The following is a 115,343-nucleotide window of genomic DNA, read 5'->3' as shown; positions in this document are numbered from 1 at the left end:
CAGGTATATGAAGAAATTCCTATAATTACTGCTCAACCACTAAAGCAAGAAGAATTTTATAAATTATATGGTTATGTTTCAGCAAAAGAAAATTATTCCGTGGGTCTATGGTTAGAGGATTTAGAAAAAGAAGTTAATCACGCATTAGAAAATGCTCAAATACCTATCATCACTGGAGGAAGCGGGCTTTACATCAGCAGTTTAATCAAAGGCTTATCATCAATGCCACAAATAAGTCAGAAAGTAAGGAAAAATGTAAGCGAATTAAGGAAAAATTTAAGTAAAGAGGAGTTTTACAAATTAGTGCTAAGCAAAGATCCAAGGATTCAAGGTAAAGTATTCATGAATGACTCGCACCGCCTTTCAAGGGCACTTGAAGTTATCACTGAAACTGGTAAGACAATCTTTGTATGGCAAGAAAATAGACAGCCTCCTTTATTCGATAATTTTAAGATATATACAATTTTGCCTAAACGTGAGGATGTATACCAAAAAATAAATTCTCGTTTTATCAAAATGATCGAAAATGGAGCAATTGATGAAGTAAAAAAGCTACTTAGTATGAACTTAGCTCCACATTTGCCAGCTATAAAAGCACATGGAGTGCCAGAAATTGTAAAGTATTTGAAAGGTGAGATTACTTTAGACGAAGCGATACAGATTGCTCAAACAAACACAAGACACTACGCAAAACGCCAGTACACTTGGTTTAAAAACCAGTTCCCAAGTTCTGAAGTAATTGATTGTGCAAATGAGCTAACAGCGCTTGAAATATTTTAATTGTTAGTTTCCAGGTGTATTTCCATGCTCATTGCTATGAATGGGCGGTTCCATATTTTCCAGATGGCTGTTTACTTCTAGTGGATTACCTAAACTATGTTCTATCTCTGCTTCAAACTTAAATCCTAACTTCTCGCAAAATTTCTGGAAATACTCTTTAATAATATCAAATAAATTTTTGCCATCAATTTTGTAATTTTTCAGTTCTCGAGGAGCAGTAAGTAATAATTTACCATCTTTATATGTTACATCATTTTTCTCATCTTGGAATGCAAGTGTAAACTCTAATGAGCTATTTATCTGACAAACTTCTTCTTCTGGATTATCAGATTTTACCGTAGGCACTGCCATCTCAGATTTGACTTTTACATGATTTGGATCAGTGCAATCAATAACTATTGTTTTTTGAGGACTTAGTAGCGTAAATTCGGACTGGCGAAATGCTTGAAAGAGAACATCAGTGAATAAAGTGCCTTCATACCCTGCTTGATTACAATTAGTAATTAGCTCTTCTAGAATAGAATCACTTGGAACTTTTGCTTCAGCATATTTAAACATTTCCTTAAAAACTTCTTTTGCAAACGAGCGATAATTTCTGGCTTCTTCCTTTGGTAATAGGTGAGCATACTCCTTGCCTAAATTGTAAAATCTCTCAAATTCCTTTTCATACTGGTCAGTTTTTTTATGATCAGGAGTATTGTCATTTTCACAATATTCGTTCCAAATTTTATCGAATTCACGTTGCTTAGCTCCTTCCATCAACGCACTAGTTAAAGTTTGGTCTATACTTTTACCATTAATAACAAAATCCATTCTATTGATGTCTTTATACATCTGTTCACCAGAGTTTGCTTCAGCATTATCTTTACCAGCTCTTAATTTGCTAAAATCAAACTCTTCTGCTTGAGCCCTTAATGTAACTACTGGATTGGTACTATTCATTTCTATCATAGACCTATTAACATCATAATTAATTATATCACAAATTATTAATAATTCAATAAAATACCTGCTATAAGCCCTATGATAGCAAATATAGTTAGGGGTAACTTAGGCTTACCGACAACCGTCATCCCGCTGCTTGTTGCACCGCGGTGGTAAGATGTTAGAGAGCTGTGCTAGCTATAGTGCATACCTGACCATAAGGTGACAAGATTTTAAAAAGGCTCTATTATTGATAAACAGTTTTTACACATGTATGAATCTCAATGAGCAATTAGATGTGCTGGCTTTTCTAAATGGCAAGCTGGAAAATATGCTTAAGTTCCATTCCGCAATATTACCTAAACTCTGTGGTGGGAACAAAGTGGTGGACCTGCTGTTTTATAGGCCGCTTGGTTATATAGATAGAAGTAAGTCACTACTTGATACTCAAGTTGGAGAATTTACAACTTTCATGGCAAAAGTTTATGAGCATCAGTCGCCCACTTTTAGAGGTAGACCATATAAAATAGTCGTTGAAAGTGAGAGTCAGTATATATTCATAGTCTTTTTTAATTACTCAGTTAAGTATTTATATAAACTATTTCCAGTTGGAGCCTATGTAATCATCAGTGGCAAACTCGAAAAATTTGCTGAGCATTGGCAGATTACTCATCCAGATTACGTGTCGCTTGACATCAACCAATTTAAAGAAATAGCTCGCATAGAGCCAGTCTACCAATTATGCCGTGGCATTACCAATAAGAGCATTGGGAATATAATAAGCTCTAACCTGAAAGAATTGCCTGATTTGCCAGAGTGGATAGATGATACATTAATCAAGCAAAAAAAATGGCTAAGTTGGAGGGAAAGCATAATAAAGTTGCACAGACCAAGCTCATTGGCGGAAGCCGAGGTTTGTAGAAAAAGGCTTGCTTATGATGAATTGTTTGCGTATCAGCTAGCACTGAAACTTGCAAGAGAAAATCATGTAAAAGAAAGGGGAAGAGAATTTATAGTATTGAATAAATATAAAGAGCAAGTTTTAAATGAATTATCGTTTCAATTAACAAACGATCAAATTCGTGCAATAGATGAAATTTCAGAGAGGCAAAAATCCAAGTATCGCATGATGAGCTTGCTGCAAGGTGATGTTGGTAGTGGCAAAACCGTAGTTGCACTTTTTGCGATGCTAAATGTGGTAGAAAACAACATGCAGGTAGCTCTAATGGCACCGACTACTATCTTGGCGGAGCAACATTATAACTGGATTGAGGAAGTTTTATCCTGTACCGATATAAAAGTTGCGCTGCTTACTGGTAAAACTTCGCGCAAGGAAAGAAAGATTATCATGAACGAACTTGCAAGTGGTGTTTTAAATATAGTGATTGGCACCCACGCGTTATTTCAAGCTAACGTTACATTTAAAAATTTAGGGCTTGCAGTCATAGACGAGCAACAGCGATTTGGAGTGATGCAGAGAAATCGCTTGGTAGGAAAAGGAGAAAATGCCGATATACTTTTCGTTACTGCAACTCCCATTCCAAGAACCTTGCAGCAAGCTATGTATGGTGACGTTGAATGTTCAATTTTGAGAGAAAAACCAAAATCCAGATTGCCAATAAAAACTGTAACTATGAACATTAGTAGGGTGCCAGATGTTATTGAAAAGCTAAAAGGTGCTATAAACAGGGGCGAAAAAGCATATTGGATTTGTCCATATATAGAAGAAAACGAAGAGACCAATATTGCTGCAGCAGAGATGCGTTTTCAGGAATTACAAAAAACATTTTTTGATAGAGTCAGGATAATACACGGAAAATTGACTCAGGAGCAGAAAGATCAAGTTATGTTTTCCTTCAAAAGAAATGAATTTTCTTTGCTTGTTGCAACCACTGTGATAGAAGTTGGTATAGATGTGCCAGATGCAACCATTATGATTATAGAAAATGCAGAGCGATTTGGGTTATCGCAATTACATCAGTTAAGAGGCAGAGTAGGGCGAGGAAACAAGCCATCTTTTTGTGTATTATTATACGATAATTTAAGTAAAAGCTCATCTTCAAAGTTAAAGATCATGTGTGAGTCACAGGACGGATTTTACATTGCTGAAAGGGATATGATGCTAAGAGGCAGTGGAAATATTTTAGGCACAAAACAATCAGGATGTATGGAATTTAAATTTGCTGATTTATATCAGGACAAAGAGCTGCTCAACCTCGTGTATAATAACGCAAAAGGCGCAATGGCTAATTTTGAATTACTGCTTGATATATTTGAATATAGAAGTAGATTACATTTTTCAAAATTTCAGTAGGAAAACTTCTTATCCAGGTAGCTCGCAGAAATGAATTAAATGCAAAAATTCCTTGACAAACTCCGCCAGCCCCCTTACCATGGCAGTGAAGCTATTGTATTTGCTTTCGCCAATCTGCAGATTAAAAGGTAAGGATTACTTAATGTATCGGCGTTTTATGTTCAATTTTTTGCAGTATATAGATACTGTATGTCTTTACAAAACTTCATCTACATCTAGATTTTTATCTAAATAAGCTGAACGCGCTTACAAAGCGTTACAAGACATCAAAAAATGCCAATACTCGACAAAGATAGTAAAAGACTAGCTAACCCGGGGATTCTTTGTCTTTTTTTCTGCTTGGTAAATTTCTTAAATATTTATAGCTAACATGAAATGGGCAGTGCGTCACGCGCTGACCATTTACTGTGCAAATCACCTTCAAAAACAAACGTTCTTACACATATATTCTAGTTATATGATAAAATAAATGAAAAACATCAATTATCTAAATGAAATTCACATCTTAAAAGGATCATATACATCGATTTCCTTAGAATTACTCTTTTTCAATTTTTCACTTAATAATCTTAAAATAGGCTGTAAATCACCATTAATTGATAAGCACAGCACTTCTTTATTAAGATAATTGGCTAGGTGATTCTTCTTTTCCAGAATTTCTGCTTCTCTCAGCAAGTCGCATTTGTTTAATACTACAATCTCTTCTTTTTCAACAAGATCACCATTGTAAAGTTCCAATTCATTATGGATACAACTATAAGCCGAAACAACGTCATCATGAGTTACATCAATTAAATGAAGTAAAATTTGACACCTTTCTATGTGCTTTAAAAATTTATGTCCGAGCCCAACCCCAAGGTGAGCATCGGTGATTATTCCAGGAATATCTGCTATTACAACTTCGCTATCATCCACTTTTGTCACACCTAAGTGGGGTCTTACGGTGGTAAATGGATAATCGCCTACTTTTGTATCGGAATTTGAGCAGCGAGTCAAAAATTTTGATTTACCTGCGTTTGGCATGCCAATAATTCCAATATCTGATAAAACTTTTAGTTTTAATAATACATGTTTTTCTTCGCCAGGCTGACCGTAAGTAAAATGTCTTGGTGTCTTATTAGTAGAAGATTTAAAATTAGTATTTCCAAGTCCACCTTTTCCACCCTGTGCTACTTGAAATTCCATACCAGGCTTGTCAAGGTCTACTATTATCTCTTCACTTTCTTCATCAATTATTTGTGCACCGACTGGAACTCGAAGTATAACGTCTTTCCCTGCTGTGCCAGATCTATCCCTGCCTGCACCATTTTTCCCATTATCTGCTTTAATGTGTCTTCTATAACGAAAATGAAGCAAAGTGTTGAGATTAGCGTCGCTGATGAAAACTATGTTTCCACCCTTTCCTCCATTACCACCATTTGGACCACCAAATTCAACGAACTTTTCTCGACGAAAACTTGCACAACCGTCACCACCATCACCGGCTTTTAAGTACAATTTTACTTCGTCTATAAAACCCATGCTAATCCACGATAATATTTAGCATTTTTTCCTAGTGTGCCTTCTATTCTCATTAGCTCGTTGTACTTTGCGAGCCTATCAGAACGCGACAGCGACCCGGTTTTTATTTGCCCGCAATTTGATGCAACTGCTATATGAGATATTGTTGTGTCTTCTGTTTCACCTGAGCGGTGAGAAATAACAGCTTTGTAGTTGTTTGATTTTGCCATTTCAATAGCAGCAAAAGTTTCTGTTAACGTCCCTATTTGATTTGGCTTGATCAGTACAGCATTTGCCATTTTTTCTTCTATTCCTTTGCCTATTAGTTCACAATTTGTAACAAATAAATCATCCCCAACCAATTGAATTTTACTCCCCAATTTTGCAGTAAGTAATTTCCAACCTTCGTAATCGTCTTCACTCATTGCATCTTCTATAGAAATTATTGGATATCTTTCCACAAGATTACAATAATATTCAGTCAATTCTTTTGAAGTAAGCTTTTTATTTTCAAATTTGTAAATTCCATCTTCATAAAAAGTAGATGAAGCAACATCAAGGCCTAGTGCAAAGTGATTTCGCATTGAATAACCGACAGATTCTACAGCCTGGATTATCAGATTAAGAGCTTCTTCAGTGCTCTCAACATTTGGTGCAAAACCACCTTCATCTCCTACGTTTGTGCTATAACCCTTTTTCTTAAGAATGCTACGTAAGTTGTGGAACACCTCCGCAGATATTCTGATTGCTTCACTGAAAGTCTCAGCACCGACCGGAAGAATCATGAATTCTTGGAAATCGAGCTTATTGTCTGCATGTACTCCACCATTAATTATGTTAATGAGTGGAACCGGCATCTGCTCTCCTCCCAAATATCTATATAGCGGCATTTTGAAACTGTTTGCTGCTGCTTTTGCAACCGCAAGAGACACACCCAAAGTTGCATTTGCTCCAAGTTTAGATTTATTTTTTGTTCCATCTAGTTCAATTAATGCTTTATCAATTGCACTTTGGTTTGTTGCATCCATGCCAATGATTTCATTTGCTATCACTCCATTTACAGCTTGAACAGCTTTCAGCACTCCTTTACCACAATACCTTTTCTCATCTTGGTCTCTGAGTTCCAAGGCTTCTAATTTACCAGTTGAAGCTCCAGAAGGTACAGAGGCCCTACCTATTGCTCCATCACAGAGTTCAATTTCCACCTCAACAGTGGGGTAACCCCTGCTATCTAAAATTTCTCTTGCAAATACGTTGTTGATTATTTTTTGCATAGCTCCATTGCAAACCATTACTCTCATTTATATACACTTAAGGAATAGAAGACAAACATTACAAATAAGATCAGAGGATCTGTTGTTATATTAAGTGGACATTATCTATACGAAAAGTAAAGTATATGGAGGAAGTTTGCTTCCTCCATATAACTAGCTACATAATATGACAAGGATTGAAATCAAATTCTCGGTGCTCATCTACTAAATAAGAATCATCGTAGTTTTGAAATTTTATGTCAGTTGTAAAGTGGATGTTTTTCAAATCAGAACAATCTGTACTTTCTATGTTGATCATTTCTGATAAAAATTCAAAGTATAAGCTTTGGCCAAAGGGGTCATGTTTATGAGGTGTATAGTTAAACTCAATAACAGTCTTACCTTCCTCTTGGGTACTTTTAATTGCTCCGTCTGTTTCAACAAAAAACGACGTATCGGAAATTTGTATATTTTCCTGTGTATCAATTGTTATTTTTACAGTAGCTCCCTTGACATTTGGAATTTTATCCCACGTCATTGCACCACCATTCTGCTCAACTATATCAGATACTTTCACTTGGAAAGTGTCACTGTTTTTCTTAATAAATTTCTCTAGTTCCATAAAACCCTCTTAACTAATAAAATATTAATATCAATTATATAAATATCAACATGAAACTCAAGCATTACTTTTTAATTTTGAGTGTAAGAACATTGAAAACTTAGATTATTTAAGTAAGTATCTGTACGGTCTCTCTGATTAACTTAGCTATATTACTACCAGCACCAATAAATAATACTATATCACCTGGACTTGTCGAATCACTAATAAAATGTGAAATGAGCAGAGCATCATTCATAATCTTTACATCATTAAACCCATTACTGATTAAAGCTTTTTGTATATCATCAATCCCACAACCAGGAATAGGCTTGTCTTCTGGGGGATGAATAGGAGTAAGGATTACATAGTCAAACATCATAAAGATCCTTATGAATTCACCAAAAAAATTACGAACGCGAGCAAAACGAAGTGGTTCGATAATTCCTATTACTTTTCCTTTAGTAATCGAACGTGCAGCCGTTAAAGTTGCATATATTTCATTTGGATGATGGGCATAATCCTCAATTAACTTAACACCTTTAATATTGGCAATCACAGAGAATCTTCTTGCTACTCCTTGAAATTCCAAAAGGCCTTTTTTAATCTCTGCATTGCTAATCCCGAGCTTTATCGCAACTGATATTGCAGCCAAGGCGTTGCTGACCTTATGCATCCCTATTGCGTTTGCTAGTATTACATTTTTTATGTTTCTGGATTCCAGTGTCAAGCACTGGAATGACAGAAAAACAGGTGTTATCCCATCACCTTCTATCATTCCAGTACTTGACACTGGAATCCAGTTGTTCAACACGTCAAATTCTATGCTGTTAGCATGCTGTTTAATGTTACTTGCTCTGACATTACTCACTTTGGCAAAGCGTGACGCTGATTTTTTTTTCTGGATCCCAGTGTCAGCTACTTGGATGACAATGTCATCATCCTCAAATCCAAACATCATAGAGTTACTTGCATCATAATTAATGCCTACAGAATCAGGCAAAACTGCAAAATCTGCTTTGCTTATAAACTGAGAAAACGCATTTTTAATATCGTCGAATGTACCATAATGATCCATATGATCGTCGTTAATACTCGTTATGACAGCAATATTTGCAGGAATTTTTAGCACGGTTCCATCAGACTCATCAGCTTCGATTAAAAAAATGTCACTCTTTCCAAGTCTTGAATTACTCTGATACGAATTTAGTATTCCTCCTACAATTACAGTTGCATCAATATTAGAATGATCAAAAATAGAAGCAATCATAGCCGTTGTTGTCGTCTTTCCACTTGAACCCGAAACTGCTATCACATATTTATCTTTCATAATTTCAGTAAGTATGTCTGACCTATGCAAAATGGTTTTATTGTTATTTCTCGCTGTTACTAACTCCACATTATCAGATTCTATCGCAGAAGAATGTACAACTATTTGAGCTTGGCTTATATTATTAGCATTGTGACCAATAAAAACCTCTATGCCCAGCCTTTGTAATCTATCTACATTGTTGTTTGATTGTGCATCACTGCCTTGAACTTTGTAATTGGAATTGTGAAGAATTTCAGCAATGGCACTCATTCCGATTCCACCTATACCAATTATATGTATTATTCTTTTTTGAGTTTTGTTAATATTTAGCAGTAGATGTTTACTCATTACTAAATTTATTATAGTATAATTTAAAATCCTCATAGTATCGAACCCTCTTACCGAATACAATGATAAAAAACCTAGCCTTCCTATGTCTAATATTTGTTTTGATGAGTAGTTGCAGTTTTAGCAACAGGTTTAATTGCACTGCAGGTCATTACAAAATTGGCTGCAGCTACACAATAAATGGTATAACTTATTATCCAAAAAACTGTAAACACTATGAAGAGATAGGGATAGCGTCGTGGTATGGAATAGAAGATCATGGCATGCTTACAGCAAATGGTGAAGTGTTTAACCGTCACTTGATCTCTGCAGCGCATAAGACTTTGCCCCTACCCTGCTTTGCTCTTGTCACTAATTTAGAAAATGGAAGAAAGCTTGTTGTAAGGATTAACGATAGAGGGCCTTTTATTGAAGGCAGAATAATAGACTTATCAGAAAAAGCAGCTCAAGTCTTAGGATTTCATAAAGTAGGGCTTGCAAAGGTAAAAGTTCAATACCTAAGAAAGATGTCAGAACAATTGATACAAAATACTCCTCATTACAGAAAGCAATATGAAAAAGAAATGCAGAAACGTCACCCAAAACAAGACAGTGCAGAAAGTAAGGGATATGTTGCATTTTTTAAAAGTGCTCAGGCTGCTAAATCAGCTGCATCAAAGCTTCGCAATCAAGGAATAAAAAATGTTAGATTGCTTTTTAAGAACGATCAATATTGCGTGAAAGTGAGTTATAGGTAGTGGTGAGTGCAGAATTCGAAAGATTTGGTTAATGTAAGAAACGCTGGCTAACTATTGTAAGTTAAAAATATGATATAAAAAAGATATCAACAATTTATAGCTACCGCCGCGGATAGATCCCGCTAACAAGCAGCGGGATGACGGTCGTCATGGTGTCATGAAAGTAGCTAACACTGGTTTCCATCCAAGAGGGTGTCATCCGAGTAGCTTGACTACTTGGATCCAGAAAACTTAACTCTACACCAAGTAAATGTACAATAAGAACTAGATTCCAGACTGGGATGACAAAAAAAGGAGCGCTGACCATTTTCGGTCTCTTAAGTTACTTTAGCCATAAATACTTAAGAAATTTACTAAACGAAAAAAAAGGCAAAAGAAGCCCCGTGGTGCGAGTTTTGACCCTATAATAATTTAAACTGGCGCTGTAATAATGTGCTGACGCTTAGTTTAAGCGCGGTTTGGCTGAATGTAGAAAAAATTTAAAAGACATGCAGCCGCTATAATTTTATGTAATCCGCCAAAAAATACCCTAAGTTTTTTACTGAATTTTGTCATTGAACCTGCGTAGATCAAAAACAAGCTTTGAGTCACAAATACCCTTAATACTACAATAAGGGAGCTGGCAAAGCTTGTCAAGCAACTTTTTCCGTTTCTACCAACTACTTGGATGACACCACATAAATTAATAAATAGGAAAATTACTACAAATCTTTTCAACTTTAGTTTTTACTGCTTTTTCGACACTTGAGCTATTTCCGCTGATTAATCCCTGAACCACTTCATTTACTAGGCTGGCTATCTCTTTAAAATTTTCTGCCTCAAGTCCGCGTGTTGTCTCAGCAGCGGTGCCAAAACGGAGCCCTGAAGTGATGGTTGGCTTTTCTGTATCAAATGGTACAGAGTTTTTATTGCAGGTAATGCCAGCCCTCTCAAGGCTATCTACAACGTCTTTTCCAGTTAATTTCTGCGATCTTAAGTCAACTAGCACTATATGAGAGTCAGTGCCACCGGTTATAATGTCGAGTCCATGCTTTTGCAATTCTTGAGCTAGTACTTTCGCATTTTCCACGACTTTCTTGCTATAAGTCTTAAACTCTGACGCTAATGCTTCTTTAAATGCAACAGCTTTTGCAGCTATTACATGCATAAGTGGCCCGCCCTGCAATCCTGGAAAAACTGCAGATTGAATTTTTTTGTGTAATATTTCATCATTGGTCATCACTATTCCACCACGAGGACCACGCAAAGTTTTGTGAGTCGTGGAAGTCATAACATGTGCATATTCAGCAGGAGATGGATATTCGCCCGCTGCAATAAGCCCTGCATAGTGAGCAATGTCTGCAAGCAAATAAGCACCAACTTTATCTGCAATTTCGCGAAAACGTTTGAAGTCCATTTTCCTTGGATAAGCAGAAGCGCCAGCTATGATCAATTTTGGCTTATGTTTGAGTGCCAGCCTTTCTATCTCATCCATATCCAGCAAGTAAGTGTCTTTATTCACTGTATATTGAATTGACTTAAACCATTTACCAGAAAGGCTTGGTGCCGCACCATGAGTTAGATGTCCACCGCAACTCAATGATAATCCAAGTATTGTATCGCCTGGAGTAAGCAGTGAAGCAAATACCGCCTGGTTTGCCTGAGAACCAGAATGAGGTTGAACGTTTGCAAATTTAACACCGAACAGCTTACAAAGTCTTTCTATAGCTAGACTTTCAACTTTGTCCACATGCTCACAACCACAGTAATACCTTTTGCCTGGATAGCCTTCTGCATATTTATTAGTCAGAAAAGAGCCTTGTGCTTCCATTACTGTTTTACTTGCAAAATTCTCTGATGCAATTAATTGCAATTGTGATTTTTGACGTTGTAACTCTTTTTCTATAAACTGATAAACCTCGTTATCAAAAGACTTTAAACTATTTTTAGAGCCACAGATTTTTTTTAAAACACTCATCATAGATCAAACCTCGCTTTAATTTTAAGATGCACAAGCAATTTTAAGACTATTTATCCTGCTTTTTTAACCATAAGAGCCCAAAAACAGCTATTAGCAAACATACAGGAATAATAGATGTTGCTTTTATCAGCAATTCAGCACTATACACAGGATTTCCTTGTATTACTGTTCTATCCCAACACAAATTTATTATTTTTGCGATTCCAGTGTGAAAAAAATAGCCAAAACCCATGACTATCATGTTTGACACAGATGTAGCTAAGCCTACTAAGTTATTATTTACATAACTTAGTGCTTTATAAATTGTAACTACTTGATATCCAGATGCAAAGCCGATAATAAAAAGCGTAGGTAATACAACATACAAGCCACCAATCTGAGTAAAAAGTAATAGAAAACCGGCGATCATTGCAAATGAGCATGAAATTATTACTTCATAATGCTTATTTTTATACTTTTCCAATAAATAAGTCAAAGAGAATGATCCTGTTAACATTCCTATCAATATTACGGAAGAGAGAGAAGATGACAAGCCTTCATTCATTTCATATACTTCAAAAAAGAATGCTTTCGCCCAACCATCAGCAAAACCTTGCATTGGACCGACCATGAGTCCACCAAAAAAGCTAATTAGAATAATATGCTTGTTGAAAAGTATGTTTTTCAAGTCTCTAATGCTAACTTTTTCCTGTTGAGCATTGCTTTCAGGCGTTACTAAGAACAGTAACAGAGCAAGTAAACACCCGAATGCTGAGAAGGTATAGATAACATAATTCCAGCCAAATTTATTGAGTAAGAAGTCTAACGGTAATCCGCCACATATCCCCCCCAAAGTTCCTATAATTATGGATAAACTAGCCATTCTTGCCGGTTTTTCTTGCGCAAAATACATGCTTGCAACTTTAAAAAGCCCAATTGCTGAAGCGGATGACCCAATTCCAACGACTATTCTGCCAAGTATTGAATAATACCACTCATCAAAACATATAAGCGGTAATGTTCCGGTAAATGTTAAAACAATACAAGCAGGCAAAACAAATTTTGGCCCAAATCTATCAAGGAAAAGACCAACAGGTATATGAGCTAGCGTATAGCCTACATAGTATAACCCACCAAACTGGCCAACATCTGTAATACTTATGTTAAATTTTGTTATCAATCCAGGCGCAATTATGTTTGGAATTACGCGTAATATATATTGGTACGCATAAAACAGTGACGCCAACAACCAGATTAAAAAATTCCTCTGCAATACTTTACCCCAAAGCTAGTATTATAGATACTCTGTTTATAGAAAACAATATTTTTATGAATACTTATTTTAATTTACCGGAATTTTATACAGTTGAACTCATATTCAACATAAGTAGTTTATGCATTAACTAAATTTTCCAGGTTCAATTTTGGATGATGGAAAAAGTTCACTTTTTCTATTTTTAAAAGAGACATTTTATTTTACTTATAATTTTTTCTACCATATCTACAACTGGCTCATGAATAAGGTATATGAAAAAAAATTACACCACAAATGACAAGTATATTTATGATTTTGCCCTTATTCATCTTTATCTTGAGCTTCACTTTTGTTACAAGATCCATTTTATTTATGTTTTTATTTCATGCTAACAATTATATATTAAATACTATAATTTTCAGTAAAATTTGACTTCAGAAGTACCCTATTAACTCAATATTAACCTTTCTACATGTAAAATAGTTAATATAACATTGAGGTAGGTTGATGAACATAAGCACAATAGATAATACATTGCAAAATTACATAACAAAATACATTGAACAAACATTCGCTACACATGTGTCAGGCAATAGATATGACAAATTGTATAGGGAACTTCTAAGTGGCATAGAAGAGATAATAAAACTCACTATAAACGAAGCAAAACATTATGACAAAAGTTTGGAAAATCTATATAACGATTCAAGATTTAATAAGAAATTTATTCAAGCTGTTGCTAAACATCAGGTGTCGGAATTTTTAAATACTCACCCGAAAAGAAAAGAAATTGTTGCAGAATTTTACAATGAACATCACATTGACGAAAGTGATTTAAAGACTCTGGAGAAAGGGAAATATTTAGTAAATAAAATAAATAACATTAACTTACTGCAACGAAATGAAAAAAATGAGGAATTCAATATTAGAAAGACACTTGCTCACTCAATAAAAACGCCTTCCATAGAAAAATACAAGTTAGAACATTCAAGATAACCTTAGTGAATATTTTTGACGCGGTGAAATGGGTAATTTATGGATAGTCTATTTCATTTTAACTCCTGGCACGCTTTAGTAATACTATCACATCCAATTTCTAATTGTTCCTGAGAGGTTGCATAAGAAATTCTGATAAAATTTTCTAGACCAAACGCAATTCCTGGAACCACAGCAACTAAATGATCCTCTAGCAGGTATTCAGTGAAATCAAGATCATTATTTATTACTTTACCACTTTTTGTACTCTTACTGAGCAATCCTTCACACGAGACAAATAAATAAAATGCGCCTTGCGGAATGTATGCTGATAATCCCGGAGCAGAATTTAGCTTTTTCACCATAAAATCTCTACGACTCTTAAAAATCCTTGTTCTTTCTTTCAAAAAACTATGGTCACCGTTTAATGCTGCTGCTGCTGCTGCTTGTGCTATCGAATTTGGGTTAGAAGTGCTCTGAGACTGCAGCGTAGAGATAGCTTTTACTACATCACTTCTACCTGCAATATACCCTATTCTCCAGCCTGTCATTGCATAGGCTTTTGACACTCCATTGACTACAAAAACTCTGTTGTAAAGCTTTGGCTCAACCTGAGTGATAGTAAAAAACTTTTCGTCGTATATTATATGCTCATAAATATCATCTGTAACGACATTCACATGTGGATATTCAAGCAATATTTGTGCTATGTCTTTCAATTCATCATATGTGTACACAACTCCTGCAGGATTGTTCGGTGAGTTAAAAATTAACCATTTAGTTTTTTTAGTTATCCTGCTTTTCAATAATTCCGCTGTCAGTTTAAAATTTTGTTTGCATTCCACTACAACTGGTAAGCCCCCAAAAAGATTTACCATATCAACATATGAAACCCAATAAGGAGCTGGAATAATAACTTCATCTCCAGAGTTAATTGTTGCCATAAACAAATTGAATAACACCTGCTTAGCGCCAGTACCAACACAGATTTGGTTAAACGTGTACTCGAGGTTATTATCCCTTCTTAACTTATTAATTATTGCTTCTTTCAGCTCACGCGTTCCATCAACAGCAGTATACTTAGTTTTACCTTCACTTATTGCTTGAATAGCTGCTTTTTTTATATGATCTGGAGTATCAAAATCCGGTTCTCCTGCAGCTAAAACACAGATCTTTTTTCCTTCTTTTTTTAACTTATTTGCCTTATCAGTTACAGCAATCGTAGGTGATGGTTTTATTAGGGACATTCTTTTTGCAAGGTCTGACATATCTTACTGAAGCTAAATTCAAATGATAAACCCTGTACAGCAAAAAAGCTAGGAATTTTGTGTATTGTATTAGTAGCTTTTTACCAAATTCACCAACGCAGTGATATTTTCAACTGGAGTATCAGGGAGTACTCCATGTCCGAGATTAAATATGAAGGGTGAATCTCTAAAGCAATCTATTATACGTTTTGCTTCTTTTATTGCTTCCGTTTTATTATAGGCTAAAAGATTAGGATCAAGATTTCCTTGTAGAGGGATTTTTAGATTCGCTTTCGCCCATTCTATTGGGACATTATAATCTATACTTACTGCAGATACACCTGTTTGTTCACAGTAATCCTTATAAAGATTTCCAGCAGACCTTGGAAATCCTATTATTGGAAAATCAGAAAATCTATCCTTTATTGCCAAGGTAATTCTCTTTGTTGGTTTGATAACATATTCTTTAAACAATGGTTCCGATAATGCACCAGCATTACTGTCAAATAGCTGAATAACATCTGCTCCAAATTCTATCTGTTTAATTAGATAAATAATCGTTGCTTCCGTTATTCGTTCAATTATTTCCTTCAAATACGAAGGGTAAAAATTTAATACTTTGGAAAAAGTTTTGCTGCTTCCACCTCCTATGATATATGAAGCTACTGTCCATGGGCCACCAGCAAATCCTATAAGAGGCTTTTTTTTTGATAGCTGACTTCTGACTTTCTTTATAGCGTTTAGAATTGGTAAAATTTTAGCTTCAATGTCTTGTGGACTTTTCAATTCTTTAGGATTCTTTATAGGTTTTATTCTCGGGCCCACATTGCGCAGGAAATTCACGTCACAACCCAAAACATCAGCTATTATTAAAATGTCTGAAAAAATTATCGCCGCATCCACGTCAAATCTTGTCACTGGCTGTAATGTCAATTCTGTCACTAAATCTGTGTTGTAGCATATCTCCATAAAATTATTCATATTTTCCACTGCTTTGCGGTACTCAGGAAGAGACCTGCCAGCCTGACGCATTAGCCAAATAGGCACTCTTTCACCTGGCTCATTTTGTTTGATAACTTCTACTATTGTTGTTTTGCTGCTTTCCAATCTATTTTGTCTATTCTTCTGTATACTAAAGTATAGTAGTAATAATAGTTCTATCAACAACTTGTTACTAACTTAAAATTCAGTAAAAATTGGCGTTGTTTAATTTGTGGATAAATATGTTAACAACTTCTATATGCTATTGATTTTCTGTTATGATTTATGTGTATAAGTAAGATGTTCAGAGTGTTAGTAATTTTCTTTTATGGAAAACATTTTACCATCATGCATTGTTACATAACTATGTATATGTCGTTGAAAAAATTGTTGATCAATTGTTGGTATTTTATATCAACAAATAATTCACAAATTAATTTGACATTATTCACATGCTTATTAAACATTTAATAACAGTTTTCTTGATAAATCTGATCTGAAAACGTTTTTGCCGTTACAGGGAATAAATTGAGTAAAAAAGGAACCTTAGTAGAAAAAATAGCATATAGAATTTTTCTCTTCCTTTTCAAAAAAGCTTCTGTGTTGAAAAAGTGTGCGACTGAAGCATTAATGAAAGATCTGCCAGACCTTAATATATTTAATGGTCTATTAAAATTCCGCGATTGTGGTATAATGGATATAATGACTCCACGTACAGAGATATGCGCAGTAGACATTGAGTCAAGCGAGCGTGAAATAATAAAGAAGATAAAAAACACTTGCCACACTAAAATACCAATTTATAGAAATAACTTTGATAACGTAATAGGCTTTTTTTATGTAAAAGATGTTATTTTTAATAGGGATAAAAATTTTAATCTGAGAAATATTATACAAAGCGTAATATTTGTTCCGCCCTCGATGAAGACAACTAATCTTTTTGTTAGGATGAAATCTTCTAAATCATACTTAGCTATTGTATTGGATGAATATGGTGGAACTGATGGTTTAATTTCAATGACCGATCTTATAGAGGAGCTAATACCAAACATTGATAGTGAGAACGAAATAAATTCAGAATATACCATTACTGAATTGTCTCAAAATAAGTTTGAAGTGTCAGCAAGGGTTCTTATAAAGGATATAGAAGAGGATCTAAAAATAGAATTACGTGACCCTGAAGAAGACTATGTTACACTTGGTGGTTTGATTCTTTCGATTGCTGGTAAAGTGCCTTCTGTAGATGAAGTCATTAAATATAAAAATGGTATGAAGTTTATCATCAAAGATGCAAATGAGCGCTACATTAATAAAATAGTACTAGACTTAAGTGATTACAAAAATTAGATTTGGAACCCCTTGTCGGGGAATGTCTTGCCTTGAAACGAAGAAAAAGTTGTAATAACCAAATATGCAACTCAAGTTATAGTTAAACCTATCTCCAGCAAATTATTTTCGCAAGTACAATGCATTTCAGTGTTATAGTACTCTAATAATAAAGAGGTCATATAGATATTAATATCTTTTGTATTTAAATTAGTGTCATTTTTTTTGATTAATTTGTCTACTAATGATTTGCTTATTGGTTTGTGTTCATTTAGAATTTTTATAGTTAATAGCATTTTATCTTCTGTTTGACTCAGTAAAACAGACACTAGTTCAACTCCCGCCACTGCGCTGGCTACAGTTAGCACCATATTAGAAATTATCTTATTTATCTTTTCAATTAAATCTTCCTTATTTTTTGCAGAGTATGCGTCTATTTTCCACGTAAGCTTTACTTTTTTTTTAATAAATAATTTTCGATATTAGATTTGGTCTGATCAAAGCTGTAATTATCTGCTGAAGAAGAATATGCCTGCTTCATAACTTTATGTTTATATATTAAATCATCGGAGCTTTCTTTAAGAAACGACAACGCTTCCTTCTGCGCATCAGCATCGTTCTTATCTATTACTTCAAGCTCTTCTAAGCCAAACATTATTCCATTCATAGAGTTAGCAAAGTCATGAAGCAGCCGTCCTGATAGCAGCTCCGTTATTAACAGTATGTTTTTGTTCATTGGATAATTATAAATGATTTAAGTTACCCTATATTGGTAAACATATAATAGTCAATTAAGAGAAAGTTTCGTTGCACTTTTTATATCAAGGCATTAATATAGTATTAACAATTTTAAAATTTATAGAAGGATTATGAATACTTATATCAGATCAGGAATAGATCTTGAGCTATATAATAAGTTAATAAAAGAAGTCAAGCCTATTGCTCAAGAAACTACTAGAGAAGAAGTAATCAGCAAAATAGGTTCATTTTCTGCGTTGTTTGATTTTGCTGCACTAAGTAAGAAATATGACCATCCAGTACTTGTTTCCTCAACTGATGGAGTAGGTACGAAACTATTGATAGCTCAAGAAGTGAATAGGCATGATACTATAGGTATAGATTTAGTTGCAATGTGTGTAAATGACTTACTTGCACAAGGAGCAACGCCTTTATTTTTCCTTGATTACTTTGCAACAGGCGTTTTGAGCAAGGACGTTTTATTATCTGTGGTCCAAGGCATTGCAAAGGGGTGCAAGCAAGCTAAAATAGCATTGGTTGGTGGGGAAACTGCAGAAATGCCTGGAATGTATGATAATAATCACTATGACCTTGCAGGGTTTGTGGTTGGTATAGTTGATCGAAAGCAAATTCTTCCAAACTGTAGCATGATGAAAGTAGGTGATTATATAGTTGGCTTAGAGTCAAGTGGAATTCACTCAAATGGGTTTTCTTTGGTGCGCCATATTTTCAAAGGCTTAGGTATAAATTATAACGATTCATCTCCATGGAATAATCAGCTTTGGAAAGAAGTGTTGCTCGAACCAACAAAAATATATGTTGATTCTTTGTTGCCTATTATGCCAAAGGTAAAAGGCATTGCAAATATAACAGGTGGTGGCTTGATAGATAATATTCCGCGGATTCTTCCAAAAAACTTATTTGCAAACATAGACATTAATTCCTGGAAATGGCCAGATATATTTTTATGGCTAACAAAGGAGGGTAAAATAGAGAAGAAAGAAATGCTAAAAACATTTAATTGTGGTATTGGCATGGTATTGATCGTAAGTCCTGAGAATATGCAAAACGTGAAAAATCATTTCCAAAAACGTGGAGAAAAAATTGAAATTATTGGAAAACTTGATGAGGCATGTAACCCTCCACTTGATAGAGTAGTATTTAGTTAGTCTAACTTTACTGACAGTCTTTTTGCAACTTCTAGGTACGCTTCCTTTAAATCTCCTAAATTCAAACGAAAGACGTCTTTATCTAGCTTTTTATAAGTATTTTTATCCCATAACCTGCAGTTATCAGGGCTGATTTCATCGGCTAAAATGATTTTAGTACTGTCATTTATTAATCTGCCAAATTCTAACTTGAGATCAACTAAATATATACTTGCATTTGAAAATAGGTGGACTAAGATTTCGTTGATTTTTAAAGTTGTAGTTTTAACTTCATCCATTTCTTTGCTAGATAGCCAATCAAAATACAGTATGTGATTTTCATTCACCATTGGGTCGGCTAGGTCATCATTTTTGTAAAAAAACTCGATTATAGGAGATGTAAGTGCCTCACCTTCTTTGATATTAAAACGTTTGCAAAAGCTGCCAGCTGCAACATTTCTAACTACCACCTCAAGAGGTATTATCTTGAGCTTTTTGACTAGCTGTTCTCTTTCGTTTAGAGTTTTTATAAAGTGCGTGCTAGTTCCTGCTTCTTCAAGCTTTTCCATGATAAAAGCACTAACATGATTATTAATTATTCCTTTGCCCTCAATAATTTCATATTTTTTCTTATTGAATGCTGTAACATCATCTTTAAAGTGCTGTATAACAGTTGATGAGTCTTCAGTTTCAATAATGGCTTTCGCTTTACCTTCGTATATTGTTTTATTCAGTGACATGCTTAATTTAACTATATATTATATCAATTTACTGTTCTTAGAGTATAGCTCCAAATAACTTAAAATAAACCTTAATGGCATTCAATGTTACAATATTAACCATATTTCCAGAAATGTTCCCCGGGTTTTTGAACTATTCTCTTGCCGGAAAAGCGTTAGAAAAAAAAATATGGAACCTTGAAGTAATAAATATTCGTTCTTTTGCGAAAGATAAACATTCAACTGTAGATGATGTTCCATATGGAGGTGGAGCAGGAATGGTTATGCGTTCTGATGTAGTTGGTGATGCAGTAGATAGTATGCTCTCTGTTCATAAAAACACTAAGTTTATTTACATGACTCCATCTGGAACTAAGTTTAATCAGAATATTGCCAGAGAATTATTAGAGTTTCCTCATATAACAATATTGTGTGGTCGATTTGAAGGTATTGACCAAAGGATAATTGATGCGTATACTCCTTATGAATTAAGTATCGGAGATTATATACTTTCAGGAGGTGAGCCAGCTGCGATGGTGGTTCTTGATGCATGCATTAGACTTCTTCCAGGTGTGGTAAATAATTCCGATAGTATTATTGAAGAAAGTTTTAGTTATGATGGTGGTATGCTTGAATATCCTCAATATACTAGACCTGAGCAGTGGAAGGGATATAAAGTACCTGAGGTTTTGTTATCTGGCAATCACAAAAAAATAAGTGATTGGAGGCAGAAGCAGTCTCATGTTATAACAAAAAAGCGTAGGCCTGAATTATTGAATGGAGAGATAAATGACAAATTTACTTAAAAAATTTAACGAGCAGCAAATGCAAGTGTTAGCTAAAGAAATACCAGAATTTCGTCCTGGTGATGATTTGAAGGTCACTTTTAAAGTAGTTGACGGTGCAAGTGAACGTATACAGATATTTGGAGGTGTATGTATATCAAAAAGGAACCGCGGGTTACATTCTTCTTTTGCAGTCAGAAAAGTGAGCCATGGAGAAAGTATAGTGTCTCAATTTTTTGTTTATTCTCCTGCACTGGTTTCAGTGCAAGTGACAAGAAAAGGAAAGGTTCGTAGAGCAAAACTGTATTATCTATGCAAACTATTTGGAAAAGCTGCAAGGATCAAAGAGCGTACTACTTATGTTAAAAAGAAATCTAAGTAGATACAATAGGGAGTGATGTCAATTGTGTCATCCCAGCACTTCCCCAGTGTCATCCAAGTAGCTGATACTGGGATCTACCTTATTCTATATCATGGATGTTGTTTTTAGCATGGAGTCTTTTACCAATTACCTGATTTGTAAATATTTTTATAACTGGATTCCAGTGTCAAGCACTGGAATGACATCAACGTTTATTAAACTGGACGTTTATACAGCTGTGGGCTTGACGATAGGATCCAGGAAAAATAAATGATTATAAAGAAAAAATTCCTTAAATTACTTCAGTCAAGGCGTGTACATGCTCGTATAAAAAGGAAAAATAAAAAGAACAGAGTGTTACGCTTTTGCTCTTTCACGGCACTAGTTATCTCACTTGGCTGTCCTGTGTGTATATTGTTGAGTATATTAGTTAACTCTTACAGTGCCTTAACAGTAACGAAAATTTTATTGCCAATTGAAATAAGTGCTGATCTTACTTTAACAAATAATCCTAGTGATTTGCGGTATAAGTCCATTGGCTTACTCAACGATTCTTTACGTAAGGTGTTTAAAGGAACTGATTTTAAAGACAGTGACGAAATTTTAAGTCGTAATTCTTACAAAGAACTAGAGAAATTTTTTCGTAAGAAAGTAAAAGATAGTGGTGAATATGAGATCTGGTTTACCGCGTCAAGTATAATTAATTCAATAAATAAAGATAAACATTTAAATGATCGTTATGCTAAATTACTTGATTGGCTAAAAGAAAAGAGGAGAGTGAAAAAATTTTTTAATAAGTCTTTATTCCTTAAATCTGACTCTCGTGAACCTGAGAATGCAGGGATTTTAGGGGCATTTATCGGTTCATTAATGACAATTATAGTGTGCCTAGCATTAGCATTACCAATAGGAATTATGTCGGGCATCTGTCTTTACGAATTTATGCCTAAAAATAGGCTAATGACTAATATTGTAGAAATTAGCATGAATAATCTTGCTGCAGTGCCTTCAATAATATTTGGTGTAGTGGGCTTAACTCTCTATCTTGGAATATTTGGGCTACCACGCTCTTCACCACTTGTTGGTGGAATGACTCTTTCATTTATGATGTTACCTAATATTATAATTGCAACAAAAAATGCCTTTGCGAATGTTCCTATTACGATAAAAGATGCAGCGTTTGCGCTCGGTGCGCCTCACATCAAGGTGATATTAGATCACTCTTTACCGATTGCGTTACCAAGAATAATACATGGTACTGTGCTTGCAATTGCAAGGATTTTAGGTGAATCTTCCCCTTTACTTATGATAGGTATGGTGGCATTTATTGCTGATACACCTACGTCCTTTTTCGATCCGGCGACTGTTCTGCCTGTACAAATATACATATGGTCAAGTAGTCCTGAAATTGCATTTATTGAACTTGCTGCTATTGCAATTATAGCTTTATTATTGGTGTTATTTGCGTTAAATTTAGTAGCAAATTTTGTAAAAAAGAAATTCGAATTTTTTAATTTTTAGCAATTCATGAAAATCACAGTCCTATCTGGTTATGGCTTAAATTGCGAAAAAGAAACCGCATTTGCATTTATGGAATGCAGCAGAAAACTTGGTATTAGTAATATTGAAGTAAAAATCGTTCACATTAATGATATCATAGATAATCCAAGTGAACTGAAATTAAGCAATATACTTGCAATTCCAGGAGGTTTTTCCTATGGTGATGACACTGGTGCTGGTAATGCGTTTGCTTTACGTATTAAAAACAACTTGTTGGATGAGTTTCAAGAGTTTTTATCTCAGGACAAGCTGATTATAGGAATATGTAATGGTTGTCAGATATTAGTAAAATTAATTCCAGAGTTCTCTAGTCTAGCTTTAATCCATAATGATATAGGCAATTATCAATGCCGTTGGATTAGAGTGGGAGTTAATCCGCAGAGTAATTCTGTTTGGCTACGGGGCCTGAGTGAACTATATCTCCCTATTGCTCATGGGGAAGGCAAATTTTTTATGGATCAAGATATTTTGAACCAATTGATTGAGAGCAATTCCACTGCATTACGTTACATTGATGAAAATGGCAACTATGCTAACCTACAATTTCCTTACAATCCAAACGGATCTACATACGACCTAGCAGCTTTATCAGATAAAGGTGGAAGAGTGCTAGCTTTAATGCCCCATCCAGAGAGGGGAATATTTTTTACTCAGCAAGATAATTGGCCTCTTGAAAAAGAAAAGAGCAAGCGTTTAGGTATTGCTGTGCCAAAATATGGTGATGGAATGCTTATATTTGAAAATGCACTAAAGTATTTTTGTTAAAATTTATTGGTAGGGGTTTATGGTCGAAATTGAACAAATATCTCCTGATATTGCAGAAGATTTATGCTGCAAGATTACAGCTAATTTATCAGAGTATTTTGGTTTGCCAGAGTGTAATGAGCATTATGCTGTGGGTGTTCGTTCTTGCAAAAATTTAGCTGCAAAAATTGATGGAAACTATATCGGACTTCTCAGTTTAGATTTTCCCCTATCCTAATAACAGCAATATCTATTGGATGGCTGTCTTTCGTAATTACCAACGCCAAGGAGTAGGGTATAAGTTAGTCGAAGCAGCATGTAGTTTGGTAAATACTGCCAGAACAATGACTGTTGAAACCCTGAGCCCAAATGCATCAGATGAAAATTACCTAAAAACTTACAAATTTTATGAGTCTTGTGGATTTGAACCATTATTCAATTAAAACCCCAAGGTTACAAGTGGAACATGGTTTACATGATGAAAAATCTCAACCAAATTCATCAGAACAGACCAGAAAAATATAGCTAAAGTGGCTTAGATTTACCTACAATTTGAAAAACAACAAATTCGTCATTCCGCTACTCGTTAGCGGAATCTATGCTGAGATACCGCGGCGGTATGACGTAGGGACTCCGCCAACAATATTGGAAGAAATCTGAAACTTGAGAAAACTATTTCCCGAAAGCTTCTACAAAAAGAACAGAGAGTTGAATTTATTTATAGAGCTAGTGATCAAATAACCATATGTCTCGATGAATAACATATGGGAGAGCTAATGGGCAACAAGAAATTAATAGTTTGTATTCGTTGTAGTTATGAAGTGAATAGATTAGCAGAGTTGTATCTATTAGATGCATATGAAAAATTAGTGTTAAGTAAACCAATAAAAGTGAGCAAAAAGGAAGAAAACTCTGAATGTAAGAAAGTAGATTTGAGGAGGGTTAAATGGTAACAGTTAGATTATATGCAAGAGTTTCTTCAGGGAGACAAGCACAAGAAGGTACAATAGCAAGTCAAATTGCTGCTATAGAGAATCAAATTAGTATGGACGGACATAAATTATTAAATGAATATAAATTTATTGATAATGGTTCTAATATAATCCGTCCTGGTTTAGAAAAATTACGTGATAAAATAGCAGAAGGTAGCATTGATAAGGTTTATATTCATTCTCCTGATCGTTTATCTCGCAAGTATGCATATCAGATGGTATTACTTGAAGAGTTCAAGAAACTAGGAGTAGAAGTCATTTTTTTAAATTAGCGATAATCTAGAATCTCAATTACTATTACAAATGCAAGGTATGATAGCAGAATATGAACGTGCAAAAATCATGGAAGGAAGCTGCCGAGGAAAGATTTATGCAGCCAATAAGGGTTATATAAGTGTAATGAGAGCTGCTCCTTATGGCTATCATTATATAAATAAAAATACAGAGACAGGACAAGCCTTATTTGAAATTTATGAAGAAGAAGCTGAAGTTGTGCGTAAAGTATTTTTTTGGGTAGGAAGAGAAAGAGCGAGTATAGGAGAAGTATGTCGTGGGCTAAGTGCTATGTCCGTTATGACGCGAACAGGAAAAGAATATTGGGATAGGGCTGTAGTTTTGAGTATGTTAAAAAACTCTGCTTATAGAGGACAAGCAGCTTTTGGTAAAACAAGGTTAGGCGTAAAATTAAAACATATAAGACCAAAAAAAACTCCTGCGAGCAACCAAAAGATAATTATTCTACTTATTCTGTTCCAAAAGAGGATTGGATTTATATTAAAGTACCTAGTATAGTAAACGAAGATTTATTTGATATAGTTCAAGAACAATTAGCAGAGAATAGAAAAATAGCAAGAACAAGACAAAGAGGAGCAAGATATTTATTGCAAGGTTTAGTAGTATGTAAGCTTTGTAATTATGCATATTATGGTACTAGCACTGCAAGGAATAAGGAGGGAAAAAACTAATAATCAGGTTTATTTATCGTTGTATTGGCACGCCGTTTTGGTGGTAATAAAATGTGTAACAACAAATTAATTCGTACAGATACATTAGACATAACTGTGTGGGAAGAAGTAAAGCATCTATTAAAAAATCCGAATAGAATATTAGAGGAGTATAAACGAAGACTTTCAGAACTTACCACTAGATCAAAAAAGCGCTTTGCTTGAAGCACAAGAAGATAAATTAAAACGAGGTATTGCAAGGTTAATTGATAGTTATGTTCAAGAATATATTGATCAAGAAGAATTTGAGCCAAGAATTAAAGCAATGAAACAAAACTTAAAAATGGTTGAAGAACAAAAGAAAAAAACATTTGATCAGAAAAAACTCACACAAGAGTTCACTCTAGTAGTAACAAATTTAGAGGGATTTTCCTCTAGTATTAACTCAAGTCTTGATAATGCAGACTGGCTAACTAAACGTGATATTATTAGAACGTTAGTTAAGCGAATTGAGATTAATTTTGAGGATGTGAACATCGTGTTTAGAGTGAAAGAGCTTCCAGACTCTTCTCATGGGGAGAAAAATCAATACTTACAATGTTGTTGTAGGGGTAATCATCCCGCTACTTGTTAGCGGGATCTAGAGATACTGCGGCGGTATGACGTCTCGCTTGCAACCTATAGCCTTGTCATTCCAGCGCGTGACGCTGGAATCCAGAAAACTTAACTGCAAGTAAATGAATTGGATTTGGTGAGTGTAGGCTTTAGTTAAAATGAAACACTTTCGATCAAAAACTGGATCCCAGTGGGCTTTGTTGCATCACACTTTATGAGATGGTGATTTATGGTAAATTCATGTAACTATCTCAAATTTAGCCATACCAATATCAGTGAATTTATTAAGCAAATAGCATTTGATTAGCAGTTCTTTTTCTCGATTTATCTCAGATTTATTCCTAAAACTAAATCCGAATATTTGCTTTAATCTTGAGAAAAACCCTTCAATATAAGATCTTTTCCCATAATTTACTTCTTTTTCCATTCTTTCATGCCATCTTCACCTTATAATTTTATTAACCTAATAGCAGCATTCCTATCAGACATATAATCTATTTCTGGATGTTCTGCCGCATTGTTTATTGGTAGAATTTTTGTCTTTATATCATATTCGTTACACAACTTATAAAACTTGTGCCTATCACATGCTCTATCTGCATATAGTGCTTTTATGGCATGCTGAAAATCAACTTCTTTTAGCAAATCACAAGCTCCATAGTGATCAGAGTAGACACCGTTACTGTATTTTACAGCTATGGCTTTTTTGTTGTTTATATTCAACATTACGTGCAATTTTCTCGTTTGCTCATAGCCACGATATTTTCTGTCAGTGCTATTTTCCTTGCTGTGTGTTGTTGTATATACTAATTCCTGTACTGTCTATAGCAATTTCGATATCTTCCATATTATTTTTATCAATTCTGCAATCATTTATCTTAATATTAAGTTTCTTAAACCTTCTTGATGCTTGTGAATAGCTGATAACTGCCAAATCTCTTCCTATTTGTTGCAAATACCCTTTTATAAACCCGACTGTTTGTCTTAAACCAATTCTAAAGAAACTGACGATTATATGCACCAAAATCACAACTTTATCACTATAAATATAGTTGCCGCCCTGCATTTTTGGACAATTCTCGTACCAATTTTCTATGGCTTCATTGATATAACAAAAAATGCTTCCTCTTTCTTGGAGAAATTTGTTATATTCATGGCAGTTACTGACTCTCATTTTTTGTGGCATATTTTTTCTTCAACAGTTAAATGGCTATTTATAATGAATTTTGTCAGTAACTGCCAGTTCTTTTCACTTGAGCAATGCAACAAAGCCCACTGGGATCCAGAAAAGTTTTCTTGTAAGCAAGCAAACTAGCATAGAAAGTGGTTGTTAAAACACAACGTTTTCGATGAGATTATATGGAAAACTAGATTCCAGCGTCACGCGCTGGAATGACACCATTTTCGGTCTCTTAAATTGCTTTAGCTACAAACATTAAGAAATTTACCAAGCGGAAAAAAAGGCAAAAGAAGCCCCGTGGTGCGAGTTTTGACTCTATATTATTGTAAGTGGCGCTGTAATAATGTGCTAACGCTTAAAATAAGCGCGATTTGGCTGAATGTAGAAAAATTTTAAAAGACATGCAGCCGCTATAATTTTATTTAATCCGCCAATAAATACCCTGAGTTTTTTACTGAATTTTGTCATTGAGCCTGCAGGTCAAAAACAAGTTTTGAGTCATAAATACCCTTATTGTCATAATAAGGGGGCTGGCGGAGTTTGTCAAGCAAGTTTTATGGCCTAGCGTCACACGCTGGAATGACACCGAATCTCACATTCATTCTACTGCAACGCAGAAAATTCGTACAATTGTGCATGATGTAGGGTTTCTGGCTACATTTTTCTATTAAACTCACCTTTCCTCTATGTAACAGATTTCGTATTAAATTTTAAATTTAATGCGCCTAGATATACAAGCATTCCTAGCAAAACCATAGGTATAGAAAGCAACTGCCCCATAGTTAAATCAAGCCAAAAATAGCCAATTTGATAGTCTGGTTCGCGAAAAAACTCAACGAAAAAACGTGCTATTCCATACCACATAACTGCAATACCAGTTAACGCACCGTGATACAGTCTTATTCTAGTCAAGAAAAACAGTGAATTTGCAACTGCAAAAAGTAGCAGTCCTTCAAAAAGTGCCTCATAAAGCTGGCTTGGATGACGCAGCAAATCATCACCACTTTCTGGAAATACCATACCCCATGGCATAGTTGTAACTCTGCCAAATAACTCTCCGTTTATAAAATTGCCTATGCGACCTAAAAATAAACCTATGGGAACTCCGCAAGAAACTAGGTCCAGTGCATAAAATATAGGAATGTTATGTCTTTTACACGAAATTATTACTGCAAGCAAAACTCCTATAGCACCACCATGAAATGACATTCCTCCTTCCCAGGTCTTCAATATCTCGATAGGGTTGCTTATATAAAGAACTGGATCATATATCAATACGTAGCCAAGTCTACCTCCAAGGATAATGCCTACAATAGTGGCTGTTAATAACGAATCGTAAAAATTCTTAGTAAATATTTTTTGGTCGTCTAGCTTGTGTAAATACCAATATGCAGACACTATACCCAAAACGTAAGCTAAGGAATACCAATATATAGAAACAGGACCGATGCTGAAAATTACTGGATTTAAAGACATATTTTGCTATAAATTATTCTTAGACAATCTACTTTTTTCACGATCCCACTCTCTCTGTTTTATGGTTGCTCTCTTATCGTAGAGTTTTTTTCCTTTTACAATGGCAATTTTAGTTTTTGCAAATCCTTTATCATTAAAATAGATCGAAAGCGGCACAAGAGTTATCCCAGCGGTTTTGATTTGACCAATTAGTTTGTTTATCTCTTTTTTATGTAAAAGCAGTTTACGTTCCCTTTTTGGTTTATGATTTTTTCGGTTTGCAGCTTTATATTCTGCAATATGCATATTGTGCAGCCATATTTCGCTATTCTTTTCGATAACGTAGGCGTCGGAAATATTTACTTTTCTTTCTCTTAGCGATTTAACTTCACTGCTTAATAAGACCATACCCGCTTCAAATTCTTCTAAGATGAAATATTCAAACCTTGCTTTCCTATTTTCTGCAATAACTTCCATATCTAAAGATATCTTTAAGCTTCAATATATTACAGAGTTTTTGACTTAATTCATAATATATCTTTCCTTAAAAAATCATTTAAGTTATACTGCAAACCATGAACCTTAGGCAAAAAATCAAGTTTTTTTCTCTATCATTTGTAATTTTATTTTCTCTATGGACTGTATTGTCTGGTTATTTTGAGCCATTTTTTATTTTTTGTGGAGTATTTTCCTCTATATTCACATTATTTATCTTTAGAAGGTTGATAAACGCTGAAAGAGCTCTTAGCCAGATTTTAAATGGTACGAGTAGACTGTCGTTTTATAAGTTAGTAAGTTATATACCATGGTTAATGTACCAAATCATTTTATCAAGTGTTTATGTAACAAAAAAGGTGCTACGACTCAAATCTAAGCTTGAGCCAATCATTATCCTAAGAAAATGCAAAGGGCATAATGATGAAAGCATTGCGTTATTTGCCAATTCGGTTACAATCACTCCTGGAACTTTAACTATCAATGTTGAAAGTAAGCAGAAAACATATTTCTCTACCATGTGTCTGATAGATAAAGATCTTGAAAGTGGCATTTCTGAAATAGAAAATAAAATCTTAAAAATACTACGTTCAGTTAAGTAATTGCTTTAAATAAGTTAACAGCATCCTTATATTCTCTTACAAGACTTTCAAGCATCTCTTTTGGAAGGCTATTGTTAACAATAGAACATAAATAATTATGTAAATCTTCTAACCTTAGTATGTTATTTCTCTTCTTGCTGTTGAATTTATACGGAAAAATACCTTCCATAACTTCAATAGTAGTAGCCTTGTTTAAAAATACATTTTCACTTGTCACGCTTATTCTTGCTAAAACAGTGTTAATTTCAGGTTCGTCATTTGTATAAAAATCTGATAGCTGAGTTATTCTAATAACGTATAAAGTTACTATTTTTGATAAGCAATTATCAGCATATTCACAATTTTTTATTACCTCCCACTGAGTAACCTGAGATTTACCTATTTTTGCATTGTTCGGTAATTTACTCATTCAACTTTCTCCATTTAATCCAGTAGATAGATTATACTAATACTTTGTTAAATAAATGATAACGCAATCATAAAAATATATATTCATAATGGCATGTTATGTAAAATAGTACGATATCCAGACATTAAAGTTGATTTAGGCTGGTTTATATTGGGCACCTCTTATTTCTGCATTACCTAAGCAAGCTAAGCTGTAAAATGACAGTTGGACATCATCTCATAACAGGAGCACTCTGAAATATAGGGAGAGTAGACCAGCGAACCTTCCCCGCCAGTCTCTCACAGAACCTTACTATTACCCATAAATCTAAAAATGGAGAAAAAGCTGCTATTTTACTAATTCAACTTTCTATTATAAATAGATCTATGGTCTAAAAATGGAATATATGATGAAAAGAACTATAAATACCTCAACTGGCGAATGGGCAGAAAGTGAATTTGGAATTGTTAATTTTGGTGATATAAGATTAAGTAAAAGGCTTCTAAAAATAGTTAATAGTTTTGCTGAATCGCCTGAGCGTTCAATAAATCAAGCTTGTGAAGATTGGCATCAAAGTAAAGCAGCTTATAGATTTTTCCAAAACGATGCCATTTCTGAAAGAAAGATATTAGACAGTCATATAATTAAAACTGTTGAAAGAGCTAAAGAATACTCAACTATCTTAGCTATCCAGGACACGAGTTATATCTCATATAAAAATCATAAAAAGACCGAAGGATTAGGGATTATAGCAGCAAGATTAACATCTAAAACAACTAATTTTAAAACCCATGATGCATACAACGTTTGCAGTTACAACAGAAGGACTACCTATAGGATTATTGGATCAAAAAATTAGTACTAGACCTTCCTTAGCTGAAGACCTAAAGGAGTTGAAAAGAAGAAGCCATAATACTGCTCTTCCCATAGAAGAGAAAGAAAGCATACGGTGGATAGCATCACTTAAAGACTCTACTAAACATCCTGGATTAAAGGATGTTAAGGTAGTTACCGTTTGTGATAGAGAAGCAGATATTTATGATTTATTTGAAGTTGCTTCCACTAATCAATCTCTTTTTGTAGTAAGAGGAAATCAAAACAGAACAGTAAACAAGAAGTCGACTTATTCTGAAAAAGGTGGTGAAAGATTGTGGGATTTGATGAATCGCATGTCTTGTCAAGGAGAAATTCAAGTCTGCTCGCGATAACAAACCTCAAAGAACAACAGTTTTAGAAATAAAGTTTAGTAACTTTGTGATAAATGCATCAAAAAACAACGCTAGACGTAAAACCCAAAAACTTCCTAATTTAAATTTAAATGCTGTCTATGTTATAGAAAAATATCCCCCATTTGGCGAAGAGCCCATGAACTGGATTTTGTTAACAAATATAAATATTAATAATTTTGAAGAAGCAGTAGAAAAAATACAATGGTATTGCTTAAGATGGAGAATAGAGGTTTTTCATAAAATTTTGAAATCCGGTCTTAAAGTTGAAGAATGTAAGCTCAAAACAGCAGATAGATTGATCCGCTTTCTTACAATTATGAGTATAATTGCATGGAGAATATTTTTTATCACATTGGTAGCTAGCGAATCTTTCTTGCACTGTCATACTGACTGATGACGAATGGAAGGTTTTATATACCAAAATGCTTAAGACAAAAAACTATCCTGAGACTCCACCACCTATAAGAGAAATTGTGAGGTGGGTGGCCAAGTTAGGAGGGTTTTTAGCTCGCAAAAATGACTTAGAACCAGGCCCTATAGCTTTGTGGAAGGGATGGAAACGTCTCTTTGATTTAGCAGAAGGATGGAGACTTGCTCATGAATTCTATACTTGTGGGTAATAGTAAGTAGCAGAACTGTGCATGAACCTCTCGACTCACACAGCTCCCATTATTCAGTCTTTTGTCCCAAACCTAATGTCCAGTGGTAGAAAGTGTCTGGTCCTTCTTTTCTCATTTTTCCTAGAAGTTGCCTTGCTAGTCTTCCATGAGTTTGAAGTTTCTTGTACTTTCTTCTTGCCCACTTTTCAAGTTGCCGCTCTATGTTCTTCAGAGGTTTGTATATCTCTATACTGTAAAACCTGCCATAGTACTGATACCAGCCTCTGACTATTGGGTTTACCTTCTTCGATATTTCCTCCAAAGTTGTTGATGTTTGCCTGTGTATTCTCCATGACCTTATAACTTGACAGATCTTTTTCTTGGCTTTGTTACTAATTGCAGGTAGAAATGAGACAAAATAGGTTCCTACTTTGTTGTTTTCGCTAGCCTAGGTCTAAATATGTAGCCTAGAAAGTCAAAGCTTTGTATGGGAAATTCGTCTTTCCTACAGTGATCCTTACAGTACACAATTTGTGTCTTTTCTGGATGCAATTTTAGCTTATACTCTGCCAACCTCTCTTCAATCTTATCTTTCATAAACTCTGCCTGTCTTTGAGTTTTGCAGTGCACTATCGCATCATCTACATATCTCTCAAACGGTATTGTTGGGCAATTTTGTTTCATCCATTCATCAAACGCATGATGCATAAATATGTTTGAAATTATTGGGCTGATCGAACCTCCTTGCGGAACTCCTTTCTCCCTAACTACCCTACTACCATCTGCTAGTTGAATGGGAGTTTTCATCCATCTTTCAACATACAGTATGACCCATTTGCAGTCTGTATGCTTCTTGATTGCTTGTAATGCTAACTTGTGGTCCAGGTTGTCGAAAAATCCAGATATATCAAGATCTATCGTCCAATCGTACCTCCAGCATCTTTTGCGTGCTGTATCTACCGCATCCAGCGCTGATTTATTTGGTCTATAACCATATGAATCCTCGTGGGATTTTGGCTCTACTAGCGGTTCAAGATACATAGAAGCAGCCGTTTGCCCTATCCTGTCGAATACTGAAGGAACACCTAAAATTCTTTGTCCTCCTCCCGTATCTTTCGGTATTGCTACAGCTTTTACTGGCTCGGGAAAATAACTTCCGGATGACATCCGATTCCATAGTTTGTATAGATTGTCTTTTAGATTTTCTTCAAACTTTGTTATCATAACCTCATCTACACCTGCCGCACCTTTATTTTTGGATACTTGTTTATAAGCTCTCCAAATAAGTTGCTTCGGTATATCAAAAGACTTTGTTTTATTCATTAACTCCTCCCTTTCGGTTGACAAAACAATTAAAACTAAATCCCTTCGCTCCATCTCCATTACAGAAACTTCTTTGCTACTATGCGCCCCTATTTTTCGCATCGGTACTCTCACCCTTGGAGTTTAGCTCCTTGGATTTCTCCCTTATCATCGAAACGACAGGTTCCCGCAGTTCCACGCAATAGCCCAAAATAGATTCACGCCACCTCTATGCCGGACGCCACCTATCCGGTAAACAAGCTCCCGATAGATTTATCCCAGGTTAGGTTAGACCCCTGGTTTTGACGTCGTCTAGTTCCTTTCGACACTTTATCAGTGGTTCATTTCCATTCGTCTCTCTATTTCATACATGACGCATAATTGCGCCTTTTCCATAACGCTCACTACCTTAGCTCTTTACCAAAGCAGCTTATGGCTGTTTGAAGCCTGCTCTTGTAAACCGGCTCCGAGGGGCCCACCCTCATCTATTGCGTAGCTTTTGCACTTAGTTTGCTCTTACTTGAACATTCTTTGTGTCTCTACGGCACACCTAACCCAAGAAAGGTTTCCCTACGTCATACCGCCGCGGCGCTAACGAGTAGCGGAATGACGGTTTTTCAAATTGTAGGTAAACCTAAGCCACTTTAGCTATAGGACTCAATTACATAAGCAAACCTTACTTATTTTATTATCCCTGTTTACTTCTTGTAAAAAACATGTTATTAATGAATTGAATTTTGTAGTAGAATGGAGAAAGTTTTGGCAGTTCCAAAAAGAAAAAAGTCGAAGTCAAGGCGTAATATGCGTCGTTCTCATCATGCTATTGAGCCTAAGAATGTTGTGGTATGTTCAACAACTGGAGAATTCATGTTGCCTCACAATGTAGCAGTAGATGGCAGTTACAAAGGAAAACGAGTTTTCATTAAGCAACAGGCAGAATGACTATTATGGTATGTTACCTACGGTCAATAATCACATAGTTATTGCACTTGACGCTATGGGGGGCGATTTTGCGCCTCTTTCCGTAATTCAGGGTGCTGGTTTTTTTTTGGATAATCTTGTTGACCCAGGCATTAAAGTTCTTTTTCATATTTATGGAGATAAGGAAAAAGTATCTCCTTTGCTTTTGAAATATAAAAAAGTAAGTAACAATTCTGAGTTTACTCATTGTTCTGACGATGTCCTTGCAAATGATAAGCCATCTTTTGCGCTGAGACATCGTAAAGACTCAAGTATGAAAGCTGCAATTGTTGCAGTGAAAGAAGGTAAAGCTTTCGGAGTGGTATCTTCAGGCAACACCGGGGCGTTGATGGCAATTTCCAGATTTATTTTAGGAACATTACCAAATATTTATCGTCCTGCTATTGTCTCTATCTGTCCAACTAAGACAAAAAGCTTCGCTTTGCTTGACCTTGGTGCAAATGTCGATTGTAATGCCGATTCGTTATTCCAATTTGCATTAATGGGAAGTATATTTGCAAAAGTAGCGCTAAAAATTGACAATCCTGAGGTTGCTTTGCTAAATATCGGTACAGAAGAAGTTAAAGGTAATGACTCAGTGCGCGGCGCTTTTGAGTTGCTTAAAAACGCTCCAGGCATTAATTTCAAAGGGTATATAGAGGCAAGTGAATTTTTAGAGGGTAATATAGATGTGATTGTTGCTGATGGTTTTGTTGGCAATGTAATGCTCAAAACAGCTGAGGCAACCGCTAGTACTTTTATCAATCTAATAAAGCAGGAAGTATTCAACTCGTGGATAGCGAAAATGCTTATTAGTATATTGTTAAAATCTAAACTAAATAAAGCATTAACGCGTTTTAATCCCAAAATTAGAAGTGGAGCTATGTTTTTAGGGCTGAATGGTATCATCATTAAAAGTCATGGAAATTCTGATGCTATTTCTTTTGCCCATGCTATAAAATTTGCAGTAAATGCAATTAGTGAAAATTTAAATCAAAAGATAATTAACGGGGTAAGTCATATTGAATAAAAGTTTCATATTAAGCACTGGATCTTATCTACCAAGAAAAACGTTGAGTAACAACGAGATTGCATCGATAGTTGAGACAAGCGATGAATGGATAAGGCAGAGAACAGGAATAGTTCAAAGGCATATAGCAGATGAAGGAGAATTAACGTCAGATCTAGCTGTAAATGCAGCAAAAAGTGCTATAGAAAAAGCTAAAATTTCAGTAGATGAAATTGACTTGATTATAGTTGCAACAACAACGCCTGATAAAACTTTGCCTAGCTGTGCAACGATTGTACAAAGTAAGTTAAAATGTAAAAACGCATTTTCTTTTGATGTACAAGCAGCATGCTCTGGTTTTATATATGCAGTTACAGCTGCTGATTCGCTCATAAAATCTAACAATAGAATTAAATATGCGCTCGTTATTGGTGCTGAAATAATGTCTAGGATTGTTGACTGGGAAGACAGGTCAACTTGTGTACTCTTTGGTGATGGTGCTGGTGCAGTGATAATAAAATCGGAAATGGGTAGCAGCGTCATCATATCAACAAACTTACACTCTGATGGCAATGTGGACATATTATGTACGAACGGAGGGGTATCCTCTACTGATGATTCTGGAAAAATATGCATGAATGGAAGAGAAGTGTTTAAACATGCAGTGGATAAGTTAACAGCCTCAGTAGAGGAAACACTAAGATGCAATAATTTGAAAATCACTGATATTGACTGGCTAATTCCCCATCAAGCAAACATTCGTATTATTGAAGCAGTAGTAAAGAAATTAGATTTTCCTATAGAGAAAGTGATTAATACCGTTGATAAGCATGCAAACACCTCAGCAGCATCAATTCCACTGGCCTTAGACTATGCAATACAAGAATCAAAAATAAAATCAGGAAATCTAGTACTGCTGATTGCAATAGGTGCAGGTCTCACATGGGGTTCCGTGTTGCTGCGCTATTAGACTTCTTGCATTACCTCCTGTCACCCAACTCGTAGAACATCACACCCATAGGGCACAGCATAACTGTATGAACATTGTGATTTGAGTCCACCAGATCCGAGTGCTTTGACTACTTGATTGGATGCTGAGTTGGTGAGTATAAAAGTATAGCTAACGCTGTCATACCGCCGCGGTATCTCTAGATCCCGCTAACAAGTAGCGGAATGACGATTGTCAGGATGTCATCCCAGCGCCCCTATGATGTTATCCAAGTAGCCAACACTGGGATCCAGGAAACTTAACTCTACATCAAGTAAATGTACAATAAGAACTAGATTCCAGACTGGAATGACAAGTTCTCGGCAGCCCCTACGTCATCCCGCCACGGTATCTCATCCGCTAACACGTAGCGGGATGACGAGGTTATCGTCATGCCACCGCGAACCGTCATACTGCTGCAGACCGTCATACCGCCGCGGCGCTAACACGTAGCAGGATGACGATTCTTCAAATCGTCAAGGTGTCATACCAGTGCCCTGACTACTTGGATCCAGAAAACTTAACTTTAAATAAGTGGCTGCATAATAAAGACTAGATTCCAGCGTCACGCGCTGGAATGAAACCATTTTCGGTCTCTTAAATTGCTTTAGCTACAAACATTAAGAAGTTTACCAAACGAAAAAAAAGGCAAAAGAAGCCCCGTGGTGCGAGTTTTGACCCTATAATAATTTAAACTGGCGCTGTAATAATGTGCTAACGCTTAAAATAAGCGCGATTTGGCTGAATGTAGAAAAAATTTAAAAGACATGCAGCCGCTATAATTTTATGTAATCCGCCAAAAAATACCCTAAGTTTTTTACTGAATTTTGTCATTGAGCCTGCAGGTCAAAAACAAGTTTTGAGTCATAAATACCCTTATTATCATAATTAAGGGGGCTGGCGGAGTTTGTCAAGGAAGTTTTTGTTTAATCCGTTTCTATGAGCTACTTGAATAACGGCTACAATGTTTGTACAATTGTGCGTAACGCGCTGCCGAACACTGGTTTTTATATGGCTATACAAGAAAAATTAAGGCTTAAAAGGAAACTTAAGCAGCTAATAGGGCCTAAGCCTTCTTAATAAAACATAAAAAGCCCCTTTACCACCATGTTTTTTCGTAGCTTGCTGGTAGTATAGAACCATATCCTGGATTTTAGTATCATTTAACCACTTATTTAAGTTATTCTTTATAGTGTCTGTTTTATTTGTTGCACTGCCGTATCCCGTAATTACCAATAAACATCTATTTCCTGCTCGATAATTTTTGATAATAAAATCTATCAATTTACAGTAAGCATCCTCTATACTATAGCCGTGCAAATCGAGCTTATCGCTTATAAAATATTTACCCCTATCAACTTTTGATTTTGTGTTTTGGTCAAGACAAAATGATGAGTTACCATTATTGGTATTAAGAAAATTCCTTTGTAAGTCGGAGGTACCTTGATCAACCATAGACTTTATATTTACTTTATGATTAACTTTTAAAGTAACTTTTCCACATTCTATTGGCTTAACATTTTTTTGCCAATCCAACTCATCGTCCGACATAAACGCATTAATCGAATTGTATAATTTTACAACAATATCCAAACATAGTAAAATGTTGCTTATTCTATAAAAACCCGATTTTCGATAATACGATGAAATCGTCAAAAACTAATGAGAATTTTTGGCTGTATGGAAAGCACACCTGCATGTCAGCACTGAAGAATAAAAATAGGCGGTGTATAGAACTGTTAGTAACAGAAAATTTCTATAGAGAACATGAAAAAGAAATTAGGCAATGTGTAAATAGTAAGGGCATTAAAGTTCGATTAGTAGAAAACAAAATACTTAATGACGTTTTATCTAAAGGTGCTAACCATCAAGGAATTGCTTTAAATGTTGCCCCTATTCTTTGTAACTTAAGCATCGAAGAAGTAGCTGAAAGCTCAAACGACAGCTCTACTATAGTTATTTTAGATCAAGTCACTGACACGCACAATATTGGATCAATTTTAAGAACTTCAGCTTGTTTTAATATCAACGCATTGGTTTTCCCACATAATCATTCACCTGGCGAAAATGCATCTATTGCAAAAGCAGCAAGTGGAGCATTGGATATTGTTCCGCTAATATACGTTACAAATATAGTAAAAACTATGCAGTATTTAAAAAAGGTCGGCTACTGGTGTTATGGGTTTGATTGCAATGCTAAAGAAAATATAGATGAAATAAAGAGCTTTGAGAAAAAAAGAGTAATTATTTTTGGTTCTGAAGAGAAAGGAATGCGGAGGTTAGTTAAAGAAAATTGTGATTATCTTTTAAAAATACCAATGTCAAATGCAATTAACAGTTTAAATGTTTCAAATGCAGCAGCAATAGGCCTATATTCTATTTATATTAAAACAAATGCCAGCTCATAGCTGTTTATAATAAAAATACTTGATAAAAATGTGGTTTTATATTATAATGTGTTAAATAATGGACAAAAGGAGTTATATTATGTCTTACATGAGAAATGAACAGGATATTCGCTCTCAAGGCGTTTACTATAGCGCTGGGCTCAGAAGTTACTTAACTAAAGTATATAATTATATGGCTTTAGCTTTGGGCGTTACAGGGCTTGTTGCATTCCTAACAGTGTTTTCTGGTCTTTTTCAGGTGATTCATTCTAATCCAGTCCTGTTGTATACAGTAATATTTTCTCCACTTGTACTAGTGTTTTTTGTATACCCTAAAATTCTACATCTTAGTGTTCAGTCTGCATTCACCATATTTTTTGCGTTTGCAGTATTAATTGGAATGTCTTCATCCTATATTTTCATAATTTATACTGCAGAAAGTATAGCAAGAGCATTTTTCATTACATCAATCATGTTCGGCTCTATGGCTTTGTATGGTAACATCACAAAAAGAGATCTAACAAGTATGGGCTCTTTTTTGAGAATGGGAGTCTGGGGATTAATTATAGCATCTGTAGTGAATTTGTTCCTTGGAAGTAGTCCACTCGATTTTGCAATATCATTCATATCGGTGATAGTGTTTACTTTAAAAACTGCATCTGACGCTCAGAGAATCAAGGATGTTTATTACAAGTATAATGATGGTTCAGAAGCTGCTACTACTAAGCTGGCAATACTTGGTGCAACTAGTCTTTACCTAGACTTTATCAATATATTTCTCAGTTTGCTCAGGTTACTTAATAACAGGGACTAAATGTTCTCCTTTTTAAGGAAGAATAACAAGAATTCTATAGTTTTCTTTTTAGTATCTTTAGTTGTATCGATGATATGTCTTACATATGCATCTGTGCCACTATACAGTATTTTTTGTAAAGCTACTGGGTATGGTGGCACAACAAGAAAAGTAACTAATGCAACAATAAGTGCAACTGACCAAAAAATCAGGGTCCACTTCAATGCTGATATAATGTCCGATCTACCTTGGGAATTTAAATCAGAAACTAACTACGTTGACGTAAACATAGGAGAACAAAGTTTAGCATTTTATTACGCAAAAAATCTATCTGATCATCTTTCATTTGGTATGGCAGTATATAACGTTACGCCTTTCAAAGCAGGTAAGTATTTTAATAAAGTTGCATGCTTTTGTTTTGAAGAACAAATGTTGCTACCAAAACAAAAAGCAGCTATGCCCGTATCTTTCTATATAGATCCTGAGATAATGCTTGATAGTAATACAAAAGACTTAAGTGAAATAACGCTATCATACACGTTTTTTAAGTTTAAGTAACAGAATGTTTGCAAACCATGTCATTTCAAGTAATCAATAGGGTGTCATCTGAGTAGCTGACACTGGGATCCAGAAAAAATGTATAGCTCATACAGATAAGGTTGACTTTTTGCCATCTTATGACTTGATTATATAAAAAAATCTGGATTCCAGCGTCACGCGCTGGAATGACAGGAGGTAACGCAAGAAGTCTATTGATTGTGGAAACAATAACTTTGCAAAATATTAATTGTTAGATAACATAATTAAAGTTTTTATCTTACATTCATCATGGTTAGAGCTATACAAACAAAAAAAACTGGGGGACCAGAAGTATTAGAATTTGTAGATAAGAATATAGGTGAGCCAAAAGGCGAGGAAGTCTTAATACGTCATACAACTATCGGCTTAAATCGTTATGATTTAGAGCACAGAAAAGGTACACGCAAAATTAGAAATTTACCATCAGTACTTGGAGTGGAAGCAGTTGGGGTTATTGAAAAACTTGGTAAAAAAATCAGTGATGGATTCAAAGTTGGAGACAGAGTTGGATATTGCACAGCTCCTCCAGGGGCATATTGTGAAAAGCGCATTATACACCAGAAATATCTGATAAAAATTCCAGATGACATATCTGATGAAGTTGCTGCTGCAGTGCTGTTTAAAGGTATGACAGCTCACTATTTAGTTAATCAATCTTATAAAGTTAGGCCTGGTGCTTTCGTGCTAGTTCATGGGGCTAATGGTGGTTTAGGACAAATAATATGCCAATGGGCAAAGGATAAAAAAGGTGTAGTGATAGGTTCTGTAAGCTCTGATGAAAAAATGAAGATAGCTTTACAAAGTGGCTGCACATACGCAATAAACTACAATGATAAAGACTTCGTTTCTAAAGTTATGGAGATTACGCAAAACAGAGGAGTAGGTGCAGTGTATGACCCTATAGGTTACGCTACAAGCAAGCTTTCTTTTGAATCTTTAGGCAGGTTCGGCATATACGTTTCCTATGGGCAGATATCAGGTAACGCTCCTATTAGTTTTTCTTTACTTAGTTCACGTTCGTTATTTGCAACTGGAACCTCAATATACCATTATAAGCATGATAGATTCACATTAGTGCTTACCACAATGGAAATCTTCGAGATGATAAGAAAAAAACTTTTAACTGTACGGATCAATAAAAAATATAAATTTGATGAAATAATTCAAGCTCATCGCGATATGGAAAATAGAAAAGCGAGTGGGTTAAATATTATCAAAATCTCTTAAATAAATTAGTAATTTAAACTAACCATTCATTAAATCATATCAACTAGAACTTCACATATTTAATTCTCCTTTTGGGGGAATTAAAAGCATGTAGCTAAACTGACTTAGGCTTACCAACAACCGTCATCCCGCTACTTGTTAGCGCCGCGGCGGTATGACGTCTTAGCTATAGATGCTGGTTTGTGTGCTCCCAGTAATTTCAAGAGAAGCTTAGTAGATAAGTTGTGTTTTAAACCAGATTCGGTATTTTAAACTGAACATTTTCAATAATACCACCTGGCATAACTGAAATTTTTACACTCAGGTTTACTTTTAGGTAGTCCATTAATTCATCAACCAATATGTCAGGAGCAGAAGCACCTGCAGTGATTCCTATCTTTTCTACGCCCTGAAACCAGCTTTTATTCACACAGATGTAATTATCAATTAAGTAGGCTCTTTTTCCTCTGGCAGTGCACAGATCTAATAAGCGGTTTGAATTTGAGCTATTTTTACTTCCTACAACTAACACCATGTCTACAATTTCAGCTAGCTTTTTAACAGCATTTTGTCTGTTTTGCGTTGCATAGCATATGTTTTTTAAATCTGGACCTGTTATGCTTGGAAACCTGAGCTTCAGGGCAACAATAATTTCACGGGTATCGTCGATGCTTAACGTGGTTTGTGTAACATAAGATAAATTATCTGGATCTTTAACTTTTAAATTGCGTACTTCCTGCACAGTTTGCACTAAAATGATAGGATTATTTACTCTTCCTCTAATTCCCTTAACTTCTGGATGGTTTTCATGCCCAATGAGAATTAATTCTTTACCACTGTTTTCATACCTTTTTGCCTCTTTATGCACTTTGCTGACTAAAGGACATGTTGCATCAATCACTTGAATACCCTTTCTTTTTGCCTTATCTTCTATATTTTTTGATACTCCGTGCGCGCTGAAGATCAGTATTCCTCCATTATCTTCAATTTCCTCGATACTGTTCACAAAAACCACTCCTTGTCTCTTAAAGTCCTCTACTATATATTTATTGTGAACAATTTCGTGTAGCACATAAACTTGGCACTTGTTTTTGTATTTTTCTAAAGTAATAGCTAATATGTCCACAGCTCTTTTTACCCCGGCACAAAAACCTCGCGGCTCAGCTAAGATAATTTCCATTTTTGTCAAATCAAGTAAATATGCAAGCATTACTTAAAAATAAGCTCCGCTCACTGTGTTTTATAGTACCATTATTTACGTTTTATATAATAATTATTTTTCGCATATTCTCTTTAACATTTGATCAACCTACTACTTCAGAAAATTTTAGAAAAGATAATACAGTATATAAACAACCTGATATTTTAGATAGAAATGGAGTGGTAATAGCAACAAATGTGCCCACAACATCACTATATACAGATGCAACCAAAGTAAAGAATCCGGAAAGTATAGCAGCACAACTGTGTTCTATTTTGAATGATCTTGAATACGAGAATTCATATAGAGTACTTACTTCAAAAAAGAAATTTGCTTGGGTAAAGCGGCACTTGACTCCAAAAGAACTGTTAGCAATAAAAAATGCCGGCGTGCCAGGAATAAACTTCTATAACGATGTAAAACGTATATATCCTCACAGTAATTTATTTTCACATGTGCTTGGTTACACTGACATAGATGGCAACGGTATTGCAGGAGTTGAGGCATATATAAGTAAAAACAAACAACATTCTGTTATCCAAGTAGCTGACACTGGGGTCCAGAAAAAAAATACGTGGATTCCAGCATTACGCGCTGGAATAACACCTTACCAGGGTATTCAACTATCCTTAGATACACGAGTGCAAAGCATAGTGCATGAAGAGCTAACTAAAGCTGTAAGCAGATATCAGGCACTCGGCGGAGTAGGAATTGTTTTAAATGTGAGAAATAGTGAAGTCATCTCAATGGTCAGTCTGCCTGATTTTAACCCCAACCTACAGAATAAGGCAGAAGACGTACAAAAGTTTAATCGCGCCAGTCTTGGGGTGTATGAGATGGGGTCGGTATTAAAATTCTTTACAATAGCCGCAGCGCTTGATGCAAACGTTGTAAAAATTGATGATTTATATGACGTGTCAAAGCCAATCACTATTGGGAAATATAAAATTTATGATCTTCATGAATTTAAGATTCCGGAAATCACTGTGCGAGATATATTTGTGAAATCATCCAACATTGGTGCAGCAAAAATTGCAGTTAAATTAGGTATTGAAAAACAAGTAGAATACTTTAAAGCTATGAAGCTATTTTCTCCTTTGAAAATAGAAATACCAGAAAAATCTACACCGATAATCCCGGATAAATGGAGTGAAAACACTTTAATAACAGCATCTTATGGTTATGGCATAGCTGTAACTCCTATACATCTTGCACAAACTGCAGCAGCATTAATCAACAATGGGGTATTTCATAACGCAACCTTGATGTTGAATAAGAGAAGTATAGGAGAGCAAATTATCTCAAGAAGAACTTCCAGGAAAATGAGAAAATTATTACGCGCAGCAGTAACAGATGGCACTGGCAGAAAAGCAAAAATAAAGGCATATTCAATAGGGGGAAAGACTGGATCGGCGGAAAAAGTTGTAGATGGTAAATATAGCAAAGATGCAAACATAGCGTCATTTATAGGAGTGCTAACTATGCTTGACCCAAGGTATATAGTGCTAATTGCTATTGATGAACCTCAAGGGATACACCATACCGGGGGAATAATTGCTGCGCCTATAGTAAAGAACATTATAAATAGAATAGCACCTATACTAAATGTTACACCTGAGATGTAAAATTATGATTGCTTTACTATAACTTCAAATCTATCATTGCCAAAATCCTTATTAATATACCAAGAACCATCATCTTTAGTTACAAATTCAAGACCTTTAAGATTTCTTTTCATTGTCTTTCCATTTTGACCATCGATAGCGATATTAATATCGAATGTAATAACGTCTAGATTTATCATAGCTTCTCTCTCGCTGCACGAATTTAGACTGAACTTGCCTAACATGACATCATTAAAACTCACTTCCCCTGTATAGACATCACACTGACCGTCCACACAACACGTAGTTTCAATATAGAAAAGGTCTGACATATAAAACACCTTGCGTTTATAAAAAAAGAGCTAAATATATATAGCTAGTGCAGCCCTACGCCACGCCGCTAACAAGTAATAGTCGTAAACCTAGAGCACTTTAGCTATATAACCATAATACAGCTAGGAATGTAAAATTCAACAGTTAATTGTGTAAGGAAGTCTAAATTACTACATCTTAGAGGAATGGCTGTTTAGTTTTTTTGTTAATCTTTTTTACCATGCTGTCAATCATATGCTTTATCCCTTGATATACAGAGTATATACTTTCGTCGCTACGCATATAAGCAGAACAGGAAAATACATTATGTTCTTCGTCTTTTATTGATAACCCTGTATCACACTTTATGTGTTCACCACCAAGTTTCTCTATCAACTGTTCTCTGTCATCTCCTATAGTTACCTTAACCTTACTTTCTTCTTTACCTATCTTGCTACTTAAAATTGAAACAATAATGGCTGGAGATATGCATATCGCTCCTATCGGCTTTTTTGTAACAAAAAATTCTGAAACTAATCTTTCAAATTCAGGCATTACTGTCACCATGTCTTTATTCTCAGCTAAGTCAGACAAATTTTTTGCAACCCCGTATCCACCAGGTACAACTAGCATGTCAAAATTTTCAGCTTTGGCTTCTTTTAAGTCATATATTTCGCCTCTTGCGATTCTTGCTGCTTCCACAAGTACATTCCTTTTTTCTTTTGTTGCCTCTTTTGTTTTATGATTCATAACTTGTGTGATATTGATATCATGTGCAAAGCATTTAACATCCACTTCCTGCTGATCAAGCACAAGCAAACTTAAAACCGCTTCTCTTACCTCTGCACCGTCAAGGTGACCACACCCTGATAAAACCACAGCAGCTTTTAATTTTTTTTCACCCATAAAGTACCTTAATTTCATGTAATCTAGATATTTTAATACAAATTCTATATTTGGAAAGAGGTTATTATATTAATTATCTCATATTTATTATAATATAATTAATAATTAGTATATATAATTAGGCATATTTATAATTGATAAGAATTGAATATGGTACAAGGTGGTGCAACAGATACTGGTTATTCAGAGGAGTTGATTGAAAATATAGTAAAATATATTAGCAGAAAAGAAGATTTGTTACAACAATTGGAGAAGCTATTAAAACTAAATGGCCTTCAAAAGGAAGGTGAAATTTTTGACGAATCAGCTATCAAGCATGTGTCTGAATTGCTGATGAAAGATAAAGATCTTTTGGAGAATGCAATAGATATTGTAAAGGAGTATCTTGAGAAAAACAACAATGAATTAAAAATACTTCTTGAACAAGTAAATAAAGTAAAAGGCATGGAGGGAAAGCTTGAAGCTTTAGGTAATCAACTGTTAGTTCAAGGAGTGATAGGTGGAGCAGCAGTGACAACACTAACAGGTGCACTAGCAGGTTTATTAACAATAGGGGGAGTGACTGGTGCATTAATGGGTGGTGGAATAGCATTAGCAGGGTTTGTAGCACTAGTTGCTATAGCTGCTATTGGTTATGCTATATATCAGCATAGAGGTGAGATAAAAGAAGGTGCGATCGAAGCGGGGAAAGCAGTAAAAAGTTTTGTGAAAAATGTAATCGATAAATTACCTACGATTCAAGACAGAAATAAAAATTTTTATAAATTACATCAGGAATTATCTCAACTTGCCTTACAAACTGGTACAGAAGACAACAAAATAAAAAACATTCAGGATAAAGCAAAGGTAATAGAAATGCTTCAAAATGAAGAGCAACAATCGGCTATAAAGAAGTTGGTAGAAGAAGAAGTTATTCAGAATTTTTCAAAAGAAGATATGAAAAAGCTTGTGGAAAAAGGTAATAGTACTCATGAAGAAGATATGAAAGTACTTGATGATCTTATAAATAAATTTCAACCTGCAATTATGGCAATTGGTAGTGACATAAAAGAGGTAGAACAAAAAGTTAATGAAAAAGCTCAGAAAGTGGAGCCAAGTTCTCAAATAGATAGTCCAAGTCCTGAACAAGCGAGTACAGAAGAAAATAAAACCCTCTGATGGCTTGGGAGGGAATGGGAAAATAGAGATCTACTCCTTTCTATCCACTTTTTTGAGCAATCCACCTCCACATCTAACACACATCTCAGTGATTATAATATCCAATTTTTGATCATGTTTTTCTACAGGTAAATCTTTACAATATTGTTTCTCATAGGCTACACCTATAAATATTTTTCCAAGCGGCCGTAATTTTTTTATCATTGTATCATACCAACCACCGCCAAAACCTAATCTATTAAAATGATCATCAAAAGCAACAACAGGAGTAATGATTGTGTCGGGAATTACATCTTCATTTGTTTCATTCCATCCCTCAAATCTTAGCAACTGATTTTTATCAGGAATTGCTACTTTATAACCTAAATAGAGCAAACGACACATCAAAGGGACAACATTTATTTCCCCATCCATTGGAATGTAAGCCGCAATTGTTTTGCCTTTAACGTAACTTAAGTTCTGATTAAAGAGATTAATAAGGGAACTTGCCGCATAACTGGAATAACTTTCATCAATATCTTTTCTTATAGCTCTATATTGCTCTCTTATTTCCTTTTTGTGCTGTTTAATATCTTTGAACATGATCTATCCATTTCGCAGTGAGTTTTTCTTGTAAACTATTTTGCTTTAAGCGCTCACTTAAAAAATTAAAGTCAATAAATTCCATATCCTGGTCTTGATTACTGCAACTATAAACAAAACTCCTTTCTCCTGTTTCCGTATTTATATGTTGCTGAACACACTGAGCGCAGATTTCTTTCATCATACACTGCATAGGAGAATTAACTGACGATATTGCTATGTGACTTGACTTCAGATATGGCTTTAAAATTGTTTTTCTAGCTTCATTCACAGCTTTCATCATTTTATCAGAACCAATAGTGATAATTTTATCTATAGTGTTTAAATTAATACCTAATCTTCCTTGTTGATAAGAGACTATTGCATCAACTATATTACCATGAAAGGATTTATCTTGATCTCTGCTTGTTTCTATCAATCCTTCTTCACATGCCCAAACTACTGCATTTGATGCACGCTCTATCAGTGCTCGTTTAAATACATCACTTAATTTCTTATAGCCAGCAAAGTACAAAACCTTATTATTATTTTCAAGACACGCCTTCCCTATCGAAAATAATACTGCATTTCCAACTCCACCACCAATTAGCATTATATTCTTCACGTGCTATTTTAACTATATTTGTTCAAATTTTTTGAAATTTTATAGAACAAAGTAATTTTCGTACACAAAGACAGAGACAAGGACACTCTCTGACTTCAACTATACCGATAACTGACAGCTGAATTTTTACGCATATCATCTAATAACAAGTTGCTTTGTATCATAATCTTTTGTTGGTATATCTGCTGTTTAATTGCTTCCATATCCGCTGCATTACTCTTGATATCACACAACATCATTAACTTTGCAGTGCCATTTTCTCTTAATTCTACTATTTCATTCACACTTGTTTTACTAAATAAAATCTGTAAATCAGGATTTAAATCTCGCATTTTTATTTCAAACTCTTTTGCGTTTGGCAACTTAAAATCATCTGCTAATTTGTCAAAATTTAAACAATTGACCTTTTGCTCTTTAAAATTATCCAATAAACTTTCTGAACCCTCAACCACAATCTGTTTTAATTTTAAAGTGCTTTCCAGCAGTGCATAATTAAGTTGTACCTTGTCTATGACTTTTATAATAGAGTAACCTTCACTGAAACTGAATGGGCCTGCTATATCGCCGGTTTCTAGTCTTTCTAAAACGCTCTTAAGTTTATCTTTGAGCTGACTTAAATTAACTGTTGCTTTACGCATCTTTATTGGAGATTCCGGGTTATTACTATCACGTAATTTTTTTACTAAATCTTCAGCTATGCCATAAACATCCTTGTCTTTTTGATCAGGAATTATAAACTCTTGGAACGTGATAAGATAATCCGGCTTTTCTGTTTGCCTTTTTACATCATCTACTTCTTTATCGCTTATATTAATAAATGGCACAATTCTTACTTCAATAATTTTGCTCCATAGTAACTGACATTTTATTTGTTTTCTTAAAATACTAAGATCTATATTATGCTTTTTTATGTATTGATCAACTTCATTAGCCTTAAGTTTAAAACTTTGGGTTAAAAATAATATGATAGCGTTATCTAACTCCTCGTTGCTCAATTTTATATTCAGCCTCTGCGCTTCATTGATAATGATAATTTCGTCTATTAGCTCCCTAAGAATTTGAGGTTTTGCTTCTTTTTGATTAACACTTTGAGTGCCAAACAATGAATTTATAAAGTTGATGCGTTTTTCGATATCTAAATTTGAAATTGGCTCACCATTTACATCTGCAACAATTTCAATCTCGGCTGCAAGCAACATAAGTGGCAACACTATCAACAGCAAAATTAGTATTTTATGCATATAAGTAAGGTTAATAACTAATTCTATAATAAATACTGAGTCAACGCTAGCCAACTTTTTAATAGCTATCTAAGCAAAGACGGAAATAAAAACCATTGCAACAAGATCAGGTACATACCTAAACAGGCTAAAAACATGCCAATATAGCGAATTCAGACCGTGCTAAAACAGTATACGGAAGGAGAGGGATTCGAACCCTCGATACGACTTTTCAATCGTATAACGGTTTAGCAAACCGCCGCCTTCAGCCGCTCGGCCACCCTTCCAAATTTAGAACCTAAAGATTATATAATACCAAGACCTCTACCGCCTGTCTAATGCTTTTAATTGCAATATTTACCCATTAAAAACAACAACATTTTTCCGAATAACTGTAATTCCAGGGTAAATCAACGTAGACTAATTTCTGCTTTTTTCAATGATTTTCTTTGCTTCTTCTACACCAACCCATTCTCCAACTGCTACCGTTTTTCCCTTTTCTAGATCTTTATAATGAGAAAAGAAATGAGCAATTTTATCTAATAGGTTTTTAGATAAGTCAGAATAGTCCTTTATATTGTCATAATAGCTATCAACACTGGAAACAGGCACAGCTAATATCTTTTCATCTTCTCCTTTTTCATCTTTAGTGAGTAATGCGCCTATTGGACGCACCGATATTAAAACACTAGATGCTAAGGGAAATTGAGTTAGCACCAAAACATCCACAGGATCACCATCACCTGCGCAGGTATTTGGTATAAACCCATAATTGCAAGGATAAGTCATTGAGGTAGACAAAAATCTGTCAACTTGTAACAACCCAAGCTCTTTATTAAATTCATACTTTACAGGCTCAGCATTTGCACTTATTTCAATTACCACATTCACCGCATTTGGTACCGCTGTTATTTTACTTAAATCCATAAATTACCTTCTTAACTTAAGAATAAGCATTATACAATATGTACTTTTAAGTTGCTACATTTATGTAGTTCTAAGCTTGTTTTGCATGGAGCGATTCTAAATTTTCATTCGTCATTCCATTGACTGTTGAAAGTGGTGGTTTCTGTGATAATTGAAATAAAGCATATACTATTACAATAGTAAGCACCGCACCAACTATCAAGTTAGTAAGGTTGTCTTGTGGCAAAACATTTTTTATTGAGTTGAGCAATTTTTGCTCCATAAGGAAATAATCAGCAACATATAACCCAACAGATAATACAAACATACCCAAAATAAGTTTACAGACTGTGTTTTTATGGTCTTTTTCTTTTTTCTTGCTGACAATGAAATTTGGCCTACATTTATTCTCTCCTTGTGGCACTGAGTAGTATATATTTTTAGGGCTCGTTACTAATTGTTCAAATTCATCACTATTTTGGTTTTTTAACAGTTGCTCTAGGGTGTTTTTTGTATTTATAGGATATATTAATCCATCCATTTTTAATTCTTTCTCTTGTCGATCCACATTCTCATGGTTGATTGTATATTTGATGGTTCCATCTCTACTTGATAACTTGATCATATGTAGTGCTTTAGCTAAGAACATTGTATAATGCGCTATTAACTGATTCTCACATATCTCTAATACTTCTCTTTTTACTGTTTTGTTAGATGACGAAAGTTCTTTATAGTGATCACCCAAAGAAAAGAACAATGCTATATCTTTATCTGCTTTTATATCATGAATGGAATAATAGCTGCTGATAACGCACTTATTTAATGCAAATTCTCTGTTATATTTGTTTAATGTATTTCCTTCACTTAGTAACTTTCTAAGACCAATGAGTACTTTATTTTCAAAATCTTCTTCTGTTTTAAATATTGGTTCTCTCTTTGGATTTGCTAAGATGTTAAGTAAATCTAATTTCCTTCCATCTACTACTTCATTTATATCTTGATTTAGTCCAGACTCTTCAACAACTTTATATATTCGATTAATAACACCCTCAGTACTTAGTTCATTATTTTCACTAAGTATCTTATAAGCTTGAGCATAAATTAAAAACAGCCCTTGTAGACTAAACTTTAAGTTTAAATATTCATCTAATGGCTCCCTCTCTTTTTTAATGAATGCAGACAAACCAAAATGATTTCTGCGGTCCATACTACGATCTAAGTCAGCATGTTGAAAGCCACCTAAAAAAATAAACAAAGTCTCTAATAAATTACCCTTACCAACAATTTTTATTAGTTCTTCAACTTCCTTAACCATTGCTGAAACCTGTAGTATAATAATTACCCTTATAGTATAAAGGATATATGGTAAAATAGCAATAAATATTATTGTACGTTTACACTCTGCATTAAAGCCTTTAGTTAAGAGCATATCCATCCACCGCCAATTACTTGCTCATCTTTATACGCTACACAGGCTTGACCTGGACTGATGCCAAAGTAATCGTTGTTTAAAATGACACAGGCTTTATTTTTTTCGTCAGTTGAATGTATTGTTGCTAAACTTCCCGCATGTGATGATCTCAGCTTCACAGTTACTTCCATACCTTCCTTTGGTTGTTCTAACCAATTTAACTCCTTGATCAATATTTTTTTTTGCATTAATGCGTTGATCGGACCTACTATAACCTCATTATTTTCTGTATTAATTTTTATCACATAAAGAGGTTCATTGTGTGCGATACCCAAGCCCTTTCTTTGCCCCACTGTAAAATTTACTATGCCACTGTGCTCGCCTAGTACTTTTCCATTAACATCCACTATTTTACCTTTCTGTACAGATTGTGGAGCTAATTTAGCTATTGTTTTACTATAGCTTTCGGAAACAAAGCATATATCTTGACTGTCCGGCTTTTCAGAAATTTGTAAGCTGAAATACTTTGCTAATTTTCTTATATCACTTTTATAGAACCCACCTAGTGGAAATCGCAAAAGCTTCAACTGCTCCTTTGTTGTAGCAAATAGAAAATAGCTTTGATCTTTACTTTTATCAATGCTTCTGCACAACTTTACCTCACCATTTTTTTCTAATCTTCTCACGTAATGTCCTGTTACAAGCACATCCGCACCAAGATTTTTTGTAACTTGCAATAGATCACGAAATTTTACCATTTGGTTACATCTCACACATGGTATGGGAGTTTCCCCACGCATATAGGTACTCGCAAAATCCTCTATTACTTCCTTTTTGAATATTTCCTCATAGTTTAAAATATAGTGAGGAAAGCCAACACTTTCAGCCACGCGCTTAGCGTCGTAAATATCCTGTCCAGCACAACATGCACCTTTTCTTGCGTTAGCATTACCGTCGGTGCCATAGAGTTGAAGAGTCACACCTATCACCTGGTACCCAAAGTTATATAGCAGTGCTGCAGCAACGGAGCTATCAACTCCCCCGGACATTGCAACAATAGCCTTGGTTTGGTGCGGAGCTTTATCTTTTAACAAAGGTTCAATTTCAAATTCTTTTAGCATAATCGCCTTAATTTATAAACGCAAATCTTGTGTCATTCCAACATACAACTGTGCAAACGTTTTGATTTGGGGGCAATTTACATAGTAGATGATGTCATGAAAGTAGCTGACACTGGAATCTAGTGTCTATTTATGCAAATTCATTAAAACAGCATATTTATTTGTAATCAAGTTTCCTGGATCCCAGTGTCAGCTACTCGGATGACACCCTTTCCTGCTGGAAGTTGCCTTCAAATTACTTGGTGCGTGACACTGGGATCTCATTTATATTACATAATTCCATCAAAACAATTCGATAAACTACCTTCAAAAACAATTTAATCTTGCTTGAATAAAACATGGCCAAAATAATCCATGTTTTCAAGCACTTTTCCACTACCCAAGGCAACACAACAAAGTGGGTCATCTGCAACACGAACTGGTAATTTTGTTGTTTCACTGATAACTTTGCCCAAGTTACGCAATAATCCACCACCACCGGATAAAATTATTCCTCTATCGACTATATCAGAAGAAAGTTCAGGTGGAGTGCTCTCCAGTGCAGTCCTAATAGCAGAAATTATCTGATGTACAGGCTCTATTAAACTCTCTGCAACTTGATATTCTGATAAAAGCATTTCTTTTGGCATGCCACTCACTAAATCCCTGCCTTTAATTATCATTCCCTCTTTGTTATTTTCACCTGGCAGACTGGCTGAACCTACGTTTTTCTTAATTTTTTCAGCAGTTGTTTCACCGATTAATAACTTATGATTTTCACGAATATAAGATTTTATTGCTTCATCCATAATATCGCCACCTACTCTGGCAGAACGTGAATAAACAATTCCGCCTAAAGAAATAATTGCAACTTCAGTTGTACCGCCTCCTATATCAACGATCATAGAACCCTCAGGTTCAGTAACTGGGAGCCCAGCTCCGATTGCTGCAGCCATTGGTTCTTCAATCAAAAATACTTCATTTGCACCAGCACTTTCTGCTGCATCTTGTATAGCACGCCTTTCAACTGGCGTGGATCCAGATGGAACGCATATGATAATATTAGGTTTATTAACAGTGAATTTTGTGTTTGCACTGCGTATGAAATATTTTAGCATTTCTTCCGCACTTTTAAAATCAGCAATAACTCCATCCTTTAAGGGCCTTATCGCCTCTATTTCTCCAGGCGTTTTTCCAAGCATCATTTTAGCTTTTTTACCAAAAGCATAAGGAACGTAGCTTCCTTTTTCTTTTACTCTTGCTACAACTGAAGGCTCATCAAGCACTATTCCCTGATTTTTCTGATAAACTAAAGTGTTTGCAGTACCAAGGTCTATGGCAATATCGCTAGCAAACAAACCTTTGAAAGTAAAAAGGCTATAAAACTTTCTGGTCAATTCTCGAACAAAATTCATACATAACTCAAGAAAACCATTTATTGAGACAAATTATACTTTTTAGATAGGTAGTAAGTAACACACTCAACGTCTAAACCCTTGCCTGTTACTTTTTTTAGCAGTTCCAGGCCACACTTTGCACTGTATATATTTTGAGATAACCAGCTGATAAGTAAACTAAAATCTCCTTTTATTATAGCACTTAATGATTCGTAATGATTCTTTTTAACGAAAGAGAAAATCTGCACAGCAGCAATTAAAGCAATAATTTTTATAGGAAAGTAGCCCATAACACCGCTTGCCCAATATTCATCTTGAAAATAAGTGTCCAGCTCATTTTTAGCTTTTACTGGAATTTTATAGTGCTTCATACCTTCCAGCCACGCATCGTGCAGATCCTTAACTTCCAGTGTACCATTTATTATATCCTGTTCTAACCTAGTTCTCAACATAATATGAGCTAACAGACTAAATTCATCTGCGTTCTTTAAAGAAGAGGAAAGGTTTATTTCATTGAAAACCAAGTGCAAATTTTCAACACTGCTATTAGTTTTGCCTTTTATAGCAAATTTCTCTTTTATGTGTGGTTGAATGAACTCAATAAATTCTCTGGATGTTCCAATCATCCTTTCCATGAATAACCCTTGAGTTTCATACATAACATGTCTCGTAATTGGGCTACTTATAGAATTTTGCGCTAAACATTTTTGATAAATCGCATAACCACTATGCCGTAAAAGTGAAAATAAACCATAACAAAAATCAGATTCATCATAATCTATAGGGTAGTAATAAGAAGTACGAATCTCATTTAGTGCAATACCCATTTGCTGTAAACATAACGAGCCAAGTTCAATCTGCTTCTGAGTAGCAACTCTTTGTATATTAGTAACCTTATCCTTTTTCTGCTTTTCAATTATTTCATCCACATTTTCGCTAAAAAATTTGCCTACCTTGGGGAATACTTCCCTTATATTCTTTTCTGTGATATCAGAGTCATAGTCAGCAAGCAGTGAGTCGTATTTTGAGCATTTTAATTGCTGCGATTTTATAGAAGCTACTTCGCGAATGAGTGTGATTAAATCAGTAAAACGTTCTTTTAGTTTTTCTAAGTTACTGGTTTCAGAATGAGATAGTTTCCATAAATTTTGGCATTCAACCTTAGCTTTGGATAAAGACTTTACTAAATCAATAGGAACAGCACTGTTGCTTTTATGTATTCTCTCTATTAACTTTAGCTGCTGAGTATTTGCACTTTTTTTGTTACCAAGAGCATCTGCTAATGATTCCTTTATTGCATCATGAGAGATAATTTCATGTCTGATTTCTTCTAGAAGATTCATTTGTTCAACTTTGTCCTCTATATTCAATTGGCTTTGGTTTAGTACTTTTAGCGTATTTTCGATATTCTTTACCCTATATAATACTTCCTCTAAAAACTTATAAGATTTCATAATTTGTTCATTATTTTAGAAAACATCTGTTTAATATCGTAATAGATTAATAATAAAGTTAAAAGTATATTTGCTTAAAGTACAATAAAAAATTGTACTTTTTATTCCTTTATTGGATTTTTCTACTCAGAGTCCAGCATATTATAAGAAAATTAATTGTAAGGGTGTAGAAAAAGTATTTAGTATTTTATTTCTCTTGACTATATTACAATATGGAGAGATTATTAGCTACTGAAATTAAAGTTACGCACTATTTTAAAATTTATGGAGGTTTAGTAATGTGGAGTAGACTGGTTATAATGTGCTGTTTTTGTTTGCTACTTACTGGTGTAAGTTCTTGCCCAAAAAAAGGAGCAAATACAACAAATAAAATGAATTCTGTTGTTAAGCAGATAGGTGATAAAAGAGTTTTCTTTGGTTATGATGAATCTAGTATTACTGAAGTAAGCGCAGATGCATTACTTGACGTAATGGAGGTGTTACAAGATAACCCTGACGCGAAGGTTACTTTAACTGGTCATACTGACAACCGTGGTTCTCATGAATATAATCTTGCGCTAGGCGCTAGAAGGGCAGATGCAGCTAAAAAATTTATGGTTAGTTGTGCACCCTACATAGAAAACAGAATAAAAACTGCTTCTAAGGGTGAAACTGAGCCTTTGGTTAATGTAAAAGATGATTCTAGAAATTCTAAATATGAAAAAGAGCATGCTAAAAATCGTAGAGTGGAATTTTCATTTTCTGGAATAAAGAAATAGTTTCTTGCATTAAAACCTGGATCCCAGTGTCAAGCACTGGGATGACAAAAGAGAGCAATTCCGCTGCTTATTAGCGGGATCTATATATACCACAAATAAGTCGCTGTATGACGTAGAGACTATCTTGCCATCAAGAAACATAATGAAATTAGAGTTATTATTTCAAAATATAGCTAATAGCTTTGCTTTCTATAAACAAATCGCAGTTGCAGTATCAGGTGGTGTAGATAGTATAGTCTTACTGCACTTAATGACTAACTGGGCAAAAAAAAACAAGCTTTCACTTCCTATAGCATTAACAGTAAATCATGGGTTACGTTCAGAGTCTCAAAAAGAAGCTGATTTTGTTATAAGTTATGCAAAAGAACTTGGAGCAAAGGAATCGTTCATATTAAATTGGGAGAAGCAAAATATTAAAGGTAATATTCAATTACAGGCACGAAAAGCACGATATAAGTTACTAGCAGAGTGTTGTAAAAACAATAATGTTAAATGTTTGCTCGTTGCTCATCACAAAGATGATCAAGCAGAAACGTTCTTATTAAGATTGGAGCGAGGTAGTGGCGTAGATGGATTATCATCAATGGATTACAAATCTTTCTTAAATGGTATTTATATATTTAGGCCATTGTTAAATTTTAGTCGTAGTGAAATAGAAAAGTACGCTAAGCTTCACCGGTTAAAATGGATCGAAGATAGAAGCAACTATAACTTAAAATACAGGCGAACTTTATACCGTAGCTTACTTAAAGCAAGTGACAATCAAGAGATTTTAACAGAGCGAATATGCCTCACAGCCCTTCATATGAAAAGAGCTGCAAAAGCGTTGATGCACTACACACGCCTTGCATTTAATGACTGTGTTAATGTTCATGATCTTGGTTATATTGAAATTAAACTAAGTGAATTTTATCAATTGCCAGAGGAAACAGCCTTGAGGCTTCTTCTTTACTCTATAATGGCAATTGCCAGTAAACATTATAAACCAAGGTACAATAGCCTTATTGCGATATTTAATAAAATATTGCAAAAGGATAGTAATGTTAACTGTACACTTTCTGGGTGCAAAATAAGAAAATATGGAGAAAATATCTTAATAATTAGAGAATCGTCAAAGATACAAGAAATTACCGTAAACCTACCTTTAAATGAACCTACTCAATGGGATAACAGATTTAGCTGCACAATACTCGGAAATCAAGAGTGTTCAGTTATCATCGCTCCATTAAAAAAAACACAAAAAGTTCCTGAATTTCTGAAGGATTACAACTGCTGCCCTGAAGTCTTTTATTCTTTGCCTACAGTACAAAAAGATGGAAAGGTGCTTGCTTATCCTAGTACATGTCAAAGTAATCAGAAAATCGATAATAATGGAGTTAAGTGTATTATTACTAACATATTATACGAAAATCTGATAAGCTCAATTCTTTCAGGTGAAAATTAAATGACTCGGTAGAAATTCCTTAAAATTGCTCTCTTATGTCTGGCAATTGCTGCTACCATTTTTGCAATTTATATGCTGTTTTTTCAAGGTGAAGGTCTAACTACTATATCTTTTTCAGAATTTTCAGACAGATTAGAAAGTAACGATATAAAAAGTGTTGTTATAGATATAAGTGAAAATAGTATTGTAGGTAAGATTAAGGATGGATCAAGTTTTAAGTTAGTCAGTATTATATCTAATGATCTCATAAAAATTTTACGCGACAAAAGGGTTCACATCCTCTTTTCAACAGAAGCCATAAATGAAGATGTCATTTTAGGTAGCATTTCCATTATAATATTTCTAGGTGTGCTGGTATTTGGCTGGGTGATATACAAAAAAAATTTTAGCATTAGCTTAGACGATAAATTAATTACAGAAGAAGAGAAATTAAAATTTAGTGATGTTGCAATCTCCGATAAGGTGAAGAAATCATTAGAAATGATTTGCAATTTCATAAAAAATAGAAAAAATTTAAACAATTCAATTGTGATATACCAACAGGCTACATTTTATACGGTCCCCCCGGAAATGGTAAAACCCTCCTTGTTCGTGCAATTGCAGGCGAAGTTAATATTCCGTGTTATAGTGTTTCAGCGTCTGAGTTTTCTAAATCATTAATGGGTGCTGGTCCAGCTTACATTCGTGATCTTTTCGAAAAATTAAGAAAAAATTTTCCTTGCATACTCTTTATAGATGAAATAGATGCCGTTAGTAGACGAAATAATTCAGAAACTTCTGCTAGTAATAATGAAGAGAGGCGGATGATCACTCAGTTATTGAGTGAACTGGATGGGATAAAATCTAGAAAAGATGTAATAGTAATTGGTGCAACAAATCATTTGCCTCTTATAGATGAAGCACTCTTGAGACCTGGGCGCCTAGGTGAGTGCATTCGTATTTCTCTACCTGGAGAAAAGGAGCATAAGAAAATATTGAATATCAATTTAAAGAATATACAAATAGCACCAGACGTAAATCTGGAAGAAATTGTAAGCCGCACTTCTGATTATTCAGGAGCTTATTTATCTAATTTGGCAAAAAAAGTAAAATATAATGCTATAAACAGAAACCATGAAGGCGCTATTCCTACTATTACTATGGATGATTTTTATCGTGAATTCAAAAGAATAAATAGTGCAAGAGTAGAACATGTAGCTTGCCAGTGTAATATGAAGGATAGTTTCCAGCAACGTACATAAAGTCATCTTATTAACAAATTACTTTGTCCAACAAGGTTTTCCTACATATTAGACCTTGCAACTATTTTCCCATAAAAGAAAGCACATGGAGCAGTAGCTACCTGCTTTTTCAAGTTTACAACTGCTGCCCTGAAGTTTTCTATTCTTTGCCTACGGTACAAAAAGATGGAAAGGTGCTTGCTTATCCTGATGTAAATTATAACGAAAAAAATACCAATGACGATAAGGTTCAATGCATTATTAATAGCACGATAAAACAAAATTTGGTAAGCTTGATTAGTACTTAGTTAGAAGTAGAAATGAAAAAATTTTTAGAAGGCTTATTGATCTGGTTAGTAATTATTGTTCTTATTTCAGTTGCTTATATTCAGTTCAGCGGAAATGTAGGTAGAAGTAAAACAACCATACCTTTTTCGGAATTTTTAACTAGAGTAGAAGACAATGATGTAGAAAATATTGTCATAAAAAACCAGAGCATTGAGGGCAAGTTTAGGGATGGTTCAAGTTTCAACTCAAGCGGTGTTATATATAGCGACCTAATAAAAAATTTACATGATAGAAAAGTGAGATTCTCCTTTTCAACTGGAGATTCTGCCATGAGCGTAATTGGTGGATTACTTATCTCATGGGTCCCAACATTTATCTTTATTGGCTTTTTGCTATTCTTTCTTAAACAAACACAAGCGGGGGGCAACAGAACTATAAGCTTTGGCAAGTCAAGGGCTAGACTCATGACTAGTGGGAAAAAAGTAACATTTGATGATGTTGCCGGAATTGATGAAGCAAAAGAAGAGCTAGTAGAAATCGTTGATTTCCTTAAACAAAGGCAAAAATTTCAAATATTAGGTGGAAAAATACCAAAAGGGTGCCTTTTAATTGGCTCTCCTGGAACTGGTAAAACTTTACTTGCTCGTGCAATTGCAGGAGAAGCTAATGTGCCATTCTTTAGCATTTCTGGATCTGATTTTGTTGAGATGTTTGTTGGTGTTGGTGCGAGCCGTGTTCGTGATATGTTTGATCAAGGCAAGAAAAATGCTCCTTGTATAATTTTTATAGATGAGATAGATGCGGTGGGTAGACATCGTGGCATTGGTCTTGGTGGTGGTAATGACGAAAGAGAACAAACATTAAATCAGTTATTAGTTGAGATGGATGGCTTTGAGTCTAATGAGGGCGTAATAATAATTGCTGCGACTAACCGCCCGGATGTCTTAGATCCAGCACTGCTTAGGCCTGGTCGTTTTGACCGGCAGATTACTATTTCTTTACCCGATATAAATGGGCGCGAGAAAATATTAAATACGCATATAAAGAAAATATCAATGGCCCCTGATGTAAATGTGAAAACAGTTGCAAGAGGAACACCTGGTTTTTCAGGGGCTGATTTAGCAAATTTAGTGAACGAATCTGCGCTTATTGCTGCAAGAAGAAACAAGAAGATTGTTACCATGGATGATTTCGAATATGCACGTGATAAAGTGATGATGGGTGTGGAAAGGCGATCTCTCATTATGACAGAAGAGGAAAAGAGACTGACTGCATACCATGAAGCTGGCCATGCGATGATTGCTGTTAATATGCCTGCTTCTGATCCTATACACAAAGCAACAATTATTCCACGCGGTAGGGCACTCGGTTTAGTTATGAGACTACCAGAAACAGATAGAGTGTCCCTCACAAGAGAAAAGATACTAGCAGATATAACTGTTGCAATGGGTGGACGTGTGGCAGAAGAGCTAATTTTTGGCTATGATAAAGTCACAAGCGGCGCATTTTCAGATATAAAACTAGCATCAGATTTATCACGTTCTATGGTAACAAAATGGGGAATGAGCGACAAAATAGGTCCGATCTGTCACAATCGCGAACAAACTATGCATGGTTCTGAGATAATTTCTGAAGATACGTTAAAACTTATAGATGAAGAAGTGAAGAAAGTTGTGTCTTCTTGCTATGAAAAAGCGAAAGACATTTTGACCAAGCATAAGAAAGGCTTAGATCTCATTGCCGAAAATCTACTGGAGTTTGAAACTTTAACAGGAGATGAAATAAAGGACATATTAAGCGGAAAAAAAATTGTTAGAGAGGAAAATGAGAAGAATGAGAAAATAAAAAAATCCTCTCTCTATTAGATCTGACCCTAGCTTAAAATGCTAATCAGCTAACGCTGCAATAAAACATTCAGAATTGTAACTGTCAATATAAATTGTATTAGAATATTCATAATGTTGCATTTTCATCACGATAATGCTATCATTCAGTTAGTATTACTGTTTAATGAGGTATGAGTAATGGTTGACGTAGCTTCTATTGGTGTAAATGCAGTCATTGATCATAAGTATAAAAAAAGAGCGCAATTAACTTTATTAGGGCTATTTCTTGTTGTATCAGCAGCAACTGCTGTCTGGTTTATCTTTCCTGTATCACAAAATGTACTAGTGCCATTTTTGCTCCCAGCCGTATTCTTGTTCTTTACTCTATCTATGGGTTATTACATGTTCATATTTAGTTGTGAAGAAAAATCTTTGGTAAAGAATGTTCTTGGTATGGTTGAACCAGCTGAATCAGTAAAGAGAGTGCATTGCCAAGAAAATATTAAATCCTTATTAGCAGAAGTGAGAAGTACTACGAGAGATAGGTTTTGCAACGCGCTTGTTAATCTTTGTTTTGAAGATCGTAGTAAAGCACACAAACTTGCATTATATGTGAAAGAAATTGACGATATTGTGTCTTCAATAAAAAATAAAGACCTCTTAGACCATTTTGATCAATTTTTTACTATTACTGAAGTAAGTAATTAAAAAAATAGAAGTGAATTAATGAACCTCACAAGGGCATATAAGATAATAAGTGAAGAAGATCCAGACAAAATACAGGATTTTTTAGCTACTCAAACAAAAAGTTATTCATGTGAAATAATGTTACCTAAAATTAATAATTTTCTATCACAAGTTAAAGGTTCGGTTTAAATTAGTAGAGGTTAAATAAATATAGTTAAGTCTTTGCAATAGTGATTTTATCAATAATCTTAGTGTGTACTTGATTATCATTTTTTGTTTCAATTTCAGTGATGACATGGCACCTACCGGGCTCTTTTATGGCGATTTCTTTAAACCCTTTTCCAACTTTATTATAAAAATTAACATCCATTTCTTCATATTTATTCTTGTCTTTCGCTCTACTTAACCCAACTTTAACATCAATATCTAGAATAAATGTAATATCTGGATATCTAACTCCAGCCAACCTGTGCAAATCTTCTATTAGTTTTAAATCAACTCCAAACCCATATCCTTGGTATGCAATGGTTGAATCAATAAACCGATCACAAATCACTATTTTCCCTTCTGCAAGAGCTGGTAATATTAATTTTTTCATATGTTCGTGCCTCATCGAGATAAGTAGCAAGAGTTCAGAAATAGGATCAATATTATTTGTTAACAACACTCCTCTTATCTTTTCTGCAAAATCAGTGCCACCTGGTTCTCGAGTCGACACTACATTATTTTCGCCGTGAATTTGCTTAAAATGATTTGTAAGTAGCTTAGATTGTGTTGTTTTACCAGAGCCGTCTATTCCTTCGAAAGTTATGAACATAAGTTTTATAATACTAAAAAAGAATATGCAAACAGTATACATAGAAACCGTTTGACATTTAAATAATAAGACCGTAAATTACATAACGGTATAATAATAGTCTATGGTTGCTCTGAATACTCCTAAAGTCGATTTTAGTTTTACTGCAAAAGATTTTAATCTTTTGGGAGTAGATAATAAATACTATACATTAAGTGACTGTTGTGGAAAAAACGGTCTTATTGTAATGTTTATATGCAATCACTGTCCTTACGTTCAGTCAATTATTAGCAATCTGGTAAGCGATGTTGATCAATTGAAAAAAGATTATCAGGTAAACACCGTTGCAATAATGTCAAATGATGTAAATGAATATCCAGAAGATTCCTTTGAAAATATGATTAATTTTGCCAAGGAAAATAAGTTTACATTTCCATATTTAATTGATAGTACACAGAAAATAGCTAAAGAATACGGGGCTGTTTGCACTCCTGACTTTTTTGGCTTTAATTCCAATTTAAACCTTTGCTATCGTGGACGTTTTAATGACACAAAAAAAGAAAAGGTTCAAAGCTATGAAGTAGGAAGTAGTGACTTATTTCAAGCTATGAAATTTATTGCAGAAACTGGTAATTCTCCAATTGACCAAAAATCAAGTATTGGCTGCTCAATTAAATGGTCTAATTCTACAGGTTAAATATCATGCACAGTGGCTCTCAGCATTTGTTTGATATTATAATTTTACTTTCTGCTGCTGTGTTTATAGTCATAGCGTTCTGGAAAATGAATATTAGTCCAGTGCTCGGTTACTTCGTTGCAGGTGCAGTTATTGGTTCTCATGGATTTAATCTGATACACTCAGCTGAAGCAATGGATAATCTTGCAGAATTTGGTGTAGTTTTCCTATTATTCATTATAGGCCTTGAATTGACATTTGAACGCCTGATCGCTATGCGTATTCATGTATTTGGGTTCGGTTCTCTTCAAGTTATAGTTACCATGGTAGCAATATGGTGCATCGCTCTTGCTTTCGGTGTGAATACTAATATAGCAACAGTTATTGGTGGTGGGCTTGCGCTATCCTCAACAGCAATAGTGTTGCAGGTTCTGCAAGAAAAAGGTTCTCAAGCAAGTCAGGTTGGTAGGTTGTCAATAGCAGTACTATTAATGCAAGATTTTGCAGTGGTACCATTAATAGTATTGGTACCTTTACTTGCTGGCAATTCTGAGCACAGCCTGATAAGCTCATTGGCAGGTTCATTGGTGCAAGCAGCTATTGCATTAGTGCTAATATTTATAACTGGTAGATTATTGCTTAGACCTTTATTTTCGGTTATTGCTAAAATGGAAAGTAATGAGGTCTTTATATCAACAACGCTTTTAATAGTATTAGGAGCAGCATTTATTACTGAGCAATTCCATTTATCGTTGGCATTAGGTGCATTTGTCGCTGGATTGTTAGTTGCAGAAACAGAATACAGACACTCAGTAGAACACGCAGTATTGCCATTTAAAGATTTGTTTCTTGGCTTATTTTTCATGACTGTTGGTATGTCTATCAATACCGAACTTTTACTCAATAAGTTACCACTAATTACTTTATTATCGATTATCCTTATCGTTTTAAAAACATCTATCATATATATATTGTGTAGATTTTTTGGGTTTAAGAGTGCACCTGCTATACAAGCTGGGTTACTGCTTTCACAAGGCGGTGAATTTGCGTTTATTTTATTTCGCTTAGCAGATGAGCTAAATGTGCTACCAAGTGAAATCGCTCAAGTACTTATGATGGTAACTACAGTAACCATGGCTTTCACTCCTCTTTTATCGGGGCTTGGAGATTGGATAGCAAACTCATTTAGCACTGAGAAAACAATATTAGATGATGAAGCTGTTGAAACAGATACACAAGATCTTTATAACCATGTAATAGTTGCTGGATTTGGTAGAGTGGGATACATGGTAACAAAAATGCTTACTGCAGAGCATTTTTGTTACGTTGTTGTAGATATTCAATCAAAAATAGTCAAAGAAGGAAAAAGTGATAGTTTTCCTATATATCTTGGAGATGTTACAAGATGTGAAATTTTAAAATCAGTAGGAATAGAAAGAGCTCAAGCTCTCGTTATTTCAATAAAGAATGAAGTTACTATAAAAAAAGTTGTTTCCTTAGTTGCTGCAAATTTTCCGCATGTAAATATTGTAATACGCTTACCAGATCTGAGTAATGTGGAGGTTTATAGAGATCTAGGAGCTAGTAAAATTATTCCTGAAACATCTGAGATAGGATTGCAGCTAGGTGGAGCTGCACTGAGCCTCAGTGGTATTAGCGAAAGTGGAGTTACGTCTTTAAAAAGTAGATTTAGAAAAGGCAATTACAGTATGTTAAAAGACCTTGGTAGTGATAAAGATGAATGACTACTTCTCTAATTTTATGTACAGAAAGCTTCAAGCTTTATTGAGGTTTTGCCTATAGTAAATTACGCACATAATCAACCAAGTTAAGGAAAGTGCAAACCAAGTGATTGCATATTCCAAATGCTTCATTGGCCGTATAGCTAATTTGCTGCCAAAATTGTTCGGCCACAATATACACTTCTCTAGCTTAATACCTAACTCATTGGAAATTTCTTCTGTACTCAGGGTAAACCATGTATTCGAAGCAGTATCGTTCTTGATAAACCAATTTTTGCTTTTATTGCTATCGCAATATAAAGTTCCATCTGCAACTACTTTTTCAATTTTTACTTTTTCCTCTTTTTTTTCTTTAACTATTCCTTTGTTCACTAACATATAATGTCCAGTAGCAATCAGCATAGGAGATAATACATAATAGCCGTGTTGCCCTGCAAAAACATATAGTTCTATGCCACTTAGAATCCCACCAATCTTGACATGCCTATAGTTAAATTTTTCAAGGTCGTTATTGGGCAACAGATGAACAACAGGAAGATTCATATTTTTGATAATATTATTCTTCCAGTTCAATCTGAATACTTGCCATAATCCTAATAAAAAAAGGAGCAAACAAGGTACAATTAAAATAAATACTATCTTTTTTAACACTCTATATTTGTGTTCTTAAATAGTTTTCAACACCCATTAGTTCAATAAGATCGATCTGCTTCTCAATCCAATGGAAGTGCTCTTCTTCATTTTTTAACATCTCTTCTAATAACATTACACTAACAAAATCTTTTTCTTTCTCAGCGATAGAAAACGTTTCTTTGATATCCTTAATACCTTTTCCCTCTAATTTCAAATTAGCTTCTAAGATTTTTTGTATTGTATCTTTTGTAAACTTTCCATCATACTTTGAGATTCCATTTGTATCTTGAAAATTTGGGACTCCTTTAAATAACAAAATTCTTTCTGCCAACTTGTTCGCATGTTCAAGTTCTTCGTTAAGCTCATTTTTTACCTTTTCTGCAAGTCTATTAATTCCATTGTTTTTGAGAACCGCAAAATGCAAAAGATACTGGCGTACAGAAGTCAGCTCATTGGTCAATAATTTGTTCAAATGTTTTACTATCTCTTCATTCATAATCTTCCCTGAGTTCAATTTATCAGCATAATTTATATGATAACGATAGTTATAGCAACTCATTTAATAGTTCCTTTGATAACAACCGTATTAAATAGCATGTCGTGGTATGTCTGTTTTTTCTTAGAGAAGCAAGCAACTAGATACCAATAGAGGGTGAGCAGCATTATAATTACTTTCAATGCACTCAAGACATTCACTAATACCTCCTGATCTTGCAAAAATTCAGTAAGGACAACTACTACACTGTTTAACAAAGGAAGAAAAAACTGGGAAGTGCTTCTGTCAAACGCTAAATTCAAGTCTATTTTAGAATTATCTAAATTGATAGTACATATATTCATTAACTGTTGACCTGGAGTTGCTTGGGCCTTTGAAGATATAAAATATGTGAAGTAACTACAATTTACACACATGTATGATAGATGTAAGATCAACGGAGAATCCTCTAATAGCAGTATAATTAATAAAGTTGGAATTAATAAAATTGCTACATCTATTAAATATGCGCAAAAGCGCCTTTGTATACTGGCAATCTCTGTAACAGCGGTCATTACCTATCTTCTAAATACTTTATTATAAAATCTGTAAGTTTATCAAAATGTTGAAAACATGACAAATCTTCATAACCGCTTATTGATTGACCGTATATAATAGGTAAACAATTGGCATTTTGTGCACACAGAACATCTGTGATGCTATCACCAACGAAAAACACATTTTCTCTATTTATAGGTAACGTACTCTCTTCTAGTGCAAATAGCAGTGGGGTTGCAGATGGTTTATCTTCTGCAGTATCACATGACCCAACTACTCTTTCAAAGTAAGAATCTAGTTTAAAATAGGCAACTTCTTTACGTAAATTAGTATTTTTCTTATTACTTACTATTGCTAGATAAATATTGTGGCTTTTCAGTGTCTGCAACATTTTCTCTACTCCTTGATTCAGAGCAATGTTTTGCAATAGTGCATCATCTAAATATTGTTGATATATCTGATTTGCTTTTTTCCACTGATCACCAAATAAATTGACCATATAGCTCTTTCTCGACTCATGGGAATTTCTATCGGCAGCTTTATTACTATACCCCATTGAGTTTATGGTATGCTTAATAGCATTAAAAATGTTATCTTGAGTGTCAACTAAGGTATTATCCCAATCGAATACTACTGCTAATTGACTATCCTTCATCTCTTATATTGTTATACATTTCAACTTAATAAGTAAATAGCATTTTAATAAAAAAAATATAAATAGAACGCTCTTGATAAACACTCTTTACCACAAGTTATGTTAACTGTTTTTTATATAATTAGCTAATATACTGGTTATATGATATGTTTTAATAGGTAACAGGTATGGCGCAGACATCTAAAGAAAGTGTTGAAAAAAAGTTTAAAGATGTTTTTGAACGTTCTCCAGGTGCTTTTCCAGAAGGCACCTCATTAGAAGAGAAGGTTAATTATATTGCAAAAGGAACCAAGGCTCTAAAAGCTGTAAAAAGTAAGGAGCTTGAGAACAAAATGGAAAATATTGCAAAGTTAGACAAAGAACTTGAAAAACGACAAAGACAGAACGACGAAGAAATAGATAAACTTAGACGATCAACACAAGAGTTAAGGAAAGAGTTTGGTACAAGTAAAAGAAGTAGATCAGGTGCAATACTGCAAGAAGCTAGGCAAGATACGCAACTATCAAGGATTGAAGGGTTGCGTGATAATAAAGAATTTCAAGAAGTGACTAACACTCCAAGAAAAACTACAACAACAGTTAAAGACCTTGAACATAATACACAAAAAAAGACTACTGAAGCTTCTGTGCAAACAGATACACAGCCATCAAAGCACGATTCACAAATCGTTAGTCCCTCAGTGAGCAAGAGTTCTATAAAAGAGAAGCTCAACACTGAGCCGGACAAAAAAGATAACACACCTCAACCACAAGAAAATCAAAAAGAAGAAGGGTTTTTGAGTCTTCTGAAGCGCTTTGTTAAGAAAATATTAGAAAAACTTTTAGGTTAGGATGAAAAGAGTGTGGAAAATGCTCGTGGCATAAAAGAAGATGCTCAAAGATATACGTCAAATAACGAAGAGCAACAAAAGAGTAAGCACTTTGATAAAATTTTAAATCAGGACCAAAGTATAAGCAAGGGCTTAGAGCAAGCAACACAACTTGAAAACCCAACGATAACACCTGTTAATACTCCTGAAGTAAATACAGGTCGTGAAAGGTGATCCGCTTTCAAGCTTCATTATACCGCCACGAACCATCATACCGCCGCGGTATCTCTAGATCCCGCTAACAAAGCGGGATGACGATTGTCAGGGTGTCATCCCAGCGCCTCTATGATGTCATCCCAGTGCCCAGACTACTTGGATCCAGAAAACTTAACTTTAAATAAGTGGCTGCATAATAAAGACTAGATTCCAGCGTCACGCGCTGGAATGAAACCATTTTCGGTCTCTTAAATTGCTTTAGCTACAAACATTAAGAAATTTACCAAATGAAAAAAAAAAGGCAAAAGAAGCCCCGTGGTTGGCTAGTTACTTACATTATACTTTCAAGTATGGCGTTTTTTTATTCTAAACACTTAATAACCGCGATTCAGCTGCTTTTAAGCCGCAACTAATCTAAATTACAAACGTTAAGAAATTTACTGAGCGGAAAAAAAGGCAAAGAAACCCCAGGATAGCTAGTATTCAAATTCTCCCTTGTCTATTTGACGTCTTTTACTGTCTTAAACGCTTTATAAGTGCGTTTCGGCTTGTATAGGTAGAAACCTAAAGTTTTTATAAAGACATGAGGTGCACATAGTGCAAAAAATTAAGCATGATTTACGCCAAATACATTAAGTTTTTTTGTCATTAATCCACTGCAGAGATTGCGAAGATAAATAAATAGCTTCAGCTTCATGATAAGGGGGCTGGCAGAGTTTGTAAAGGAATTTTTATGCAAGAGATCCCATAAATTGGGTGTCATAATATGGCGGCTACATTAATTTTGGCGTGCGTGACCTTGAAAGATTGCAGTGCAATACTTAGATTATTAGGGTAGTAGGCAAATAATGGAGCTCAAAATGCATAACGTACAAGAAACTGAAAATTTAAAATTTGACGCTGAAGTAGGGAAAGTACTGAATATAGTGATTCATTCACTTTATACTAATAAGAACATTTTTCTGCGTGAGTTAATATCAAATGCATCGGATGCATGTGATAAATTGCGCTATGAATCTCAATCTAATTCAAATTTGCTAGATTCAAGTGATGAGTTAAAAATCACTATTAGCTCCAATAAAGATAAGAACGAGCTATATATCACTGATAATGGCATCGGAATGAACAGACAAGATTTAATAGATAACCTTGGTACAATTGCAAGCTCTGGTACGCAAAAGTTCTTAGATGCGATTAAAAATAGCAAGGATTCAAGCCAAGCTGTGGAGCTGATTGGGAAGTTTGGTGTTGGTTTTTACTCAAGCTTTATGGTTGCATCAGAAGTAATAGTAGAATCAAGAAAAGCTGGAGAGGAGGAGTCTTGGGTCTGGAAATCCAAGGGAGATGGAGAGTATTCGATAAGTAAACTAGATAATCAAATTTCTCGTGGAACTAAAATTACACTCATTATGCGTCCTGAAGAGAATGAGTTTTTAGATAAATTTCGTGTTGAAAACATTGTCACTACTTACTCTGATCACATAAATTTTCCTGTTGAATTCATAAATGAAGAAGGAAAAAGTGAAAAGTTAAACAGTAAGGCTGCAATTTGGACTAAGCCAAAAAATGATGTTACTCAAGAGGAACACAATGATTTTTTCCGCAGTGTTGCTCACGTTGGCGGGGAGCCTTGGATGATATTGCATAATAAAAATGAAGGTACAATAGAATATACAAATTTGCTTTATGTTCCCTCTATTAAACCTTTTGATTTATTTCATCCAAATAGACGTTGCTCTGTTAAGTTATATGTAAATAAAGTATTTATCACTGAAGATAACGTACAGATCATACCGCAGTATTTACGTTTCTTGAAAGGTATTGTTGATTCACCGGACTTGCCTCTTAATATCAGCAGAGAAACGCTGCAGAATAATCGTGTTGTCGGGCAAATCAGAAAATCCTTAACTAAACGCGCGATATCAGAGCTTGGTAAAAAGGCAAAAGAGAATTTAGAGGAATATACAAAATTCTGGACCAATTTTGGTGCAGTATTAAAAGAGGGTCTTTGTGAAGCTATGCCAACTGATGAGAGAGAAGCGCTACTCTCAATTTGCAGATTTCATAGTACTGGTGATGAGAAATTAGTTAGCATTGATGACTACATAAGCAGAATGAAGCCTGAGCAGGAACATATCTATTATCTCACCGGAAATAGCCTCGATTCAGTGAAAAACAGTCCGCAACTTGAAGGATTCGTCAGTAAAGGACTAGAAGTGCTCCTATTTGTTGATCCAGTTGATGATTTCTGGACCAGTGTAATTCATGAATATAAAGATCAAAAATTCAAGTCTGTGACTTGCGCTGATGTTGATCTGGAAAAATTCTCTTCAGAAGAAGATAAAAAAGATGAAGAAAATAAGCAAGATGAAGAAAAGACTGAAGAAAATACGGACTCTATACTGCAATATTTCACCAAGGTTCTTGGCAATTCAGTGAAAAGCGTGAAAATCTCAAAAAAACTGACTGACAGCCCTGTATGTCTAGCAGTTGATGAAGGTGCTATGGATCTTCGCATGGAGCGTTTTTTGCGTGAACAAAAGCAGCTAAATTACCGCACGCCAAAGGTACTGGAAATTAACACTAATCATCCTATAATAAAAAGCATAATGAAATCTCATGCTGAAAATGGTGAAAACCCAACATTGGAAGACATGATTCATTTATTATTTTATCAAGCTTGCATCGTGGAAGGTGAAGAGATGGATGATGTAAGTCTGTTTGCTAAGAGAGTTAATAATTTGCTTGGCAAAATTGTTGTCTAATACTATACTAGATTAGTTATTTATATGAGGTAATATATAATTAATTTACTTAGAAAACCTATTCCACAAACAGCAGGTGTTACAGGAAAAGGTAAAAGCAGGAATAATTCTAGGAATCTAACTAAAATTGCAGGATTTAACCAAAAGAAGTTATTAGAGATGATCAACTTCGCTATGGTAGGCTATTATGTTAGTGATTGTGGTTGTAAAAACAATGAGTTTGTTAAGCTAAAGAAAGGAGGATATAAAACTCCTGCTCAACTTGGGAAAGAGGGTTACAAAGTTGTTCAATTTCATGGCATTATTTCTGACCAAGAAGTTCGACATACTGGTTATGTTTTCATAAGGGGTAAGGAAGTAACTATAGCATACCGCGGTACTTGTAATTCTTATGACTTCAAGAGAGATGTTGAAATACCTTTAATTCGTCAATATGAACTTCTGCCCAAAGGTGGTAAAATTCACTTAGGCTTCTACTCCGTATTTGAAAATTCCTGGGAGAGCCTTTACGGGATATTAAAAGGATATGCTAACGATCAAGGATTAGAAATCAGAGATTTAAAAATTAATCTTACAGGTCACAGCATGGGAGGTGCTGTCGCTAACATAGCTGCTCTATGTTTAAGTGTAACAGAGGATGCAAAAGATTTACATATTGCAACTTTTGGTGCACCAAGGGTTTTTAACCGTAATGCTGCTAAAGTCTGTAACGAGCTCTTTGGAAGAAAGACTATTAGAGTAGTTAATCGATCAGATTCCATACCTTCATTACCACCTAATTTTATGGGCTATAAACATGTAGGCAAACAATTAAAAATAGGAAGACATTCCGTGCCGGCGCTACATGACCACAAATTGGAAGTTTATCATGATCTTATTTTAAAAATAAAGCCAAAAAATTTTAAGTCGGATAATAATACATCTGCAACATGCTACATCCTTTCCCGGACTGCTAGGGAAGTGTATGATGTACTAACTGTACCCAGTTGTCTTATTCCAAGCACCCATTCAAGTAGCGATAAACAATATTTTGAACGAGTGAAAGATCAACATAAGAATGCTTCATTCTCTGAAATAATTAATAGATATTCTGAGCTCAGCAATAGAAATGATAAATTTCTTGACGAAGATAGAAGAAATGGTATTATGGGTGACATAAGGGCTTCAATAAAGAAGCCCAGAGGCAATTATAATAAGGAGGGTGTAATGAGCAAATTTAAAGAACAAAGTGAAAAGTCAGTCAGTTTGGGAGGAGGACTTCCTAATATTGACAATTTGACTAATTCTAAAGGAGGATCGACGATCAATTTGAGGGAACAAAACAAAAGGGATGAGACTAGTTTGGTAGAATCGTTTGAAAACTGGTCCAATTCGGGGGAAATTTTTGATATTGGCAGTCCGAATAATCTTGAAGAAGGTGAAAAGACTGTGGTTGAACGTGTAGAATATTTTAACAAGTATTTGAGCAATCCTCAACCTAGTAAGCACACCCGTCTAGGAGTACCTACTATGGGTGTCAATCAGGTCCATTTAAAACAAAGTAAAAAGAAGTCAGTCAGTTTGGCAGAAGGACTTCCCGATGTTAATATTTTGACCAATTCGGGAATAGAAACTCCTGATGCTGACAAGTCGACCAACTCTAAAGAGGAGAGACAAAGTAAAAAGGGGTCGGTTCGGAAAAGACTTTCTAATCTTTTCCGTCCTAAAAAAAAGACACAAAGTAATGAAAGGTCGACCAGTTTGAGAGAACTTTTTACTCTTCGAGAAACGATAAATGAGGCCGAGGCAGAAATTAATGGTTTGCAGGGCGAGGAAAAGAATCAACAAGAAAGCAAACTTAAAGAAACTAAGGAATTGTTTCCGTTTTCTGGGATTCAAACTAACCAAGGAAAGGCCATAGAAGAAATTCTTTGTAATGTTCTTGAGAGTGTTGATCTTGAGACAGTAAAACTTATAGTGGGACAGAAAGAAATTTATATGACTGCATCTGCTGAATTTGCTTTACGGGAAGCATTAAGCAAAGCCAAGACAAAAGTTGCTAGTTTAGAGGGCGAGGAGAAAAGTAAACAAGGAGGCAAACTCAGAGAGATTGTGAAACTTCTTAGTGAATGGCTTTATGTAATTCAAAATGATCATGCACCATCAGTAAATGGTTTAGACAGAGCTGAGCTAGAGAAAGCTGAATCCGAAAAAATTGTAGCAGCATCAACTGAACTAGAGAAAGTTGAGTCAGAAGCTAAATTCGAAAAACTTGCATCAGTACAAGATCTGTATCTTGATCATGTACAATCAGTAAATAATAACATTAGTGAGGAAGATGTTAACTCTACTACAAGTGATCAAATAATACCTTTTGGTAGTGATGAGCTAGATTCTTCAAGTAAAGATGTTAATGATACTACAGGTACTCTTGCTAATCAGTCTACTGAATACATAACACTACAAACAAGTGATACGCCAGATTCCTCAAGTGATGAGGAGGATAATCACCAGCTTGAAAGTGAAGATAATCCACAACCAGAAGCTTTAGCTAACGATACAAACACCTTGGATGATAATGCTAGTCTCTCAAGCAGTGATGAGCATAGTAGCACCTCTTCAAATGCTGGCGATGTGTCTACAACTGAAGATATTACTGACAATGAAGAGCCTGTGGTAACTACAACAGATAGTAAAGAGGGTAATGATCAACCTACAGGTAAAGGTGATTCACAAGGTCCGCAGATAAAAAGTAGTAAGCTGCCTGTTATAGCTGCTTCTGCACTAGCACTAGCTGGAGTTGCTTCGGGAGCGGCTATTGTAGTTTGCCTAGAGATGTTAGCAGTGGAAATAGCAGTTGGAGCTTGTTGTCTGGTTGCTGCTGCAGTTATATACTGCTGCACACCTAAAAGCTCGGTTGAAAGTAAGAATGTTACTAAGCTTACAGGTGATGAGTTTGCTGCACAACAAACAGTAAACTAAGGAATAAATATTGTAGTTTACCATTTAATAATTTATTATAATTGTATTAATTATTAGTGAATAAAAACTTGGTAAACTACGAAGAAATATTCTTAAACAAAATCAAAGATATAAAAGATGAGGGGTGCTACCGTGAATTTACGCACTTCGCGTCATTGCCAGGTAGGCTCCCCCACATTATGGACTATGAAAGAAATAGGGAAGTAATAGTCTGGTGCAGTAATAACTATTTAGGAATGTCACAAAATGAGAAAGTTATTGCCGCTATTCAAAATTCATCAATTGGTGCGGGGGGAACAAGAAATATATCTGGTACAACAAAAGAGGTTGTCGAACTGGAAAAATCCTTAGCTTGTTTGCATAAAAAAGAGGCTGCTTTAACTTTTGCTTGTGGCTACCTTGCTAACCAGACAACACTTAGCACTTTATCGTCTATTATCCCAAATGTAGTAATTTTTTCAGACGAGAAGAACCATTCTTCAATGATAGAAGGCATAAAATCAGGAAAAAGACCAAAACATATATTTAAACACAATGATGTTGATCACTTAGAGCAGTTGTTAAAGTCCGTAGACACAAAAACACCAAAGATAATAGCACTTGAATCCGTATATTCAATGGATGGCGATACAGCGCCGCTTGAAGCGATATGCGATCTTGCAGATCAACATAATGCAATCACCTATTTGGACGAGGTGCACGCAGTTGGCATGTATGGTTCACATGGTGGCGGAATTGCAGAAAGAGAAGGCCTGGTGGATAGAATAACCGTCATTCAAGGTACACTATCGAAGGCTTTTGGAGTGATGGGTGGGTATATAGCGTCTTCAAAGAGCTTGGTAGATGTAATAAGAAGTTCCGCTCCAGGATTTATTTTCACCACTGCTATGTCGCCTGTTTTAGCAGCGGCAGCAAAGGCAAGCGTTGAACACCTAAAATCGAGCAACATTGAAAGGGAAAAGCAAAAGCAAGTCGTTGAAAAAGTAAAAAACTCACTGAGAAATACAGGAATTAACTTCATTCCAACAGAAACTCATATAATTCCAATAATAATTGGCGACCCAGAGTTATCCAAAGGAGCATCAAAATTATTATTTGATGAGCATGGAATATACGTTCAACATATAAATTATCCAACAGTGCCAAGAGGAACTGAGCGTTTCCGTATTACCCCTACACCTTATCATACTGATGAAATGATAGAACATTTAACAGAATCTCTTATAAAAGTTTTCGAAAAGTTGTCTATCTCTGTAGCCTGTTTATCCTAATTTAATATCGCCAGCAATAATCAATCCGTTGTCTTCCGTTAGCCTTCCACCGCTTTCTTGCAGAAAAAGTCTACCGAGCAAGGCTTTATATTTGTTAACTCCAGAGTAAACTGCTCCTCTGTGCCTTCCTGCTGCAAGGTACGCAAAGCCTAAAATTGTTGAACCGATGGAGCGTACATTACTATTGCCAGGCAGCAATTTATTTAATAAATTACCACTTACATCTATTAGCCCCCCTTCACGGCTTTTCACCCGCATTTTTATATGACGAGATCTAAAATCCTCAAGAAAAGCACCTTTCTTTTCTTCTGCCCAAAAAGTTTCTCTAAGAGCCGGGGCATCAATTACAGCTGCCACAACTTTATTTTTATGAATGAGACAGACTGATACTGCAAAATAAACCATGCAACTAGAAAAGTTCTCCCTGCCCTCTATAGGCATAATAAACCAAGTGTAACCGTTATCTTTTATTTCTTGGTCAGTATCATCTTCGGAAATAAACCCATAGTCTCGTTTGTAGTCGTGCAAGCAATCGTATATGGTTTGCTTGGATTTTGAATAAGTTTTATTAATGAAGTCTGCTGATTTAACATTAGAAATTTGCAATTCATTAAAATCGCGCATAAGCTGCCTGGAAGCACTACGCACAGAATCAAGCATCACATTAATTCGTGGTGATGAGATCGACATTCTTCCTTTTACTCTTTCACTCTTTCATAATAGCTGTCATCTGGAGTATATACTACAATTTTATCCTCTTCTTTTATAAACTGAGGCACGTTAACGCGCATTCCGTTTTCTAAAATTGCAGGCTTATAAGAAGCAGTAGCAGTTTGTCCTTTAATAACAGACTCTGTTTCTTTCACAGCAAGTGTAACATAATCAAGCACATGCGCAGAAATTATTTTGTCTTGATAAGTTACTATTTTAACTTTCATATTATCCTGTAGATAAATCTTTTTTTCTCCCAATAAGTCCAAATTTATAGTGATTTGCTCGTAATTACTTGGATGCATAAGATTTACAATGTTTCCTTCAGTGAAAAGGTAAACATACTCCTCTTCATCTAAAATTGCCCTTCTGATTGTTGCATCAGAGCGAAATCTTTCATAGTGTTTTGCTCCGGTTTTGATGTTTTTCATTTCGGCTTGTATGTATGCACCACCTTTACCAGGTTGAGTATGCATAATACCTACAACCAAAAATAATCCGCCGTTATGTTCCAACACCTGACCTGGTCTGATATCGTTAGCTCTTTCTGCCATAATTACATTTTCAGTTTGATCTTACAATTATAAATAGCTTTATATAAATATCAAAGTCTTTATTAGTCAATAAATTCTGGCATATTTAATACTATATACCTCCCCTTTATATTTATATGTGGAAATATCTCTTTAGTGAAAGATAGCATAATGCATCTTTTTGTGCTGATAACTAAAATTTCTAATATATCCCCTGAGCCGAAATTATACACAGATTTTACATTGCCATATAATTCATTACTTTCCAGCCTTACTTCCATATCTACAAGGTCACTTTGATAAAATTTATCCTCATCATTTAGCTTCGGTAGCTTGCTTCTTTCTATATACAGCTTCTTATTCCTTAAAAGCTCTGCTTCATTACGGGAATTTACTCCGCTGATTGTAGCTATTACTAGATTATCACCTATGACGGATACTAAGTCTATTTTATAATTCTCATCACCACTTATTAGCTCACCATATAAGGAGATATTTTCAGGTTTTTCGGTAAAAGTTTTTAATTTAACAGCTCCTTTAATTCCGTGAGGAGAAGTAATCATTCCGAGGCATACCAGATTGTCGTTCATATTAAGATGATAACTAATGTTGGATTTTTTGTCTATAAGGCATAAAATACCTAAAAATGTTTGTTGTAATTCTATCAACACAATGTATTATAGAATACATTGTGTTGATAGTGGGAAGATATGAGTCAATGTATTACTAATCAAATAAAAGAGCTTATCCCTCATTTAAAGGAAGTTAATAGTAAGCTACAAGGTGAATCTATAAAGCTCTTCAGTGACAATCTATAATAGTAGAACGTCGTAAACCTGTTGTTGAAGAGATGCTAAAGCATCTAGAAAGTTCTTCCATCACTAACTGTAATACTATGATTGATGCAGAAACTGGGTTTGGCAAGACTTATGATATTGGATTGTGGAGTCATGCGCTAGCTCAAGCAGGATATCACCATTTAGTTGCAGTGCCAAATGGTAATTTAGTTGAACAGGCTAAGAAAATGATAGATGGTGTATTTTCTGCAAACATTAAAACACCTAAAACTGTGCAAGAAATTAAGGATGCGCTGAAAGTCACTGAACCTACAACAATTATAGTAACACATGATCTGCTTTTACAGCAAGAGAATGATCGAAAATTTGAAGAGCAAAACGGTGAAAAGCCTAAATTTTGGGTTAGTGTTGATGAAGCAGATAGCATTAACAAGCAGCAGGCCTTTGAAAATATGTGCAAACTTGATGAGGAATATCCTACGACTTACCTAACCGCAACACCAAAGAAAAGGATCTTAAACAGATGTGGAAAAATTATCAGTCCTACAAGATCAAGTAGACGCTGCATTGCAGACACTATCAAAACAGTAAATGTTATTGCAAAAACTAATGAAAGAGAAAAATTCAATCGAGCATTCGTGGTGAATGTTGCTGCTGCCATAATACCTTTAATTACATTATTCCCTATTATAAATAGTAATGTTGCTGCAATAATTGGTCTAACTTCAGATCATTGGCTGTATTCCGCTTTAATTGAGAATCTATATTGTATAGTTTCTATGTTTATATTTAGTATAGTAATGTTGCCAATTTGGTGGGTGTTGACCAAAATAACTGGAGTAGAATCAAAAGAACTGCTCCTTAGGTTTGCTGCTAACGTGCGCAGCTTATTTACTAGGGAAAAGTCTAGTCCAGCTCATGAATATGTTGAAGAATGTGAAGAAATTTTTAATTACAATAAACTTGTTGACTCTGATAATCTGCTGGAATCTGTAAGGTGGAACGTACAAAGCCCAATTGGGGAAAATGCTCTTATTCTAGTTGATGATGTGAATAGCATAATTAACCTTAGCTTTGCATTGCAAGGTAAGAATAATTTGGTATATGAAGATGGTACGCGTTATGAAGTTTATAATAAATTTCAGCCTGAAGGGATGTCGTACCAAGATTACAGACTCAAATTACGTCAATCAAACTTTATAAACTGCGTTAAAAAGCAACACCCTGGTCTAACGGAAGAACAGATATCTAAATTGAAAGACAAGGTAGATTTTAGCGATACTGCTAAGTATCTAGAATACAGAGTAATGCACTCAATGATTGATCTTACACTTTCGTATTTAGTGGGATGCGATAACACCGCTTTGGATAAACAAAGAAGAGAAGATTTAGATAAATTAATAAAAGATATTAAAAATAAGGTTAGTACTGCTAATGATGGCAGCATTATAGCTTTCTTAAAGGAAAAAGGTTTTAGTGAGAAATTCGCTAAGGATGAGCTTTTACCACAGGTAAAGACAGTAATTAAAGCATTGAGTAAAAGCAATGATAAACAACGCAGTCTAATAGTTGATAACTGGCACTTAAGCAAGGAGTTACATAGTTTCATAGAACAACAGGGGGGTGTACTACATAACCTAAACGACTTCTGCGAAAAAAATAAATGTATTTTTGCAGGATTTGGAAAAAATGATCTTGGTATTGAGACAAATAAACCTTTTTTTTAAAATAACACGTAATGACGCAGGTAAATATGGAGCTGACTATTGTAATTATGACCAAGGCGATTTAAGTACATTAGCTAAATACGCGTTGACAACAATTATAGACGAGACAAAAGGCCGTGGTTTCGATAGTGAGTATAATCACGTTGCATCAATATTTACAGATTCAACTAGTCAGTTCAACAATCCAGCAGAAGCTTTGCAGAATTTGGGAAGAAATAGAGAACACAATCCTAACAGGCAACCTTGGTTTTTTGCTGCTGGAGGTGAAAAAATTGAGTTATTTGTAGATAAAGTTTTAGCAAAATTAAAAAGCGCACCGCAGGATTTTTGTCAAAAGGTTTTATTTCCAGCCACTGATAGGTACAATAAACTAATAAAAAATAGAATGGGAATAGAGCTTGGAGAAAAAATAGAGATCTATATTAGCGAAAACATGGATGCACTAGGAAATATCGATGACGCAGCTCTGAAAAAATTTTCAAAGGATTTGATAAAAGAGGTGTATGAAAAAGTACATGATATAAATGATTTTGACGTAGGAAAGACAGAAGAAGATTTACGTAAGATTTTAAAAAGCACAGAAAAATATCTTTGTTCATATGAAGACAGAATTAAAAACAACGGTAAATTATCTTACACACGCTCAGTTCTATTTTCTGTGGGAAGTGCTATTGTAAAGTCCATGTATTATCTATGGGCAGGATTTGACTATTTAGTCTTTTTAGCTAAAGCGTATAATGTAGGTAAGTCTGAAAATGCTTATGCAAAGGCATATGTGCACATAATCAGAAACTGCTACTTTGAAAGTAGTGTGAAGGCTAAAAATGTATTAGGTCATGTATTAAAAATTGCCGAAGAAAATGACGATAGTTTTACACAAAATAGTTTGTACGAAGACAATGGAGATAGGTGTAAAGAAAAAATCATCTCATACTTTCAATCTAAACAATATATATATGCATTAGATAAAACGATTTCTCGCATTGAAAATGAGCATTTAGCAACAGTTTTGAAAGCCGTAGGTTGCAGAGATGATGCTAATAAAACAGCACAAGAAATTAAAGACTTTTTGTACGATTTAAGGAATTTAAGCTGCGCAGACTTTAGAAAAAAGCATTATTGTGGATGTTCATATAAAATGAGCAATTTATACAAGATCAATAATCAAATTAGTATGGTAATTGATGAAGTTATAGATTGCCATAAATGGCGTCATGGAGTAATTTCAGAGCGGGACAATCTTTTGAGAGGTTTTTTTCCAGAGTTGGAAGAAAATTTTGGTTTAGAACTTAAATTAAAAACTAACCATAATATTTTTAAAGTAAAAGTTAACAATAACTTTTCTGAATTGTATCGCAAGAACTGGAAAGAACATTCTAGACAAAGGATGGTCTTGGGTACAGCTATGCTATTCATCGGACTTATAGTTTCAGCGAAGCTTATATATGAAATATCATTAGGCCATACTATGCTATTGCCATCACTTTGCGGTTTCATAGCATTTGGACCGCTAGCATTTTTGTGTGGTGCATTATTATGTGGAATAACGACCTATTTAGTGAAAGGGACATTTTTTCTTTTTGGAATACCAATCCTGTTAGGGGAATTATCGAAATAAGGTAAAATGCATGAATGAAGTAGCTACTACTATAATTTCGGTACAAACAACAGTTGGTAAACAGCCAGATCTTACGTGTGTATTTGCTTGATTTCACTAGAAGATTTCTCAGATAAATATTGAGTCAAAATCTCGATGCCTTCATCAATCTCTTTTTCAGTGATAATTAGTGGAGGTAAAATTCTCACAACGTTATCTGATGTTACCCCAACAGTAAGCAAGCCGCGATAACTTAGCTCTTCTGCAAACTTTTTATTGTTTGCTTTCACCTTTATTCCAAGCATTAACCCTTTCCCTCTCACTTCTTCTATTATTGGAAATTTACTTGCTAAGTCTTCTAATTTATTTTTTAAATACTTACCTCTAATTTCAACATTTTTCAAAAAGCCAGGACTGAGCAATTCTTCGAGCACAGCATTACCTACTGAGGTTGCAAGCGGATTGCCACCAAAAGTGGAACCGTGCATACCGACCGCCATATACTTAGCAGCCCTTTCAGTTGCAAGACAAGCCCCTAGCGGAAAGCCTCCTCCTATTCCCTTTGCAAGAGCACATATATCAGGTTCCACTCCTATATGTTCGTATGCGAATAATTTTTCTGTCCTACCAGCACCGCATTGTACACAATCAAAAAATAACAATATGTCATTTTCATCACACAGCTTTCTTAGTTCTTTCATAAAGACTTCATTCATTACTTTGATACCACCTTGCCCTTGTATTGGTTCTACTAATATAACGCCTATACCACTTGAAATTGCTTTCTTTGCACTCTCAATATTGGGCTCGATATTATCACACCAATCAATACAGGGACTCAGTAATTCAGAAAATTTCTGTTTATCGTTTGCAGCACAAGTTAGGAAGGTTCTTCCATGAAATGCACCATGGAATGTTAAAATTCTGTGACGGTTTTTATTGCCTTTTCCGTTTTGATAGACCCTAGCAATCTTAAGCCCACATTCTACTGCCTCTGATCCAGAATTTGAGAAAAATACAGTGTCAGCGAAGCTGTTGTTTATTAATTTTTCTGCAAAATTATTGGCAGCAGGTATATTATAGGTATTTGATATATGCCATAATTCTTCTCCTTGCAATTTTAGAGCACTAATTAATCGCGAATTGGTGTGACCTAAGCTACTAACGGCTATTCCAGAGTGAAAATCTACGTAGCGCTTACCGTCAATATCATACAAGTAAATACCTTTACCATAAGAAAAATTTATGTTAACAGGAGAATAAACTGGCAAAATAGGAGAAATTGTCATAAAATATTATATGCTAAATTTTATTATTAATAACATAAAAACCGTTGTTTCACAATAAGAAGAATATGTATAAGCTAGGTAAATCAATGTTTTCTGCGCTGGAGAAAAACAAATACACAAAAGTTATTGCATTACTCTCATTGATCTTTATGATTTTATTCAGTGTGATATATTGTAATTATTTACTAAGGAGTAATTTCCTTTCTTCTTACCGTGATTCAAGTGTAAACTTAAAAAGTATACTGGAAAATGGCATAATAAAAAAATACCATTATTTACTAATAGAAAAGCATCACATTAAATACAAAAATTTTGACTACATAAACCAACTGGTAAAACTGCGTGCTGAATTATTACAATCAGTGAGCAAAGTAAAGGATTTCAGCTTAATACTGTATGATCAAAACAGCAGAATAATATTCAGTAATTTTAACACTCAAGATTATGATTATGAACAGTTACTTACAAACGATGAAATTGATGAACTATTAAGTAACCAAGAAATATTTTATACTACAGGAAATACATTAACTTCTATTTTTCCTATATTCCATGAAAATAGCGTTAAACCTTCGTTTTTTTTGAAGATTCTTCGAAACTACAATAATTCTTATGTTATAGCATATGGCCTATTTTTAACATTTTTGGGCTTATTATTAATAATTTTAATATTAATAATGTTCTATTTGCAATTTTCTAATACCCAAATGCTAGCCAAGCAACATAAAACTAACATTGAATTACAGCAGATAAAAGAGGCATTAGAGCAAGAAAATGCAAATAAGCTAAAATTTTTTGCAAGCGTTACACATGAATTACGCACACCTCTTAATGCTATTATTGGATTTGCGGAGTTGATCAAAAATGAAACTTTAGGTTCAATGGATAACTCTCAATACAAGGAGTATGCAAACGATATATATAATGCAGGAACACACTTACTTATCTTAATTAATGATGTGTTAGATTTTTCAAAAGCTGAATCAAGTAGTTTAACAGTAGAAAAAGTGAAGTTTAACCTGAACAAAATAATAGATTCATGCGTAAATATGCTATTACCTAAATTAAAAGAAGCCGGGATTAATTTAAAAAAAGAGACGACTAATAAACAATTATTAGTCATTGCAGATCCTAAGAGAATGAAACAAGTTATAATAAATTTATTATCAAACTCAATCAAGTTTACTCCCAAAGATGGTTTAATAAGAATGGTGATAAAAGAAAATATAGAAAAAAACTTATTAACTATTGAGTTTCATGACAATGGAATAGGAATAATGCAGCAGGATATATATAAAGTTATGTCTGTTTTTGGCCAAGCAGATTCGGGATATAGAAATGAAGGTACGGGCATAGGATTACCGCTAAGCAAGAAATTAGTAGAGTTAATGGGTGGAACTTTCGACATTAAAAGTGAAGCAAAAGTTGGTACTACGATAACATTGAACTTCTTTTATGAAGAACAAACATGTGAAGATTCGATTGATTTTTAATAGGATCTATTTGATATGGTCTTGAAAACCACACTTTATCAAAAGCAGCAAGCCGAGAAGGTAGATATCAACTATGTTTTTTAAAAATTTTTTATTTGTAATTTTGCAACTTCATATGGGCAATAAAAACCCATTTGTTATAGAAACAGAATTTTGTATCAAACAGCCACCACAGCAATAACTGAAATTGGTTAATGAATATGCGCGTCCACACACATTAAAAGCGCATATTCATTAACCAATTTCAGTTATTGCTATGTAAATTTTTAAATATGCAAATTAACTGCTTCTTTAAGCCTTGCATTAGCAATCACTATTATTTTACGCATTAGAGCTGTTATAGCCACCATCTTCTTCTTACCACTTTCAATAAGCTTAGAATAAAAGGCACTAAGTGCAGATTTGGACCTTGTAGCAGCCATGGCAGCTGTAAAAAGCTTTGAACGAACGTTACTTCTTCCACCTATAATCCTTCGGTAGCCAATAGCTTTACCACTTTCCTTAGGATGAGGCGCAACACCTGCAAGGCTTGCAATTTGCCTTTTATTTAAAGAACCAAGTTCCGGTATGAGACACAATAAACATTGAGAGGTTTTTCTACCTATTCCAGGGACTGTTTCAAGAATTTTTTGGCATCGTTGCAATTCAGGATTTTCATTGACTATTTTTTGTATAGCTTGATCAAGCTTTTCTACCTGGTTGTTGAGGAATTCAATAGCTTGTTGACAACTTTCCTTAATGTAATCATTTCCAGGAGTTTTTAGCCTATTCTTCTCTTGAACAAGCATTTTCGTAATATCGTCACGACGCTGACAAAGTGCAAACAAGGTGGTTTGTTCTTTTGAGATAGGTGTAAATAGCTGCAAATGTCCACAACGCTCAGAACCATATTGGGCAAGCGCTTTTGCATCAAGACTGTCGGTCTTTGCCAAAGTTCCATGAGATAGAATGAAGTTTTTAACTTGACGAGTATTAGCACGATGCACAGCAATGTTTCTATCAATAAGAAAATACAATAAGCCAAGCTCATAACCTCCTGTAGCTTCTAAAATTACCATGGAGTTGGGCAAGATATTTGAAAATTTTTGGTAGAGTTGTTTCCAACCAACACAACTATTGTCAAATTTGATGACACCTTTTTGTTCATTAACTGCAGTAAAAAATTCAAGTTTTCCGATATCAATGCCAATAAAATTTTGATAAGATGTAACCATAAAGAACCTCGAGAGTTTAAGTTAAAATTTAAGATTGTAAACGGGTGCATATATATGTCCCAAACAACTATTCAAACGTCTCGAAGGATAGGCTTGAGTACCTTGATATCTACGTATGTTATAATACTACCGTCTTACGGTTGCTCAAGCCTGGCGATAACCACATTTTTATAGAGTTATCTTTCTTCTTGCTTCTTTTTATATCACATTTCCAACTTACAACCTTCTGGCTAGTCAACAAGAAAATTATAAAAATTGAATCTCAAGCTGTATTGTAAAATCAAAAAATACTTCTAACTGTGTAGCGGTATACAGATTATAGTTAGTGGATATGTTGATAAGTAAATTAGTTATACCAATTCCCGCTATACAAGTAACGGATAGACAATAATGAAAAAAAAGCCATACTGAAGTAAGTAAAATAGCGAGGTTTAAATGGCATTAAGATCAAAATTATTGGATGAAAAAGTGAGCAAAAGAAATGCTGAAGAAAGTAAGAAATAACACATATGTTGCAAGAAAACTAAATGCTGTAATTGCAGCAAAAAAGCATAGTATAACAGCCGTAGCAAAAATATGTTGCATTTCAAGAAAGGCACTTACTGCATGACCTAAAGTTTGGAAGAGAAGAAAAATTATTTGCTCCACCTCAACGCCGTAGAAAAACTATATTGAATCAAAGTCAACGTGAACAAGTTGAGGTGTGGATAGAGGAAAACCCCAATATTACTATAAAAGAAATGAAAATAAGAATTCAGGAAAGGTTTGGTTTAGCAAGTCTACAGTACACCGTAATATGCAAAGAATGAAATTCTCATATATTACACCAAGACCAGTGCATAACGGACAAGATAAAAGTAAACAAGAGGAGTTTAAAAAAAAATCTTAATGAAACTATTGTCATGCATCCTGAAAAAGAGCTGTTTTTCTTCGATGAATCGCGGTTTGGCACACATTCAAAGATTGGACATGGGTGGTTTAAAAAAGGCATTAGGACACAGGTTAAGGTAAAACTACTATAAGGACTATCTTGTACGTTGGGATCAGCTCCCTGATCTAACAAGCATTGGACTAGTGTTGCACATGCAGCACTTTTCCTGCATTAAATGGCAATGTGCAGTAGCGTTGTTTCTACTTCATAACCATCATCTAATTTGAATCTGAAGTTTGGATTAAATTCACTACTTTTCCATTCTTCATATACATTATTAAGTTCTTCTCTCAGCTAATTTTTTATTTCATCATAAATCTCAATAGAATCACCCTTACCAGAATCAATGGTGTCACTTATTCTTGCTAATATATTGTCAAACTTTTTGAATTGAGATTTATCTTGTGGTGCCATATTACCAACCTCTAGAATAAAATTATTTAATTGTACAATAAAGCTAAAGAAAGTCAAGTCCAGCACTTATTCAGGAAACAATAGCTTAAAAAGAGACTTAGTGTTAAATTTCTAATAGATTACTTATAAAAATAAATCTTATGGAAAGCAGAGCTAAGGCTTGGTTCATTTGGCTGATCAGTAACTTGGTTGTTATATTCAGCAATATTCAGATAGTTTATACTTTTATAAGTGTGAATCTTGAAAAAGAACTTGGACTTACAATCGCGCAAGTTGCGCTAGCTAACTCAGTATATACTTGGACTTTTGCTATCTTACAATTTTTTAGTGGGGCAACGTTTAATGTTTTTTCCAGTAAAAAAATTTATTTTTTCTCATTATCAACTATGATCTTGGGGTCTTTTGTCCTTATTAATAGTGACAATTTTTCCCATTTGATTTTATCTCAAGTGTTGATTGCAACTGGAGCATCATTTGGTTTTATTGGTGCTGCTCATACAAGTAGCATATGTTTTTCCGTTGCCAAATTTGGATTAATGTTTTCACTAGTGCAGACAATTTCAAGTCTTTCCGCTTTGGTGATTCAAATGTTGTTCTCTAGCTTGCTTGCCGAAGGTGCAGATTGGAAGAATCTGATTGTATGCATAATACTATTTGGTGTGTTGATATTTGTACTTGCGCTTTTTTGTCCAAACACACTTCCAGAAAGCAGTTCAGAAGAATGCACAATAAAAAGCTCTATAAGAACAGTAATGTGCTCTGTACTCACAGTGCTAAAATTAAGAGATATCTGGATAACTTCAGTGGTGGGTGCTATTACTTTTGGAACATTTTTAGCACTGAATACCTTGTGGGCTCCAAGGTTACTGAGCAACTCAGAACTTGATGCAGTGGAATCAGGTGTAGCAACCTCAATATTATGGCTTGGTCTTGCAGTTGGTGCTCCAATTGCAGATCGAATCTCAAATCTATTTAAAAATAGAAGGCATGTAATCTCTGCTTTTGCTCTGTTACAAGGTATTTCAATGATTATTTTGTTGTGCAGCCACTTAACAGTCCACGTTGTGTACTTTTGTATGTTAATGTTCGGGTTTTTTGCGGGAGGACATATGCTTAATTTTACTGTCGGCAGCGAGATTGTGAAACGAAAATACATTAGCACATCATCATCCATTATCAATGGGTTTATGTTTATTGTCAGCGGAATTATAGTGTCAATGCTAGCACTTTTTACAGATCATCAAATGGCGCTTTTTGCAATATTTGTAATGTTGGCAGTTGCTAGTATTTTAAATTATGCTACAGAAGAGACATACCCTAAAAAATAAAGTAGCTGAATCTCGAGTCGATTGCTATATTATATTTACGTATTGTAATATTTATCAATAATGGATCACGTTACAACAAAAGACACAACAGTAACTAAGGCAACGATAGCTGAAAATATAAACCAAGAAATAGGATTATCAAAGGAAGACTCTGCTTCGGTAATAGATGATATATTGAACGAAATAAAGACAAGCTTGGCAAAGGATGGAATAGTAAAAATATCGTCATTTGGGACATTCTTGGTTAAGAAAAAGAAGGAAAGACCAGGAAATATACCAAATACATCAGAGAAAGTGATGATTCAGGCAAGAAATTCAATTTCTTTTAGGCCTTCAAAAATTATAAAAAAATTAATCAATAATTAATGAATAAGGAAAAATTATTTTATACGATTGGGGAAGTAGCTGAAGAGCTACATTTGGAACAGCATGTTTTAAGATTTTGGGAAGGTCAGTTTCATCAAATTAAGCCTACAAAGAGTAAAGGAAGAAGGCTATATGATCTTAAGTGTATAGAGGCCATAAAGAAAGTAAAATACATGCTATATGATAAAGGATATACAATAAAAGGAGTGCAAAAAGAATTTGGTAATGATATAAAAGTCAATCGTGATCCAAAGAATTTGTTGCAAGAACTTACCGATTTGAGGGATTATTTAACTAGTAAAATAAATAACGAGGAAAGTAACGAACAGGCGTGAAACACTACGTCTCGCTAAAATTTTGGAGTTTTATGAGAGTTGATATATCTAAAATATGGCATATAGCTTCATTTCTTATATTATTAGCAATATTAATAGGCTGTGGCCTGCAAAAACCTGCACCTGTGCTGCTTAAAGGCGAAGAATTTTACGGAAAAAGAGAGCTGGAATATACAAGAGAGTACCATTTAATTAGGGAGCCTTTAATAAAAAAAGAAAATAGAAAAGCCATCATAAACAGGATATACAAAGATAACAATAATGCACAAAACGTGGGGGTAAATTGCAAATTTGTAATGCCAGTTAAAGGTACAGTTATTTCAGCTACCTCTTCTGATGAAATGTGTAAGGATGGCATAAAAATTGCTGCTCAAAATGGAACGAATGTAGTTGCCTCTGCACCCGGCAAAGTGGTATATGTAGGCAAAGGGCTGAGATGGTATGGAAATTTAATTATAGTAGAACACAAAGATAATTACATGACTATGTACTCCTATTTAAAAAACATACATGTTGAAATTGGTGATAAAGTAAAGCAAGGTCAAGTGATTGGATCTGCAGGTAAATCAAGCACACAAGATAAAGATCCACAGATGTGTTTCACAATACGGCATAATGGCCAAGCGGTTGATCCTTTGATGCATGTGAACTGTAATTGAATTTGGATTTATATGAAATATGATTTTAAAAGTGTTGAAAAATTTTATCAAGATAAATGGGATTTTTCTGTAAGCAAGAATAGTGAACAAGAGAAATGTTACGTATTGGAGATGTTTCCATATCCATCCGGTAAAATTCATATGGGGCACTTACGTAACTATGCAATAGGGGATGTGATAGCACGTTACAAGAGAGCTCGTGGATTTGAGGTTTTGCATCCAATTGGCTGGGATGCGTTTGGATTACCAGCTGAAAATGCAGCAAGGGACAATAATATTAGCCCTGAAACATGGACAAAAGAGAATATAGATAATATGCGTACACAGTTGAAATCTATAGGTCTTTCTTATAATTGGGAGCGTGAACTCTCCACATGTGAGCCTGATTACTACAAACACGAACAAAAATTTTTCCTGGATTTTTTAAAGCATGGGCTTGCCTATCGAAAAGAGTCATGGGTTAACTGGGATCCAGTGGACCAAACAGTGCTTGCAAATGAACAGGTGGTTGATGGAAAAGGGTGGCGATCAGGTGCAGTTGTTGAAAAACGTAAGTTGTCCCAATGGTTTTTTAAGATTACTGATTTCGCTGAAGACTTACTCAAGTGCCTGCAAAGTTTGAAAAATTGGCCAGAAAAAGTCAAAACAATGCAGGAGCATTGGATAGGAAAATCTGAAGGAGCAACTATAGAGTTTGAAGTAGTTGGCTTAAATAAGAAATTGAAGGTTTTTACAACTTATCCTCATACTTTATTTGGGGCTTCTTTTTGTGCAGTGGCAGCAGAGCACCCTATTGTGCAGGATTTAAAAAATAAAGAAATACAGGACTTTATCGATAACATAAAAACAAATGGGGAGAATGATGAAAAAATAGGAGTTTACACCGGATTAAACGTTAAGCATCCATTTCTTGATAAGGAATTGCAGCTTTACATAGCGAATTTTGTGTTGATGGAATATGGGGAAGGCGCGATTTTTGGTTGCCCTGCACATGATCAGCGTGATTTTGAATTTGCACAGAAATATGATTTGCCGATTATTCCCGTAGTTCGTGAAGAGGGTGCACAAACTATAGAGACCTTGAAGGTCGTTGATGGGATAATGTTTAACTCTGAGTTCTTAAACGGATTAACGGTAAGTAGAGCAAAGGAAGTAATCATTAAAAAGCTCAAAGAAAAAGGGATAGGTGAGAAAACAACAAACTATCGTTTACATGATTGGGGAATTTCGAGACAACGTTATTGGGGATGCCCTATACCTATAATATATTGTAAAGATTGTGGAACTGTGCAAGTGCCAGAAAAAGACCTTCCTGTGGTTCTACCTGCAGATGTAGAATTTACAAGTGGTGGCAATCCGCTGGATAAGCACCCAACTTGGAAGTTCGTTGATTGCCCAAAATGTGGAAAGCAAGCAGAGCGTGAAACTGATACATTTGACACCTTTTTTGAGTCTTCCTGGTATTTTGCTGCATTCTGTAGTGAAGATAAATCAATAGACAAAGATGCATGTAATCGTTTTATGCCTGTTGATTATTATATAGGTGGGATAGAACATGCAATTCTGCATTTGCTTTATTCACGATTTTTCTGCCGTGCTTTAACCAAATGTGGCTATTTTGCTATTAAAGAGCCTTTCTCTACTTTAATCACTCAAGGAATGGTCTGCCATGCAACTTATAAAGATGAAAATGGTAAGTGGCTATTTCCCGCAGAAGCAAAAGAGTTGATTGCACAAGGAGCTAAGGTTCAAGTGGGCAAAGTTGAAAAAATGAGCAAGTCGAAAAAGAACACAGTTGATCCAAATTTTATCATAGAAAAGTATGGTGCTGATACTGCTCGCTTGTTTGTGTTGTCCGACACTCCTCCAGAAAAAGATATGGAATGGTCCGATGATGGCGTGGAAGGTTGTTCTCGTTATGTAAATAAATTGTGGCGTATGGTCATGCAGCTGAGACCTGTAAATATACACTATGATAATGAAAGTATTACGGGTGGACTTCTAGAGTACAGAAAAAAAATTCATAAACTCTTACACGGACTTACAGATGACTTGGAAAACTGCAGATTAAACTGTGTAGTGGCAAAATTTCGTGAGATGACGAATTTAATAGCTGAAATAGATGTAAAAAACTGGAAAATCTCTTATTGATGAAGGTATATGTATATTAATCAGAGTAATCGAACCATTCATACCACATCTAGCTGAAAGCCTATGGCAAGAAATAGGAGGTCAACCTTGGCCAAAAGCTGATGAATCATTATTAGTTGACGATACGGTAACTATAGCAGTGCAAATCAATGGAAAATTACGCACAACAATAAAGGTAGCAATTAGCTTACCTCAAGAAGAATTGAAGAAAATAGCGATAGACTCTGTGTCCAGTAAGATCGGTCAAAACAAAGTTCGCACTGTATATGCTGTACCAAATAAGATAGTAAATATAGTTATATAAAAAATCCGAGTGTATCTGTTCAGGCAATGGCGTCAACTTAAGGGAAAATATCAGTGATAGTGTATAAAATTTCTCTCTAAATTTTTACCATTAAATTACCCAAAAGCTGCAATAAACAGCACTTTTGTTTCTGTTTTATAGTATTTTCAAAAGCGAATGATAAAGGTATAATATATTCTATACCGAGAATATGCACAAGCTCCAAGAGGAGAAAAAATATATGCTGATGTTCCAGGAAAAAAGCGGGAAAGAGTGAGTATAATAGGTGGATGGATTAAAAAGAAGTTTATTGCACCAATGACCTTCACAGGAGGGTGTAATAAAGATGTATTTAATGTATGGTTAGAGCGAACCACAATTGCAGCGTAATACAACCATAGTTATGGATAATGCTACATTCCATAAAACTCCCAAAACAAAGTCATTAATAGAGTCTTTTGGCTGTCATTTGCTTTATCTTCCAACATATTCACCTGATCTAAATCCGATAGAGCATTGTTGGCACACCATCAAAAGTCGCCTCAGACCTCTAATGCATCAATGTACAGACTTACACCTTTTAGTTGGTAATACCATTTTAGACGTTTATCATTCGTTTTAGAAAATACTATAACTGCTAACATTGTTTGCTTTTATGCCTTGCCTCAGGCAACATATCTTTGCTTAGAAAGAAAGCAATAGCTCTTGCATCATGCTTGTCTGTTTTGTGTATAGAGCGGCGCACAACTTCAAACTGTCCGGGAGCGACTATTACCACATGCTTAACGTAAGGTGAAACTGCATCATAAAAGAAACAGCTATTGCCCGTTGCTTTTATATCCACTTTATCTGTTTCTTGAAGATTTTCGATAAAATTATCCAAGTCTTTTAAGCAAAACGTTTGAATATACTCTGGCTTCCCTTCTCGCAGATAACAAGCAGTAAAGCTATTAGTATAACTCCAATGTGACGCATTTTTTCCTCCAATTGCATATTTCAATATATCAGAGTACCGGTTGTTCCAAACTCCTATACGAGGTCATCACATTTTGTGAGCCTCGCCGGTGGCAGGGGTGGTTAATCTGGGTCACGAGGTCTTCTTCCTACACTCCATGTAAGAGCAGAAAGTGCCTCAAAAGAAGTACCAACCTGCCACCTATCCACTCTGAAAAGTTATTATCTTCTCTTGCTTTCAACCAAGCAATACTTATTCATATCATCTGGGTAAGGTCACAGTCATATAATAAAAGACCAAGGACGTAAGTATTTCTTTCCTTTTGCAGAAGAATATTGTCACTTATTTACTTAACAATTCAAAAAACTTGAAAGAATAAAGATAGCTATTGAAATTATCTTGATTTACATCAGTTATCCAAGTTTGACATTGAATACTTAACACTTCCTCTATTAACGCCTTTCTGTAATGTTTATCTAGATGAGACATTATATCATCAAGTAGAAGAAGTGGTGCCTTATTGTAATGAATACACCTTGCTTTTACACTGGATAAAATAATAGAAAGCAGTAATAACTTTTGTTCTCCAGTGGAGCACAGATTTATTGGTACGTTTCTTTTTTGACAAAAAACCCGAAAATTATCGTTATGCACACCAAGGGTTACTCTACCAGTCAATGAATCTTTTTCTCTGTTTTCCTTTAGACGATTCTGAAAATATTCTGCAGTATCGTCCAAAGTTAGCTGGCTGCTGAATTTCAAACTTGCCTTCGGAAAAAGCTTACTGGAATGGTTATCAATTGTATCTTGTAATATTTTTAAAACAGACGATCGCATATGTAAAATACTAACTGCATTAACGGCCATTATGTTTTCAAGACTAGAGAACCAGTTTTTGTTCAAAATGTTCTCCCTCAATAGTTTACTTCGCTCATGTTTAGCTTTTCTATATTTCATGTAGCAGCAAGTGTAATTTTCTTCAAACAGTGAAACTATACGGTCTAAAAATTTTAATCTGTCACTTGGAGAATTAAGAAGAACATAGTCCATTTGTGGAATCAGCCATATTACATTGGATATCTTATACAGAGATGAATAACTTGATTGCGTTTTTCCATCAATTTGTATTAGTTTCTTATCAAAACTCTTTGCAATACCAATTGAATTAAAATCCGTTCCATTAAAAAAATCATAGTGCACTACCCAATCTTCATTACTGAATCTATTTTGTATCTCACTTGCTTTTGCTTTTTTCATTCCATTGCTTTTAGCAAGCAACGAGATTGCTTCAAGTATATTAGTTTTACCAATACCATTTTCGCCAGTTATTACAACTGAGCTATCATCTGAATCCAGTTCAAAGTTTGAGTGGCTACGAAAATTATGTAATTTCAGCTTTTTTATGTAGCAATGGGTAGCCATTAACCTATTCTTTAGTTTACATTCTCCTTACTTCTTCCAGAACCTCATCAACATGCCCACTAACTTTTACATTTTTCCAGATCTTCACTACTTTACCTTTTTTATCTATTAAAAAAGTAGTGCGCTCTATTCCCATATACTTTTTGCCAAACATACTTTTCTCTACCCAAACACCATATTTTTCCAACATTTCAGCATTCTCATCAGAAACTAAGGAAAATGGCAGAGAATATTTTGCTTTGAAGTTAGCGTGGTACTTAACACTATCTTTTGATACACCAATTATCACTGTGTTAAGGGAAGAAAAATAATCTATTTTATCTCTAAAGCCTTTTGCCTCCATCCTACAACCCGGAGTATCGTCTTTAGGATAAAAATAAAGAACTACATTTTTTTTATCAAAAAATTCACTCAATGATAAATTTTCACCAGAATCTGTTGGTAAGCTAAAATCAGGTGCATTATTTCCTACTGCTAATTCCATACCTTGCTCCATTAATAACACTTTTATGGTATTATAGTAATATGGTGCATTATTTTCTACTGCTAATTCCATACTTTGCTCCATTGATAACACTTTTATCTATAGTAGTATATTGTAGTCAGAGTATCAAATTTTATATATAGCTAACAGATAAGATTCTTGATGGGGGCTTATTGATAAGTTTCTGCCTTGTATCTTGTAAAAAGCATCTAATGCTTTAAGCTTAAGCATTGTAAGTCATGCTCATTAGTTTCCTCATCTCTTATAGTATGGCTAGATATATAATTGGATTTCTTAGGAAACAAAATACAATTTGAAATCGCAATAAAGAAGACCTTCTTTAAATTAGTGTATCTGCCAGACTGTCTTGAGTAAACTTTACCAGCATATGCTTGTGCGCGTTTTTCAAAGCCCTTGTCGCGAGCGAGCTGCATTTCGACCACAAATGCAGCCTTGTAGAGAGGAGTATCATCACCATTGGTCTTAGCACTAATATCAGCCCCTTTTTCTACAAAATATTTCGCTGCATTTTAAATTACCTTGTATAGCAGCACCGTGTAAAGATGTATTGCTATAATCCTCTGTAACCTGCTGTCTTTCTGTAGTCTGTGAAATTTCTGTTGTAACTTGCCGTCCCTCTGTAGTCTGTGGTATTTCTGGTAACTTGTTGCCCTTCTGTGACTTGCGGTACTTCTGTAAATTGCTCTTCCATTTGTTTTAAAAAGCCCAGTTCGTCTAAGATCCTCTATAGTATCCATAATATCTTTACCCTCTAAAGCCTTATCGATTAAATCCACAACTATCTCACGTCCACGTTTTATACCTAAGTACCGATTAACTACCTGTAAACCACGCTTCCAACCCAATTTATCTACCAGCCGATATGCACGATACATAAAGATTACTGAGTAATATATACCTTTTCCCATATCTCGCTTTGAACGACTAAGTTTAACTGTATCATCTATTAGCCCACTTACCCCTACATCACTAATTTTATCACTAAGACTTTTTTGCTTTAAAGTGCTAGACCGTAACAACTGAATGGTATTATATCTTGTAGCTATTTTACCAGTTAACTGTTGCTGACCTATAACCATTTCACCCCCCTTAAGTGTAATTAGAAATTACCCTCACTGTAAAACTAAATGGTCGTAGACAATTTATGTAAATACCAAATATGACCTTACCTGTAACACGAATATTTTTAGTGTCAACAACTTTTTAAGTAAATTTTATACAGATCAGAAATTGAATAGAAAAAAACAAAACACGTAAATTAGCCTGTAGGTTTATTTATCACTATTACTTCTGCTTTCTTTTTTTACAGCTACTGTTTTTTGCAATTTTATCATGAAGAAATTGCTTGCGTCGGTCAAATATTGCACATATGAAAATTAGTATTATGCCCACAAAGATTAAGCCTGACGAAGGGTCAATCCACCACTCAGAAGTATACTTATTAAAAAATTCCCCTTCTCGTAATAAGTATAGGGAAGTGAATAACTTCAATCAAAATATACCTAATTTTTGCTTGCACTAGGGTAACATTTTTCAAGTGTATTTGCATCTTTTATATGAATACCACATAATAATTGTCCTGGAGTACCACCAGATTTTTTTTACCATGAATACTCCAAATATCACTGATAGCAAAAAAGATGAGCAAGTATGTATAATTAATGATTGAGGTATAGTAGTGCGCAAAATTACCCATACAAAAATCACATAGACTAAGGAAATTCCCTTAAGAATAAAATAGTCAATAATGTCCGCTATAATGCGTCTAGTTATTCCTACATAGTTTAAATTTAAGTGACATTCTTCAGGTTTATAGTCTATCACTACCGTGTTTGCAATTTTATCGTAAAAAGTCTGTTTGTGCTGATCAAATATTGCAGGTATTAGGATCAATATTGGTAAAATTAAAAAACCACTCAGAAATATAAAGAGGTACAAACAAAAGTGCCTTGAGAGTGCTTCTCATCACTATTTGCATTAAAGCAGCGTTTTTAAGCGTGTTTGCATCTTTTATGTATATACCAAGTAGTAATTTTCCTGGAGTCCAACCAAGTCTTGTTATCATTAATACTTCTAATGCTATATATACTAAGCTTTCTCCTAAGTTTTCTAATATTTCATGTCGCTCTGATATAAGGTCATTATCAGTGTCGATACCAGGAAAGACATAATTAAAAAAGTCGGCAAGGAATTCTTCTGGTAATATAAATAAAATTAATGAAAGAAACGATGAACAGAAGACTAGGAATATTGTTTGGTCAACTGCATATGCTGCAACGCGTTTAGTAATTCCCGCATAGTTATCCATTTTTGTATCCAACACGATTGCCTAACATACCAGACTAGCAGTTAAATAATAGTAACTTTGTATTACTATGAAGAGCTACATTAATTAAAGTCAGCATATATTAATGAACCCGCAATCAGGAAGAAAGTTAGCTTGAAGGTTTATAGTCTATTGCCACTGTTTTGCAATTTTATCGTGAAAAAACTGCTTTCATTTGTCAAGTATTGCAAGTATTATTACAATTGTTAGAGCTGCAAACCAAATAGAAGTATATCTTGTCGGGAAGTAAACTATACCTGTAACAACCTCTCTAGAAACACATCTAATTATTGCTTGCGTTATAGTAATATTTTTAAATGTGTTTGCATCATTTATATGAATACCACATAATAACTGTCCTGGAGTACCACTAAATCTTGTTACCATTATTATTTCTAGTATCATAAAGAATATGGAAACAATGAGTATAACTAGTAGTCTGTTGGATCGAAGAAAATCAAAAACCAAGCTTATGTCACTGTTGCCTAGCTCATTACTCTTAAATACCATTACTAGTATACCAGCTAATGAAAAATACAAGATTGGAAAAATTCCTGACATGATAACATAGTCAATCACACTTGCTATAATACGCCTAGTTATTCCTACATAATTTACTTGTGTATTCATTTTTATACCTCACATAATTACCTAATATACCATACTAGAAGTTAAATAATAGTAGAGTTGGTTGTTTGTGCTCCTTATCTTCTCTTGCTTCCAACCGAGCAACCTGGGTAAGGTCATTTATTGGCATAAATTTAACTTTTGCGTGTATGCTTAGCTGTTTGAGAGAGTTCACAGAAATATCGTATATTTTAAAAAAAATCACTCTGAAGCGTGCTTAATTTCAATAGCATCCACCCCATTCTGCTAGTAGATCTACCTTATCGGTCACGCCAAAAGTACAGATTAGTAGGTAACCCCTGTCTCTTGAAAATCTCCAAAACAATCAAATTTTCAAACAGAGCTCCTTTAAGGTAGTACTCCTTTTCAAGGCCAACAAGCAAGTCATAGAAGTATAACTTTGGCATCTTGATTAAACGCTTGTTGAAATTTTGGTGAAATGGCTGAAGAAAAAATATTAAGTAACTAGCTTCTAAAATATTCAGCCACTGCCGCATAGTTGTATGAGAAATGCCACAATCTTAAGCATTTGAACGTCTCACTCAATATAGGTTTCTAGCCAGTGGATATATCAGGGCTTAAAAATAGCTGAATCCAAATTCAGATAAACTGAGGGGTAGTATGCCTTGAAAGAGATATAGAGCAAAATTTTGAGACCCTATTAGTACATATCGACCCCTTTACAGGAAGCTATTTCTTGAAGATATGATAACAACTCAGGTACGTGCTGTACTTCATCAAAAATAGCGCCCTGCTGATAATTAGTTAGAAATGTCCTAGGCTCTGTGGACAAAATTTTAGAGAAGCCATACAAGAGCTCCAACAAAATTGAGAAAACCCATAAAAACCTCAGCAGTTTTATCAAATCTGGAAAAAAATGCGCCTAAAATTTTTAATTTTACCAAAAAAATACTCAATCAAATGACGTTCTTTGTAGATATGCTCATCGTAATACCTTTGCACTTTTCGATTCCGTTTTGGCGGAATAACTACTGTACATCCCTTGTCTTCAAGACTTATAACAAAGGCATTGCTATCGTAGCCCTTGTCAGCTACTACAGTAGAGTTATAGATACTTTCGGTTAACACTTGTGCCTGCGTAATTTCATTTCTTTGACCAGGAGTCAGAGTAAATTTAAGTGGATTTCCAAGTGCATCGACAAGCGCATGTATTTTAGTTGTAAAGCCACCTTTGCTCCTCCCTAAAGCTTCTTGATCCTTGGAGTTTTTTGTATATCCAGATGAACATGGATGGGCTCGGATGATCGTATCGTCGATTATAGCAACTTCTAAATCAGGCTCTTGTTTAGTATATTCAAGCAATTTTTTCCAGACATCTCTTTTCACACCATCTTTTAAATCGCTTATGTATACTCCTGTAATTACCATAAGTTTTTGGTAAAAGTCTCCATTGGCAACCACTTCGCACTATGTACCACACTGCCTCTATGAATATTCTTAAACGTTTTTCATCTTTGCTGTGCATTCCTTTTACGCTTTTTATGAACTCTAAAATTTGTTTCCAATTTTCCTCTTTGATGTAATATTGCATATGGTAGTTTCTCCATTTTTTTACCTATTAGGCTAAACTACCATCTTTTTCTCTCTTTTCATATTTTTTGTCCACAGAGCCTAGATATTAAAGCCATACGTAAAAAAAATATTATATACAAATGTCTATAAAGATATACCCTGTCTATAAAAATTTTATCTCAACCTTCTTCGTTAATTTTTTACCACCTCGGACAAAAACCCACACAATAAGTCCTTTAATCTTTGATCTTCAATTTTTTTACATTCTCTCATTAGATTTAATACCTTCATTTCCCCTTTACTATCTTCATCTTCATAATAAGTCTCTTCTTTTGATTTTGGCAGTAGCACTCCATAGTTTACTGATAATGCTTTTGCCATTTCAGGTACCCTTTCAAACGACATATAATCTATACCTCGTTCATACCTGTTTATTTGTTGAATTGATAGCTCGGCTTTGTTTGCTAACTCCAACTGAGTATATGCTCTTACTAACCGCCAATCTTTTTGCCTTTTGTCCCATTTTGTATTTTATAGACTTTGTATCAGTTTTGCCCATTTCAATTCCTTCTGACAAAAGTTTTACTAATGAACAAAACACACTGCGAAATTCTTGGTCCCTAATTTTTTTGAAGTTTTGCACTATGCTTAACATCTTCTCATCTTCGCTACTTACATAATCTGTTGAATTAGGAAGTAAATCCTCAAATTCAACCGATAATACTCTTGCCATCTCTTCTGCCTTTTCAGGTGAAATGTTGTATATCCCTTGCTCATACTTTGCCATTTGTGACTTTGATATACCAACTTTCTTTGCTAGCTCTGCCTGAGAGTATCCTCTTAATACCCTCAATTTTTTTATCTCTTGAATTATTTGGTAACCTAGAGAGCCAGCAGCAACTTTCTTTTCGGTAGTGGTCATTTTTCACACAATTGCAGGACAAATATATAATACAGTATTATTGAGTTTTATTAAAACTTTACTACTAACCAATTCGCATTCTTGGGTAGCTGATGTTGAAGCGAGCAGAGATCTCTACTAATTAAATATTTTTCTTTTTCTATTTAAATATTATATATTAAAATACAAAGTAGCGGTAAATTAAAAGTTTTACTTGTAAAGCTCTAGTAAAAACGAGTGCGCAAGTTAATAATTGATTCACGATTGACGCTGTATACTGAAACAGTGGTTGAGGTAAAAATTATGACTGAAAATACATTAAAACTACAAAAGGAAATAAAACGCCACAACGAGCTATACTATCGGAAAAACAAACCAGAAATCACTGATGCAGAATACGATGAGCTGGTGAAAAAAGCAGATATTCAAACCGTTGGTACTGCGCCTGATAGAAGATTTTTAGAGGTGGAACATATTGTACCAATGCTCTCGTTGGACAAGGCTCATGGACGAGATGAAGTTGAAGAGTTTCTTAAAAAACTTCTGAATGTGCATGAGTTGGAAATCATATGTGAGCCAAAAATTGATGGATTGTCGTTTTCTGCAATTTATGAGGATGGTATGTTCATTAAAGGTTTAACTCGAGGTGATGGCCATCACGGTGAAGATGTAACAAAAAATGTTGCGACTATAGCAGGATTGCCTAAAGTATTACCTGACGTAAAAGGTAAGTTGGAAATAAGAGGGGAAGTATACATAAGAAATGACGATTTTTTAAAATTAAATAAGGATAATCAATTTTCAAATCCGCGCAATACGGCATCTACCGTCTTAAACATCAAGATAAAAATTATTGTTTTTTATCATAGCATTTAAACAAATGATGATTTTTCTCATTACAGCAACTAAAGCGACTTTTGCCAGAGTCAACTAAACGCTGGTAAAATACTTTCATTTTTTTATTATGACGCATTGCAACCACAGCAGACATGTATAATGCTTTTCGAGCATAAAATCTGCCACCTATGACTTGGGCCTTGCTCACTTTCCTTCCGCTTTCACTAGTTTTTTGGTGCAACTCCAACTAGACAAGCTATTTCCTTATTATCTAACCTACCAAGTTCAGGTACCTCTATGAGTAGGATACTTGCGGTTTTCCGTCCAACACCTTTATAGCTAGTTAGCAGTTTGCTTTTTTCCTTCAAATCAGGATCAGAGTTTATTATATCTTCTATGTCTTGCCTAATTTGCTCTAATTGTTTTTTTGCAAATTCTATCTGTTTTTCTATATATTCCCTGGCTTTTCCTGTAACCTTATGCAAACGACACTTATTTGCATGAACTTCATCGTTTAGATTGCGCTCAACTGCTCTTAGCTCTTTTAGTTCTTCTTGCTTTTGTGAAACTATGTATTCTATTACTTCGTCATTTTTTGTGATAAATTCAGCATATTTTTCTAGTAATTTTGCATCTAATTTATCTGTTTTTGCAAAGTGGTTGCAGGCTTTTGCAAATGCATACCCGATTTGGGTGAGCTCTGTGAACAGCTATGTTATGTTCTTGTAACAATTTTATTACAAGTTTCTCATAACCTCCTGTGGATTCTACTACACATAACTTAACAAATACGTTAGCCATTTTCGACTTTATAAACTCAGATATAGCTCTCTCTGCATTTTCTATACGCTGATGTTTATTGTTGATTGAGATATCAAGTGTTTCTTTTGAAACATCAATACCCACAAAAACTGTTCTAGCCATTTTTGTACCTATAAATATAATCAAATAATAATGTAAATGCTGTACAGGATTGTGATTCGATCTTTTAGATCCTCCTACCGTTCGTACTCCATTTTTTAAAGCTAGGAGTGTACTGAGATGCCTACGATTTCTATCAATCAATCCAATTGACAGTATCACTCCTTGCTCATTATAGTCTTGCGACTTTGATTTAATATACAATCCTAATCGGTCATGAAAAAGGCAGAGCGGAAGGTCGAAAAGATAGGGATATTGAAGTCGCAAAAAACCTACTTAAGGCTGGTATCTCGATTGACGTCATTTCCCAAACAACCGGTCTTCCTAAAGCTGAAATAAAACAACTTCAGGAAGAAAATACTTTTTAACCATTTTTGTTAAGCTCTTCACAAAAGAGGGATTTCATAGCCCTAAAACATGCTTTATGCCTTTAACTACTGATGTATCGCTTAAGAAGGTTGTAAGTTGGAAATGTGATATAAAAAGAAGCAAGAAGAAAGATAACTCTATAAAAATGTGGTTATCGCCAGGCTTGAGCAACCGTAAGACGGTAGTATTATAAACATACGTAGATATCAAGGTACTCAAGCCTATCCTTCGAGACGTTTGAATAGTTGTTTGGGACATATATATGCACCCGTTTACAATCTTAAATTTTAACTTAAACTCTCGAGGTTCTTTATGGTTACATCTTATCAAAATTTTATTGGCATTGATATCGGAAAACTTGAATTTTTTACTGCAGTTAATGAACAAAAAGGTGTCATCAAATTTGACAATAGTTGTGTTGGTTGGAAACAACTCTACCAAAAATTTTCAAATATCTTGCCCAACTCCATGGTAATTTTAGAAGCTACAGGAGGTTATGAGCTTGGCTTATTGTATTTTCTTATTGATAGAAACATTGCTGTGCATCGTGCTAATACTCGTCAAGTTAAAAACTTCATTCTATCTCATGGAACTTTGGCAAAGACCGACAGTCTTGATGCAAAAGCGCTTGCCCAATATGGTTCTGAGCGTTGTGGACATTTGCAGCTATTTACACCTATCTCAAAAGAACAAACCACCTTGTTTGCACTTTGTCAGCGTCGTGACGATATTACGAAAATGCTTGTTCAAGAGAAGAATAGGCTAAAAACTCCTGGAAATGATTACATTAAGGAAAGTTGTCAACAAGCTATTGAATTCCTCAACAACCAGGTAGAAAAGCTTGATCAAGCTATACAAAAAAATAGTCAATGAAAATCCTGAATTGCAACGATGCCAAAAAATTCTTGAAACAGTCCCTGGAATAGGTAGAAAAACCTCTCAATGTTTATTGTGTCTCATACCGGAACTTGGTTCTTTAAATAAAAGGCAAATTGCAAGCCTTGCAGGTGTTGCGCCTCATCCTAAGGAAAGTGGTAAAGCTATTGGCTACCGAAGGATTATAGGTGGAAGAAGTAACGTTCGTTCAAAGCTTTTTACAGCTGCCATGGCTGCTACAAGGTCCAAATCTGCACTTAGTGCCTTTTATTCTAAGCTTATTGAAAGTGGTAAGAAGAAGATGGTGGCTATAACAGCTCTAATGCGTAAAAATAATAGTGATTGCTAATGCAAGGCTTAAAGAAGCAGTTAATTTGCATATTTAAAAATTTACATAGCAATAACTGAAATTGGTTAATGAATATGCGCTTTTAATGTGTGTGGACGCGCATATTCATTAACCAATTTCAGTTATTGCTGTGGTGGCTGTTTGATACAAAATTCTGTTTCTATAACAAATGGGTTTTTATTGCCCATATGAAGTTGCAAAATTACAAATAAAAAAATTTTTAAAAAAACATAGTTGATATCTTTTTTTCGTTTGGTGAATTTCTTAAATATTTATGGCTAAATGACAATCGTCATCCCGCTACGTGTTAGCGGGATCTAGAGATATCGCGAATGAATCGCGGTATGACGGTTAAGTATCCCACTACGTGTTAGCGGCTAAGAGATACCGCGGCGGCATGACGTAGAGCTCGCATTAGCTATAAGATTAGCTAACATTCTGCACATCCATAAAAAACAAACCTTCTTTTTCGTCTTGAACGCTAATAATAAGCATGAGTGTTAAGAGGTAAAGGGTCATTTGTATGTCCAATGGCCTACCCCTTTCATTGTAAATACAGGAAAGTTAACACTTTTTGCAAGCCTTTCTTTTACAACTTCAACAAGATTATCATTATAACAGTTAACGAAATCCCCAAAGATTACTGCATGCACTCCATCAAAAATGTGAGCTTGTTTTAGGTGATCTAAACTGCGCTCTATTGCGTATGGGTAAACTCTTATGTCCTCTAAAAATAGAATTTTACCTTTCGCATTTATTTGCCAAGCGGTTCCTATACTATTTTCAATTAAAGTCATATTACCACCGATGACTTTAGACTCTAATCTGCCATCTTTTAGTCTAATGCCATTGTTTATCATCTTTAGGTTATCAAATCTGATAGAATCCCGCTTGTTAAGAATTAACTCTTTCAATTTTTCAACAGAGCTTTCAGGAAACGGAGCTATTTACTATCATTTCCAACATGGTGCCGTGAAGAGTTTGCCAATCATATTTAGCTTGTAGATAGATGTGCAAGGCAGTTATATCGCTATAGCCTATGAGGATTTTTTTGTTTTGAGCAATCCCTTTCTTTTTTATCATTGGGTAACTTTTCTAGATAGGGAATTAACCGAGAAGCCCCTTCTCCTCCTCTGATACACCAAATTATTTTACTATCATTAGTTAGTGCACTAACCAAATCATTTGCTCTGAATTCATCAGAGTTGGAATAAAATGGATTGTCATTACTATATATTTTTTCCGAAATATGGGGATTAAAATCCGAAGCTTCTACATATTCCTTTTATAGTAGTCAGATCTGATTCTTTTCCCCTTGGAAGAAGGAGCAATAATATCAACTCGGTCGATTGCATGAATACCTGTGTTAGCACATAAAGTGAAAATAAAATATAAAAGGTAAATGATCATTAAAATATCTTATAAAACTCTTTTTTTAGTATATCATCCAATTCAGAGAGTGGAACTTTCACTCCTAGTTCTTCCATTGATGTGACGCCATAACCTTGCAGTCCACAAGGAATAATACCCTTATAGTGAGAGAGATCTGGAAAGACGTTAAGCGCTATGCCATGATAAGTTACCCATTTTCTTAAGCGAATACCAAAAGCTGCAATTTTTTTTTTCTACTCCATTGTTATTCACCCAAACACCTATTCTATCCTCTTTAAATTCTCCAAGTATATTAAATTGCTTTAAAACATTTATTATCCACTTACTTAGGTCTCTAATATATAGCTTTATGTCGCATTTATTTCTTTTTTTAAGGTTTAACATTAAATATATGATGCGCTGTCCTGGACCATGATATGTGTGTTTACCACCCCTTCCTGTTTTATATATAGGAAATAGTTTTTCAACAATATCATCATCTGTTGCACTGATTCCTGCAGTATAAAGTGGAGGGTGCTGGAGTAGCCATACCAATTCGTCTGCTGAATTATTGTAAAATTTGTTGAATTTTTTCTTCCATAGATTTTACGGCACAGTTATAATCAATAAGCTGATTAGATATTAGCCATTCTGTCATGTTCAATTTCTTTTCTTTTTAGTATAGCAGTGCATTCTTTTCCTGTCATCCAAGCGCCCTCTTCTTGTCATTCCAGTGCGTGACACTGGGATCTATGTCTTAGTTTAACTACAGAATCTAAAACACTTTTAACTTTTAAACATCTTTCATGAGGCACATATGAATTTCAACATTTTTCAAAGAAAGAAAAGCAGTGAATATTCTGCTTTGCAGCTAATGATGGAACCAAGTTGGAGTAAGCGTGATTATGTAAGTTTTGCTGAGGAAGGTTACATAAAAAATGTTATTGCCTTTCGAGCAATTAATATGATTGCAAGTGCTACATCTTCGGTACCTTTTACTCTCTGCCAGCTTACTGAACAGGGAAAATCGCAACTAAAAGCCCATCCATTACTGAAATTACTTTATTCTCCTAATCCAATGACATCAAAATCGGAATTTATTGAGGGGATTGTAACTTATCGGTTAGTTAACGGCAATTCTTATTAATTGATGGTTGAGTCACAGAACAATAGAAAATCACCACAGAGCTTTATCTTCTGCGCCCTGATAGGGTTGAAATTGTTCCAGGGAGAAATAACGTTCCTTATATCTATCGTTATACCATAAATAACAACGGTTATGACTTTAAAGTTGATAAACTAACCGGACGTTCAGCAGTGTTGACCTAAAGACCTTTAACCCCTTTGAATGATTGGTATGGATTATCACCAATTGAGGCAGCTGCATACAGTATAGATCAGTATAATCAGGCGGGTGCTTGGAATCAAGCGATGTTGCAAAATGGGGCAAGACCAAGTGGTGCAATAGTTGTGAAATCAGCGAAGGACGGGAGTGGTGGAAGTTTAAGTCAAGAGCAGTACCAACGCTTAAAAGAGCAAATAAATGATCATTATTCAGGTTCTGTCAATGCTGGAAGACCGATATTGCTTGAAGGAGGCTTGGAGTGGAAAGAAATGAGCTTATCACCAAGGGATATGGATTTTATTGAGTCCAAACACAGTTCAGCTCGTGATATTGCCCTGGCTTTTGGCGTCCCGCCGCAGTTGCTTGGCATACCAGGTGATAACACTTATAGCAAATTAGTCGAAGCACGGCTTATCCCTCTGGGAACAGACGGTTTTACCAACGCTAGAAAATATTATCTGTCACCTGAATTCTTGGCTAACACCAAAATTTGGCGAGGATCTGTGCTTGTCGTACGACAAAGATGCAATAGAAATTCTCACGGAAAAGAGGCAAAAGTTGTGGAAATACGTAGAAAACGCAAGCTTTATGACACTCAATGAAAAAAGGGAAGCATTTGGCTTGCCACCACTGCCAGGTGGTGATGAGTTAGGTTAAGTTTGATCCGTTCAGCTGTGCTGGCTAAAAGACAACTTAAAAGAGTTTAAGTTTTTGCTTTGTGCTTTGTAAAATATTAAAAAAATCAGCCAAATTACACCATATTTAGTCTATTTTATCCTATAGTTTTGGGTTTTACCGAGGGTTCGTCATTCTGCTACATGTTAGCGGAATCTATCCGCGGCGGTATGAAGTAGGGTTGCACTAGCCATAGCAACTTTGCCTGCGCAACCATTTTCTGCTGCACCATTGAACAGATATGCTTGAAGATATCCGTTCAGATGAGTTTATTGTCTCCTAAACCGTACACGCCTAACAAGCTACCGCTAGAGCTTGTGAAAAATTCTCTATTTTTATTCCCTTTAATTTACTGGATAAGTTGTCTACAAACAAATCTGATTTAGTGCAGATCTGCTCTATTTTTTCAGGAGATAAAGAGGAATCTAATTGATTCGCTATACCAGACACTCCATTTAAAACTACTCCAGCACCATATGGTACATATGACACAGTATATATAGCACCTGACGTAAGATCTAGCAAATTCTGAGAAGCAGTGATCATCTTGTATCCTACTGTATTTTTATCTTTTTCTTTAATCTCCTCAAGTATCTTTGATGCACTATAGGGAATATAAGACATACCAGCTATACCATATGAAGCCCCATTTAAGGCGTACGATACAACTACCGTTGTTGCTGATAGTGCTTTGGCTCCATATTTTGCAGTATAAAGCAATGGCTTAAGGGCATAAGAAATAGTTTTACCTTGTGATTCAGATTCAAGCAGCGAATTTAGTTCTTCTTGTGTTGCTGTACATTCGAAAAATTCTTCCTCATCGATTTCTGCAAGATCAATCTCTTCAAAACCCTCACCAATATCTACAGGAGTCACTGTTTCTTTTATAGGGCTAACTTCTACATTACTTCCAATAATACTTGGATTATTAGAACTTCTGCCAAAAAGATTCGAAAACATGCTAAACATTTTTTTTTACCTACAACTTAACGCTCATATCAATATATTAACCTAATATTAGCCAGGTGTCAAGCACATATGACTCTTATAAACAGATGTTAGTAAATTAACTATTCCTCTTGCCAACCAGAGCGATGAAGATTTGGTCTACATCAAAACTCATCTTAGGAAGCCAAATAGGGCCATCCAAATGCATATCGATATAGATTGGATTACTATAGTTTGGTGGTATGAAAAAGAACCTGAATATAGAAGCTAAAGCGAAGTTAGATAAGGTTAAATTAGAAGAGATCGACCCTGATGCTTGATCAATCCCGAATTGTAAACTAGTTGAACATATACCACTCTTAATACTTGCTTTTCCGCTAATATTTTCAAAAAATGTACTGCCATTATATATATCAACATAAGCAAATGTGGAAATTTCAGACTTATTCTTACTGCTTAATAAATTAGCGATAAATGAATTAAAATCTACATTAGTAACTTCTATTCTCTGCGCTTGTAAATTTACATCTCCTGATAAGTTACTAGCCCAATCATGAAAACTTTTTCCTTGAGTTTTGATTTCACCATTTAAGCTTACCTGACCATTTTACATTGTCAATTCCTATAACCTTACCAATCTTTTTAGTGTCCAAATTTACAACAGAAAATCTTGTATTCATTGAGTCTGATCTTAAATAACCCTGAAAAAAACACTTGCCCGTGTTCTAATACGTAACTTACCTGCCTGATAGTGATAGTGTTGCTTCTCATTACCGCATCCAAATTAAAATCTTTCAAAACATTCTGCTCGGTTTTAAATTCTGCAGTATTGATTTGCACATTTGCATCAAAGCCTTCTTTGTCATCCAAAAAATCAAGCTGCTTTGTTGACCATTGAATTTTGATCTATCTCATTTCTTGAATTTCTTTTTACCTCTACTAAATTTGGTAATTTAAAGATATTTCCATTAAATTTATTGCCCGTAAGGTTCACATCTAATAAAGGTTTGGCGTATTTTTGATCTACTAATATTTTTGCATTACCGGTAATATCGAAATCTTCTCCAGATAGTTTTATTTTATCTGCAACTAGCTTACCTTTTTCCATTTTCAGCAAAAAATCCAAATTTTTAATTTTCGTATCATTCAATGTAAGGTTATTAAACACTGGCCTTTATATTTGCATCATACTGAAAATTTTTCAGCCGTTGCATTTTAGATAAACTGCTAAATAATGAATGATCATATTTATCTGCATCAAGATTATGCATGCTAAATTCACCATCAATCACACTGCGTTTTTTTGTGTGGCTTACTCTAATTGACCCTTGCAAGGATTCCTTATTATTTAGCAGTCTAATGTCTGAGATAGATAATATTCTTGGTGCAAGGTGCAGTTTAGAACTTAGTATAAATTGATTTTTCTGGTTTTCTTTCATCTTTATAGAAGGAAAAAACCATAAAATGAATGACTCAAAATCATTTCCTTCTACTAACAAATCACCGTTGAATTCAGATAGGACATTATTGTTTGAGATCTCTCCTGATAAGTAAGATATATTATTGATTCCAGGAAATTTAAGAAGCGTATTAACTTTTACTTTGCCATCAGTGGATTTTAGTACAGCACGGAAATTGTCCAATATCTTGTTTTGATATTGAATGTTAGAAGCTTCCATATTAAAATTTAAGCTCAAGTTCTTTGGCACAACTGCTCTAAAGCATTCCAGAAGGTCTTTCATATTCGTTGTTCTTTGTGAATCATTTTGTATGGAATCTAAGTTAACTTTGCTGAAGCTAATATTGAGATTAGTGTGATCGCCTTTTCTATCATTTTGTATTGTACCACTGGCTTGCATGCTTTTGGAATCAATTTTCAAGTCAGTTACCGTAAACTCATTTTCATCGAGGTTGATATTAGATGATATCTCAATATTTTCACTAGGAATAACACAGGAGAGAAAGCTAAGATTAATGATTTTTGCTAAATCACTCACAGAACCGGAACTATTATTAATCGTTAGTGTTAAATTACCCTGGAGTTCTTCTTGATTTCTATTACCTGTAAATAGCAAATTTACAAAATTTGATTCAACACTAATGTATGCATTCTTTTTTGTGATATTAACCTTTCCTGAAAAATCGTAATTATTATCACCTACCTTTACTTTACCAGAGAATTGCCTATTTTTTTTTACAGCAACTTCCTTTATATTAACAATGCTGCTATAATTAGCGAAATCATTCTTAAAACTTACTTGGCTGTCTTTTATTACTATATCGACTGTGTTACCACTGGCTTTTGTATTTATAATATTAATTAAATTTTCTTTATTGCTTTTCATGCCAAACAATGTGATTGACTTTGGTTGCAACGAGAATAAAAGCAACGATAGGAACGATGGCCTTATTTCAATTTTTCTTACACTAATTAAATCTGATAGCTTTTGCTCTTTATTTTCGTTGTATTGTATATATACATTATGAATAGTGAGCTTTGGAGTAATGAGTGAAACTTTAATTTTTCCTCCAATATGCACTTTAGCATCATACGTCCTCTCCAACTCTTTTATGATATATTTCCTGTAGCCACTCCAATCCTTAAAAGTTGCAGCAACGTGCATGAGAATTAATAGCAGCGAGATTGATAATATGGCATATATCGAGAGCTTCATAGTTTATACATGTTTTAAATTATCCAAACTTCCTCTAAAAGTTAGGTAAAGAATACCAAAATAAACAATAACACTCAAAGCTATTAAAGTCGTTAAATAAACAATACGAGCCAATATTTTATCAAAAAATAATCCTGCCAACAAAGAATTAAAAATATAAAGGGCTATTGACATGACTACCGTTGCTACAAAAATTTTCATGATATTTAATAATAACGCTTGGCTAACCTTATACATTTTATTTATTGTTAAATAACTAATTAATAGAATGGAGTTTATCCAAGTGGAAACGAAAGTAGCGATAGCAATCCCCGTGTGCTGATACTCGTTCATTAACAAAAGGTTTAGCACTACATTAATTCCAAGGCACATTAGTGAGAACATAGTTGGTATTTTTAGATTTCCTTTAGCAAAAAACGTGGGTAGCAATACTTTATTTATAATAAATGCAGGTAAAGAAAGAGAAAATGCTATTAACGTGGGAGCAGTTTGCTGCACTGCATAATGATCAAACCGGCCGTAAGAAAAAAGCGTAAGTAAAATTATGTCGGGAATAATAATAAAGGCAGCAGTTGTTGGCATAATTAACATTAATCCTATGTTGAGAGCCTTGTTCTGTATTTTGACTATATTTTCAGTATTATTTACCTGTTTTGAAATTAAAGGAAGAAGCACTGTACCGATTGTAGTACCGATTATTCCCTGCGGTAGTTGATTTAGTCTATCGGCATAATATATATAGGACACCGCATTTGGTATAAAACTCGCCATGATTGTGTCAATCCATACACTTATTTGAGTTACACAATTGTTGATAATTGCAGGTATCACACGCTTAAAAAACAACCTTACTTCATTGCTTAATTCAAGGCTAAAAGAAAAAGCTGCCTTTAACTTGTATGCGCTAAATAGTATCAAAAGTAGCTGGAAAATTCCTCCTATAAGGGCAGCTATAGAAAGGTTGTGCGCTGGAGTTTTTACGTAAGGCACAAACAAACTGATGATTAAACAGAGATTCAAAACGATTGGTGCAATAGCTGTTGAAGCAAAATGCTGCTTTACTTGCAGCATTCCACCAATAAGTGATGCAATTGAAACAAAGATTATGTAGGGCATCATAATTCTTGATAAAGTAACAGTAAGGGTAAACTTACTTTGGTCAAATCCAGGAGCAAAAATTTGAATCATATAAGGGGAGAAAGTTTGCATGATAAGGCAAAAAATTACTAAGATAATAAACGTAATGGATATTACACTACTCGCAAAATTAAATGCCTTTTTATCATCGTGTGATTCTGTTGAATATAACGGTATAAAGGACGTGGTAAATGCTCCCTCTGCAAAAAATGCGCGAAATAGATTGGCAAAACGAAACGAAGAAAAAAATATGTCTGCAAGAGAGTTTGCACCAATAACCGTAGCAATCAATACATCTCTTATTAACCCTGAGATCCTTGAAATAGCCGTAAAAAAACTAAATATGAAAATACTTTTAAACATACCACTACTTCATTAGTATCAATACAATTAACTATAATAGTAAAAGTATCAATGAAAATATTTATTGGCTAAACTTAAAACCCTCTACAAAAGGAGAGTTAAATAATCAATTGACTATTTGCACTCGTATGTTAGATATTTTATATCTTGGCGGGCGTAGCTCAGTTGGTAGAGCGTCAGTTTGTGGTACTGAATGTCGCCAGTTCGATCCTGGTCGCTCGCCCCACTAAAATTTTCTGCTTGATGGAGATATGAACAAATGGTAATATATTAATTAATTAGGGAGAGTATATGGATTACAACACTAAAGTTTTTTTAATATTGTGCGGTGCAGCATCAGTAACAGGTGCACTTACAGGTTTGGGATTGAGTTTCACAGCTTTGTCACCTTTGGTTATAGGTGGAATTGTTGCTGTCGTTCCTGTAATATTATTTGCTGCATATTATATATGCAAAGGAGAATTCTCCAAGAAAGATCTTTTCATGATGGCCGTTTTATGCGTTGCAAGCGCTGCAATTGGAGTTGGCCTTGCTGCAGCCGCAACTGCTATTTTTCCTGGTGCAATGCTTGGAATGGGCTCTGCAGCTTTAGCAGGTGCAACAATAGAAATGATAGCGCTGATAGCAGGGGCATTTGCGGTTGGAGCTATATCACTTGCATCTGAAAAAGTGAATGAATATATTATATCACCTATAGTTGAGTTTTTTTCTTCAAAAGGGAAGGGATACGAATCACTTTAAACCAATTAAGTAAGGTTTCTGCTTTCTGTTATTCTAGTGTGCAGCATATAGCTGTACGAACATTTGTTTGCAAAGGCAGTGTGTTAAGTGTTATAGCCGGTTTTGCCTCAAACACAAAGGCAGTGCCTGGACTCTTGCTTCAATGTTAAACAAAATACCATAGAATTCAAAATGCAAAAAAAAATGTTCAACATTGTATCAGGAGTCTAGAAATATATGTATCCGTTCAGAGGTGTAGCTTAAGAGACAATAGATAGAAGGTTTTGAAAGGGATTAAGATTCTTTTGTTTCCAAGTCAGGTATAACGAGATTATCGGGAGTGTTAAATAAACCATATGCGTCAAGTTAAGGGAAAGTAGCATAAGGAAAAAGAAAAGTGGTAAAAATTATTTTAGATATTAAGTAATAAAGCTAGTGATTTATAGACTCTTCTAAAAGAATTATCTTATTTTAGATCAAAATTTCCCAAAAAATAAATGTAACAAACAAGATACCCACTTTAAATGGTGCTATATTGGGCCTTAACTTGACGCGTATGGTTTATTTAACACTCCCACTATGGCTATACCTAATTGGGCTTTAACTATATCTCAACTTGATATTTTCTTTCCTGGTAGATTGAAAATTGAGTTGAGTTAAAAATGCGGTTTGACACACTTTTTTGAACATTCCCTAACCTCAATTTACATTAAAATACTTTTATTAGTATCTTTTTCTTGTGACTCAGCAATACGTTTAGCCCAATCCAGTGGCCTTTTATTTCTGTTACCTAATGCAATTCTATTGCGATCATAACTATCAGTGTGTTCCGTTAAAGTATCTTTTCTTTCTTCTTCTATTACTCCAATTTTCAGTTGTGCTTCATCTTTCTCTAGTAATTTATATAGATTACTATTTTTATCTACAATTGAATTAGTGTCATTGTTTTCTTGTTCTGCCACTGTTTTTATGTCTGTTGAACTGTCTTTTAACAATCCTGCTGCTAATAAATGTTCTTTGGTTTGTTCACTAATTCCTTTTTGATCCACCGGTTTTAGTGGGAACTTCTGAGTTTCTTTATCCAACTTACTGGTAAATTCCGTAAGTAGAGTGTCATCCCTTTGTTCAACATTCATTAGGCTCGCTTTTAACTGTCCAGGATTTACTTGAGATTGTCCATGATTGGCATGAGTTGGAGATGAATAGCCCGAATCGTTTGTTTTTACATCTGTTGAACTGTCTTTTAGCAACCCATCTTCTTTATCTTGTGACAGTTTATCAGTAGGATCAACTTGCCTTAATCCTCTATTATCTTGCTGTGATCTATCTCTGATTTCTTTAAGAAGATTTTCAGGTGGAGTTTGGTCACTTTGTTCAATGTTCTCTAAGCTCCTCTTTGGCTGCTCAGGATCTACTTGAGGTTGAGCATGAATTTGAGGTGAATAGCCCGGGTCACTTTTGCTATTGGGTTTTGGAACAGAAAGTGGCTGTTTACTTTCTTCCCACTCAGCATCACTAGCACCACGGTTATCACTGTCATGTTCATGTATATTTGAATAAGGCAAGTAAGGAACTTTGTCCTTTAATGTTTCTAATATAGAAGACGTTGATTCATTTTTCCTGCCTCCTTCCATTGATGCTCCGCTACCATCAACAACACCAGTGCGCCGTAAGCTGTTTCTCTTGAAATTTCTGATGTCTTGTAATAGATCGCCTTTGCTATTTCCTTCTTGTTGCTGGGTTTTAGGTTGTTGCTGATTATTAGGTGTTTGCTCACTTCTATCTGGTTTTTGGCTTCCAGGTACAGCATGTCCAAATGTAGGATTGTCATACCGTTCATCTTTTTGCCTATTATCTTGATTGTGGCTTACAGACTTGTTGAAAGTAGAACTGTCCGAAGGATCAGAAGTTGCACCTTTTTGCTGATTATTAGGTGTTGGATTATTCTGTTTATCTCTTTGCCCACCATCTTGGCTCACAGGCTTGGCAGAGGCATTCCTCCCTTGCTCATTGACAACATTTTCTTTAGGTGGAAGTGAACTAGTTCTAAGTGGTGGCAGCGGAGGGGTCTGAGACCCAATTTCTCGATTCATATGAGTAGCTTGGTGTTTTTGAACAGGTTTTTTGACCTCTTGCTCAATATCTCTACTGTTACTTTTTATTGCGATTTCAGATGATTTGTTAAGGACTTGATTGTCTTTTCCGTCATGTTGCACCTCATTCACTTTTCCTTTTTCCCTGAATTTTATTTCATGCAAGAATAAACCACCTATTTTTACGTCTTTGTTTACTTCTAATTGCTTCTTTAATTGCTCCGTAACACTGTTAGGTTCAATAAGGTCTACACCTTCTTTATCAATATTGACTTTAATAGTACACTTTTCCCCATTCACATACCAATTTAGCGTCATTTCATATGAACCATCGGTTACAACATAATGTCTTATTTTTTTCCCTCCTTCCTCGGCAACAAAACCATGCATTCCGCTCTTTCCATCACTATGCAACGTTGAAAATCCCGAGATTCCATTCTTCTGACAAAAATCACTGTTTAAAAATTCGCTGATTTTGAACTCTTTCTTGTTATCCTCCAGTGTAATACTGGCATGATTACCGTATATTGAAACTTTTTTATCTTTAACATCATCATTAATGTTATTAGCATTAGTAATATATTTATTCAACTCTTCTTTAGCTTTATCTTCAAGCTCTTGTCTAGCTGTCTTGTCGCATTCCTGAAGAATAACTTCATAAGCTTTATTTTTGTCTTTATCTTCGTCCCAATTCCAGTCGGCGTGTTCTGTTAAAAACTTTACTGTGTTAAAATCAACTCTAACATTATAAATTAGGTCGTCTTCCTTTTTTATTTCATCAAATAAAGAAAAAAATTCTTGAACGCGCTCATTATAAATGTGTTTTTGTTGTATATTGTTAGTGTTCATATACCCCTCACTAATAACCCTCTGCCTTTAGTTCTAGCTAATACTAGCTAATATAATTATCACGAGCATTGGTTGAATTTTTATTAAGGAAGGTTGTGTTGTTACTCAGATGGCAACTTTTAGTTGGCGCCTAATTTTAAATATCTGTTGCTCATAGTGAATACTTCTGGATCTTGAGAAGTTAGCTTGAGTATAGCGAGTATGTTGATAAATAACAAAGCAGCAATCGAGATATCAGCGACATCCCATAGCAATCGGACTTTACCCATCGCACCAAGCGGAATGATCATGGTAAAAATTACAATCCAGATTTTAGTGTATTTATTATCCATAGACACATAGCGTATTGTCTGTTTTGAGCAAAAAAACCAAGTAAAAATAGTAGTAAAGGCAAAACAAAACATTATGGCCATAATTAAATAGTCAATATAGGGCCAATTCATAGCTTTTCTAAAAGCAAATATGCACATGTTAGTACTCTCTAAATCAGTGACCCAAGAATCTGTGACAAGCAGTACCATTGTTGTAATAAACACTATAAATGCAACTATAAAAGGCGATATTATTGTAATTAGACTCTGCTCAATAATAAATTTATTATTATTTTTCTTAGGAACAATTGAAGAATGTACGATTCCTTCGAGGCCAAGCCCTATATCTGTTGCAAAAATACCTCGCAAAGTTCCGACTTGAATAATAGTCAACATTTCTAAAATCAAACCTAGGGATAAACCAGAGTTAAAGCTACTAGCTGTCAAAAAATTGCTTGTTATTAATTTTAGAGAAGGAGGGATATTTTCACTAAACTTAAAT

Annotated in this window: 105 protein-coding genes, 2 tRNA genes and 16 pseudogenes (2 of these 123 cut by a window edge); 62 read left to right on the top strand and 61 right to left on the bottom strand. The window is 34.7% G+C overall.

Features of this window, described 5'->3' with window-relative positions; genetic code table 11:
* A protein-coding gene (miaA, locus tag OM966_RS02585; protein WP_264328704.1) for a tRNA (adenosine(37)-N6)-dimethylallyltransferase MiaA crosses the window boundary here: on the top strand, window positions 1-780 show its 3' portion. 114 nt of this gene lie to the left of the window's left edge; only the last 780 of its 894 coding nucleotides appear in the window; the start codon falls outside the window, past its left edge; its stop codon occupies window positions 778-780.
* 3 nt (window positions 781-783) lie between these two features.
* Here miaA and OM966_RS02580 read toward each other — a convergent pair whose 3' ends face one another.
* The gene (locus OM966_RS02580) at window positions 784-1,722 is read right to left on the bottom strand and encodes a hypothetical protein (RefSeq protein ID WP_264329024.1); all 939 of its coding nucleotides are present in this window, start codon (window positions 1,720-1,722) and stop codon (window positions 784-786) included.
* Between the two features lie 256 nt (window positions 1,723-1,978).
* On the opposite strand from OM966_RS02580, the gene recG reads away from it, so the two are divergent.
* Complete coding sequence (gene recG / locus OM966_RS02575; RefSeq protein ID WP_264328703.1) at window positions 1,979-4,018, top strand: ATP-dependent DNA helicase RecG; 2,040 nt, start codon at window positions 1,979-1,981, stop codon at window positions 4,016-4,018.
* Window positions 4,019-4,516: 498 nt separating this feature from the next.
* Here the strand turns inward: recG and cgtA are convergent, their stop codons facing one another.
* The 4 genes from cgtA to murC all read right to left on the bottom strand — a co-directional run bounded on the left by cgtA (window position 4,517) and on the right by murC (window position 9,068).
* On the bottom strand, window positions 4,517-5,539 hold the full coding sequence (gene cgtA, locus OM966_RS02570) for an Obg family GTPase CgtA (RefSeq protein ID WP_264328702.1): 1,023 nt from the start codon (window positions 5,537-5,539) through the stop codon (window positions 4,517-4,519).
* On the bottom strand, window positions 5,527-6,792 hold the full coding sequence (gene eno / locus OM966_RS02565; protein ID WP_264328701.1) for a phosphopyruvate hydratase: 1,266 nt from the start codon (window positions 6,790-6,792) through the stop codon (window positions 5,527-5,529). Before eno ends, cgtA begins: the two co-directional genes overlap by 13 nt.
* Before the next feature lie 157 nt (window positions 6,793-6,949).
* Window positions 6,950-7,393, bottom strand: a complete 444-nt coding sequence (locus OM966_RS02560) for a hypothetical protein (protein WP_264328700.1) — start codon at window positions 7,391-7,393, stop codon at window positions 6,950-6,952.
* A gap of 109 nt (window positions 7,394-7,502) precedes the next feature.
* Entirely contained in the window at window positions 7,503-9,068 is a 1,566-nt protein-coding gene (gene murC, locus OM966_RS02555) for a UDP-N-acetylmuramate--L-alanine ligase (RefSeq protein ID WP_264328699.1), read from the bottom strand.
* Between the two features lie 26 nt (window positions 9,069-9,094).
* On the opposite strand from murC, the gene OM966_RS02550 reads away from it, so the two are divergent.
* Entirely contained in the window at window positions 9,095-9,769 is a 675-nt protein-coding gene (locus OM966_RS02550) for a septal ring lytic transglycosylase RlpA family protein (protein WP_319604405.1), read from the top strand.
* Window positions 9,770-10,451: 682 nt separating this feature from the next.
* On the opposite strand, the gene glyA is transcribed toward OM966_RS02550, so the two are convergent.
* Together glyA and OM966_RS02540 are read right to left on the bottom strand one after the other, a co-directional pair.
* Window positions 10,452-11,729 (bottom strand): serine hydroxymethyltransferase, encoded by a 1,278-nt coding sequence (glyA, locus tag OM966_RS02545; protein WP_264328697.1) that lies wholly within the window; start codon window positions 11,727-11,729, stop codon window positions 10,452-10,454.
* Window positions 11,730-11,775: 46 nt separating this feature from the next.
* On the bottom strand, window positions 11,776-12,981 hold the full coding sequence (locus OM966_RS02540) for an MFS transporter (RefSeq protein ID WP_264328696.1): 1,206 nt from the start codon (window positions 12,979-12,981) through the stop codon (window positions 11,776-11,778).
* A 489-nt stretch (window positions 12,982-13,470) separates the two neighbouring features.
* Here OM966_RS02540 and OM966_RS02535 point away from each other — a divergent pair, with 489 nt between their 5' ends.
* The gene (locus OM966_RS02535) at window positions 13,471-13,959 is read left to right on the top strand and encodes a hypothetical protein (protein ID WP_264328695.1); all 489 of its coding nucleotides are present in this window, start codon (window positions 13,471-13,473) and stop codon (window positions 13,957-13,959) included.
* Window positions 13,960-14,012: 53 nt separating this feature from the next.
* Here the strand turns inward: OM966_RS02535 and OM966_RS02530 are convergent, their stop codons facing one another.
* Together OM966_RS02530 and hemE are read right to left on the bottom strand one after the other, a co-directional pair.
* Window positions 14,013-15,206: a pyridoxal phosphate-dependent aminotransferase gene (locus OM966_RS02530; RefSeq protein ID WP_264328694.1), complete on the bottom strand. Its 1,194-nt coding sequence runs from the start codon at window positions 15,204-15,206 to the stop codon at window positions 14,013-14,015.
* A 69-nt stretch (window positions 15,207-15,275) separates the two neighbouring features.
* The gene (gene hemE, locus OM966_RS02525; RefSeq protein WP_264328693.1) at window positions 15,276-16,292 is read right to left on the bottom strand and encodes a uroporphyrinogen decarboxylase; all 1,017 of its coding nucleotides are present in this window, start codon (window positions 16,290-16,292) and stop codon (window positions 15,276-15,278) included.
* Between the two features lie 402 nt (window positions 16,293-16,694).
* On the opposite strand from hemE, the gene OM966_RS02520 reads away from it, so the two are divergent.
* Window positions 16,695-17,513, top strand: a complete 819-nt coding sequence (locus tag OM966_RS02520) for a transporter associated domain-containing protein (RefSeq protein ID WP_253307227.1) — start codon at window positions 16,695-16,697, stop codon at window positions 17,511-17,513.
* Window positions 17,514-17,584: 71 nt separating this feature from the next.
* On the opposite strand, the gene OM966_RS02515 is transcribed toward OM966_RS02520, so the two are convergent.
* Window positions 17,585-17,821, bottom strand: a complete 237-nt coding sequence (locus OM966_RS02515; RefSeq protein WP_405197135.1) for a hypothetical protein — start codon at window positions 17,819-17,821, stop codon at window positions 17,585-17,587.
* Window positions 17,822-17,943: 122 nt separating this feature from the next.
* Entirely contained in the window at window positions 17,944-18,228 is a 285-nt protein-coding gene (locus OM966_RS02510; protein WP_264328692.1) for a hypothetical protein, read from the bottom strand.
* A gap of 133 nt (window positions 18,229-18,361) precedes the next feature.
* Between OM966_RS02510 and purM the strand changes: the two genes are divergently transcribed.
* Window positions 18,362-19,399, top strand: a complete 1,038-nt coding sequence (gene purM, locus OM966_RS02505; RefSeq protein ID WP_264328691.1) for a phosphoribosylformylglycinamidine cyclo-ligase — start codon at window positions 18,362-18,364, stop codon at window positions 19,397-19,399.
* Here the strand turns inward: purM and purC are convergent.
* A complete protein-coding gene (purC, locus tag OM966_RS02500; RefSeq protein WP_253307224.1) occupies window positions 19,396-20,118 on the bottom strand; it encodes a phosphoribosylaminoimidazolesuccinocarboxamide synthase in 723 nt (240 codons plus the stop codon). The two genes, purM and purC, sit on opposite strands and share 4 nt — an antisense overlap.
* 74 nt (window positions 20,119-20,192) lie before the next feature.
* On the opposite strand from purC, the gene trmD reads away from it, so the two are divergent.
* From trmD to OM966_RS02455, 10 genes are all read left to right on the top strand, one after another.
* On the top strand, window positions 20,193-20,903 hold the full coding sequence (trmD, locus tag OM966_RS02495; RefSeq protein ID WP_264328690.1) for a tRNA (guanosine(37)-N1)-methyltransferase TrmD: 711 nt from the start codon (window positions 20,193-20,195) through the stop codon (window positions 20,901-20,903).
* Window positions 20,887-21,264 (top strand): 50S ribosomal protein L19, encoded by a 378-nt coding sequence (gene rplS, locus OM966_RS02490; protein ID WP_253307222.1) that lies wholly within the window; start codon window positions 20,887-20,889, stop codon window positions 21,262-21,264. Before trmD ends, rplS begins: the two co-directional genes overlap by 17 nt.
* Window positions 21,265-21,513: 249 nt before the next feature.
* Window positions 21,514-22,764, top strand: a complete 1,251-nt coding sequence (locus OM966_RS02485) for a PstA family ABC transporter permease (protein ID WP_264328689.1) — start codon at window positions 21,514-21,516, stop codon at window positions 22,762-22,764.
* 6 nt (window positions 22,765-22,770) lie between these two features.
* Window positions 22,771-23,568 carry a phosphoribosylformylglycinamidine synthase subunit PurQ gene (locus tag OM966_RS02480; protein ID WP_264328688.1) on the top strand — a complete coding sequence of 266 codons (798 nt, stop codon included), beginning with the start codon at window positions 22,771-22,773 and terminating at the stop codon, window positions 23,566-23,568.
* Window positions 23,569-23,587: 19 nt separating this feature from the next.
* A complete protein-coding gene (locus tag OM966_RS02475; RefSeq protein ID WP_264328687.1) occupies window positions 23,588-23,785 on the top strand; it encodes a hypothetical protein in 198 nt (65 codons plus the stop codon).
* Window positions 23,769-23,990 carry a GNAT family N-acetyltransferase gene (locus OM966_RS07325; RefSeq protein WP_405197141.1) on the top strand — a complete coding sequence of 74 codons (222 nt, stop codon included), beginning with the start codon at window positions 23,769-23,771 and terminating at the stop codon, window positions 23,988-23,990. Before OM966_RS02475 ends, OM966_RS07325 begins: the two co-directional genes overlap by 17 nt.
* Before the next feature lie 321 nt (window positions 23,991-24,311).
* Window positions 24,312-24,500, top strand: coding sequence for a hypothetical protein (locus tag OM966_RS02470; protein WP_253307219.1), 189 nt, complete (start codon window positions 24,312-24,314; stop codon window positions 24,498-24,500).
* A complete protein-coding gene (locus tag OM966_RS02465) occupies window positions 24,494-24,811 on the top strand; it encodes a recombinase family protein (RefSeq protein ID WP_264328686.1) in 318 nt (105 codons plus the stop codon). Before OM966_RS02470 ends, OM966_RS02465 begins: the two co-directional genes overlap by 7 nt.
* 31 nt (window positions 24,812-24,842) lie before the next feature.
* Window positions 24,843-25,331, top strand: coding sequence for a recombinase family protein (locus tag OM966_RS02460; RefSeq protein WP_264328685.1), 489 nt, complete (start codon window positions 24,843-24,845; stop codon window positions 25,329-25,331).
* Between the two features lie 369 nt (window positions 25,332-25,700).
* Window positions 25,701-26,117, top strand: coding sequence for a hypothetical protein (locus tag OM966_RS02455; RefSeq protein WP_264328684.1), 417 nt, complete (start codon window positions 25,701-25,703; stop codon window positions 26,115-26,117).
* A 219-nt stretch (window positions 26,118-26,336) separates the two neighbouring features.
* On the opposite strand, the pseudogene OM966_RS07510 reads toward OM966_RS02455, so the two are convergent.
* The 3 genes and pseudogenes from OM966_RS07510 to smpB form a co-directional block, all read right to left on the bottom strand.
* Window positions 26,337-27,284 (bottom strand): annotated as a pseudogene (locus OM966_RS07510) (IS5 family transposase).
* Between the two features lie 678 nt (window positions 27,285-27,962).
* The gene (lgt, locus tag OM966_RS02435) at window positions 27,963-28,754 is read right to left on the bottom strand and encodes a prolipoprotein diacylglyceryl transferase (RefSeq protein WP_264328680.1); all 792 of its coding nucleotides are present in this window, start codon (window positions 28,752-28,754) and stop codon (window positions 27,963-27,965) included.
* Window positions 28,755-28,760: 6 nt separating this feature from the next.
* The gene (gene smpB, locus OM966_RS02430; protein WP_264328679.1) at window positions 28,761-29,210 is read right to left on the bottom strand and encodes an SsrA-binding protein SmpB; all 450 of its coding nucleotides are present in this window, start codon (window positions 29,208-29,210) and stop codon (window positions 28,761-28,763) included.
* A 98-nt stretch (window positions 29,211-29,308) separates the two neighbouring features.
* Here smpB and OM966_RS02425 point away from each other — a divergent pair, with 98 nt between their 5' ends.
* On the top strand, window positions 29,309-29,830 hold the full coding sequence (locus OM966_RS02425; protein WP_264328678.1) for a Na+/H+ antiporter subunit E: 522 nt from the start codon (window positions 29,309-29,311) through the stop codon (window positions 29,828-29,830).
* On the opposite strand, the gene OM966_RS02420 is transcribed toward OM966_RS02425, so the two are convergent.
* On the bottom strand, window positions 29,823-30,239 hold the full coding sequence (locus OM966_RS02420; protein WP_253309572.1) for a hypothetical protein: 417 nt from the start codon (window positions 30,237-30,239) through the stop codon (window positions 29,823-29,825). The genes OM966_RS02425 and OM966_RS02420 overlap by 8 nt on opposite strands.
* 385 nt (window positions 30,240-30,624) lie before the next feature.
* On the opposite strand from OM966_RS02420, the pseudogene OM966_RS02415 reads away from it, so the two are divergent.
* Window positions 30,625-32,067 (top strand): annotated as a pseudogene (locus OM966_RS02415) (IS4 family transposase).
* 49 nt (window positions 32,068-32,116) lie between these two features.
* Here OM966_RS02415 and OM966_RS02410 read toward each other — a convergent pair.
* Both OM966_RS02410 and ltrA read right to left on the bottom strand, forming a co-directional pair.
* The gene (locus tag OM966_RS02410) at window positions 32,117-32,368 is read right to left on the bottom strand and encodes a group II intron maturase-specific domain-containing protein (RefSeq protein WP_264328677.1); all 252 of its coding nucleotides are present in this window, start codon (window positions 32,366-32,368) and stop codon (window positions 32,117-32,119) included.
* 104 nt (window positions 32,369-32,472) lie between these two features.
* A complete protein-coding gene (gene ltrA, locus OM966_RS02405) occupies window positions 32,473-33,471 on the bottom strand; it encodes a group II intron reverse transcriptase/maturase (RefSeq protein ID WP_264328676.1) in 999 nt (332 codons plus the stop codon).
* Between the two features lie 636 nt (window positions 33,472-34,107).
* Between ltrA and rpmF the strand changes: the two genes are divergently transcribed.
* From rpmF to OM966_RS02390, 3 genes are read left to right on the top strand one after another with little or no spacing between them, the layout of a single operon-like run.
* Window positions 34,108-34,290, top strand: coding sequence for a 50S ribosomal protein L32 (rpmF, locus tag OM966_RS02400; RefSeq protein ID WP_264328675.1), 183 nt, complete (start codon window positions 34,108-34,110; stop codon window positions 34,288-34,290).
* Between the two features lie 10 nt (window positions 34,291-34,300).
* Complete coding sequence (gene plsX, locus OM966_RS02395) at window positions 34,301-35,338, top strand: phosphate acyltransferase PlsX (RefSeq protein WP_264329022.1); 1,038 nt, start codon at window positions 34,301-34,303, stop codon at window positions 35,336-35,338.
* Window positions 35,331-36,287: a beta-ketoacyl-ACP synthase III gene (locus OM966_RS02390; RefSeq protein WP_264328674.1), complete on the top strand. Its 957-nt coding sequence runs from the start codon at window positions 35,331-35,333 to the stop codon at window positions 36,285-36,287. Before plsX ends, OM966_RS02390 begins: the two co-directional genes overlap by 8 nt.
* A 1,074-nt stretch (window positions 36,288-37,361) precedes the next feature.
* Here the strand turns inward: OM966_RS02390 and OM966_RS02385 are convergent.
* Window positions 37,362-37,856: a Smr/MutS family protein gene (locus OM966_RS02385; RefSeq protein WP_264328673.1), complete on the bottom strand. Its 495-nt coding sequence runs from the start codon at window positions 37,854-37,856 to the stop codon at window positions 37,362-37,364.
* Window positions 37,857-37,948: 92 nt separating this feature from the next.
* Between OM966_RS02385 and rlmB the strand changes: the two genes are divergently transcribed.
* The 4 genes from rlmB (at window position 37,949) to OM966_RS02365 (ending at window position 41,291) form a co-directional block, all read left to right on the top strand.
* A complete protein-coding gene (gene rlmB / locus OM966_RS02380) occupies window positions 37,949-38,713 on the top strand; it encodes a 23S rRNA (guanosine(2251)-2'-O)-methyltransferase RlmB (protein WP_264328672.1) in 765 nt (254 codons plus the stop codon).
* Window positions 38,714-38,792: 79 nt separating this feature from the next.
* The gene (locus OM966_RS02375; protein WP_264328671.1) at window positions 38,793-39,506 is read left to right on the top strand and encodes a Bax inhibitor-1/YccA family protein; all 714 of its coding nucleotides are present in this window, start codon (window positions 38,793-38,795) and stop codon (window positions 39,504-39,506) included.
* Complete coding sequence (locus tag OM966_RS02370; protein WP_264328670.1) at window positions 39,507-40,043, top strand: cytochrome c oxidase assembly protein; 537 nt, start codon at window positions 39,507-39,509, stop codon at window positions 40,041-40,043.
* A gap of 270 nt (window positions 40,044-40,313) precedes the next feature.
* On the top strand, window positions 40,314-41,291 hold the full coding sequence (locus OM966_RS02365; protein WP_264328669.1) for a quinone oxidoreductase family protein: 978 nt from the start codon (window positions 40,314-40,316) through the stop codon (window positions 41,289-41,291).
* A 229-nt stretch (window positions 41,292-41,520) separates the two neighbouring features.
* On the opposite strand, the gene ispH is transcribed toward OM966_RS02365, so the two are convergent.
* The gene (gene ispH, locus OM966_RS02360; RefSeq protein ID WP_264329021.1) at window positions 41,521-42,450 is read right to left on the bottom strand and encodes a 4-hydroxy-3-methylbut-2-enyl diphosphate reductase; all 930 of its coding nucleotides are present in this window, start codon (window positions 42,448-42,450) and stop codon (window positions 41,521-41,523) included.
* A 20-nt stretch (window positions 42,451-42,470) separates the two neighbouring features.
* Between ispH and OM966_RS02355 the strand changes: the two genes are divergently transcribed.
* Window positions 42,471-44,096: a peptidoglycan D,D-transpeptidase FtsI family protein gene (locus tag OM966_RS02355; protein ID WP_264328668.1), complete on the top strand. Its 1,626-nt coding sequence runs from the start codon at window positions 42,471-42,473 to the stop codon at window positions 44,094-44,096.
* A gap of 2 nt (window positions 44,097-44,098) precedes the next feature.
* On the opposite strand, the gene OM966_RS02350 is transcribed toward OM966_RS02355, so the two are convergent.
* Both OM966_RS02350 and elbB read right to left on the bottom strand, forming a co-directional pair.
* Window positions 44,099-44,407: a hypothetical protein gene (locus OM966_RS02350; RefSeq protein WP_264328667.1), complete on the bottom strand. Its 309-nt coding sequence runs from the start codon at window positions 44,405-44,407 to the stop codon at window positions 44,099-44,101.
* A 178-nt stretch (window positions 44,408-44,585) separates the two neighbouring features.
* Window positions 44,586-45,293 carry an isoprenoid biosynthesis glyoxalase ElbB gene (gene elbB, locus OM966_RS02345; protein WP_264328666.1) on the bottom strand — a complete coding sequence of 236 codons (708 nt, stop codon included), beginning with the start codon at window positions 45,291-45,293 and terminating at the stop codon, window positions 44,586-44,588.
* Window positions 45,294-45,443: 150 nt separating this feature from the next.
* On the opposite strand from elbB, the gene OM966_RS02340 reads away from it, so the two are divergent.
* On the top strand, window positions 45,444-46,451 hold the full coding sequence (locus OM966_RS02340; protein WP_264329020.1) for a glycine zipper family protein: 1,008 nt from the start codon (window positions 45,444-45,446) through the stop codon (window positions 46,449-46,451).
* Window positions 46,452-46,481: 30 nt separating this feature from the next.
* On the opposite strand, the gene OM966_RS02335 is transcribed toward OM966_RS02340, so the two are convergent.
* The 9 genes from OM966_RS02335 to OM966_RS02295 form a co-directional block, all read right to left on the bottom strand.
* A complete protein-coding gene (locus tag OM966_RS02335) occupies window positions 46,482-47,033 on the bottom strand; it encodes a 5-formyltetrahydrofolate cyclo-ligase (protein WP_264328665.1) in 552 nt (183 codons plus the stop codon).
* Window positions 47,017-47,637, bottom strand: a complete 621-nt coding sequence (locus OM966_RS02330) for a ferredoxin reductase domain-containing protein (RefSeq protein WP_264328664.1) — start codon at window positions 47,635-47,637, stop codon at window positions 47,017-47,019. The genes OM966_RS02335 and OM966_RS02330 overlap by 17 nt, the downstream gene beginning before the upstream one ends.
* 95 nt (window positions 47,638-47,732) lie before the next feature.
* A complete protein-coding gene (locus OM966_RS02325; RefSeq protein WP_264328663.1) occupies window positions 47,733-48,878 on the bottom strand; it encodes a SurA N-terminal domain-containing protein in 1,146 nt (381 codons plus the stop codon).
* Window positions 48,879-49,053: 175 nt separating this feature from the next.
* Window positions 49,054-49,144, bottom strand: a tRNA-Ser gene (locus OM966_RS02320).
* A 133-nt stretch (window positions 49,145-49,277) separates the two neighbouring features.
* Window positions 49,278-49,784, bottom strand: coding sequence for an inorganic diphosphatase (gene ppa / locus OM966_RS02315; RefSeq protein WP_182183735.1), 507 nt, complete (start codon window positions 49,782-49,784; stop codon window positions 49,278-49,280).
* Window positions 49,785-49,854: 70 nt separating this feature from the next.
* Window positions 49,855-51,078, bottom strand: a complete 1,224-nt coding sequence (locus tag OM966_RS02310) for a WD1261 family protein (RefSeq protein ID WP_319604696.1) — start codon at window positions 51,076-51,078, stop codon at window positions 49,855-49,857.
* A 104-nt stretch (window positions 51,079-51,182) separates the two neighbouring features.
* Window positions 51,183-52,295: a tRNA 2-thiouridine(34) synthase MnmA gene (gene mnmA / locus OM966_RS02305; protein WP_264328661.1), complete on the bottom strand. Its 1,113-nt coding sequence runs from the start codon at window positions 52,293-52,295 to the stop codon at window positions 51,183-51,185.
* Window positions 52,296-52,612: 317 nt separating this feature from the next.
* Window positions 52,613-53,689, bottom strand: coding sequence for a rod shape-determining protein (locus OM966_RS02300; protein WP_264328660.1), 1,077 nt, complete (start codon window positions 53,687-53,689; stop codon window positions 52,613-52,615).
* Window positions 53,690-53,709: 20 nt separating this feature from the next.
* A complete protein-coding gene (locus tag OM966_RS02295; RefSeq protein ID WP_264328659.1) occupies window positions 53,710-55,125 on the bottom strand; it encodes a gluzincin family metallopeptidase in 1,416 nt (471 codons plus the stop codon).
* Between the two features lie 278 nt (window positions 55,126-55,403).
* Between OM966_RS02295 and OM966_RS02290 the strand changes: the two genes are divergently transcribed.
* From OM966_RS02290 to OM966_RS02255, 8 genes and pseudogenes are all read left to right on the top strand, one after another.
* On the top strand, window positions 55,404-55,883 hold the full coding sequence (locus OM966_RS02290) for an OmpA family protein (RefSeq protein ID WP_264328658.1): 480 nt from the start codon (window positions 55,404-55,406) through the stop codon (window positions 55,881-55,883).
* 142 nt (window positions 55,884-56,025) lie between these two features.
* Window positions 56,026-57,327, top strand: a complete 1,302-nt coding sequence (tilS, locus tag OM966_RS02285) for a tRNA lysidine(34) synthetase TilS (protein ID WP_264328657.1) — start codon at window positions 56,026-56,028, stop codon at window positions 57,325-57,327.
* A gap of 24 nt (window positions 57,328-57,351) precedes the next feature.
* Window positions 57,352-57,987: an ATP-dependent metallopeptidase FtsH/Yme1/Tma family protein gene (locus tag OM966_RS02280; RefSeq protein ID WP_319604694.1), complete on the top strand. Its 636-nt coding sequence runs from the start codon at window positions 57,352-57,354 to the stop codon at window positions 57,985-57,987.
* Complete coding sequence (locus OM966_RS02275; protein WP_319604692.1) at window positions 57,876-58,568, top strand: ATP-binding protein; 693 nt, start codon at window positions 57,876-57,878, stop codon at window positions 58,566-58,568. The genes OM966_RS02280 and OM966_RS02275 overlap by 112 nt, the downstream gene beginning before the upstream one ends.
* A gap of 110 nt (window positions 58,569-58,678) precedes the next feature.
* Window positions 58,679-58,855: pseudogene (locus OM966_RS02270) on the top strand (tRNA lysidine(34) synthetase TilS); the annotation flags it as partial.
* Between the two features lie 12 nt (window positions 58,856-58,867).
* Window positions 58,868-60,700 (top strand): ATP-dependent zinc metalloprotease FtsH, encoded by a 1,833-nt coding sequence (gene ftsH / locus OM966_RS02265; RefSeq protein WP_264328656.1) that lies wholly within the window; start codon window positions 58,868-58,870, stop codon window positions 60,698-60,700.
* A 159-nt stretch (window positions 60,701-60,859) separates the two neighbouring features.
* On the top strand, window positions 60,860-61,369 hold the full coding sequence (locus tag OM966_RS02260; RefSeq protein ID WP_264328655.1) for a hypothetical protein: 510 nt from the start codon (window positions 60,860-60,862) through the stop codon (window positions 61,367-61,369).
* Window positions 61,370-61,387: 18 nt separating this feature from the next.
* Complete coding sequence (locus tag OM966_RS02255; RefSeq protein ID WP_264328654.1) at window positions 61,388-61,537, top strand: hypothetical protein; 150 nt, start codon at window positions 61,388-61,390, stop codon at window positions 61,535-61,537.
* Between the two features lie 25 nt (window positions 61,538-61,562).
* Here the strand turns inward: OM966_RS02255 and tmk are convergent, their stop codons facing one another.
* Entirely contained in the window at window positions 61,563-62,165 is a 603-nt protein-coding gene (gene tmk, locus OM966_RS02250; protein WP_264328653.1) for a dTMP kinase, read from the bottom strand.
* Between the two features lie 103 nt (window positions 62,166-62,268).
* Between tmk and OM966_RS02245 the strand changes: the two genes are divergently transcribed.
* Together OM966_RS02245 and OM966_RS02240 are read left to right on the top strand one after the other, a co-directional pair.
* A complete protein-coding gene (locus tag OM966_RS02245) occupies window positions 62,269-62,841 on the top strand; it encodes a thioredoxin family protein (RefSeq protein WP_182367219.1) in 573 nt (190 codons plus the stop codon).
* A gap of 5 nt (window positions 62,842-62,846) precedes the next feature.
* Entirely contained in the window at window positions 62,847-64,565 is a 1,719-nt protein-coding gene (locus OM966_RS02240; protein ID WP_264328652.1) for a monovalent cation:proton antiporter-2 (CPA2) family protein, read from the top strand.
* A 30-nt stretch (window positions 64,566-64,595) separates the two neighbouring features.
* Here the strand turns inward: OM966_RS02240 and OM966_RS02235 are convergent, their stop codons facing one another.
* Genes OM966_RS02235 through OM966_RS02220 form a run of 4 tightly spaced genes read right to left on the bottom strand, consistent with a single transcriptional unit; the run spans window position 64,596 to window position 66,883 of the window.
* A complete protein-coding gene (locus tag OM966_RS02235) occupies window positions 64,596-65,213 on the bottom strand; it encodes an SURF1 family protein (RefSeq protein WP_264328651.1) in 618 nt (205 codons plus the stop codon).
* 1 nt (window position 65,214) lies between these two features.
* Window positions 65,215-65,691, bottom strand: a complete 477-nt coding sequence (gene bfr, locus OM966_RS02230; protein ID WP_264328650.1) for a bacterioferritin — start codon at window positions 65,689-65,691, stop codon at window positions 65,215-65,217.
* A 59-nt stretch (window positions 65,692-65,750) separates the two neighbouring features.
* The gene (locus tag OM966_RS02225) at window positions 65,751-66,245 is read right to left on the bottom strand and encodes an RDD family protein (RefSeq protein ID WP_264328649.1); all 495 of its coding nucleotides are present in this window, start codon (window positions 66,243-66,245) and stop codon (window positions 65,751-65,753) included.
* Window positions 66,245-66,883 (bottom strand): HAD family hydrolase, encoded by a 639-nt coding sequence (locus OM966_RS02220; RefSeq protein WP_253309895.1) that lies wholly within the window; start codon window positions 66,881-66,883, stop codon window positions 66,245-66,247. The genes OM966_RS02225 and OM966_RS02220 overlap by 1 nt, the downstream gene beginning before the upstream one ends.
* Before the next feature lie 167 nt (window positions 66,884-67,050).
* Here OM966_RS02220 and OM966_RS02215 point away from each other — a divergent pair, with 167 nt between their 5' ends.
* From OM966_RS02215 to hemA, 5 genes are all read left to right on the top strand, one after another.
* Window positions 67,051-67,713 (top strand): hypothetical protein, encoded by a 663-nt coding sequence (locus OM966_RS02215; RefSeq protein ID WP_264328648.1) that lies wholly within the window; start codon window positions 67,051-67,053, stop codon window positions 67,711-67,713.
* 12 nt (window positions 67,714-67,725) lie between these two features.
* The gene (locus OM966_RS02210; protein ID WP_264328647.1) at window positions 67,726-67,926 is read left to right on the top strand and encodes a hypothetical protein; all 201 of its coding nucleotides are present in this window, start codon (window positions 67,726-67,728) and stop codon (window positions 67,924-67,926) included.
* Between the two features lie 842 nt (window positions 67,927-68,768).
* Window positions 68,769-70,673: a molecular chaperone HtpG gene (htpG, locus tag OM966_RS02205; protein ID WP_264328646.1), complete on the top strand. Its 1,905-nt coding sequence runs from the start codon at window positions 68,769-68,771 to the stop codon at window positions 70,671-70,673.
* Between the two features lie 159 nt (window positions 70,674-70,832).
* Window positions 70,833-73,634, top strand: coding sequence for a lipase family protein (locus tag OM966_RS07505; protein WP_264328645.1), 2,802 nt, complete (start codon window positions 70,833-70,835; stop codon window positions 73,632-73,634).
* Between the two features lie 68 nt (window positions 73,635-73,702).
* The gene (gene hemA, locus OM966_RS02195; protein ID WP_264329017.1) at window positions 73,703-74,905 is read left to right on the top strand and encodes a 5-aminolevulinate synthase; all 1,203 of its coding nucleotides are present in this window, start codon (window positions 73,703-73,705) and stop codon (window positions 74,903-74,905) included.
* On the opposite strand, the gene OM966_RS02190 is transcribed toward hemA, so the two are convergent.
* From OM966_RS02190 to rimM, 3 genes are all read right to left on the bottom strand, one after another.
* A complete protein-coding gene (locus OM966_RS02190) occupies window positions 74,897-75,595 on the bottom strand; it encodes an inositol monophosphatase family protein (protein ID WP_182321100.1) in 699 nt (232 codons plus the stop codon). The genes hemA and OM966_RS02190 overlap by 9 nt on opposite strands.
* Before the next feature lie 8 nt (window positions 75,596-75,603).
* Window positions 75,604-76,170 (bottom strand): elongation factor P, encoded by a 567-nt coding sequence (gene efp, locus OM966_RS02185; protein ID WP_264328644.1) that lies wholly within the window; start codon window positions 76,168-76,170, stop codon window positions 75,604-75,606.
* Between the two features lie 62 nt (window positions 76,171-76,232).
* Complete coding sequence (rimM, locus tag OM966_RS02180; protein ID WP_264328643.1) at window positions 76,233-76,739, bottom strand: ribosome maturation factor RimM; 507 nt, start codon at window positions 76,737-76,739, stop codon at window positions 76,233-76,235.
* A 260-nt stretch (window positions 76,740-76,999) separates the two neighbouring features.
* On the opposite strand from rimM, the gene OM966_RS02175 reads away from it, so the two are divergent.
* Both OM966_RS02175 and OM966_RS02170 read left to right on the top strand, forming a co-directional pair.
* Window positions 77,000-78,673, top strand: a complete 1,674-nt coding sequence (locus tag OM966_RS02175; protein ID WP_264328642.1) for a DEAD/DEAH box helicase family protein — start codon at window positions 77,000-77,002, stop codon at window positions 78,671-78,673.
* Window positions 78,648-80,291, top strand: coding sequence for a hypothetical protein (locus OM966_RS02170; RefSeq protein WP_264328641.1), 1,644 nt, complete (start codon window positions 78,648-78,650; stop codon window positions 80,289-80,291). The genes OM966_RS02175 and OM966_RS02170 overlap by 26 nt, the downstream gene beginning before the upstream one ends.
* A gap of 71 nt (window positions 80,292-80,362) precedes the next feature.
* Here the strand turns inward: OM966_RS02170 and OM966_RS02165 are convergent, their stop codons facing one another.
* Window positions 80,363-81,559 (bottom strand): aspartate aminotransferase family protein, encoded by a 1,197-nt coding sequence (locus OM966_RS02165; protein WP_264328640.1) that lies wholly within the window; start codon window positions 81,557-81,559, stop codon window positions 80,363-80,365.
* A 65-nt stretch (window positions 81,560-81,624) separates the two neighbouring features.
* Between OM966_RS02165 and OM966_RS02160 the strand changes: the two genes are divergently transcribed.
* Window positions 81,625-83,052 (top strand): sensor histidine kinase, encoded by a 1,428-nt coding sequence (locus OM966_RS02160; RefSeq protein ID WP_264328639.1) that lies wholly within the window; start codon window positions 81,625-81,627, stop codon window positions 83,050-83,052.
* Window positions 83,053-83,318: 266 nt separating this feature from the next.
* Here OM966_RS02160 and OM966_RS02155 read toward each other — a convergent pair whose 3' ends face one another.
* Both OM966_RS02155 and OM966_RS02150 read right to left on the bottom strand, forming a co-directional pair.
* On the bottom strand, window positions 83,319-84,266 hold the full coding sequence (locus OM966_RS02155; protein ID WP_264328356.1) for an IS110 family transposase: 948 nt from the start codon (window positions 84,264-84,266) through the stop codon (window positions 83,319-83,321).
* Between the two features lie 118 nt (window positions 84,267-84,384).
* Window positions 84,385-84,507 carry a hypothetical protein gene (locus OM966_RS02150; protein ID WP_264328578.1) on the bottom strand — a complete coding sequence of 41 codons (123 nt, stop codon included), beginning with the start codon at window positions 84,505-84,507 and terminating at the stop codon, window positions 84,385-84,387.
* A gap of 194 nt (window positions 84,508-84,701) precedes the next feature.
* On the opposite strand from OM966_RS02150, the pseudogene OM966_RS02145 reads away from it, so the two are divergent.
* The 9 genes and pseudogenes from OM966_RS02145 to OM966_RS07300 all read left to right on the top strand — a co-directional run.
* Window positions 84,702-85,282 (top strand): annotated as a pseudogene (locus OM966_RS02145) (winged helix-turn-helix domain-containing protein); the annotation flags it as partial.
* 469 nt (window positions 85,283-85,751) lie between these two features.
* Window positions 85,752-86,939, top strand: coding sequence for an MFS transporter (locus OM966_RS02140; protein WP_264328638.1), 1,188 nt, complete (start codon window positions 85,752-85,754; stop codon window positions 86,937-86,939).
* Window positions 86,940-86,999: 60 nt separating this feature from the next.
* Window positions 87,000-87,305 carry an integration host factor subunit alpha gene (locus OM966_RS02135; protein WP_264328637.1) on the top strand — a complete coding sequence of 102 codons (306 nt, stop codon included), beginning with the start codon at window positions 87,000-87,002 and terminating at the stop codon, window positions 87,303-87,305.
* Window positions 87,305-87,640, top strand: a complete 336-nt coding sequence (locus OM966_RS02130; RefSeq protein WP_264328636.1) for a MerR family transcriptional regulator — start codon at window positions 87,305-87,307, stop codon at window positions 87,638-87,640. The genes OM966_RS02135 and OM966_RS02130 overlap by 1 nt, the downstream gene beginning before the upstream one ends.
* A gap of 32 nt (window positions 87,641-87,672) precedes the next feature.
* Entirely contained in the window at window positions 87,673-88,299 is a 627-nt protein-coding gene (locus tag OM966_RS02125; protein WP_264328635.1) for a murein hydrolase activator EnvC family protein, read from the top strand.
* A 12-nt stretch (window positions 88,300-88,311) separates the two neighbouring features.
* Complete coding sequence (gene leuS, locus OM966_RS02120; RefSeq protein WP_405197133.1) at window positions 88,312-90,450, top strand: leucine--tRNA ligase; 2,139 nt, start codon at window positions 88,312-88,314, stop codon at window positions 90,448-90,450.
* Window positions 90,446-90,589: pseudogene (locus OM966_RS07310) on the top strand (class I tRNA ligase family protein); the annotation flags it as partial. The gene leuS and the pseudogene OM966_RS07310, both read left to right, overlap by 5 nt.
* A complete protein-coding gene (locus tag OM966_RS07305) occupies window positions 90,590-90,754 on the top strand; it encodes a hypothetical protein (RefSeq protein ID WP_405197132.1) in 165 nt (54 codons plus the stop codon).
* A gap of 174 nt (window positions 90,755-90,928) precedes the next feature.
* Window positions 90,929-91,355: pseudogene (locus OM966_RS07300) on the top strand (IS630 family transposase).
* A gap of 18 nt (window positions 91,356-91,373) precedes the next feature.
* On the opposite strand, the pseudogene OM966_RS02115 reads toward OM966_RS07300, so the two are convergent.
* The 11 genes and pseudogenes from OM966_RS02115 to OM966_RS02065 all read right to left on the bottom strand — a co-directional run.
* Window positions 91,374-91,721, bottom strand: a pseudogene (locus OM966_RS02115) (IS110 family transposase); the annotation flags it as partial.
* Between the two features lie 309 nt (window positions 91,722-92,030).
* On the bottom strand, window positions 92,031-93,110 hold the full coding sequence (recF, locus tag OM966_RS02110; protein WP_264328634.1) for a DNA replication/repair protein RecF: 1,080 nt from the start codon (window positions 93,108-93,110) through the stop codon (window positions 92,031-92,033).
* Between the two features lie 16 nt (window positions 93,111-93,126).
* The gene (gene bcp / locus OM966_RS02105) at window positions 93,127-93,594 is read right to left on the bottom strand and encodes a thioredoxin-dependent thiol peroxidase (protein ID WP_264329016.1); all 468 of its coding nucleotides are present in this window, start codon (window positions 93,592-93,594) and stop codon (window positions 93,127-93,129) included.
* Between the two features lie 230 nt (window positions 93,595-93,824).
* Window positions 93,825-94,046: pseudogene (locus OM966_RS02100) on the bottom strand (PD-(D/E)XK nuclease family transposase); the annotation flags it as partial.
* A gap of 78 nt (window positions 94,047-94,124) precedes the next feature.
* On the bottom strand, window positions 94,125-94,694 hold the full coding sequence (locus OM966_RS02095; RefSeq protein ID WP_264328633.1) for a hypothetical protein: 570 nt from the start codon (window positions 94,692-94,694) through the stop codon (window positions 94,125-94,127).
* Window positions 94,695-95,482: 788 nt separating this feature from the next.
* The gene (locus OM966_RS02090; protein ID WP_264328632.1) at window positions 95,483-95,923 is read right to left on the bottom strand and encodes an RDD family protein; all 441 of its coding nucleotides are present in this window, start codon (window positions 95,921-95,923) and stop codon (window positions 95,483-95,485) included.
* A gap of 189 nt (window positions 95,924-96,112) precedes the next feature.
* The gene (locus OM966_RS02085; RefSeq protein ID WP_264328631.1) at window positions 96,113-96,571 is read right to left on the bottom strand and encodes an RDD family protein; all 459 of its coding nucleotides are present in this window, start codon (window positions 96,569-96,571) and stop codon (window positions 96,113-96,115) included.
* Between the two features lie 257 nt (window positions 96,572-96,828).
* Entirely contained in the window at window positions 96,829-97,065 is a 237-nt protein-coding gene (locus OM966_RS02080; RefSeq protein WP_264328630.1) for a DUF4143 domain-containing protein, read from the bottom strand.
* 300 nt (window positions 97,066-97,365) lie between these two features.
* Window positions 97,366-98,120, bottom strand: a pseudogene (locus OM966_RS02075) (IS5 family transposase).
* 173 nt (window positions 98,121-98,293) lie between these two features.
* Window positions 98,294-98,575, bottom strand: coding sequence for a helix-turn-helix domain-containing protein (locus OM966_RS02070; protein WP_405197131.1), 282 nt, complete (start codon window positions 98,573-98,575; stop codon window positions 98,294-98,296).
* A complete protein-coding gene (locus OM966_RS02065) occupies window positions 98,523-99,023 on the bottom strand; it encodes a helix-turn-helix transcriptional regulator (protein WP_264328628.1) in 501 nt (166 codons plus the stop codon). The genes OM966_RS02070 and OM966_RS02065 overlap by 53 nt, the downstream gene beginning before the upstream one ends.
* Before the next feature lie 264 nt (window positions 99,024-99,287).
* Between OM966_RS02065 and OM966_RS02060 the strand changes: the two are divergent.
* A pseudogene (locus tag OM966_RS02060) lies at window positions 99,288-99,827 on the top strand (NAD-dependent DNA ligase LigA); the annotation flags it as partial.
* A gap of 6 nt (window positions 99,828-99,833) precedes the next feature.
* On the opposite strand, the pseudogene OM966_RS07500 reads toward OM966_RS02060, so the two are convergent.
* Window positions 99,834-100,763: pseudogene (locus OM966_RS07500) on the bottom strand (IS110 family RNA-guided transposase).
* 200 nt (window positions 100,764-100,963) lie between these two features.
* Here OM966_RS07500 and OM966_RS02040 point away from each other — a divergent pair.
* From OM966_RS02040 to OM966_RS02030, 3 genes and pseudogenes are all read left to right on the top strand, one after another.
* Window positions 100,964-101,128 (top strand): annotated as a pseudogene (locus tag OM966_RS02040) (Rpn family recombination-promoting nuclease/putative transposase); the annotation flags it as partial.
* Window positions 101,129-101,184: 56 nt separating this feature from the next.
* A complete protein-coding gene (locus OM966_RS02035; RefSeq protein ID WP_264328625.1) occupies window positions 101,185-101,322 on the top strand; it encodes a hypothetical protein in 138 nt (45 codons plus the stop codon).
* A 119-nt stretch (window positions 101,323-101,441) separates the two neighbouring features.
* Window positions 101,442-102,391 (top strand): annotated as a pseudogene (locus OM966_RS02030) (IS110 family transposase).
* A gap of 389 nt (window positions 102,392-102,780) precedes the next feature.
* Here the strand turns inward: OM966_RS02030 and OM966_RS02025 are convergent.
* Both OM966_RS02025 and lipB read right to left on the bottom strand, forming a co-directional pair.
* Window positions 102,781-103,764 (bottom strand): annotated as a pseudogene (locus OM966_RS02025) (LD-carboxypeptidase).
* Window positions 103,764-104,383, bottom strand: a pseudogene (gene lipB, locus OM966_RS02020) (lipoyl(octanoyl) transferase LipB). Before lipB ends, OM966_RS02025 begins: the two co-directional pseudogenes overlap by 1 nt.
* Before the next feature lie 159 nt (window positions 104,384-104,542).
* Here lipB and OM966_RS07495 point away from each other — a divergent pair.
* Both OM966_RS07495 and OM966_RS07490 read left to right on the top strand, forming a co-directional pair.
* Window positions 104,543-104,872, top strand: coding sequence for a phage portal protein (locus OM966_RS07495; RefSeq protein WP_458694299.1), 330 nt, complete (start codon window positions 104,543-104,545; stop codon window positions 104,870-104,872).
* Window positions 104,873-105,069: 197 nt separating this feature from the next.
* Window positions 105,070-105,672 (top strand): phage portal protein, encoded by a 603-nt coding sequence (locus tag OM966_RS07490; protein WP_458694298.1) that lies wholly within the window; start codon window positions 105,070-105,072, stop codon window positions 105,670-105,672.
* 367 nt (window positions 105,673-106,039) lie between these two features.
* On the opposite strand, the gene OM966_RS02010 is transcribed toward OM966_RS07490, so the two are convergent.
* The 3 genes and pseudogenes from OM966_RS02010 to murJ form a co-directional block, all read right to left on the bottom strand.
* The gene (locus OM966_RS02010; RefSeq protein WP_264328624.1) at window positions 106,040-106,714 is read right to left on the bottom strand and encodes a hypothetical protein; all 675 of its coding nucleotides are present in this window, start codon (window positions 106,712-106,714) and stop codon (window positions 106,040-106,042) included.
* A gap of 97 nt (window positions 106,715-106,811) precedes the next feature.
* Window positions 106,812-109,368: pseudogene (locus OM966_RS02005) on the bottom strand (AsmA family protein).
* A 3-nt stretch (window positions 109,369-109,371) separates the two neighbouring features.
* The gene (gene murJ / locus OM966_RS02000; RefSeq protein WP_264328623.1) at window positions 109,372-110,868 is read right to left on the bottom strand and encodes a murein biosynthesis integral membrane protein MurJ; all 1,497 of its coding nucleotides are present in this window, start codon (window positions 110,866-110,868) and stop codon (window positions 109,372-109,374) included.
* A 150-nt stretch (window positions 110,869-111,018) separates the two neighbouring features.
* On the opposite strand from murJ, the gene OM966_RS01995 reads away from it, so the two are divergent.
* Window positions 111,019-111,094 (top strand) — tRNA-His (locus OM966_RS01995).
* Window positions 111,095-111,159: 65 nt separating this feature from the next.
* Window positions 111,160-111,609 (top strand): hypothetical protein, encoded by a 450-nt coding sequence (locus tag OM966_RS01990; protein WP_264328622.1) that lies wholly within the window; start codon window positions 111,160-111,162, stop codon window positions 111,607-111,609.
* A 683-nt stretch (window positions 111,610-112,292) separates the two neighbouring features.
* Here OM966_RS01990 and OM966_RS01985 read toward each other — a convergent pair.
* Together OM966_RS01985 and OM966_RS01980 are read right to left on the bottom strand one after the other, a co-directional pair.
* Complete coding sequence (locus OM966_RS01985; protein WP_264328621.1) at window positions 112,293-114,530, bottom strand: hypothetical protein; 2,238 nt, start codon at window positions 114,528-114,530, stop codon at window positions 112,293-112,295.
* A 119-nt stretch (window positions 114,531-114,649) separates the two neighbouring features.
* Window positions 114,650-115,343, bottom strand: the 3' portion of a protein-coding gene (locus tag OM966_RS01980; protein WP_264328620.1) for an alanine/glycine:cation symporter family protein. The gene runs 641 nt beyond the window's last position; only the last 694 of its 1,335 coding nucleotides appear in the window; the start codon falls outside the window, past its right edge; its stop codon occupies window positions 114,650-114,652.

The sequence above is a fragment of the Wolbachia endosymbiont (group A) of Andrena hattorfiana genome (genome assembly GCF_947179565.1).
Lineage (GTDB): Bacteria > Pseudomonadota > Alphaproteobacteria > Rickettsiales > Anaplasmataceae > Wolbachia.
This window is presented reverse-complemented; position numbering and strand designations above follow the sequence as displayed.

Coding starts and splice junctions, on each gene's coding strand:
- OM966_RS02580 (WP_264329024.1), bottom strand. CDS start 1,722: ATGAATAGTACCAATCCAGTAGTTACATTAAGGGCTCAAGCAGAAGAG.
- recG (WP_264328703.1), top strand. CDS start 1,979: ATGAATCTCAATGAGCAATTAGATGTGCTGGCTTTTCTAAATGGCAAG.
- cgtA (WP_264328702.1), bottom strand. CDS start 5,539: ATGGGTTTTATAGACGAAGTAAAATTGTACTTAAAAGCCGGTGATGGT.
- eno (WP_264328701.1), bottom strand. CDS start 6,792: ATGCAAAAAATAATCAACAACGTATTTGCAAGAGAAATTTTAGATAGC.
- OM966_RS02560 (WP_264328700.1), bottom strand. CDS start 7,393: ATGGAACTAGAGAAATTTATTAAGAAAAACAGTGACACTTTCCAAGTG.
- murC (WP_264328699.1), bottom strand. CDS start 9,068: ATGAGGATTTTAAATTATACTATAATAAATTTAGTAATGAGTAAACAT.
- OM966_RS02550 (WP_319604405.1), top strand. CDS start 9,095: ATGATAAAAAACCTAGCCTTCCTATGTCTAATATTTGTTTTGATGAGT.
- glyA (WP_264328697.1), bottom strand. CDS start 11,729: ATGATGAGTGTTTTAAAAAAAATCTGTGGCTCTAAAAATAGTTTAAAG.
- OM966_RS02535 (WP_264328695.1), top strand. CDS start 13,471: ATGAACATAAGCACAATAGATAATACATTGCAAAATTACATAACAAAA.
- OM966_RS02530 (WP_264328694.1), bottom strand. CDS start 15,206: ATGTCAGACCTTGCAAAAAGAATGTCCCTAATAAAACCATCACCTACG.
- OM966_RS02510 (WP_264328692.1), bottom strand. CDS start 18,228: ATGAACAAAAACATACTGTTAATAACGGAGCTGCTATCAGGACGGCTG.
- purM (WP_264328691.1), top strand. CDS start 18,362: ATGAATACTTATATCAGATCAGGAATAGATCTTGAGCTATATAATAAG.
- purC (WP_253307224.1), bottom strand. CDS start 20,118: ATGTCACTGAATAAAACAATATACGAAGGTAAAGCGAAAGCCATTATT.
- trmD (WP_264328690.1), top strand. CDS start 20,193: ATGGCATTCAATGTTACAATATTAACCATATTTCCAGAAATGTTCCCC.
- rplS (WP_253307222.1), top strand. CDS start 20,887: ATGACAAATTTACTTAAAAAATTTAACGAGCAGCAAATGCAAGTGTTA.
- OM966_RS02485 (WP_264328689.1), top strand. CDS start 21,514: ATGATTATAAAGAAAAAATTCCTTAAATTACTTCAGTCAAGGCGTGTA.
- OM966_RS02480 (WP_264328688.1), top strand. CDS start 22,771: ATGAAAATCACAGTCCTATCTGGTTATGGCTTAAATTGCGAAAAAGAA.
- OM966_RS02475 (WP_264328687.1), top strand. CDS start 23,588: ATGGTCGAAATTGAACAAATATCTCCTGATATTGCAGAAGATTTATGC.
- OM966_RS02470 (WP_253307219.1), top strand. CDS start 24,312: ATGGGAGAGCTAATGGGCAACAAGAAATTAATAGTTTGTATTCGTTGT.
- OM966_RS02465 (WP_264328686.1), top strand. CDS start 24,494: ATGGTAACAGTTAGATTATATGCAAGAGTTTCTTCAGGGAGACAAGCA.
- OM966_RS02460 (WP_264328685.1), top strand. CDS start 24,843: ATGCAAGGTATGATAGCAGAATATGAACGTGCAAAAATCATGGAAGGA.
- lgt (WP_264328680.1), bottom strand. CDS start 28,754: ATGTCTTTAAATCCAGTAATTTTCAGCATCGGTCCTGTTTCTATATAT.
- smpB (WP_264328679.1), bottom strand. CDS start 29,210: ATGGAAGTTATTGCAGAAAATAGGAAAGCAAGGTTTGAATATTTCATC.
- OM966_RS02425 (WP_264328678.1), top strand. CDS start 29,309: ATGAACCTTAGGCAAAAAATCAAGTTTTTTTCTCTATCATTTGTAATT.
- OM966_RS02420 (WP_253309572.1), bottom strand. CDS start 30,239: ATGAGTAAATTACCGAACAATGCAAAAATAGGTAAATCTCAGGTTACT.
- ltrA (WP_264328676.1), bottom strand. CDS start 33,471: ATGCGAAAAATAGGGGCGCATAGTAGCAAAGAAGTTTCTGTAATGGAG.
- plsX (WP_264329022.1), top strand. CDS start 34,301: ATGTTACCTACGGTCAATAATCACATAGTTATTGCACTTGACGCTATG.
- OM966_RS02385 (WP_264328673.1), bottom strand. CDS start 37,856: ATGTCGGACGATGAGTTGGATTGGCAAAAAAATGTTAAGCCAATAGAA.
- rlmB (WP_264328672.1), top strand. CDS start 37,949: ATGAAATCGTCAAAAACTAATGAGAATTTTTGGCTGTATGGAAAGCAC.
- OM966_RS02375 (WP_264328671.1), top strand. CDS start 38,793: ATGTCTTACATGAGAAATGAACAGGATATTCGCTCTCAAGGCGTTTAC.
- OM966_RS02370 (WP_264328670.1), top strand. CDS start 39,507: ATGTTCTCCTTTTTAAGGAAGAATAACAAGAATTCTATAGTTTTCTTT.
- OM966_RS02365 (WP_264328669.1), top strand. CDS start 40,314: ATGGTTAGAGCTATACAAACAAAAAAAACTGGGGGACCAGAAGTATTA.
- ispH (WP_264329021.1), bottom strand. CDS start 42,450: ATGGAAATTATCTTAGCTGAGCCGCGAGGTTTTTGTGCCGGGGTAAAA.
- OM966_RS02355 (WP_264328668.1), top strand. CDS start 42,471: ATGCAAGCATTACTTAAAAATAAGCTCCGCTCACTGTGTTTTATAGTA.
- OM966_RS02350 (WP_264328667.1), bottom strand. CDS start 44,407: ATGTCAGACCTTTTCTATATTGAAACTACGTGTTGTGTGGACGGTCAG.
- elbB (WP_264328666.1), bottom strand. CDS start 45,293: ATGGGTGAAAAAAAATTAAAAGCTGCTGTGGTTTTATCAGGGTGTGGT.
- OM966_RS02340 (WP_264329020.1), top strand. CDS start 45,444: ATGGTACAAGGTGGTGCAACAGATACTGGTTATTCAGAGGAGTTGATT.
- OM966_RS02335 (WP_264328665.1), bottom strand. CDS start 47,033: ATGTTCAAAGATATTAAACAGCACAAAAAGGAAATAAGAGAGCAATAT.
- OM966_RS02325 (WP_264328663.1), bottom strand. CDS start 48,878: ATGCATAAAATACTAATTTTGCTGTTGATAGTGTTGCCACTTATGTTG.
- ppa (WP_182183735.1), bottom strand. CDS start 49,784: ATGGATTTAAGTAAAATAACAGCGGTACCAAATGCGGTGAATGTGGTA.
- OM966_RS02310 (WP_319604696.1), bottom strand. CDS start 51,078: ATGGTTAAGGAAGTTGAAGAACTAATAAAAATTGTTGGTAAGGGTAAT.
- mnmA (WP_264328661.1), bottom strand. CDS start 52,295: ATGCTAAAAGAATTTGAAATTGAACCTTTGTTAAAAGATAAAGCTCCG.
- OM966_RS02300 (WP_264328660.1), bottom strand. CDS start 53,689: ATGAATTTTGTTCGAGAATTGACCAGAAAGTTTTATAGCCTTTTTACT.
- OM966_RS02295 (WP_264328659.1), bottom strand. CDS start 55,125: ATGAAATCTTATAAGTTTTTAGAGGAAGTATTATATAGGGTAAAGAAT.
- OM966_RS02290 (WP_264328658.1), top strand. CDS start 55,404: ATGTGGAGTAGACTGGTTATAATGTGCTGTTTTTGTTTGCTACTTACT.
- tilS (WP_264328657.1), top strand. CDS start 56,026: ATGAAATTAGAGTTATTATTTCAAAATATAGCTAATAGCTTTGCTTTC.
- ftsH (WP_264328656.1), top strand. CDS start 58,868: ATGAAAAAATTTTTAGAAGGCTTATTGATCTGGTTAGTAATTATTGTT.
- OM966_RS02260 (WP_264328655.1), top strand. CDS start 60,860: ATGGTTGACGTAGCTTCTATTGGTGTAAATGCAGTCATTGATCATAAG.
- OM966_RS02255 (WP_264328654.1), top strand. CDS start 61,388: ATGAACCTCACAAGGGCATATAAGATAATAAGTGAAGAAGATCCAGAC.
- tmk (WP_264328653.1), bottom strand. CDS start 62,165: ATGTTCATAACTTTCGAAGGAATAGACGGCTCTGGTAAAACAACACAA.
- OM966_RS02245 (WP_182367219.1), top strand. CDS start 62,269: ATGGTTGCTCTGAATACTCCTAAAGTCGATTTTAGTTTTACTGCAAAA.
- OM966_RS02240 (WP_264328652.1), top strand. CDS start 62,847: ATGCACAGTGGCTCTCAGCATTTGTTTGATATTATAATTTTACTTTCT.
- bfr (WP_264328650.1), bottom strand. CDS start 65,691: ATGAATGAAGAGATAGTAAAACATTTGAACAAATTATTGACCAATGAG.
- OM966_RS02225 (WP_264328649.1), bottom strand. CDS start 66,245: ATGACCGCTGTTACAGAGATTGCCAGTATACAAAGGCGCTTTTGCGCA.
- OM966_RS02220 (WP_253309895.1), bottom strand. CDS start 66,883: ATGAAGGATAGTCAATTAGCAGTAGTATTCGATTGGGATAATACCTTA.
- OM966_RS02215 (WP_264328648.1), top strand. CDS start 67,051: ATGGCGCAGACATCTAAAGAAAGTGTTGAAAAAAAGTTTAAAGATGTT.
- htpG (WP_264328646.1), top strand. CDS start 68,769: ATGCATAACGTACAAGAAACTGAAAATTTAAAATTTGACGCTGAAGTA.
- OM966_RS07505 (WP_264328645.1), top strand. CDS start 70,833: ATGATCAACTTCGCTATGGTAGGCTATTATGTTAGTGATTGTGGTTGT.
- OM966_RS02190 (WP_182321100.1), bottom strand. CDS start 75,595: ATGTCGATCTCATCACCACGAATTAATGTGATGCTTGATTCTGTGCGT.
- efp (WP_264328644.1), bottom strand. CDS start 76,170: ATGGCAGAAAGAGCTAACGATATCAGACCAGGTCAGGTGTTGGAACAT.
- rimM (WP_264328643.1), bottom strand. CDS start 76,739: ATGAACGACAATCTGGTATGCCTCGGAATGATTACTTCTCCTCACGGA.
- OM966_RS02175 (WP_264328642.1), top strand. CDS start 77,000: ATGCTAAAGCATCTAGAAAGTTCTTCCATCACTAACTGTAATACTATG.
- OM966_RS02165 (WP_264328640.1), bottom strand. CDS start 81,559: ATGACAATTTCTCCTATTTTGCCAGTTTATTCTCCTGTTAACATAAAT.
- OM966_RS02160 (WP_264328639.1), top strand. CDS start 81,625: ATGTATAAGCTAGGTAAATCAATGTTTTCTGCGCTGGAGAAAAACAAA.
- OM966_RS02155 (WP_264328356.1), bottom strand. CDS start 84,266: ATGGTTACATCTTATCAAAATTTTATTGGCATTGATATCGGAAAACTT.
- OM966_RS02140 (WP_264328638.1), top strand. CDS start 85,752: ATGGAAAGCAGAGCTAAGGCTTGGTTCATTTGGCTGATCAGTAACTTG.
- OM966_RS02135 (WP_264328637.1), top strand. CDS start 87,000: ATGGATCACGTTACAACAAAAGACACAACAGTAACTAAGGCAACGATA.
- OM966_RS02130 (WP_264328636.1), top strand. CDS start 87,305: ATGAATAAGGAAAAATTATTTTATACGATTGGGGAAGTAGCTGAAGAG.
- OM966_RS02125 (WP_264328635.1), top strand. CDS start 87,673: ATGAGAGTTGATATATCTAAAATATGGCATATAGCTTCATTTCTTATA.
- leuS (WP_405197133.1), top strand. CDS start 88,312: ATGAAATATGATTTTAAAAGTGTTGAAAAATTTTATCAAGATAAATGG.
- recF (WP_264328634.1), bottom strand. CDS start 93,110: ATGGCTACCCATTGCTACATAAAAAAGCTGAAATTACATAATTTTCGT.
- bcp (WP_264329016.1), bottom strand. CDS start 93,594: ATGGAATTAGCAGTAGGAAATAATGCACCTGATTTTAGCTTACCAACA.
- OM966_RS02095 (WP_264328633.1), bottom strand. CDS start 94,694: ATGGTTATAGGTCAGCAACAGTTAACTGGTAAAATAGCTACAAGATAT.
- OM966_RS02090 (WP_264328632.1), bottom strand. CDS start 95,923: ATGGATAACTATGCGGGAATTACTAAACGCGTTGCAGCATATGCAGTT.
- OM966_RS02085 (WP_264328631.1), bottom strand. CDS start 96,571: ATGAATACACAAGTAAATTATGTAGGAATAACTAGGCGTATTATAGCA.
- OM966_RS02080 (WP_264328630.1), bottom strand. CDS start 97,065: ATGCGGCAGTGGCTGAATATTTTAGAAGCTAGTTACTTAATATTTTTT.
- OM966_RS02065 (WP_264328628.1), bottom strand. CDS start 99,023: ATGACCACTACCGAAAAGAAAGTTGCTGCTGGCTCTCTAGGTTACCAA.
- OM966_RS02035 (WP_264328625.1), top strand. CDS start 101,185: ATGCCTTTAACTACTGATGTATCGCTTAAGAAGGTTGTAAGTTGGAAA.
- OM966_RS07495 (WP_458694299.1), top strand. CDS start 104,543: ATGAATTTCAACATTTTTCAAAGAAAGAAAAGCAGTGAATATTCTGCT.
- OM966_RS02010 (WP_264328624.1), bottom strand. CDS start 106,714: ATGTTTAGCATGTTTTCGAATCTTTTTGGCAGAAGTTCTAATAATCCA.
- murJ (WP_264328623.1), bottom strand. CDS start 110,868: ATGTTTAAAAGTATTTTCATATTTAGTTTTTTTACGGCTATTTCAAGG.
- OM966_RS01990 (WP_264328622.1), top strand. CDS start 111,160: ATGGATTACAACACTAAAGTTTTTTTAATATTGTGCGGTGCAGCATCA.
- OM966_RS01985 (WP_264328621.1), bottom strand. CDS start 114,530: ATGAACACTAACAATATACAACAAAAACACATTTATAATGAGCGCGTT.